Source organism: Stenotrophomonas sp. SY1, assembly GCF_021202945.1.
In the GTDB taxonomy this organism is placed as follows: domain Bacteria; phylum Pseudomonadota; class Gammaproteobacteria; order Xanthomonadales; family Xanthomonadaceae; genus Stenotrophomonas.
This window is the reverse complement of the sequence record NZ_JAJOYR010000002.1, coordinates 853,496-968,838: the sequence shown is the minus strand read 5'-3', so window position 1 is coordinate 968,838 and position 115,343 is coordinate 853,496. Positions and strand designations below refer to the sequence as shown.

Sequence of the window (115,343 nt, the reverse complement as noted above, 5' to 3'; positions counted from 1 at the left end):
AACATCGCCTCAGTGCGCAACACAGCGCACTCAGTTTCCAGCCTTCTTCGCCACAATCGGCAGCCCCTTCAGCACCGACTTGTCGATCTTGGCCGAGACCCCAACGCTGCGACCGGCAAGATTGACGACGTTGTACTGCACCGCCACGCCCATCACCTGTGTCGCCTCGGACATGTCCAACCCATAGGACTGGCGCAACCACTGCAGCATTCCCGATGTTGCGATACGCAGCGCATCATCGCTGGAGCCGGCCTGGCCCAGCGTCATGATCTGTGTGCTCGATTCAACGCGCGGTGTGGCGATCGACTGCCGCTTGACCAGCTCGACCTTCAGTACGACATCCAGTGAGGTTTCCAACGCCCACTGAGTGGTTTCACCATCGCCCTCCAGGGCATGCCCATCTCCCAGGTAGAGCAGGGCACCGGGTTGTTGCACCTGCAGGTAAACGGTGTTGCCCTGGACCACGGCATTGAAATCCATGTTGCCGCCAAAGTCGCTGGCATCGCCGGTGGAGAAGGGGGGATAGCCAAAGCCCGGTGCAACGGCGAGCCCGCCCAGCATTGGCTTTACCGGTACTTCGAAGTTCTTCAAGGCGCCGCCGGCGCCCTGCGGCCGTGCAACACCGCGAACGCGATCCAGTTCCCAACGGACCGGCTTGCCCAGTGCCGAGGTTTCGGTGGCAACGCGTGGTGTCTTCAGCCTGCCCACGATGCCGTCGAGGCTGTCGGCGTAGTCGCGGTTGAGCTGGAGTGATGTGAGTGTGATCGCCAACGTGTCGCCAGGCTCGGCGCCGGCGACGAAGAACGGCCCAACCTGCGGATTGCCAAACAACGCCCGGGTGACGCCGTTCTCATCGACGCCACCGGAATCCAGGGTCTTGGTCTGCACCGAGTCGCCCGGCCATATCACCAGCACCGGGGCGCGGTCGGCGCTGAAGGTGTTGGAATAGTCGCTCGGGGTGAAGGCATGCAACTGCGGTGCATTGTCCGGCCGTTCCGGAACGCGCCAGGCGCTGAACGTGTGCGCTGCACGCGCGCTGCGGTTGTTGGTGTCGGGCTGGTCGCTGCTGCCCTGCATGCGGGTGCCATCGATGCGGCCGTCGTAGTGGTAGACCTGCCCGTCAGTTCCGGTGGCGGTGAACTTCAGCTGCGTGCCGTTCAAGCTGCCGGCGATGGGATCACCGTCCAGGGTTCCGCTGACGCGCTGGTCCTGTACGTCCAGGTTCAATGTCTGCTGGTTGGTGTTGCCCCATAGATCGGTAGCCATGATCCATTGATCGGAGGCCAGTGCAGTGAGCGGCAGTGCGGACAACAACAACGAAGACCATTTCAGGGAAGTTCGCACGTGTCGTATGTCTGGGAAGGGCCTGGCGGGCGTGTTGCCGGAGTGTACGAACGGCGCCGCCGCTGTCGCAGTGTCAAATGTAACGTGGCCTGTTGCCGGCGGGTTTGTGTGAAGCGAAAGGGCGGATGCGGCGCTGATCTGGCAACGGGGCAATCCAGGCTGATGCCGGCGCCGAGCCGCGCTCAGGGTTTGAGCGCGCGCAATGCCAGGAACATGTCCACGCAGTCGTGCATCAGCTGCTGCTGCGCGGTTTCTTCCAGCGGTGGCTGGCCCAGCGTGATCTGCGGCCAGAATGCGAATGCCTTGATCATGCCCTGCAGCTGATGGGCCGCATCGGCCGGCGCAATGTCGTTGCGCAGGCGGCCATCGGCCTGTGCTGCACGCATCCAGGTGGTCATGCCTTCCTCCTTCTCGGCGAGCTTGTCCATCATCACGCGTGCTCGCTCCGGCGCATGCACCAGTTCGGCGATGGCCACGCGCGAGAGGTCGATGAAGCTGGGGTCGCTGAGCAGGCGCAGCTTCTGCGCCAGGAAGGCGAGCAGTTGCTCACGCAGCGGCCGGTCCGGCTCATAACTCACGTTTTCCAGCGCGCGGCTGGCTTCCCAGAGCTGCCACAGGATGGCGGTGAACAGCTCGTCCTTGCTGCTGAAGTGGTTGTAGACCGTGCGCTTTGACACTTCGGCCGTGGCGGCGATGCGGTCCATGCTGGTGCCGGCGAAGCCGAACGTGCGGAACTCGGCGACCGCCGCCTTCAGGATGGCGGCGCGCTTGCGGTCGGTGAGGCGGGCAGGGCGGTTGGAGGCGGTCATGTCGCCATTTTACACCGTTAAGTTTACTTTCCGGAAAATGGAAGTAGACTCGCTAGTGTACTTTTCAGGGCAAGCCCCGATGAAGCGTCGCCTGCCACGTTTTCTCCTTCTTCTTACGGTGTTGATCGCCATGTCCATTGGCCTGCTGAACTGCGGTGCGCATCCGGCCGCCGCCTATGACCAGTCGCCGCAGTTCAGCGATGGCCGCTTCCACAACCCGGTCGCCAAGACCTCGCTGGGCTTCGTCCGCACGGTCGGGGCGCTGTGGCGGTTCCTGTTCGACAAGCCGGCAGATGCCAGTCCGCTGGCGCCGATCCCGGTGCAGTCGCTGACCCGGCAGGCGTTGCTGGACGCACCGGATGACAGCCTGTGGCGATTGGGGCATTCGACCATGCTGCTCAAACTGGACGGCCACTTCTGGCTGACCGACCCGGTGTTCTCCGAGCGCGCCTCGCCGATGTCGTTCATGGGCCCCAAGCGTTTCCATGCGCCGCCGCTGTCGATCGAGGAGCTGCCGCCGATCACCGGCGTGATCATTTCGCATGACCACTACGACCACCTCGATCATGCGGCGGTGATGGCGCTGGCGCCGAAGGTGCAGCATTTCGTGACCCCACTGGGCGTTGGTGACCGGCTGATCGGCTGGGGCGTGCCGGCCGCCAAGCTGACGCAGTTGGACTGGTGGCAGGAGACCCGGGTGCAGGGGCTGAAGATCGTCGCTACCCCGGCCCAGCATTTTTCCGGTCGCAATCTGTCCGATGGCAATCGCACGCTGTGGGCTTCGTGGGTGATCGATACAGGCGGCGCTCGCATCTTCTTCAGCGGCGACAGTGGCTACTTCGATGGCTTTGCCCGCATCGGCGAGCGCTACGGCCCGTTCGACCTGGCCATGATCGAGACCGGCGCCTACGACGCCGACTGGCCTGACGTGCACATGCAGCCAGAGCAGAGTCTGCAGGCGCATCTGGACGTGCGCGGCAAGGTGCTGATGCCGATCCACAACGGCACGTTCGATCTCGCGCTGCATCCGTGGACGGAACCTTTCGACCGGATTACCCGCCTGGCCCAGCAACAGAACGTGGCACTGACCGCGCCGCAGATGGGCGAGTGTCTGGATATCCGCGCACCGGCGCCAGCGACGCCGTGGTGGCACGATGGGCAGCCGGCGAAGGAGTGAGTGCAAGCGCGAGCTCGCCAGTGCGTCATCGGAAGACGCAGGCCGGCGGCGTGACGCCATCGCTGTGGTTGCGGCCGGGTGGATGTGGATGCAGGGATGTCATCTGCCCGGCACAACGTCCAACCGATCCGCCCGTTCCGGTGGGGAAGTCACTCCAGGCTCCCCGGCGTGGAGCTGTACCGCAGCGCGGGCTTTCGTCAATTTGATTACAGTGTCCGGCGCCGCGCGGCATCATTCGCGCCCCATTCCAGGAGCTGTTCGATGAAACCCTTGATCCTTGGCGTCCTGTGCGCCCTTGCCGTGGCCGGTTGCAGTGACCCGGAAGCCGAGCGCCAGCAACAGCAGGCCGCTGCGGCGCAGGAACGGGCCAAGCGCGAAGCCGACGCCGAGGGCATCGGCAAGCTGTACGACGCGGCGTTGAACGGCGCCGACTGGGAGAAGGCGAAGATCCATGGCGCTGCGTTGATGGATCAGTTTCCGGATTCGGAAACCGCCAAGCGCATCGAGCCGGGCTTCGCCGAAGTGAAGGAAAAGGCCGATGCCGCCCGCGAACTGCGGCGCATGCAGGCGCTATGGAACTACAACCAGGTGCCAGCCAAGGGCGGCACCCAGCGCTCGGCGGCGATCTACAGCAAGGACCGTGTCGACGTGGACGGCAGCGGCGCCAAGCCGGTGAACCTGGTGTTCCGCGATCACCCGGAATGGAAGCGACATGCCTACCTGGTGCTGCAGGTCAGCGACTTCGCCAAGGCCTGCTATCGCAACTGCCAGGTCAAGGTCAGCGTGGACGGCGCCGCGCCGCGCACGATGGCCGCGCACCGCCCGGACACCGACGAAGCCATCGCCATGTTCATCGACGACAACCGTGGACTGTGGCGCCAGGCACGCAAGGCCAAGGTGATCGAGATCGAGTTCCCGGTGAAGGCCGGCGGCAGCCGCAAGGCCGTGTTCGAAGTCGGTGGCCTGGACGGCAGCCAGATGCCGAACTGGGATTGAGCGCGATGTCAGCAGCAGCACTTCAGGCCGGGTCGTTGCTGGCGGTTGCCGACAGCCGGCATTGGGTATTCGACATGGACGGCACGCTGACGGAGCCGGTGCATGATTTCGACCTGATCCGGCGTGAACTGGATATCCCGCCCGAAGCGGACATCCTGCATCACCTGGCCGGATTGCCCGCGCAGCGTGCGGCGGAAAGCCATGCCTGGTTGATGCAGCATGAGCGCGCGCTTGCCGAGGCGTCCACGCCGGCACCCGGCGCGGTGGCGCTGGTGCGCGCGCTGCACGCGGGCGGCTGCCACCTGGGCATTCTTACCCGCAACGCGCGCGAACTGGCGCAGGTGACGCTGTCGGCGATCGGCCTGGATGACTGCTTTGCGGCCGAGGAGATCATTGGCCGCTGGGAAGTGGAGCCCAAGCCGTCGCCAGCCGGCCTGCAGTTCTTCGTGGAGCGCTGGCAGGTGACGCCGGCTGCGATGCGCATGGTCGGTGATCATTACTACGATCTGGCCACCGCCAGGGCGGCGGGCGTTCCCGGCGTTCTGATCAACCAGCACGGTGATCCGTGGCCGGATATGGCGCAATGGCGAGCGCGTGATTGCGCGCAGTTGCTGGAGTGTTGGCAGAACAAAGCGACTGTGTAGGAGCGGCTTTAGCCGCGAAGCTGATGAGGCTTCCGGCCGCCGTATGTCTGCAATTGCGCTCACTCCGATCACGGTGGTAGCAGTGGTTTCGCGGCTGAAGCCGCTCCTGCAAAAAAGAGGCACAAAAAAACGGCGCCAAGGCGCCGTTTTTCGTACTCGCCGCGCTGGGTGGGATCAGAGCGCGTAACCGAACTGCTGCTTGAACTGGTCGTTGAACTCGGCAAAGTCGAAGCGCTGGTTCTGGGTGCCCGGATGCTCGACCTTCAGTGCGCCCATCAGGTTGCCCATGCGGCCCACGGTCAGCCAGTCGTAGCCCTTCTCGATGCCGTAGATCAGGCCGGCGCGGAACGCGTCGCCGCAGCCGGTCGGGTCGACCACGCGGCGCTCATGCGCCGGCGGAATGTCGAAGGTCTTTTCCGGAGTGTGGATGATCGCGCCGCGCGGGCCCTGGGTGGTGATGTAGGCCTTGACCCGCTGCACGATGTCCTTTTCCTCCCAGCCGGTGCGCTGCTGCAGAAGGTTGGACTCGTAGTCGTTGACTACCACGTAGTCGGCCTGCTCGATGAACTGGCGCAGCTCCGGGCCGTTGAACAGCGGCATGGCCTGGCCCGGGTCGAAGATGAAGGGGATGCCGCATTCCAGGAACTCGGCCGCGTTCTGGATCATGCCTTCGCGGCCGTCCGGGCTGACGATGCCGAAGGTGACACCCGGCACGTCCTTCACGTGGTTTTCGTAGGAACGCATCATCGCGCCCGGATGGAAGGCGGTGATCTGGTTGTTGTCGTGGTCGGTGGTGATGAACGCCTGCGGGGTGAACAGCTCATCGATCACGCGGATCTGCGACATGTCGATCTGCTGTTCGGCAAAGTGCTCGCGGTACGGGCCGAAGTCCTGGCCCACGGTCGCCATCGGCACCGGCTCACCGCCCAGCAGCTTCAGGTTGTAGGCGATGTTGCCGGCGCAGCCGCCGAACTCGCGGCGCATGCGCGGTACCAGGAACGACACGTTCAGGATGTGGACTTTGTCCGGCAGGATGTGGTTCTTGAACTGGTCCGGGAACACCATGATGGTGTCGAAAGCAAGGGAACCACAGATCAAAGCGGACATCGCGTACAGGCCTATGCGGAAAAGGGGAGTCGCCGCCTTGCGGGCGCAGGCGGATCGGCGCGGTTGGCGCCAAAGCGCATAAGGTTACCGGCTGCCGCGCCGGACGGCCACAACCGAAGATGTACCAATACCGGCGTGGAGCGCCTGAAGCCCGGATTTTTCTAGGATTTTCCTTGCTCGGGCCCAAGGGGGTTGATAGGCTACCTGCCCTCAATTTCTGCCCATTTTTTCGCCAATCCGGCGTGGGCACGACACCCGTCAGGATCACTTCCCAGATGTTCAAGAAGCTGCGTGGCATGTTCTCCAATGACCTGTCCATTGACCTGGGCACGGCCAACACCCTTATCTATGTACGCGGCCAGGGCATTGTGCTGAACGAGCCGTCGGTCGTGGCGGTGCGCCAGGACCGTGCCATCGGTGGTACCCGCTCGGTGGCAGCCGTTGGCGCCGAAGCCAAGCAGATGCTCGGCCGTACCCCGGGCCACATCACCACCATCCGCCCGATGAAGGACGGCGTCATCGCCGACTTCACCTACACCGAGGCGATGCTCAAGCACTTCATCAAGAAGGTGCACAAGTCGCGCTTCCTGCGTCCGAGCCCGCGCGTGCTGGTCTGCGTGCCGGCCGGTTCGACCCAGGTCGAGCGCCGCGCCATCAAGGAATCGGCCGAGGAGGCCGGTGCGCGTGATGTGTTCCTGATCGAAGAGCCGATGGCCGCTGCGATCGGTGCCGGCATGCCGGTGACCGAGGCGCGCGGTTCGATGGTCATCGACATCGGCGGCGGCACCACCGAAGTGGCGGTGATCTCGCTCAACGGCATCGTCTATTCGGCTTCGGTACGCATCGGCGGTGACCGTTTCGACGAGTCGATCACCAACTACGTGCGCCGCAACCACGGCATGCTGATCGGTGAAGCCACCGCCGAGCGCATCAAGGTCGAGCTGGGCTGCGCCTACCCGCAGGCGGAAGTGATCGAGATGGAAATCTCCGGCCGCAACCTCGCCGAGGGCGTGCCGAAGATGATCAAGATCAGCTCCAACGAAGTGCTCGAAGCCCTGCACGAGCCGCTGTCGGGCATCGTCTCGGCGGTCAAGCTGGCGCTGGAGCAGACCCCGCCGGAACTGTGTGCCGATGTCGCCGAGCGCGGCATCGTGCTGACCGGTGGTGGCGCCTTGCTTCGCGATCTGGACCGTTTGATCTCCGAGGAAACCGGCCTGCACGTGCAGGTGGCCGATGACCCGCTGACCTGCGTGGCCCGCGGTGGCGGTCGTGCGCTGGAGCTGGTGGACATGCACGGCAACGAGTTCTTTGCACCGGAATAAGCTGTCCCGGTCGTGTATCGCGCGCATGCCCCTGCGGCGTGATGTTCCGGTCGCACGCGCCCCGGGCATCGCATCGCTGGGGCGTCGTTGCATTCCCTCCCTGAAATTTTCCAGTCGAAGCCAACCGTGCCGCCTTACGCCGGTCCTCCCGTAGCCTCCCGCCAGGGTGATGCCAGCAGCCCGCTGCGCCTGTTGGCGTATCTGGCGTTGGCCATCACCCTGATCGTGCTCGACAACCAGGGCAACTGGCTCTCGCGCCTGCGCGCGCAGGCCAGCGTGGTGATGCAGCCGGTCTGGGCGCTGGCCGGTTTGCCCGGCCGCCTGGGTGCTTCGGTCAAGGACAACGCCGCCAGCCACGGCCAGCTGGTGGCTGAAAACCGCGAGCTGCGCAATCAGCTGCTGGTCGCCAATGCCCGCCTGACCCGCTTGCAGACCGCAGTGCTGGACAACGCGCAGTTGCGCGAAATGCTCAACGTGGCCGAGCGCAGCGGGCTGGACGTGCAGCTGGCGCCGATCCTGGATATCGACCTGGACCCGGTCAAACAGCGCCTGGTGCTGGATTCGGGCAGCCGTGACGGCGTCCATATCGGCCAGGCGGTGATCGATGCCGGTGGCCTGATGGGCCAGGTGATCGCAGTGACGCCGGGGCATTCAACGGTGCTGCTGCTGACCGACCCTGACCATGCCGTGCCGGTGAACGTGGCCCGCAACGGCGTGCGGTTGATCGCCTACGGCCGTGGCGACCGCCTGGAGCTGCGCGACATTCCGCTCAGCGCCGGCGTGGAAGTGGGCGATGAGATCGTCACGTCCGGGTTGGGTGGGCGTTTCCCGGCGGGTTTTCCAGTTGGCAAGATCCTGAAGCTGCACCCCGACGACACGCATGCCTTCCTGGTCGGTGAACTGGAACCGGCGGCCAAGCTGGACCGCGGTCGCAACGTCCTGCTGTTGCGCTCGGTGCCCAGCGTGCCGCAGTTGCCGGTGACCACCGGGGTGGAGCCGCCGTTGGCCGAAGCTGCCGTGGCACCAACTGCTGTCGGCAGCACTGCCGTCGCGGTGCCCGCAGCGACGCGTCCTGCCGCGTCCGCTCCAGCCAATGGTGGCAGCGTCGGGCAGAACGCGACGACGGCACCCGCACCGGCCGCCACGGTCCCGGCGGCGACCACCGCTGCGGCTTCGTCCGCACCGGCACCGCCTCCGCCAGAGCCCGCTCCGGCACCGACCGCATCGCAGGTGCAGCCATGAGCCGTCTACGCAACAAGGGCTGGGTCCTGCCAGCCAGCCTGGTCCTGGCGCTGCTGTTCACGCTGCTGCCCTTGCCGCAGCTGCTGCAACCGCTGCGCCCGTACTGGCTGGCGCTGGTGCTGGCGTACTGGGTGATCGAAACCCCGGATCGGGTCGGGCTGGGCTTCGCTTTCTGCATCGGCCTGTTCGCTGATGTGATGTTCGGCGGCATTCTCGGCGAGCAGGCACTGCGGCTGGTGGTGCTGACCTTCATTCTGCAGCGCTTCCGTGCGCGCATCCGTTTCTTCCCGCTGTCCCAGCAGGCGCTGGCGATCGGCGGGCTGCTGTTCAATGACCGCATCATCGATGCGGCCATCCACCTGCTGGCCGGTGAGCCGATGCTGCCGTGGAGCTACTGGTGGGCGCCGCTGCTGGGCATGGCGCTGTGGCTGCCGCTGTACGTGATGCTGGATTCAGTGCGGCTGGGCAAGCGCGGTCGCTGACGATGTACAACCGCCGCCAGACCAAGAACCCGCACGCCGAGGCCGAGCAGTTCCGGCGCCGCGCGGCACTGGGCTTCCTTGGCGTGTTGCTGACGCTGGGTTTCCTGGGCGGCTGGTACTTCAAGCTGCAGGTGCTGGACCACGACATCTACGCCACCCGCTCGGAGGCCAATCGCATCAAGGCGCGGCCGGTGGTGCCGGGGCGCGGCCTGATCTACGACCGCAATGGCCGCCTGCTGGCCGAGAACGTACCGGCGTTCCGCCTGGACGTCACTCCGGACAAGGTGCAGGACATGGAGGCCACGTTGCGCGGCCTGCAGGTGCTGTTCTCGCTGAGCGAAGAGGACATCGAGCGTTTCCGGCAGTCGCGCAAGGCGCGCCGCAGCTTCATGCCGGTGACCTTGAAGCTGCGCGTCAGCGATGACGAGATGGCGCGTTTCGCGGTGGACCGCTGGCGCTATCCGGGCGTGGAGCTGGAGCCGTACCTGACCCGGCGTTACCCGTACGGCGATCTGTTCGCGCACATCATCGGTTACGTCGGCCGCGTCGATGACAAGGATCTGGAAGAGCTGGGCGAGGGCAATGCCGCGCTGACCCATATCGGCAAGTCCGGGCTGGAGCGTTTCTACGAAACGCAGCTGCGCGGCAAGATCGGCTACGAGCAGGTCGAGACCAACGTGCAGGGGCGGGCGATCCGCACCATCGGCCGGGTGCCGGCGCAATCGGGCACCGACCTGCGCCTGTCCATCGATGCCGACCTGCAACGGGCGATGGTGGCTGCTTTCGGCGAGCAGGAAGGTTCGGCGGTGGCGATCGACCCGCGCACCGGTGAAGTGCTGGCCATGGTCAGCCTGCCGTCGTACGACCCCAACCTGTTCGTAAACGGCATCTCGCATGCCGACTTCAACCGGCTCAAGGACAACCCCTCGCGTCCGCAGTTCAATCGTCTGGTGCTGGGTGGCGTGGCGCCGGGCTCGACGGTCAAGCCGTTCCTGGGCCTGGCCGGCCTGGATAGCGGCCTGCGCCGCCCGGAGGACAAGACCCTCTCGCGCGGCATGTTCTACCTGCCCGGCGTCAGCCGTGGCTGGGGCGACGCCAACCGTGGCGGCCATGGCTGGACCGATCTGCGCAAATCCATCTCGCAGTCGGTGAACACGTACTACTACCAGCTCGGCATCGACATGGGCATCGAGCGGTACGACGAATACATGGGCGGGCGCTACGGTTTTGGTGAGCCCACCGGAATCGACCTGGCCGGCGAGATCAGCGGCATCCTGCCGTCGCCGGCAGCCAAGCTCAAGGCCACCGGGGAGCGCAGGGAGCGCTGGTATCCGGGCGATACGGTCAACGCCAGCATCGGCCAGGGCCTGTGGAAAGTGACGCCGCTGCAACTGGTGCGCGGCGTGGGCGGCCTGGCCACCGGGCAGTTGCGGCGGCCGCATCTGGTCGTCGAACAGCGCGCCGGTTTCGACCACGACTGGGCTGCCACCGCGCAGCCTGCGAGCCGGCCGATCAGTCCCAATCCGGGCAATCTGCGCGCGGTGCAGGAAGGCATGATGGCCACCATGCAGCCCGGTGGCAGCGGCTGGCGGGTGGCCTCCGGCGCCCCGTATCACATGGCCGGCAAGACCGGCACCGCGCAGGTGATCAGCCGCAAGGGCACGGCAGCGGTGAACCCGAAGAGCCTGCCGATGCATCTGCGCCACCGCGCGTTGTTTGTCGGTTTCGCCCCGGCCGAAGAACCGGTCATTGCCATCGCCATCGCGGTTGAAGGCGGTGGTTACGGTGGTTCGGCGGCGGCGCCGATCGCGCGCAAGGTGTTCGACGCGTGGTTGCTGGGGGTGATGCCCGAGGGGCTGCAACCGCTGGATGCCGAGCGCGGCACCGTGGCGGTGGGCGTGACTCCGTTTGATACCGAAGACCCGACCTGGCGCGCGCGCGGTGAACAGGCCGCGTTGCTGCTGGGCGACCTGCCGGTGATGGTGGGCGCCCCGGCGACGCCAGCGCCGCAACCCGGCGCACCGCCTCCGGAAGCCGCATTGCCGGTGCAACAGCCGGCAACGCGCCCGGCGCCGCCTGCTGCCGTGGAGGCGCAACGATGAAGGATTTCCTGCGCTGGGCGCTGGAGATGGGCCAGCGCCTGACCCGCGGCCTGGACTGGCCGCTGCTGCTTGCGCTCGGCGCCTTGATGGTGATCGGCCTGGCGGTGCTGGACAGCGCCGGCGGCACCGGCCTGGTGATGGCCCAGGGCGCGCGCTTCGCAGTGGGCCTGGTGGCGATGTGGGCGATCAGTCGCGCCTCGATCCTGCGCATCCGCGCGTGGACGCCGCTGGTCTACACGATTTCGATGCTGCCGCTGCTGGCGGTGTTCGTGCTGGGCACCGGCAAGTACGGGCGGCAGTGGTTGAACCTGGGCCTGTTCTACCTGCAGCCGGCCGAACTGCTCAAGGTGAGCCTGCCGATGATGGTGGCCTGGTACCTCAACCGCATGCCGTTGCCGCCGCGCCTGCCGGTGGTGCTGGTGGCAGCACTGATCATCGGCGTGCCGACCGGGCTGGTGATGTTGCAGCCGGACTTCGGTACCGCCGTGTTGATCGCGGCCAGTGGCGCCTTCGTGCTGTTGCTGGCCGGCCTGCCGTGGTGGTGGGTGGGCGTGGGCGTTGCCGGCGTGGCCGCCGCCGCGCCGGTGGCCTGGTTCTGGTTGCTGATGCCGTACCAGAAGGACCGGATCATGATGTTCCTGGACCCGGAGAGCGATGCGCTGGGTGCGGGCTGGAACATCATCCAGTCCAAGATCGCGATCGGCTCGGGTGGGCTCACCGGCAAGGGCTGGGGCCTGGGCTCGCAGTCACACCTGAACTTCATTCCCGAACAGACCACCGACTTCGCCTTCTCCGTGCTCAGCGAGGAGTTCGGCTGGATCGGTGTGGCCGTGGTGCTGGCGTTGTACCTGTTCGTGATCGGCCGCTGCCTGTGGATCGCGGTGGAATCGCGCGACGGCTATTCGCGCCTGTTGGCCGGGGCCACCGGCCTGGCGTTCTTCGTCTACATCCTGGTCAACGGCGGCATGATTTCCGGCCTGCTGCCAGTGGTGGGCGTACCGATGCCGCTGATCAGCTACGGCGGTACGTCGGCGGTGTCGTTGCTGGCTGGCTTTGGCCTGGTGATGGCGGTGCGTGCGCATCGGCCGGTGCACGGCAGATAGCTGACGTTAAAGGTTTGATCCAGATCAAACACTAAGTTTTACAAAGTCTTCACAATTGCGCCCGTCGCTGGCCGCATTGCGCTGTGACAGCCAGATTGGCATCCGGATGGGGGCGTGCGTGGGGAAGACGCGCGCTCGGCCTGTCGCCGGTGCTCAATCCGAACGCCGGTCATCTCCGTGGGATGGGGGGATGGCCGGCGTTCCTTTTTTGTGGCGTGGGTTATGGTCGCGAATTGATGGCCTTGCGCCAGGCGCATTCATCTTTCCGGCCCTCATGCGCACAGATTTCTGCGCTTCAATCCTCTTGCGATTCATGGTCTTATTGATGGAAATTCATCTTTGACCTGCTAGTCTCAGCCGATGATTCGACGCGCTCTGATTTGCTGTCTCACCTTCGGCCTGGTCGCCTGCGCGACCCAGCCGCAAGCTCCCGCACCATCGCCTGCCAACGCAGGCACGCCGGTCAAGCCGGTTTCCGGGCCCGCCGAGGCGGCACCGGAAAGCAAGCAGGCCTTGCCTCCGGTCGACCTCACCCCGGTTCCGTTTGAAACCGCCCGCGCCAATTTCGTGCGCGATACGGCCGCCAGGTACGGCATCGATCCGGCTTACATCGAAGCCACGTTGGCACAGGCACAGATCCGCGAGCCGATCATCGCGGCGATGTCGCGCCCGGCCGAACGGGTCAAGCCGTGGAACGAATACCGGCCGATGTTCATCACCCAGGCGCGCATTGACGGCGGCAAGCAGTTCTTCGCCGAACACCGCGATGAACTGCTGCGCGTGCAGGAACGCACCGGCGTGCCGGCCGAAGTGATCGTGGCCATCATCGGCGTGGAAACCAGCTACGGCAAAAACGCCGGCAACCACCGCGTGATCGATGCGCTGTACACGCTGGCATTCAAGTACCCGCGTACGGGTGACCCGGCCAAGCTGGAGCGCGAAGTACGCCGCGAGCTGTTCTTCCGCGACGAGCTGGCCAAGCTGTTCGAGCTGGCCAAGCTGGAGCAGCTGGACATCAACACGCTCAAGGGCAGCTATGCCGGCGCGATGGGCATGGGCCAGTTCATGCCGTCCAGCTATCTGGATTTCGCCGTGGACGGCAATGGCGATGGCCGCCGTGATCTGTTCAACAGCTACGACGACGTGTTTTCGTCCATTGCCAATTACTTCGTGAAGAAGGGCGGTTGGGTGCGCGGCGGCACCGTCGCGGTGCCGGCCACACTGGCGGCCGGGCGCGAGGAATTCAACCCGACCGACTGGACCCCGAACCACTCCCTGGCCGACCTGGCCGCCCGTGGCTACCAGCCGGTGACGCCGGTGCGTGCGGTGGGGGCCACCGCCACGCCGATCACGCTGGAAGGCAGTGACGGCAAGCAGTACTGGCTGGGCTTCCAGAACTACTACGCGATCACCCGTTACAACATCTCCAAGATGTACGCGATGGCCGTGTTCCAGCTGTCCCAGGCCATCGCCGGCAAGGAGCTTCCCCCGGCATGAACATCAAGTGGCTGGTCCCTGCGTTGATCGTGCTCGGGCTGGCCGCCTGCAGCAGCGCCCCCAAGAAGAGTGGCGCCGCCGCCGGTGGCTCCACGGCCCGACCCGGTGCCGTCGTGCAGGGCCACGGCCCGGCACGCGGCGGCTGCCCGGAAGGCTCGCCCTATGCCAAGGCGCAGGAAGACCTGTCCACGCGTGGCAACTACACCGCCGGTGGCCTGTACCGGCCGGGCGTGAAGGACACCACGCCAACCTACGTGCCCAATGTGGACTGCATTCCCGAGCCGCTGGTGACCGCCGAAACCCCTTCGGCGGTCGGCAACCGTTCGCCGTATTCGGTGCTGGGCAAGCAGTACCGGGTGATGGACCGGGTCGATGGCTACGTGGAGCAGGGCACCGCGTCCTACTACGGGCAGAAGTTCCACGGCCGCCTGACCTCCAACCGCGAGGTGTACGACATGTACGCCTTCAGCGCCGCACACAAGACCATGCCGCTGCCCAGCTTCGCCCGTGTCACCAACCTGGACAACGGTGAATCGGTGATCGTGCGCGTGAACGACCGTGGCCCGTTCCACGATGGCCGGGTGATCGACCTCAGCTACGCCGCGGCCGTGCGCCTGGGCATCACCCAGCGCGGTACCGGCCGGGTGGAAGTGCGCGCGCTGACACCTGGCAGTGACGGGCAGGCCGGCGGCGAGAGCCGTCGTGCCCGGCGCGAGCGTGCTGGCGCTGCCGCAGCGGCTGCGGCTGCGGCCCCTGCTCCGGTTGCACCCAGTCGCATGGACCAGCTGATGGAGAAGTTGCCGGCCGCCCCCGTGGCAGCTGCAACGACTTCGGCGCGCGCGGCCACGACCAGCGCTGCCACCAGCAACGCCGAACCGGTGCAGGTGCAGGCATTGGCGCCGTCACCGGCCGCCGTGGTGCGCGCGCCGCAGGCGACAACCAGCATCGCACCGGCCCGCACGGTGGCTACCGCCGCACCCGCCAAATCCGATCCGGCCGCGCGCGCGCTGGGTTCGATCCTGTTGCAGGTGGCCAGTTTCTCCAGCCAGGACAACGCCGCGCGTGCCTTGGGCCAGCTGTCTTCGGCCGGCATTGTCGGGGCCACACTCAGTGACATCGTGAGCGGTGGCCGCACCCTGTGGCGGCTGCGTGTGCCAGCCAATGACCAGACATCGGCTGCGGAACTTGCCGGGCGTATTGCCGGTCTTGGCTTCGGCAGCCCACAGATCGTCCGCGACTGAACGTGGTCATGCGGCTCCCCGCCGGACCGGCGCCGGAGTCCTACAATGACTGCCCAATTTTTCCTTCCTCGTCCATCAGGAACCGCTTTCCGATGAAATTCCGTTTTGCCGCTGCCGCCATGGCCACGACGCTCGCCATTGGCCTGGCCTCCGCCCAGACACCGACTCCCACGCCGGTCCCCGCACCGGCTGCCGCAATGGCACCGGCCCAGGTGGCGACGCCGCCGGCACCAGCCCCGACCACCGCCAGCGCATGGGTGCTGATGGATTACGCCACCGGCCAGGTGCTGGCGGGCGAGAACATCCACGCACCGCTGCCGCCGGCCAGCATCACCAAGGTGATGACGTCCTACGTGCTCGCTGCCGAGATGAAGACCGGCAAGATCAAGCCGGACGACCAGGTGATGATGAGCGAGCGCGCCTGGCGTGAGGGCGGCGCAGGCACCGATGGCAGCTACAGCGGCTTCCCGGTCAACCAGACCGCGCGTCTGGTCGACATGGAAAAGGGCATGGCGATCCAGTCCGGCAACGACGCCGCGATCGCGCTGGCCGAGCATGCCGCCGGCAGCCAGGAAGCCTTTGCCGCGCTGATGAACAGCTACGCGGCCAAGATCGGGATGAAGGATTCGCACTTCGTCAACGCCCACGGCCTCAATGCCGAAGGCCACCAGTCCAGCGCCTATGACCTGGCGCTGCTGGGCCGCGCGTTCGTGCGTGATTACCCGGAAACCTACGCCTACAACAAGATCAAGGAATTCACCGTAGGCAAGATCACCCAGCCCAACCGCAACCTGCTGTTGTGGCGCGACCAGAGCGTGGACGGCATCAAGACCGGCCACACGTCGGCCGCCGGTTACTGCCTGCTGAGCTCGGCCCAGCGCGGTGACCAGCGCCTGGTGGCGGTGCTGATGGGGGGCGCCTCGGAGAAGCAGCGTGCCGACGACAGCCTGGCGCTGTTGAACTGGGGTTTCCGTTTCTTCGAAACCCACCGCCTGTACGAGCCGGGCAAGACCGTGACGGCGCAGAAGGTGTGGAAGGGCGCTGCTGACCAGGTGCAACTGGGTGTTGCCGAACCGATGCTGGTGAGCGTGCCGCGTGGCCGCTACAACGACCTCAAGCCGAGCATGGATGTGCCCAAGCAGCTGGTGGCGCCGATTGCGGCGGGCCAGGCGATTGGCACGGTCAAGGTGACGCTCGATGGCAAGGTGATTGCACAGGCACCGCTGGTTGCGGTGCAGGCCGTTGAAGAGGGTGGTTTCTTCAAGCGTCTGTGGGATGCCTTCATGATGTGGTGGAAGTCCGAGTAAGGGCTCCACAGCCCTGAGGGCCAGGCGGCGTTGCCGCGCTTCGTTGACCGCTGGTTGGGTTGATGGGGTGCGGCAACGCCGCTTTTGTTTGGGCGGGTAGGCGGTGGGAGTTGCTGTTGTTCCGGTTCCGCTTTTTGACTTTGCCCTTGGTTTTCTTTTGGCGTTGGCGCTGGAGCTGGTTTCGCTTGTTGTTGCTGTTGCACTTGTCTGTATCCCCTCTGCCGCCTGCGGGAGAGGGGTAGGGCAGCTCTTGCAGTTGCTTGGCTTTGAACTTGCGGAGTACTTCTTCGGTTCGCGCCGTTGCGCGTGTTATGCGTCGAAGCTCAAAGCCAGAGCCCCCTCACCCCAGCCCTCTCCCGCAGGCGGGAGAGGGGGCAACGTCAACGTCAACGTCAAAGGCAACGTCAAAGACAACAGCAACAGCCAGCGCCGCAGCCACCGCCACCACAATCAAAGCGTGCGGCTGACCGTGAAGCTGCCAAACACCGGCGTTTCCTTTTGTCCCTCGAATTCCCGCGTGCGGTGATAACGGGCCAGCGCGAACTTCCACTTGCCGCGCATCACCGCCACGCCGTAGCCGATGTCACCGACGAACGAGCGCTTGTCCACGCGGTGGCTGTTGCGGAAGGTGTTGCCGTCCAGGGTGATGTCGCGCACAACCCAGCGTGCATCGCTGGTGAGGAACAGGTGGCTCGACCAGCCTGTCGCGCGGCCATGGCGCGTTGGCGCGGTGTTCTCGCCGGCCGGGCGCATCGGCGAGCTGCCGAAATCGTCCGGCAGCTTCCAGCCGAAACGCACCTCGCCGCCGGCATTGGCGTAAGTGGCCAGGTTGCCGATGGCGCCACCCCAATGGCTGATCGCGTCCCAGCCCCAGCCATCGGTGTTGGCCTCGCTGGGCCAGCGCTGCATGCGCTCGTGCAGCAGCTTGAATACCGGTTCGTCATGCAACTGGTTGTCCCAGCCCATGAACTCTTCGTCGCCAAGCACGCTGTGTACGGCGTCCTGCACCTGCTTGCCCTGCGCGGATGGACCGATCATGCCCAGTGCCAGCTGGGTGGTGCGCAACTGGTTGCCGCTGCGCGCGTTGTAGCCGAAGTTGACCATCAGCACGCCGGCATACGGGCGGTCGTTTTCGATCAGGTCCGTGCGCGTGTTGTCGGTCGGGGTGTACAGCGCCTGGCCGAAGCTGAAGATCATGTTCTGCTGCTCGAACTCCCCTGGATGCAGGCGCTCCAGGTGGCGGTTCATCCAGCGCGCCAGGCGTGGCAGGCAGGGGTCGTCGGTGTAGTCCTGCAGGTTTGGCGAAACCAGGGTGAACATCGCGCCGTTGCTGTACCCCTGGTCCTGCTGGGCGCCGCCAAACAGATCGTTGTCGACACGGAAGTTGATGGCCGGTGGATGATCGCGCAGTGCGCTCTGCGTGCATTGATCCGCTGCCAGTGCCGGCACGCTCAGCACGCTGCCTGCGAGCAGCATTGCCAATGGAAACACGTTGCCGCTCTTCATCCTTCCACTCCACACCACACCCACAATTGGCAGGCAGCTTAGCGACTGCCATGGGGCAGGCGCAGCGTCACCGGACAGACACATTGTTGTGACGATGGACGGTGACAACGAGGGCGCTGGCGTGCGCGCTCTGGCGGTCGAATCAGGGGCATTCGGGGATTGGTTTGGACTCCGGGACAGTCCTTGCCGTGGGAGCGATCAATGCTCAAGGCGGTGTGCCGGATGTCATATTGACAGGGCGCTCCCAAGGGTTTTCGTACCAGCGGTAATGCATTGCCCCTATTTCGTGCGGTAGCATCCGGGCGGACCGGCCCGCGCTCGCCTGATCGGTACTACGAAGGACCAGGATCTTGCCGCAAGGTCTCTAAGCCAATGGAACGCACCTCGAAAGGTGCAGGTAATGGGGATAGCAAAGTGATGCGTAATGTATTTTCGCCGCTCGTCGCAGCGGCTTTGACTGTGGGTTTTGCTGCGGCGGTAGTCAGCCAGCCGGCTGAGGCAGCGTTCAAGAACCGTGGTACCCAGGCGCAGGAACAGCGCAAGACCGCCGCAGCACAGATCCCGACGTGCGAGCGTCCGATCGGTACGCTCTCGGTGATCGAGCCGGAAGACTCCACGCATTGGTGGACCGGCCAGCAGCTGCCGGCACCGTCGCGCCTGATCAAGGCATTCGTCAGCCGTTCGCGCTGCTTCACCCTGGTGGATCGCGGCGCCGGCATGGCGGCCGGTCAGTTCGAGCGTGAGCTGGCTGCCAGCGGCGACCTGCGTGGTCGCTCCAACGTCGGCAAGGGCCAGATCAGGGCGGCCGACTACGTGATGATTCCCGACCTGATCTCGCAGAACGCCAACGCTGGCGGCAATGCCCTGGGCGGCCTGCTGGGCGGCCTGATCGGTGGTCGTGCCGGCGCCATTGCCGGTGGCCTGAACTTCACCAGCAAGACCGCGGACGTGGTGCTGACCGTGACCGACGTGCGTTCGTCCGAGCAGGTGGCCATTTCCGAAGGCTCGGCCCGCAAGAGCGACATGAGCTTCGGTGCCGGCGGCGGCCTGTTCGGCGGCAGCGGCCTGGGTGCAGCGGGCGTTGGCGGCTATGCCAACACCGAAATCGGCCAGGTGATCACCATGGCCTATCTGCAGGCTTACACCGACATCGTTGCCCAGCTGGGCGGCATGACGGACAACGCCTCGGCTTCCAACGCGCAGCAGGCCGTCACCGTGACCCGCGCCGGCCGCCTGCTGGCCAACGCCCGCGGCACCGGCGCGCCGGTCCGCACCCTGGACCCGGGCATGATGCTGTACCCGACCGGCACCAAGGAAGGCGTGATGTGGGAAGTGGAGGATGAACTGGGCAACCGCGGCTGGGTGTCGTCCACCCTGCTGCAGCTGTCCAAGTAAGAGTTCGTTCAAGATTCGGCCGCGCCGGGGCCTGGCCCCGGACGCGGCTGGATGCGTCGAACAGGTGGCAAACGTCGGGCATCGGCCTGCTTTGGTCATCCGGGGCCGGTGAACGGTCTGAATCCTGTTTCTGCCTGACGGGCCGCGAAAGCGGCCCGTCGCGTCTGCGGGAAGGCCGCAGGCCGCCGCCAGCCTTGGGTTTGTCCGGCCGCGCCCCGATAATGGCCGGCATGGAAATCAAGTCCGACAACCCTGAACACGGCTTCCAGTTCCCCGGGACCTTCGAGTTGAGCGCCATGGGCGTGGCCAACATCGGTCTGGAGAGCGAGCTGCCGAAGCTGCTGACCAGCGCTGGCGTGGATGTGATCAGCGAGCGCATCAGCTGGAAGCATTCGTCCAATGGCAAGTACGTGTCCGTGCGCATCGCCTTCAAGGCCGAGAACCGCGAGCAGTACGACGCAGCGCATGCCGCCCTGCGCGATCACCCGGAAGTGAAGTGGACGCTGTAACCGCCTGCGCCACACCGGCTCCATCTACCGGCACGACGCGTCCAGCACTGCTGCGCGATCTGGGCCGGCAGGGATATGAGCCGGTATGGCATGCGATGCAGCGCTTCACCGACAGCCGTGACGACGCCACTGCCGATGAACTCTGGATGGTCGAGCACGATCCGGTGTTCACCCTTGGCCAGGCCGGCAAGGACGAGCACGTGCTCGCTCCCGGTGACATCCCGGTGCTGCATGTGGACCGCGGCGGCCAGGTGACCTATCACGGCCCCGGCCAGATCGTGGTCTACCCGCTGCTGGACCTGCGCCGCCTGGGCATTGGTGTGCGCGACTACGTGTGCCGCATCGAGCAGGCCATCATCGACACGCTGGACGAGTGGAACATCGGCGCCGAACGGCTCGATGGCGCGCCCGGCGTATATGTCGGTGGGGCCAAGATCGCCGCGCTCGGCATCCGCGTGCGGCGCGGTTGCAGCTTCCACGGGCTGGCCTTCAATGTCTCGCTGGACCTGGAGCCGTTCCACCGCATCAACCCCTGCGGCTACGCCGGGATGCAGGTGACCTCGGTGCTAGACTTGGGCGGTCCTTCAGGCATCGAAGCGGTCAAACCGGTGCTGCTGTCCCATCTGGCCCAGCAGTTCGGTCTGGCGTTGCAGCCGACGCCCGAACTGCCCGATCTGACTACGCGGCTCTGAGGCCGTCGATAACGCCATGACTGAATCCACCACCCGTTCCATTCCCCTGCAGATCGTGCAGGGCGACGTCCCGTCCGCGCCGTTGCAGGCCGGTGTCAAGCAGATTGGTGGCGACAAGATCGGCCGCTCGCCGGTGCAGTTCGCCGACGCGCCGGTGCTGCGCAAGCCTTCGTGGATCCGCGTGCGCATTCCTTCGGGCAATGCGGTGGCCAACCTCAAGGCCAAGCTGCGCGAGAACCGCCTGGTGACCGTGTGCGAGGAAGCCAGCTGCCCGAACATCCACGAATGCTTCGGCCATGGCACCGCCACCTTCATGATCCTGGGCGAGGTCTGCACCCGCCGCTGCTCGTTCTGCGACGTGGCCCACGGCCGGCCCAAGCCGCCCGATGCCAACGAGCCGGCCAGCCTCGGCCAGACCGTGGCCGACATGGGCCTGAAGTACGTGGTGGTGACCAGCGTGGACCGCGACGACCTGCGTGACGGCGGGGCCCAGCACTTCGTCGATTGCATCAGCGCCATCCGCGAGAAATCGCCGGGTACCCGCATCGAGGTGCTGACCCCGGACTTCCGTGGCAAGGGCCGCATGGAGCGCGCGCTGGAGATCCTGGCGCTGAACCCGCCGGATGTGTTCAACCACAACATCGAAACCGTGCCGGACCTGTACCGCAACGTGCGTCCGGGCGCGGATTACCAGTGGTCGTTGACCCTGCTCAAGAACTTCAAAGCACAGCACCCGAACGTGCCGACCAAGTCCGGCATCATGCTCGGCCTGGGCGAGACCTTCGAGCAGGTGCAGGCCACCCTGCGTGACCTGCGCGCGCATGACGTAGAGATGGTCACCATCGGCCAGTACCTGCAGCCCACCGCGCACCACCACCCGGTGCTGCGCTACTGGACGCCTGAGGAATACAAGGCGTTCGAGGACTACGGCTACGAACTGGGTTTCACCCATGTTGCGTCAGGCCCGATGGTGCGTTCGTCCTACCACGCCGACCAGCAGGCGGCCGGTGCCGGCGTCGCCGTCTGACTGATCGCCTGTCATTCATGCGCAGGAGCAGAAGCCTGCGCATGAAAACGGCTCGTCCTGCACGCTCATGCCGGGACAGTTCACATTTCGCTACAACGCAGCGACTAGTCTGCCGATGGGCAGGACGGTAACAGGATGACAAGTGCCGAAACTTTCGGCACTGTCAGGCTGTCCTACCTGTCCGCAGTCTCCCCCTCTTGTCCGGCGCCACGAGTATTTTGATGAACTACCGAGTTCCCGCCTTCCTGCTGGCATTTGCGCTGACCGTACCGGCCGCACTGCTGGCCCGTGCCGATACCGTACCGTCCACGGCCGCCGCGACGCTGGACCAGACCACGACCTCACGGCTGGTTTATGGCCTGCTCTCGGACAGCCGCTATGCCTACCGCCCGCGTCCGCTGGATGCGGCCACCTCGCAGGACGTGTTCAAGCGTTACCTGGAGTCGCTGGACGCCGGCAAGCAGTTCTTCACCAAGGCTGACGTGGACGGCTTCGCGCCGCTGGCCGCGCAGACCGGCAATGCGGTGCGTTCCGGTGAGCTTGAGCCGGCGTTCCAGGTGTTCTCGGTGTACCGCCAGCGGGTCGGTGAGCGCGTGGCCTTTGCCCGCCGCCTGCTCCGGCAGGAGCCGGATTTCACTCTCGACGAGCGCTTTGAATACGACCGCAAGGACGTGCCCTGGGCCACCAGCAGCGAGCTGGACGAACTGTGGCGCAAGTCGGTCAAGAACGACTGGTTGCGGCTGAAGCTGGCCGGCAAGTCTGCCGCCGACATCCGCAAGACCCTGGACAAGCGTTACACCACGCTGGGCAAGACCATCAGCGAGCTGAAGAACGAAGACGTGTTCTCGTTCTACATGAACGCCTACACCAGCGCGGTGGACCCGCACACGGACTACTTCACCCCGCGTACGGCCGAGAACTTCAACCAGGCCATGTCGCTGTCGCTGGAAGGCATCGGTGCGCAGCTGCAACGCCAGGACGATGTGGTGGTGATCCGCGAAGTGATTCCCGGTGGCCCGGTGGCGATGGACGGCACGCTCAACGTGGGTGACCGCATTGTCGGTGTCGGCCAGGGCCGTTCCGGCCCGGTCGAGGACGTGATCGGCTGGCGCATTGACGATGTGGTGGCCAAGATCCGTGGCGCCAAGGACACCCAGGTGCGGCTGGAGTACATCCCGGCGGCCGAAGGCGTGGACGGCAAGCACCGCATGCTCACACTCACCCGGCAGAAGATCCGCCTGTCCGAACAGGCCGCCAAGGGCGAGACGATGACCATCCCGGGCGCGACCGGTGAAGCGCAACGTCGCATCGGCATCGTCAAGCTGCCGACCTTCTACCAGGATTTCGAAGGCCGTCGCCGCAACGCCAGCGACTACGCCTCCGCTACCCGCGACGTGGCCCGGCTGCTGGCCGGTTTCAAGGCCGACAAGGTCGACGGCGTGGTGCTGGACCTGCGCAACAACGGTGGTGGCTCGCTGGACGAGGCCATCGAACTGACCGGCCTGTTCATCGAGCAGGGCCCGGTGGTGCAGGTGCGCGAATCCGGTGGCCGCGTCACCGTCAACAATGACCGCAATCCGGCCGTGGCCTGGGACGGCCCGCTGGCGGTGCTGATCAACCGTGGTTCGGCCTCGGCGTCGGAAATCTTTGCCGGTGCCATCCAGGATTACGGCCGTGGCCTGGTGATCGGTGAAACCACCTTCGGCAAGGGCACCGTGCAGAACGTGGTGCCGCTGGACCGTTGGCCGGCCAGCGAGAAGGAGCGCTTCGGCCAGGTGAAGCTGACCATCGCCCAGTTCTTCCGCGTCAGCGGCTCCAGCACCCAGCACAAGGGCGTGGTGCCGGACCTGGCCTTCCCGGCCAGCGTGGATGCCAGCGAGTTCGGCGAAAGCACCTACGACAACGCATTGCCGTGGACCCGCATCGCCGCGGTGCCGCACACCCAGTACGGCAACTTCGCGCCGATCCTGCCGCGCCTGGAAACACGCCATGCGGCCCGTATCCAGAGCGAGCGTGAGTTCCAGTGGTGGGAAGAAGACGTCAACCAGTTCCGCACCGAGGCGGCCAAGAAGTACGTTTCACTCAATGAAGCCGAGCGCCGTGCCGAGCGTGACAAGCAGGAAGCGCAGCGCAAGCAGCGCCAGGCCATCCGCAAGGAACTGGGCCTGCCGCTGGACCCGCTGGCCGAGGACAGCAGCGACGACGGCCTGACCGGCAACGAGCGTGACATCGTCAAGGATGCCGCCCGCGAGAAGGCCGCCGAGAAGCGCCCGGACCCGCTGTTGAAGGAGTCGGCCTCGATCCTGGCCGATGCCTTGAACCTGCTGGAGAAGGACCGCCCGCTGTCGGCGCAGGTGCTGCCGCAGTCCACCGGTCCGGGGCGCTGGGCCGACTGAACCGGACACGGTGAGTCCGGCCTGAACTCCGGACATGCGTGAAAGACGCCGTCAACGTCGATGTACGTTGGCGGCGTTATGCTTTGGGCCTTCGCTAACGTGGTGAGCCTATGCGCATGCGTCCATTGCATGGGGTGTTCCTTCTGCCGCTGCTGGTTGCCTGTGGTGGCAAGGCCGCCAACAGCACCTTGCTGCACGAATCCTTCAATTCCGGCGACACCTACGCACGCAATGTCGATGTCGCCCCGGCACGTGCCTGTGAAGCGGCGCGCCGCGTGCTGCTGGGGCAGGGCTATGCGATCAGCAGCGCCGATGCGGCGCAGGTGGAAGGCAGCAAGAACTTCCAGCCCAAGGACGAAGTACACGAGCAGCTGGTGCTGCGGGTGTCGTGCGCGGCACGTGGCGATGGCAACGCGCAGGTGTTCGTCAGTGCGGTGCAGGACCGCTACGCGCTGAAGAAGTCACCGACCTCGGCCAGTGTCGGTGTCGGCGCATTGGGTTCGGTATCGCTGCCGTTCGGCAGCAATGACGATTCACTGGTGCGCGTGGCCAGCAGCACCGTGCAGGACGCGTTGTTCTATCGCAATTTCTTCGAACGCCTGCAGCAGTATGTGGAGCAGATGCGCCCGGCGCCAACGGATGCGGCTCCGGTCCGGTGACCGTTCCGGTGCGCGGTGAGGGTTTGTCCACCAGCCGCGCGCTGTTGCTGGCCCTTGTCGCGACGCTGACCGCGCCGGCCGCATTGGCCGCTGAAAACTGCGGAATGACCCTGCTGCGCGAACTTGGCTGGCAGGTGACGGCAACGGACCAGCGCGAGCCGATGATCACCGCCGGTTCGCCCTGCCAACGCGCGTCGCTGGTCGATGCGCAGGCGCATCACGATCTGCGCGTGCAGCTGCCCCGGTACTACGACGTGGCGCAGCGCGAACAGCTGGCTGCGGAGCTGCTGCAGCAACCGGCCAGCCTGTGCGCCTATCTGTTCAAGCTGGGCGATGCGACGCGCGCGGCAACCGCGCGCCTGCAGGCCAACGACGGCTACCGGTTCACTGCCGTGCAGATGGGCTGGATTGGTTTCGGCATGCGTGGCGCCAACGCGCAGGGGTGGCAGCGCTTCCGCAGTTTCGGCCGCGGCTATGCGCCGAATGGAAGTAATTCGCGTGCGCTGGATGCGTTCTACTCCGGGCAGGTGCGTTCCGAATGCGGGGTGGGGCGGCAGGTTGCGCAGTTGGCCACGCAGCGCGAGTTGTACGGCGATGCGCTGTTCGACCGCGAGTTCACTGCCGGCGAGTTGTCGATCGGCACCTTCCTGACCCTGCACGACACGCAGAGCATCCTGCTGGGCAGCCGCGCAGGCGAGTTCTTTGCCGATGGCAAGGCGGTGCGGACAGCAGCGCTGGGGCGGCAGGCGTTCATGGCTGCGCCCGGCTTCATCGAGCATGTGTTCGATAAGCGGTTCCTGGATGACATCAACAACCAGGCCGAGAACTTCGTCATCACCGACATCAGCCAGGACGCGGCCGAGGCACTGGCGCGACACGGCGGCTTTGCCCATTACGACGCGTTGAACCGGCAGATATGGGAGCTTTCGCGACAGCTGCCGGATCGCGGCGGGCGTCACTTCGAACGGCTGCTGCATGAGCGTGACCGGGAGCTGCGTGTGCAACTGTCACCGCAGCAACAGGCGACGCTGGCGCAGATCGATGCGCTGCTGGCCGACCCGGTGTACCGCCAGCTGCAGATCTACGTACACGACAAAGGCGTGCGCCCGCTGGGGTACCACATCGTCCGCCTGCTCGATCGCAACCCACGCACGCCTTTCAGCATCGACCTGGCGCTGCACAACCTGCATACGACGCTGTTCCGACGCTGGCTAGATGCCCGGCTGCGTGACTGCGCCAACACTGTTACCCACACGACACACGGAGATGGAACATGGAACTTGGCATGATCGGGCTGGGCCGCATGGGCGCCAACATGGCGCAGCGCCTGCACCAGGCGGGCATCACGGTGACCGGCTTCGATCCCGGCGAAGCGGCGCGCGCGCAGGTGAGCGAAACGGGCATCGCCACCGTGGAAACATTGCAGGCACTGGTGCAGGCATTGCCGACGCCGCGCGTGCTGTGGCTGATGGTGCCCTCCAAGGTGGTGGATGCAACGCTGGAGGCGCTGCTGCCGTTGCTGGCGGCACAGGATGTGGTGATCGACGGCGGCAATTCCTGGTACCGGGATTCGCAGCGTCGGGCAGTGCTGTGCGGCACGCATCAGGTCGATTTCGTGGACTGCGGCACCAGCGGCGGCATCTGGGGCCTGCGTGAAGGCTATTGCCTGATGCTTGGCGGCGATGCCGCGCAGGTGCAGCGGCTGTCACCGTTGTTCCAGGCGCTGGCGCCGGCTGCCGACCGTGGCTGGGCGCACGTCGGTCCGGTCGGTGCGGGCCACTTCAGCAAGATGGTCCACAACGGCATCGAGTACGGAATGATGCAGGCCTATGCCGAAGGCTTTGCGCTGATGCAGAAGAAGGCCGAGTTCGATCTGGACCTGGCGCAGCTGGCCGAAGTGTGGCGGCACGGCAGCGTGGTGCGCTCCTGGCTGCTGGACCTCAGCGCCGACGTGCTGGCCCAGAACGCCAGCCTGGAGGGCATTGCGCCGTACGTGGAGGATTCTGGTGAAGGGCGCTGGACCGTAAGTGAGGCCATCGAACTGGACGTGCCGGCACCGATCATCACGCTGTCCTTGCTGGAACGGTTGCGTTCGCGTGAAACCAATTCCTTCACGGATCGCCTGCTGGCCGCCATGCGCAATGAGTTCGGGGGCCACGCCATCAAGTCCACCGGTGTCCAACCCGGCAAGTGATGCGGGGGTCGCAAAGTCGGAAGGACTGCGTTCACTGATTCCCCAATTCATGCAATCCTTGGTCGATAGGTCAGCGATATTGTCTTGAACGAGACAATAATGGCTCCCGGTTACCACCATCGATGACGTACGGGCAGGGCCGTTGCCGGTCTCTGCCAGGGCGAAGGGGAAGGGATGGCAGCGCGATTCACCGACGATGAATGGAGCCGCCGGCATCTGATCGGGCTCGGGCTGGCTGCGCTGCTGATCATCATCGTGCCCGCGCTGACCTTGCAGCGGCTGTCCCAGGAAAGCGTCAATACCGCCAACTGGCTGGCCCATGCCCAGGCGGTGGGCGCCCGCGTGTACAGCCTGCAAGCCGATATCCGTGACGCCGAAACCGCAGCGCTGACCCTGTCCAAGGGGGTGAGTTCGAACGCTCTGCGTAATCGCCTGCACCAGGCCGAGCGCATCAGCGGCAACCTGGACGAACTGGCGCGGCTGCTCAGCGACAGTCCCGAACAGCTGGTGCGCATCGGCAAGATCGACGCGATGCTCGGCCGGCGCATGGCGCTGGCCAAGGAAATCGCGAGCACCCCTGAGTCACCGCGGCAGCGTGAGCTGATCGAGGAGATGACCTTCCAGTATCCGATCCGCCAGGAAGTGGAAGCACTGCAGAGCCATGAAAACGCACTGCTGGTGGATCGCACGCTCAAGGCCCGCAGCCAGCAGAAACTGTCGGCGCTGGTGAGCTGGACGGCGCTGGTGGTGCAGCTGTTGCTGCTGTGGCTGGTGTTGTGGCTGCTCAAGCGCCAGATCGGCATCCGCGCCTATGCCGAGCAACGGCTGAGCAAGGCCAGCGCCCGCGCCAACTCGGTGCTGCAGACCGTGCGCGAGCCGATCGTGCTGCTCGATGAGCAGTTGCGCATCGTGCTGCACAACACGGCGTTTTCCGAGTTGTACGGCGCCGATTGCCAGGACATCAACCAGCGCCGGTTGCAGGACATCGGCGAGGGCGCGTGGAACGACAGCATCATCCGCCAGCGCCTTGCCGACGTGTTGCTGCGTGGCCGCGAACTGTGGGATTACGAGCACGAGCAACGCGGGGTCGATGGCATGGTTCGCACCATGCTGATCAACGCCAGGCGCATGCCGTTGCCGGACATGGACGACGAGGAAGTGGTGTTGATGACGGTCAGCGACATCACCCTGCAACGTGCCGTGCAGGTGCGGGTTGAGGAGTTGAACCGGCAGCTGGAGGGCAAGGTCGAGCAGATGGCCGATGTCAATCGCGAGCTGGAAGCCTTCAGTTATTCGGTATCGCACGACCTGCGCGCACCGCTGCGGCACGTGGCCGGCTTCTCCGAGAAACTGGGCAAGCACCTGGGCGAGGACGCCGACGAGAAGACACGGCATTACCTGCAGGTGATCAGCGATTCGGCGCGACGCATGGCCGAACTGATCGACGACCTGCTGGTGTATTCACGATTGGGCCGTGGCGCCATGCGCATGCAGCCGGTGGACATGCAGTCGCTGGCGGCCGACACCTGCTCGCTGCTGGATTCCAACCTGCGTGCCGAAGCCGACGGCAATGGCCAGGTGCGCGAGGTGGAATGGCACATCGGCGCGCTGCCGGTACTGGTGGCCGACGAGAACATGATGCGCCAGGTGTGGCTGAACCTGCTTGGCAACGCGGTCAAGTACACGGCCGGTCGCAGCAAGGCGGTGATCCAGGTCTCGGCCCGGCAACTGGCCGACGGCAGCCACCAGTTCTCGGTGACCGACAACGGTGCCGGCTTCGACATGCAGTACGCCTCCAAACTGTTTGGCGTGTTCCAGCGCCTGCACAAGAACTCCGAGTACGCCGGTACCGGCATTGGCCTTGCCAGCGTGCGCAGGGTGCTCACCCGCCACGGCGGGCGGGTATGGGCCGAAGCCCAGGTGGACAAGGGAGCCACCTTCAATTTCATCGTTCCACATGTTTCAGAAGCACATCACAAGGACGCTCTGGTATGACCCCGCTACGCACGATTCTCCTAGCTGAAGACAGCGCCGCCGACGCCGAGATGGCGATTGACGCGCTGCGTGACGCCAATCTGTCCAACCCCATCGTGCATGTCGAGGATGGTGTCGAAGCGCTTGATTTCCTGCTGCGCAAGGGCGCCTACGCCAACCGTGAAGAGGGCCATCCGGTCGTGCTGCTGCTGGATATCAAGATGCCGCGCATGGACGGGCTGGAAGTGCTGCAGCGGATCCGTGCCGAGGAGGAACTCAAGCGGCTGCCGGTGGTGATCCTGTCTTCCTCGCGCGAGGAAAGCGATCTGGCGCGCAGCTGGGACCTGGGCGTGAATGCCTACGTGGTCAAGCCGGTGAACATCGAACAGTTCTTCAAGGCCGTCAAAACCATCGGCATCTTCTGGGCCGTGATCAACCAGCCGCCGGAACAAGAGTGAGCGCCCATGCCTAACAAGGACACATCGTTGGGCGCATTGCGCATCCTGCTGGTGGAGGATTCACCGGAGGATGCAGAGCTGGTTGCCGACCAGTTGCTTGATGCCGGCCTGCAGGCCGGTTTCGAGTGCGTGGACAACGAAGCGGCGATGCGCCAGGCGCTCCAGGAATGGACGCCGGACATCGTGCTCTCGGACGTGAGCATGCCGGGGTTCTCTGGTTACCAGGCGCTGGCCATCCTGCGCGAAGTGCACCCGCAGGTTCCCTTCATCTTCGTCTCCGGCACCATGGGCGAGGAAATGGCGGTGAAGGCGCTGCAGCAGGGCGCCAACGACTACATCATCAAGCACCAGCCCGCGCGCCTGCCTTCGGCGGTGACCCGTTCCATCCGCGAGGCGCGCAGCGAGATCGAGCGCAGGCACGTGGAAGAGGAACTGATGCGCGCCCAGCGCCTGGAAAGCCTGGCGATGCTGGCTGCCGGGCTGGGCCATGACCTGCGCAACATCCTGCAGCCGCTGCTGATCGTGCCGGACCTGATCCGTGACCGCAGTGACGACCCCAAGATCACCCGTCTGGCCGACGTCATCGCCGAGTGCGGGCGGCGTGGTCACGAAATGGTGGATTCGATGCTGTCCTTCGTGCGTGGCTCGCGCCAGCCCAGCGAGCGCATCGTGCTGCAACGGCTGTTCCAGGCGGTGGGCATGCTGCTCAGGAGCAGCATGCCGCCGAACGTGGAGCTGCATCTGGAGGTGTCCGACGACCGCATGGTGATCGAGGCCAATTACACCGAACTGCAGCAGGTGCTGTTGAACCTTTCGCTCAATGGCATCCAGGCCATGCCGGAAGGCGGGCGCCTGAGCCTGGTGGCAGAGCGCAATCACGGCACCGAATCGGGGCAGGTGCGGATCCGGGTCAGCGACGACGGCGTGGGCATGGATGCGGACACCCTGCAACGCATGTTCAGCCCGTTCTTCACGACCAAGGCCGACGGCACCGGCCTGGGCCTGGTGTCATGCCGGCGCATCGTGGAGAGCATCGGTGGGCTGATCCAGGTGCGTAGCAGCCCAGGCGTAGGTACCACGTTCGACCTGCTGCTGCCGCTGCATGAGATCGGCACGGCCGAGACCGGCCAGCAGCTGCCGGCGATCCGTCCGGGTCGGGGGGAGCGCCTGCTGGTGGTGGATGACGAGGCCACGCGGCTGTCGCTGCTGGGCAACGCGCTGTCCAGCCAGGGCTACCGCATGCGCCTGGCCAGCGACGGTGCGGTGGCCATGCGGCTGATGCAGGACGCCGGGCTGCCGGACGTGGTGCTGGTGGACAGCGGCATCCCGCTGCTTTCGGCCGAGCAGCTGCTGCTGGAAATGCAGGCAATGGGCTATCGCGGCCCGGCCATCGTGCTGGAGGATGCGCAGGTGCCGGCATTCGGTGATGGTCAGGCGCCGTCGGGCATCAGCGTGCACGTGCTGCCCAAGCCGCTGGAGATGCAGCGTGTGTTCCGCGCTGTTGCCGACGCGCTGGGTACGGATTGAGGATCGTTGCAGCGGGCGTGTGCTGGCATGCGCCTGCTGCCCTATCATGTCGGCCCCACCACGCGCGGGGCGGCCTGCGCTGAAGCGGGCGCCCGCAGGCAAGCCATCTCCATGACCATTGTGCTTCTCAGCCTGGGCAGCAATCTCGACCCGCAGCAGCATCTGCGCTCTGCCGTGGAGGTGCTGCGCGAGCGCTTTGGCCACATCCACGTATCACCGGCCTACCGCACGCCAGCAGTAGGCTTCGATGGCCCGGACTTCCTCAACAACGCGGTGATGCTGGAAACCGAGCTGCCGTTGATCGCGCTGGATGAGTGGCTGCATGCGGTGGAAGACGCGCATGGTCGTGACCGATCCGGCCCGCGCTTCAGCGACCGCACCCTGGATATCGACGTGGTCTATTACGGCGACCTGGTGATGGAAGGCCCGAAGAACCTGCGTATTCCAAGGCCGGAGTTGAAGCATGCATTCGTGCTCAAGCCGCTGGCCGACATCGCCCCGGATTTCGTTGACCCGGTGCAGAAGCTGACGCTGGCACAGATGTGGCAGCAGCACCCGCAGCATGGGCAGGCGTTCGACACGGTGGCGCTGTAACGCCGAGCGATGCTCGGCAGCAGCAAGGCCGGGTAGTGCCGAGCCATGCTCGGCAAGCTTGATGCCCGGGACAAGCGGCATTCATCGATAAGGCCTCAGCGCAGCATGGCTGCGCTCCATCGCTGGGCTTGGATCAGGCGCCAATCCCGGCTCAGGTCAGGGTCCGGCCGCCGTCCAGCCGCAGCGTCTGCCCGGTGATGTAGCCGGCGTCATCCAGTAGCCAGCGCACCGTCGAGGCGATCTCGTGCGGGGTGCCGATGCGTGCCATCGGCGTGCGCTCCATCAGCTTCTGCTTGGCCTGCTCGCTCTTGCCCTGTTCCGGCCAGAGGATGGCACCGGGGGCGATGGCGTTGACCCGCACATGCGGGGCCAGTTCCAGCGCCAATGAGCGGGTGGTCATCTCCAGCGCGGCCTTGGCCGCGCAGTAGGCCGGGTGGTCGCGCAGTGGCTGGGTGGCGTGCAGGTCGGTCAGGTTGACGATCGCGCCGCGCTGCTTGATCAGGTGCTCGGCTGCCGCCTGGGCCAGGAAGAACGGCGCCCGCGCATTCACCGCGAACAGGTCATCCCACTGTTCCACCTGTACCTGCCCGAACGGGGTAGGGAAGAAGTTGGAGGCGTTGTTGACCAGCGCATCCAGCCGGCCGAAATGGCTGACCACCTGCTCGACCAGGTCCGGCAGGCTGGTCGGGTCGCGCAGGTCCGCCTCCACCGCCAGCACGCTGCCGGCGCGCTCGCTTTCCAGGTCGAAGGCCAACGATTGCAGCTCCTCGCTGGACTGGTGCGCATGCAGGGCGACGCGATAGCCGTGGGCGTGCAGGTGGCGGGCGATGGTCGCGCCGATGCGGCGCGCGCTGCCGGTGACCAGGGCCACCCGTTGGAATTCTGTCATCTGCGGTTTCCTCACTCGGCTATCCTGTGCATTGTCTCCGTAAACCGCCGTCCCATGCATTCCGACCTGCCCACGCCCGATCCCGACGCACTCGCGCACAGCGATCAGCTGGCCGCGCACCTGCGTGCCGACATCTGCGCCCAGGGCGGTGCAGTGCCATTCTCGCGCTTCATGGAGCTGGCCCTGTATGCCCCGGGTTGGGGCTATTACAGCGCCGGCGCCAGCAAGTTCGGTGCGGCCGGTGATTTCGTCACCTCGCCGGAAATGGGCCCGCTGTTCGCCGCGACCACCGCCAACGCGGTGGCGCCGGTGCTGCAGCAGCTGGGCCCGCAGGCACGCATGCTGGAGCTGGGCGGCGGCAGTGGTGCCTTCGCCGAGATCATGCTCAAGCGCCTGCTGGAGCTGGACGCGCTGCCCGAGCGCTACGCCATCCTCGAACCCAGTGCGGACCTGCGCGAGCGCCAGCGCGAGCGCCTGGAGAAAGCCCTGATCCCACCGGTGTTCGCGCTGGTGGAATGGCTGGACCGTCCGTTCGATGACGACTGGGACGGCGTGCTGTTCGCCAACGAAGTGATCGATGCGCTGCCGACGCCACGCTTCCGGATCAGCGAAGGCGAGATCTACGAGGAAACCGTCGAGCTTGATGGTGAAGGCCGTTTCGTGCGCGGTGCGCAGCCGGCCGACGCGCTGATCACCGCCTCGGTGCGGCATATCGAACGCTACCTGGAACGCCCGTTGGCACAGGACTATCGCTCCGAAGTGCTGCCGCAGTTGCCGTACTGGATCCAGGCGGTGGCCGGCGGCATGCAGCGCGGCGCGATGTTGTTTGTCGACTACGGCTATCCGCGTGCCGAGTTCTACCAGCACGACCGCACCGACGGCACGCTGCGCGCGTTCTACCGCCACCGCGTGCACAACGACGTGTTCCTGTGGCCAGGGCTGCAGGACATCACCGCATCGGTGGATTTCACCGCGCTGGCCGAGGCCGGCACCAACGCCGGCTTCGACCTGGCCGGCTACTGCAACCAGGCCAGCTTCCTGTTGGGCAATGGCATCACCGGCTTGCTGGAACAGGCCGAGGAACGCACCGACGAAGTGGGGCGCATGCGCCTGCGTGACCAGCTCAAGCGGCTGACCCTGCCGACCGAGATGGGCGAGCGCTTCCAGGTGATGGCCTTCAGCCGTGATGTGGACATGTCGGCCTCGTTCCTGATGGGCGACCTGACCTGGCGCCTGTGAGTTCAGTACTCAAGCCGCTGCGCAACCAGCGCTTCTGGTTGTTGCTGTGGTGCATGGCGGTGTTGGCGCTGGTGGTGGTGTGCCTGATCCCGCCGCCACCCTTGGGGTTGCCACCCAACAGCGACAAGGTCGAGCACTTCCTTGCCTACTTCCTGCTTTCCGCCAGCGCGGTGCAGCTGTTCGCCACGCGCCGCGCGCTGTGCGCAGTGGCGTTGGGCTTGTTGGTGCTGGGGATGGGCATTGAAGGCTTGCAGGGCGCGCTGACCGACAACCGCGTCGCCGATCCGATGGATGTGCTGGCCAACAGCATTGGCGTGCTGGCCGGCATGGCGATTGCGCTGACGCCGCTGCGCGACCTGCTGCTGCGCCTGCAACGCAGGGATTAGAGGTAGTGCCGAGCCATGCTCGGCAATGACATCACCGGTAATGCCGCAGCGGAGCATGGCTCCGCTCTACCAATCCCCAATTGCCGGCGCTTAGAGCCCCAGCTCCACCTTGTTCAGCACCCACATCTGCGGACGGGTGTCGCCGCTGAAGGTGATGCACAGGTCGCTGACCTGCTCAGGGCCGGTGCGCAGTGGTGCTTCCAGTTCGATGAAGCCATCGGCACCGGGGTTCTCCGGCAGCGGTGCAGAGGCCAGCACGCGACCGTGGCAACCGGCACGCACTTCGAACTCCCCATGTTTGGCTATCGGCTTGCGATAGCCGCGCTTGGCTTCTTCGTGGTGCAGCAGGCCGAAGTTGTACGGAATGCGCCCGGCGCGCACCTTGACCGAAGCCAGCCCCTGCAACTGCACGTCCTTCCACAGCCAGCACGGATTGAAGATGGTCACGTCGAAGGATTCGCGTGGGCCATCGAGCGGATTGTCGTCTTCCAGTCGCAGTTGCAGGCGCCCACCTTCCGGGCATTGGGCCAGGGTCTTGTCGGTACGGCTCAACTGTGAGGCTGCATCCAGGGTCCAGCTGCTGGGCGCATCGCTCAACGGCTTGCCGTTGAAGAACGCCATTGCCTTCAGTTCGGTTGGTACCGGCAGGGTCAGTGCGTCGCCGTAGCTGGGCGACTGTGCGGTGGGCGTGCTGCCGTCGGTGGTGTAACGGACATCGCGGTAGCTGAGCGGGTTGGACAGTTCCACCGTGACCTTGCCGCCGACGCGGTCGTCCTGGCGCTTCATCGCCACCGACAGGGCGGTCTGGCCATAGCCGATGCCCAGCGCCCGATAGCGCTGCAACTGCGCCGGCAGGCGGCTGAGGAAATCGTCGTAGCTCTTGCGTTCCAGCGGCGTCCACGCAATCTCGGCCAGCGCGGCCATGCGCGGGAACACGTTGTGTTGCAGTCGTGCGGTGGTGCGGGTGTGCTCGGTCCACATGTTGGCCTGGACGCCGAGGACGTGCTTGCGCTGGGCGGCGTTGAGCTGCGCCGGCACCGGGTCGAAGGCGTAGATGCGCTGCATCGAGGTGAACTTCGGGCGGCCCGGCGGCTCGCCCGGCAGGTTGGTCTGCAGGAAATCCAGGTACAGCGTGTTGCCCGGCGTCATCACCACATCATGGCCATGCTGGGCTGCTTCGATGCCGCCTTCGATGCCGCGCCAGGACATCACCGTCGCCTGCGGCGGCAGGCCGCCTTCGATGATTTCATCCCAGCCGATCAGCTTGCGGTCGTGGTCTTCCAGATACTTTTCCAGACGCTTGAGCATGTATGACTGCAGCGCTTCCTCATCCTTCAGGCCGAGCGCGCGGATGTGCGCCTGCACCTGCGGCGAGGCCTGCCACTGGTACTTCACGGCTTCGTCGCCGCCGATGTGGACGTACTGGCCGGGGAACATCTCGATGACTTCGGCCAGGATGTTTTCCAGGAACTGCAGGGTTTCCTCGCGCGGGTTGAACAGATAGGGGTTCACGCCCCAGTTCGCCGAGGGTTGGGTCGGGCCATCGACCACGCCGTGTTCCGGATAGGCCGCAACCGCCGCCTGGGCATGGCCGGGCACGTCGATTTCCGGCACCACGGTGATGTGGCGCGAGGACGCATAGGCCACCACGTCGCGGATCTGCTCCTGCGTGTAGTAGCCGCAATACAGGTTGGGCGTGCCATCGGCCTTGATGCCGGCTTCGCCCGCCGGCGCGCGGCAGCTGCCGATCTCGGTGAGCTTGGGATAGCGCTTGATCTCCATGCGCCAACCCTGGTCGTCGGTGAGATGCCAATGCAGCACGTTGAGCTTGTGCAATGCCATCGCATCGATCAGCAGCTTGATGTCGTCCACGCTCTGGAAGTGACGGGCCGAGTCGAGCATGAAGCCGCGCCAGGAAAAACGCGGGGCATCGGTGATGCTGACCGCAGGCACGGCGACATCGGCCGTGCTGGCCGGGGTGAGCATCTGCAGCAACGTCATCGCGCCATGGAACAGGCCGGCGCTGCTGCCCGCGCGCACGGTGATGCCTTTGGCGGTGACATCAAGACGATAGCTGCCTTCCACGGCATCGGCCTTGGCCGGCTCCAGAAGGAAATGAATATCGGCGACTGCCTTGGCGCTGTCGGCCACGGCGAGCTGGAGTGGGGAGGTCTTGCCCAGCAGCTGGGTGAACTGTGAGGCGACGGTACGTGCCGCGTCATCGTTGCCGCTGATGCGGCTGCGCGCGTTGACGGTGTAACCGGCGCTGCTTGCCTGCACCTGCTGCGGTGCGGGAATGACGGGAATGGCCAGCGAGGGCGGCGCATGGACGGCAGCCGAAGCGGTGAGGCTGGCGCCCAGCATCAGACAACTGGCCAACAGGCTGCGGACGGGAAGGTGCGTTTGCAGTCGGGTCATGTGTGTTCCGGGTAATGGATGGTTCGGTCAGGCGTGATGCGTTGGGTGGGGCTTTGCCTGGCTGTTCTGGGGCTGCGTTGCATTGCCCCTTTCAGGGCCGGGCGGTCTTTGCACGCGCCACTCCAGCGCGGGCGGGAACGCTCGTACTTTTCCTTTGATTCTTCCCTTTCATCGTCTGGAAGAAACAGCCGCAATCGGCCGGCTGGTATCGATTGACGTGCCGCCGTGTGGGAGTGACGACTGAAAGAGCGAACTGTTATCTCAAAAAAAAAAGCGGGCCTGGAAACCCCAGGCCCGCTGGAGGAGAAAAACAGCGGATGAAACGGTTGGTTCAGTGCTGCGCCTTAGAAGGCAAAGCGCAGCGAGGCGTTGTAGCGACGGCCGCTCAGGTAGGCACCGCGGGTGAGCTGCTCCACGCCGGAGTAGGAGTGGTACTCCTCATCGAGCAGGTTCATCGCATCCAGGCCGACGGACAGGTTTTCGGTGATCTGGTAGGCCACCGATGCATCCAGCGATGCGTAGTCCATGGTCCACAGTTCGCGGCCGGCACTGACCTGGGTGAAGTACTTGTCACGCCAGCCGTAGGTCACGCGTGCGGTCCAGTTGTCGTTCTCGAAGAACGGGCTGATGTTGAACTGGTTCTTCGAGTTGAACGGCAGCGGACGGCCGTCGGTGGCTTCACCATCGGAGTAGGTGTAGTTGGCGACGATGCCGAAGCCCAGGCCGAAGTTCTGCTGCCAGGCCAGCGAGTAGCCCTTGATCTTGGCGTCACCGGCGTTGCGCGGACGGTCGACCATGTAGGTGTCGTTCTTGTTCTGGTTCTGGTTCCAGTGCGTTTCCGGGGTGGACTCGGTGAGGATGTAGTCAGCCACGTCGCGGTAGAAGATCGAACCGGCCAGGATCGCGTTCTCGGCGAAGTACCACTCGGCCGAGAAGTCCAGGTTGGTGGACTTGTACGGCTCCAGTTCCGGGTTGCCGCCGCCGCCGGTCAGGGCGGTGTCGGACAGCCACAGGTACGAGGACACGTCGGTGTAGTTCGGACGAGCGATGGTCTTGGCGGCCGAGGCACGCAGCACCAGCTTGTCGGTGGCGTCGAATACCAGGTTCAGGTTGGGCAGCACATTGCTGTACTTGTTCTTCACCACCACCGGGTCATACGAAGCAGCCAGTCGTTCGGCCGACCAGCTGGCCTGGGTGCAGCCGGCAAGGCCGGTATTGCAGGCATAGCTGCCCGATTCCAGGTCGGTACGCACGTAGCGCACGCCGATGTTGCCGCGCAGGCGGTCGAAGCTGAAGTCGGCCTGCAGGTAGGCGGCGCCGATGTCTTCGTTGATCGACCAGTTGTTGCGGGCGAACTCCTCGGCGCTGAACGGCGACACCACCGGCATGGTCTGCCACGGTGCCAGCCAGTCGCCACTGGTGATGTAGTCGGCCAGCTTCCAGCCATCGATGGTGAAGCGCTTGCCCAGGTCGCCGTAGCCGCTGAAACCCTTCAGGTAGTTGTCGGGCAGTTCGCGCGGATCGAAGTCCGAAGCCTTGGCATCGCCATAGCCAGCCACCGATGCCAGGCCGATACCGCGCTGGATCTGGGTGGTTTCGTGCTTGCGCTGCTTGTAGCCGAAGCGCACCAGGTACACCGGCGAGTCGAGCTTGATGCCGAAGTCGACCTGACCGTAGGTTTCCTCGTCGGTGGTCGGCTTCTCAACCAGGTTGCCGCCCCAGCCGGTGTTCCAGGTCGGCAGGTCCGGGTTGGCGCCCCAGCCGCCGTCCATCTGGAACTGGTCCGGGTTCACGAATGGGTTCTTGCCGGTGAAGTTGACGCTGCCCGGCTTGCCCGGTGCATCGGCGATGGACCAGGTGTAATCGGTGCGGGCCAGGAATTCGCCGAACACCTGCTTCGGGCCACCCTCGGCCTTGGTGCGGCCGACGTGGGTGGAGGCGAACCAGCGTTCGTCATTCCATTCCAGCTTGATGTCGTAGGTTTCCGAGTCCACCTGCGCCTGGCGGTTCTGCAGGTCGAACACGACCAGGCCGTTCTTGTGGCTGGCGCTGGTGATCAGGCCATCCTTGACGGTGATACCGCTGAGCGTCTTCAGGCTGTTCCAGGTGTTGCCCTGGTGGGTGAACATCGACTGCGCCATGTGATCGAAGTTGGCATCGATCTTCAGTGCGTTCAATTCGATGTTCATCTGCTCGACCGGCTTGAACTGCAGCGCCAGCGAGTAGGTCTTGCGCTCGCGTTCCTGTTCGAAGAAGTGCGCGCTGGTGGAGTTCGGGCCGACCGCGTTCGGGTTGGCATAGACAGTCTCGGCACAGGCGCCCACGCAGGTCGGCGGCGAGGTCGGCTGCGAACCGTCCGGATTCGGTGCCACCGACCAGTCGGTCGGCAGGTTGGTGATCGAACCGTTGGCGCCGCCCACGCCGGCGATGTAATCCTTGGCGCGGACAATGCCGTACGACTCGATGCCGTCACGGCGGATGCTTTCGTTGGACGCTTGGGCGGAGATGATGACGCCGAAGTTCTCGGCTTCGTTCTTCCACGCGAATGCGGCCGACGCGCTCGGGTCGGTCTTCTCGACGCGGTCATTGCGACCGTAGCTGACACGCCCGGAAACGCTGACCTTCTCCGGCATGTCCAGCGGCTTGCGGGTGGAGACGATCACGGTGCCGCCGATCGAGCCTTCGTCGATGCGCGCTTCCGGCGACTTGAACACTTCCACCTTGCCTACCAGCTCCGGTGCCAGCAGCGAGTAGTTGAAGGTACGGGTCGGGAAGTCGGACATGTTCCAGTCGCCCGAGGCGATGGACTGGCCGTTGAGCAGGGTGCGGTTCAATGCCGGATCGGTGCCCAGGATGGACACCTTCTCGCCCTGGCCGTAGGCGCGGTCGATGGTGACGCCCGGGATCAGGGTCATCGCCTCGGCCACGTTGGTGGCCGGGAACTTGCCCACGTCTTCGGCGGTGATCACATCGACGATGGCATCGGCGTTGCGCTTGGTTTCCAGCGACTGCTGCAGGCTGGCGCGGATGCCGGTGACGACAACGCGGTCAAGGTCGGTGGCGCTCTTGTCTGCTTCCTGCGCGTGTGCGGAGAAGCTCAGACAGGTGACGATGGCGGCAGATAGTACGGACTTGCGGTACCTCATGATGTCTCTCCTCATCATTGTGGGATTCCGGCGTGCTGGCCGGCAGCGGTTTGGTTCGGGTCGGTGCATGGGCGCGGCGCGACATGCATGTGCGGTACTGCGGGTGGCGGTGCGTCAGGGAGGGAGTCCCCGCGTCCCAGATACCAACTGGCAGCGCCGATGACGCCCAGTTGCCCGTGCTCTACCAGCTTCACGGGAATGCTCTGCAGCGCCTTGCCCATCGGCCCCTTGTTGAGGAAACGCTGGACGAAGGTGCTGCTCAATAGGAATTGGCTGATCTTTGGCAGGATGCCGCCGGCCAGGTAGACGCCGCCCTGCGCGCCGTAAAGCAGGGCCATGTCGCCGATGGTCGAACCGAGGATTCCGCAGAACAGTTCCAGGGTTTCCACGGCCAACGGATCACTGCCGGCGCAGGCGGCGGCGCTGACGGCGTCGGGCGTGGTGTGGGTGGCGGCGACACCGCGTACCGCACACAGCGCGTTGTAGAGGTTGAGCAGGCCGGGACCGGACAGTGCGTGTTCGATGGAGACATGGCCGCGCTCATGCAGCATCTGCTGCAGCACGGCCACTTCCAGATCGGTGGTGGCAGCCAAGGACGCCTGGCCGGCTTCGGTGGCCAGCACGACAGGGCCATTGCGGGTGGGAATCCACACCGCCGCACCCAGGCCGGTACCGGGGCCGATGATCAGGATCGGCCCGCGCGTTGCCTCGATCGGCCCGGTCAGTTGCAGTACCTGGCTTGCGCTGATGTGCGCGGCGGCGTGGGCGACGGCTTCGAAGTCGTTGACCACGTGCACGGCGGCGTAACCCAGGTCCTGACGGATGCGCTTGGACGACAGCGGCCACGGCAGGTTGGCCGAGATGACCGTGCCGTCGGCCAGCGCGTAGCCGGCGCTGGCGATGACGCAGGTATCCAGCGTGCTGTGGTTGACCGGGAACTCGGCAAGGATCGCGCTGAGGCTGGGGTAATCGGCGCAGCGGTACTGGCGGTAGGCCAGCATCGACAGCGGCGCGTTGGCATCGGTGCCCGGCTGCACCAGGCCCACGCGCACATGCGTGCCGCCCACGTCGGCCGCCAGCAGGGCGGGCGAAGCGGTGGTGGTCAGCTTGGAAGCGGAAGTCAGCCTGGCAACCACGTATGTCCCCGGTGTTGGCGCACCTGTGGAGGTGTCGCGACAGGCGGAGTTTCAGTGCTATGTGACAACGATGTCAAGCTGCTGTGCAAAAAATTTTCAACGCCGTTGGAGGATTTTTGAATGGCCTATGTGAGTGATTTAAAGGGATATTTTTATTTCATTTGAAATCGCAAGGGCCGAATGGGGGAGCTGTCGGGCAATTGGCTGGTGTCTGTGAAATTTTTTGGCAAGGTTTGGGGCCGTCGTTGTCAGGGGTGGATCGGGCTGGACGGGGTGTCGGAATTCGGTTGCCGCAAGGGGTCTTCTGCCGTCTCGGGTCGTCATTTCCTGCTTGCGCGGCAATGGCGACAGAGGGCCAGGGAGGAGAGAAGTCCAAAAGCAGAAAGCCACCGCAAGCGGTGGCTTTCTGTGTATCTACGACACGTGTTGGTCAGTTGCCCGGTTCGAGTTTGATCCAGTCCAGCGTCCACATGTTGGGGCGGGTGTCGCCGGTGAAGCGCACGCACAGATCGCCACGTGCGGCCGGTGCGCTGATTGCTGCTTCCAGTTCCAGGAAGCCATCGGCACCGGGATTGGCCGGCAGTGGCACCGAGGCCAGCGGCTTGCCTTCGCAGTTGGCCAGGATCTCCATTTCGCCATGCTTGCTGCGCGCCGGGGCGAACTTGCGCGCCGGTTCGTCATGGGCCAGCTGGAAGTTGTACGGGATGCGGCCTGCGCGCACCTTGATCTTGGCGATGCCCGACAGATTCACGTCTTCCCACAACCAGCACGGGTTGAAGATGTTGACGTTGAACACTTCGCGCTCGCCTTCGGCCGGGCCATCGTCCTCAAGCCGCAGCAGCAGCTTGCCGTCGGTCGGGCACAGGCCCAGCTGGGTGTCCTCGCGTACCAGCAGCGAATCGGCATTGAGCGTGAAGCTGCTGGCGGCTGCCAGCGGCTTGCCGTCGAAGAATGCCGCGGTCTGCACCTGCACCGGGACCTTCAGTTGCAGTGGCTGGCGGTACTGCGGCGAGCTGCTGCTGACCGCGCTGCCATCGAGCGTGTAATGCACCGGATAACCGAGCGGATTGTTCAGTGCGACTTCGACGCTGCCGGTGGCGTGGTCGCCCTTGTCACGCAGGTCCACCTGGAACGGCGTCTGCGCATAGGCGATATCCATCGCGCGGTAGCGCTGCAGCTGGCGCGGCAGGCGCTGGGTGAAGTTGCTGAAGTTGCGCTTGTCCTGCGGGCTCCAGCCGGTTTCGGCAACCGCCGCCACGCGCGGGAACAGGTTGTGCTCCAGGTTGCGGGTGTTGCGGGTGTGCTCATTGAACATGTTGGCCTGCAGGCCAAGGATGTGCGAACGCTTGTCGGCGGCCAGTTCGGCCGGCACCGGCTCGAACTCATAGGTTTTCTGCAGGGGGATCGTTGCCGGGCGGCCCGGCGGCTCGTTCGGCGATTCGGTCTGCAGGTAGTCCATGTACATGTGGGTAACCGGCGACATTACCACGTCGTGGCCTTCGCTGGCAGCCTTCAAGCCGCCCTCGGTGCCGCGCCAGGACATCACCGTGGCTTCCGGCGGTAGGCCACCTTCGAGGATTTCATCCCAGCCGATCAGGCGCCGATCATGCTGCTCCAGGAATTTCTCCAGGCGCTTGATCATGTGGCTCTGCATTTCCATCTCGTCCTTGAGGCCGAGCTCGCGCATGTGTGCCTGCACGCGTTTGGATGCAATCCATTGGTCCTTGACTGCTTCGTCGCCGCCGACGTGCACGTACTTGGCCGGGAACATCTCGATCACTTCGAGCAGCACGTTCTCCAGGAACTGCATCGTGCTTTCTTCGGTGTTGAACAGGTTGGGGAACACGCCCCACTGGTTGTCGATGACCAGCTTCTGATCGGTGACGCCCAGCTCCGGGTAGGCGACGATGGCCGCGGTTGCATGGCCGGGAACGTCGATCTCGGGGATCACCTGGATGTGGCGCTGCGCGGCATAGGCGACGATCTCGCGGATCTGTTCCTGCGTATAGAAACCGCAGTAGGTGCGCGGCTGGCCAGTGGCTTCGTTGCGGCCGGCATCACCCAGCGGCACGCGGCAGCTGCCCACTTCGGTGAGCTTGGGGTAGCGCTTGATCTCCATGCGCCAGCCCTGGTCGTCGGTCAGGTGCCAATGGAAAGTGTTGAGCTTGTGCTGGGCCATCGCATCAAGCAGCTTCTTGATCTCGTCCAGGCTCTGGAAGTGACGCGCCGAGTCGAGCATCAGCCCGCGCCAGACGAAGCGCGGCGTGTCGTTGATGGTGGCGGCGGCCACCTGGCCGGGAGTCTGGTCGGTGAGCAGCTGCGCTGCGGTCACCGCGCCGTAGAACAGGCCCTTGTCATCCCCGGCGCTGACTTCGATACCGGTGTTGGAGACTTTCAACGCATAGCCTTCGGCGGTGTTGGTGGCCGACGGGTCCAGGCGGAAGCGGATCTGTGCCTTGCTGGCATTCTCGGCTACAGCCAGGGTCGGGCCACCGTTCTGCTTGAGCAGTTCGACGAACTGGTTGGCGACGCGGCGTGCGGCTTCATCGTTGCCGCCGACGCGGGCGGAGTCCTTCAGTACGAAGTCCTTGCCGCTTTCGGCCTGGTAGCTGGCCGGCAGCGGGATCAGCGACGGTGCGCTGCTGTCTGCGGCGTACGCCTGCAGCGAGGTGAGGCCGAGCAGCACGCAGCTGCCAAGCAGGACTGCGCGACGGCGCGAGCGGAGGGACTTCGTCATGGGGCGGAGCTCCTGTTGTAAGGCGGTAGTGCCGAGCTGCGCTCAGCAGATACCTGGCTTGCGGGGATTGCGATGCCGGGCATGGCCCGGCACTACGGGGCTGGATTGTGCTGCATATGGCGGCACAAAAAGAAACGCCGGGCCCGGAATGATCCAGGCCCGGCGCGTCATGCTATCCGGCGATGTTGCGTGCCGGGATGGATCAGAACTTGAAGCGCAGGCTGGCCATGTAGCGGCGGCCAGTGAAGTACTCCGCAGCAAGCTGCTCTTCCTGGCTCACGTACTGCTTGTACTTCTCGTTGAGCAGGTTCATCGCGTCCAGCGACAGGCTCAGGTTGTCGGTGAAGTTCCAACCGAAGCTGGCGCTCAGATCTGCATACGCTGCGGTGGTTGCAGCCGGAGCGCCGGCAACATAACCCACGCCTTCGTACTTGCTGCGCCAGTTGTAGTTGACACGGACACTGAACAGATCGTTTTCGAAGTACGGGCTGACGCTGACGGTGCTGCGCGACAGGTAAGGCATGTTGTTGCCAGCGTCGGTATCACCCGTTGCGTAGGTGTAGTTGGCGATCAGGCCAAGGCCGGTTTCAGCAAAAGCCTGCTGGTAGTTGATGTTGAAGCCGCGGACGCTGGCGCCACCGGCGTTGCGCGGACGGGTCACGCTGTAGTCGCAGAAACCATCAGCGGTACAACCATGCGAGCCGACCGTGGTTGCCCAGGTGGTGGGGTTGCTATCGCGCATGGAGTTGTAGCGGCGCTCCACGCTCGGGGTCTGCAACACGTAGTTCTGGGTCTGCTTCAGGAACACCGAGCCAGCCAGTACGGACTGCGGAGCGAAGTACCATTCGGCCGACAGGTTGAAGTTGTAGGCCTTGTACGGGTCCAGATCGGGGTTGCCGCCCGAGCCGGTCATCATCGTGTCGTTGAGGAACAAGTTGTTCGACATCAGGTTGTACGGAGCCCAGGCGATGACCTTGGCAGCGGAGGCGCGCAGGACCACATCGCCGCCGGTGTCATAGATCAGGTTGACCGAGGGCAGCATGTTGCTCTTCTTGCTCTTGCTGGTCTGCCACCAGTCAGCCGGTGCCGGCAGCACCGGCGTGTTATCGCCGTAGACGTAGGCGCTGCTGTCGGTCTTGGTCTGAACCCAACGCAGACCGACGTTTCCGCGCAGGGCGCCGCTGGAGAAGTTCAGCTGGGTGTAGGCAGCGGTGGTCTTCTGCTCCAGTTCCCAGGTGTTGTTCAGCAGGCTGGCCGCGTCGGACCTGGAGTAATTGACCGGGCTACCGTGGATCCAGTTGATCACGTTGCCCTGACCGACCTGCGGGTGGCGGCTGGTGTTGCCGAAGACGCCGCCGAGGCTGCCGAGCAGGTTGGTGTTACCAATGGTGCCTACGTCGGCCAATGTGCCGGTACGTACGCCGCCATATACACCGAGGCCATAGTTCTCGGTGTGTTCGGTGCGACGCACGCCGACCAGCAGCTGGTTGAAGATGCTGTCGAAGTTCTTGCTGAAGTCGAGCTGGGCGTAGCGATCTTCGGCTTCGGAGCTGAACACGCCATTGTTGCCGAAGATATTGCCCCAGTTGGCCGGATCGTAGTAAGCCGCCTGGTCGTCAGCTTGGAAGCCCTTGCGGTAATCCCAGGAGTAGGCGCCGCTATAGACCGGCTCCAGCAGGTACTGGCTGATGTTCGGGTTTTCGGACTTGCTGGTGCCGATCTTGCCGCCCAGCTTCCAGCCATCACCGCGATACTGCAGGTCCAGGTCAACGCCCTTGGTGGTGACTTCGGAGAAGCGAACCTGATTATCGTAGATGATGCCGGTACCGCTGCCAGGGTTGGCATTGGTATGGCCGCCAGTGACGAAACCGCCAGGTCCGGTCGGGTTGAAGTAGTCGACGGCCTGCATGGACGAGTTGTTCTGCGTCATGAAGTTGTACATCGACTGGTTGTAGCTGTCGAAGTTCTCCTTGATGTACAGGCCGCTCAGGGTGCCTTCGAACTGGTCGTTGGGCTTGAACTGCAGGTTCACCAGGGCGCTGTCTCGCTTGCGCTCCTGCTGGAAGTAAGCGACGTTGATTTCCTGGGCAACCTTGTCGGTCGGACGCAGCTCGCCTGCGGCGACCTGTGCGGCGACGTTCGGATTGACCGCTGCGAAGTCGGCAACGGTGCTGTAGCCGAAGATCTCGATACCCTGGCGGTCGACTTTCTCTTCATGACGCTGGGCAGCGACGTTGATGCCGAAGGTGGAGTCGTCATTCTTCCAGCTGTAGAGCACCGAGACGTTCGGGCTGCCTGCCTCGGCCTGGTCGTTGTAGCTGTAGCCGACCGAGCCACTGATCGAGTTGGCATCCATGTCAAGTGGCTTGCGAGACTGCATCAGCACCGTGCCGCCAAGGCTGCCTTCGGGCAGGCGGGCTTCGGAGGATTTGATGATCTCCAGGCGACCCAGGACTTCGGGGGCCAGCATGGTGTAGTCGAAACCGCGGTTCGGCGACTCGCCATACAGCCAGATGGCCTGCGCGACCGGGTGGCCGTCGATGAAGCTGAGGTTGAGGCTGGGGTCGGTGCCGTCGATGCTGACGCGCTCGCCCTGGCCGAAACGACGGTCGATGGTGACGCCCGGCATCAGCGCCATGGCTTCTGCGGCGTTGGTGTTGGGGAACTTGCCGATATCTTCAGCAGTGATCGACTCGGAAACCGTATCGTTGTTGCGCTTGGTTTCCAGCGACTTCTGCAGGCTGGCGCGGATGCCGGTGACGGTCACGGTGTCCAGATCGGTGGCGGTCTGGGCGGCTTCCTGCGCGTGGGCGCTGAAAGCAAGGCAGCTGACGATCGCTGCCGAAAGCAGGGTCTTGCGATGCATGTTGTCTCTCCTCAACATCGGGTTGAATGGCACCGGGGTGCCGCGTAACTGCGGGTAGTGCTGGTGGATCTGTTGCTTATGCTGCGAAGGCTTTTGTTGCCGACTTTTCCAGATACCAACTGGCGGCGCCGATGACGCCCAGTTGCCCGTGCTCTACCAGCTTCACGGGAATGCTTTGCAGCGCCTTGCCCATCGGCCCCTTGTTGAGGAAGCGTTGGACGAAGGTGCTGTTCAGAAGGAATTGACTGATCTTTGGCAGGATGCCGCCGGCCAGGTAGACGCCGCCCTGCACGCCGTAGAGCAGGGCCATGTCGCCGATGGTCGAACCGAGGATTCCGCAGAACAGCTCCAGGGTTTCCACGGCCAGCGGGTCACTGCCATCGCAGGCGGCGGCGCTGACCGCATCGGGCGTGGTGTGCGTGGCGGCGACACCGCGCACTGCGCACAGGGCGTTGTAGAGATTGAGCAGGCCGGGGCCGGACAGTGCCTGTTCGATGGACACGTGCGAGCGCTCGCGCAGCATCTGCTGCAGCACGGCAATTTCCAGATCGGTGCTGGCCGCCAGCGATGCCTGGCCAGCCTCGGTGGCCAGTACCACCGACTGGTTGCCGACCGGGATCCAGACCGCGGCGCCCAGGCCGGTGCCGGGGCCGATGACCAGGGTCGGGCCGCGCGGCGCTTCGGCCGGGCCGGTCAGCTGCAGCACCTGGCTTGCGCTGATGTGCGCGGCGGCGTGGGCGACGGCTTCGAAATCGTTGACCAGGTGCACCGCCTCGAAGCCGAGATCCTGACGGATGCGGTTGGACGACAGCGGCCACGGCAGGTTGGCCGAGATGACGGTGCCGTCGGCCAGCGCATAGCCGGCGGTGGCGATGACGCAGTCAGCGACCTGTCCGTTGTGGCTGGCGAAGTCGGCCAGGATGGCTTCCAGGCCCGGATATTCGGCGTTGCGGTACTTGCGGTAGGCCAGCACATCGATGCCCGAACCTTCCCCGGCGCCGGCCTGGATCAGGCCAACGCGGACATGGGTGCCGCCCACGTCCGCCGCGAAGAAGGGCCGGGAAGCGGAATCGTGACGGACGCTCTGTAGCGGGGGGACGACAGCAGTCACTCGGTTTCCCTATGGCATGGGGAGCGCCCGAAAGGGGCACCATTCGGGGGCCGAGTCTGTAATCGATCTGACAACGATGTCAACGAATAGTTACAACTTTCGATGCTGCGTTGCAGCGTGTCTGCGCAAACCCGCCATTCACCGCGTTTGTTGCATCAGATAACGTCTATTACGCAAATACAGGGGCTTTCCCGCAGAAAGCCTGATCCCTGTGGGCTTGCCAGCCGATGCAAGCGTTTGGTCACATCTGGATGGCGAACACGCCTTGTTGACAAACCTGTCAGCCGCAAACCATAAATGTGACAACGTTGTTCCCACGTAATCGCGGACGGCCAGGGCCGTTTCCCGCATCCGCAGGAGCCTTGCCCATGTCCGCTGTTTCCGCTTCTCCGCCACGCACCAGCACGGCCTCGTCGATCGCCATCGTCGGCGTGCTGTTCTTCATCATTGGTTTCTGTACCTGGATCAACGGCCCGCTGATCACCTTCGTGCGGCTGGCCTTCGACGTGAGCGAGGTTTCCGCCTTCCTCGTGTTGATGGTGTTTTATCTGTCCTACTTCTTCCTGGCACTGCCGGCGTCGTTCATCCTCAACCGCACCGGCATGAAGAAAGGCCTGGCCTTGAGCCTGGCGGTGATGGCGGTCGGCGCAATGGCCTTCGGCGAGTTCGCGACCCGCCGCTGGTTCGGTGGTGCGCTGGGTGGCCTGTTCGTCATCGGCGGCGGCATGGCGCTGCTGCAGACCGCGGTGAATCCCTACATCAGCATCCTTGGGCCGATTGAAGGCGCAGCGCAGCGCATCGCGCTGATGGGCATCTGCAACAAGGTGGCCGGCATCCTGGCGCCGGTGGTGATCGGCTCGCTGGTGCTGCATGGCATCGGCGACCTTGAAACCCAGGTGCAGGCCGCCGATGCGGCAACCAAGACCGAACTGCTCAATACCTTCGCGGCCAAGATCCACACGCCGTACATGGTCATTGCCGGCGTGCTGCTGCTGGTGGCGGTGGGTGTGCTGTTCTCGCCGTTGCCGGAGGTCCGCCCGGACCAGGCCAATGCCGTGGCCAACGACGGCAAGGCCGAGAAGCACAGCATCTTCCAGTTCCCCCACCTGTGGCTGGGTGTGTTCTGCCTGTTCGTCTATGTGGGCGTGGAAGTGATGGCCGGCGACGCCATCGGCACCTACGGCAATGCCTTCGGCCTGCCGTTGGACCAGACCAAGCTGTTCACCTCCTACACGCTGTTTGCGATGTTGGTCGGTTACGTGGCCGGCCTGCTGCTGATTCCGCGCTTCATCTCGCAGGAAAAGTACCTGGCGGTGTCGGCGGTACTGGGCGTGGTCTTCACCCTGGGGGCGTTCTTCACCCACGGCTACGTCTCGGTGGGCTTCGTGGCCGCGCTGGGCTTTGCCAACGCAATGATGTGGCCGGCGATCTTCCCGCTGGCGATCCGCGGCCTGGGCCGCTTCACCCAGACCGGTTCGGCGCTGCTGGTGATGGGCATCGCCGGCGGCGCGATCATCCCGCAGGCCTTTGCCCTGCTCAAGCATGCGTACCCCGAACACTTCCAGCTGGTGTTCGCCGCGCTGATGATTCCCTGCTACCTGTACATCCTGTACTTCGGCACGGTGGGTCACAACGCGGGCAGGGCACGTGGCGCCTGAATCAAGCATCATGGCGACCATCGAGCCAACGCGGGAACCGGTAATGCGCAGACCCACCATCAAGGACGTCGCCGAGCGGGCGAAAGTCTCCCTGAAGACCGTGTCGCGGGTGATCAACAACGAGCCTTCGGTGATGCAGGCCACCCGCGCGCGCGTGCTGCGGGCGGTGGCTGAGCTGGACTACGAACCGGACCCCGCCGCGCGCAACCTGCGCAGCAACACCACGTTCGTGATCGGGCTGGTGTACGACAACCCCAATCCGTACCACATCATCGGCGTGCAGAACGGCGTGCTGTCGGCCTGCCGCGAAACCGGCTTCGGCCTGCAGATCCATCCCTGTGACTCGACCTCGCCGATGCTGGCCGAGGAACTGGCCGACTGGGTACAGCGCTCGCGTCTGGCGGGGCTGGTGCTGACCGCACCGATGTCCGAACGCCCGGAACTGGTGTCCGCGCTCAATGCGCGCGGCATCAAGACGGTGCGCATCATCGCCGCCACCGAGGACCCGGGCGATGGCCCGTGCGTGTTCGTGGACGACCGCGATGCCGCCTACGAAATCACCGAACACCTGATCCAGCTTGGCCATCAGCGCATCGGCTTCCTGTGGGGCGGTACGTCGCACCATTCCAGCGGCGAGCGCTACGCAGGCTACGAGGCCGCGTTGAAGGACTACGGCATCCCGCTGGACAAGCACCTGGTGATTCCGGGCGATTACACCTTCGACGATGGTTTCCGTGGTGCACGTCGCTTGCTGGCATTGCGTGAGCCGCCCACCGCCATCTTCGGTTCCAACGACGAAATCGCCGCCGGTGTGTTGGCCGCAGCAAACTCGGCCGGCTTGAACGTGCCGTATGACCTGTCCATTGCCGGCTTCGAGGACAGCCCGTTCTCGCGCCAGTCGTGGCCGGCACTGACCACCGCCAAGCAGGCGACCGGCGACATCGCCCGGCACGCGGCGCGGCTGCTGATCAGCCAGCTGCGCAGCGACGCCTACGACGACACGCCGCTGCAACTGCAGAACCAGGGCTTCGTACCGCAGCTGGTGGTGCGTGGCTCCACCGCGCCGCTGCGCCAGCAGCCCGCGCGCCCTCCTTCATCTCCCCCCGACCTTTCCGAGTAACGATCCATGGCACTGCCGAGTGAGACCGAAACCCTGATGTTCCGTGAGGCCGCCGAAAGCGCCTCGGTCATCGCCGCCCAGTTCGCCCGCAACCACGATGTGGTGCAGGCCCTGGCCGCCGACCTGCGACAGAACCCGCCACCGTTCGTGGTGACCTGCGCACGGGGCAGTTCCGATCACGCGGCAACCTACGGCAAATACCTGTTCGAGACGCAGCTGGGCCTGGTGACGGCCTCGGCATCGCCGTCGGTGGGTTCGGTCTACGAAGCGCCGTTGCAGGTGCGCGGCGCGCTGTACATCGTGATCTCGCAGTCTGGCAAAAGCCCGGACCTGCTGCGCAATGCCGAAGCGGCCAAGGCCGGCGGCGCGCGCGTGGTGGCACTGGTCAACGTCGAGGATTCACCGCTGGCGCAGCTGGCCGATACGGTGATTCCGCTGGGTGCCGGCGCCGAGCGCAGCGTTGCGGCTACCAAGAGCTACCTGGCCTCGCTGGCGGCGATCCTGCAGCTGGGCGCCTACTGGAAGAACGACCCGCAGCTGATTGCCGCGCTCGATGCGCTGCCGGCGGCAATGTCCAAGGCCTGGGAATGCGACTGGACGTCGTTGACCGATGGTCTGGTCGATGCGCACAACCTGTTCGTGCTCGGCCGTGGCCCGGGCCTGGCCGCCGCGCAGGAAGCCGCGCTCAAGTTCAAGGAGACCTGCGGCCTGCATGCCGAAGGCTACAGCTCGGCCGAAGTGAAGCACGGCCCGATGGCGCTGGTGGGCAAGGACTTCCCGGTGCTGGCTTTCGCCCAGCCCGATGAAACCGGCACCGGCACCAAGGCCGTGGCAGACGAGTTCGCCGCGCGTGGCGCGCAGGTATGGCTGGCCGGTGAAGGCGGCAGCCTGCCGACTGTCGCCGCGCCGCATGCGTTGTGCGCGCCGCTGCTGACCATCCAGAGCTTCTACCGCGCGATCAACGCACTGGCATTGCGTCGTGGCCACAACCCGGACCTGCCGCCGCATCTGAACAAGGTCACGGAAACGGTCTGATGAAAACGGTACTGCGCAACGGTCGGATTCTTGCCGGCGATGACTTCCGTGACGACGTCGCGGTGCTGGTCGAAGACGGCCGCATCGTTGCGGTGCTCGCCGCCGATGACGCTGCTGTCAGTGCGGCCGACGCACAGGTGGACCTGGACGGCGGCTGGCTGATGCCAGGCTTCATCGATGCGCAGGTCAACGGCGGCGGCGGTGCGCTGTTCAACAACCAGACCGACGTGGATGCGCTGCGCACCATCATGGCGGGGCATCGCCGCTTCGGCACCACCGGCATGTTGCCGACGCTGATCAGCGACGATGCCGAGGTGATGGCGCGTGCGGTGCAGGCCACGCGTGAGGCCATCGATGCGGGCGTGCCTGGTGTACTGGGCATCCATCTGGAAGGCCCGTACATCGCACCCGCGCGCAAGGGTACGCACGATGCCGGGAAGTTCCGCGTACCCGATGCCGACGAAGTCCGCATGGCCACCGCGCTGGACAACGGCGTCACCCTGATCACGCTTGCACCCGAACGCGTGCCGGTGGAAACCATCCGGCAGATGGTGGCCAATGGCGCCATCGTCGCCGCCGGCCATACCGCAGGCACGTATCAGCAGATCCGCGAAGGTCTCGATGCCGGCGTCACCGGTTTCACCCACCTGTACAACGCGATGTCACCGCTGCTGGGCCGTGAGCCGGGCGCGGTGGGTGCCGCGCTGGAAGATGCCGGCAGCTGGTGCGGCGTCATCGTTGATGGCGTGCACGTGCATCCGTCCAGCCTGCGTGTCGCGCTGGCGGCCAAGCCGCGCGGCAAGGTGTTCCTGGTCACCGATGCGATGCCGATGGTGGGCTCCGACAATCCGGCGTTCGAGTTGTATGGCGAAGTGATCACCGCCGTGGACGGCGTGGTACGCAACGCGGCCGGTTCGTTGGCCGGTTCGGCATTGGACATGGCCACCGCCGTGCGCAATACGGTGGACTTGCTCGGCCTGCCGCTGGCAGAGGCTTCGCGCATGGCATCGACGTATCCGGCGCAGTTCCTGCGTCTGGATGACCGTTACGGGCATATCGCGCCGGGCTATCAGGCCGACTTCGTGCTGCTGGACCAGGACCTGCAGGTGCAGGCGACCTGGATCGCAGGCGAGCGCGACTGATCGCAGCAGCTTCCGGCATGAACAAGCCCCTTCGGTTTGCATCGGTGGATGCCCTGCGTGGCATCACTGTCGCGGCGATGCTGCTGGTCAACAACCCCGGCAGCTGGAGCCACGTTTACGCACCGCTGCTGCATGCCGAGTGGCATGGCTGCACGCCGACCGACCTGGTGTTTCCGTTCTTCCTGGTGATCGTCGGCGTTTCCATCGCACTGGGTGTGGTGCCGCGCGTGGAGCAGGGCGCGGATCGTGGCGCGCTGACGCGCACGGTGCTTATGCGCGCGTTGCGCATTCTTGGCCTTGGCCTGTTGCTGCACTTTCTTGCGTGGTGGTGGCTGGAGCTGGCGCACTATCGGCCGTGGGGCGTCTTGCAGCGTATCGGCATCTGCTTTGCCTTTGTCGGCGTAGTGGCCATCTGGCTGCGTCCGCGCCTGCAATGGGCGTTGTTGCTGGCACTTTTGATCGGCTATGCAGCGCTGCTGTCAGCTGGTTCGACGTTGGCACCGTGGCTCAATCTGGCGAGCCGGGTGGATACTGCGTTGTTTGGATCGCTGTTGTACCAGTACGACGCAGCCACTGGCCACGGCCATGATCCGGAAGGTTTGGTATCTACGCTGGGGGCATTGGCTTCGACCCTGATCGGTCTGCATGCCGGTGCCTTGCTGCGCAGCGGGCAAACCAAGCGATTGCCGGTTGCTGGCGTTACGTTGCTTGGCCTGGGCGTGTTGTGGGCGCAGTGGCTGCCGTTCAACAAGAACCTGTGGACGCCGTCCTACGTGCTGTGGACCGCAGGCTGGGCATTGCTCGCGTTGTGGCTGGCGCATGCGTTGATCGACCAGCGCCAGTGGCCCGCATTGGGCCGTCGCTTCGGTGTCAACGCCATCACCGCATATGCCGGTTCTTCAGCAATGGTGTTGGCGATGATGGCCGGCGGCAGCTGGGGCTGGCTGTACACGCACGTGTTCGACCGCTGGATCACACCGCTGGCCGGCGCGCAGGGTGCGTCGTTGGCGATGGCCTTGGCGTTCGTCGCGCTGTGGTGGCTGCCGATGGCATGGATGGACCGGCGCAGGATTTATTTGAAGGTCTGAAAGCCCATGCACTGCGCATCGGGGTAGTGCCGAGCCATGCTCGGCAGGGGCGTTGACGACACTGTCTGCGCGCCCATGGAAAAGCAGTCTCAGGCGCGACGCAGTCTGTGCACCGGCCCAGGCATGGTCGCAGTTGCAATGGCAGAGACCGGTATCTCGTCGCCTGCTTGTTTGCCGGAGACACGCTTGCCGACGGCAATGGCCACGCAGCCGTTCCAGCAGTGATTGGCAAGGGAATCTGGCCAACACGCTAAAGGGTGCTCCCGAGCCTTGCTCCTGCGCTTCAGAGCGGCTATCAAAGCCACGCTTGAGGCCAATGTGCCGAATGCACTCCAGTTTCTGAGCCTGTGGCCGATTGATTCATCGGCCCCTGGACTGGGGAGAGGAACGCAATGTCAATAAAGGGAATTTCATGATCAAGGTTTCGACGAAGGCAGCGTTGCTGGCTGCCACATTGTTCGCCTGCAACGCGCAGGCTGAAGATTCGACCACTGAACCGGCCTTCACCTATGAATTCGGTGTACTCAATGCCGGTGACGGCGGCCGCAACAACGGTGACGAGGTACTGCGCGTGGTGCGCCGTGAGCACACTGGAAAGGCCATCGGTCTGCAGGTGCTGACCGGTGTGCTGGCAGGTGGTATCGGCGGAGTAGGTTTCAAGAAGTCGCAGTTGCATGGCGAGAAGGTCAGGGACATCCCCAATCCAGGCCGGGATCTGTTGCTGGCCGAAGTGCGTCGCCGGATCGAACAATGGCAGGCCTCCCATCCGGAACAGGCGCCGCAGGAGCCGGTGACGGTCAGCCTGATCGGTGGCGATTGGGTGCTGCTTTACCAGGAGCTGGACGAAGAAAAGACGCCATACGAACTGCGCTATCGCACCAGCCTGACGCTCAAGGGGCCGTCGCGCGGCTTCTTCAAGGCAAGCAAGACGTATGGCAGCGTCGAATGTGCGCCGGAGCCGGTAGTACAGGGCTACGAGGCATGGGCCGATGCCGAATTCGCCGGCGTAAAATCCGCGCGGCTCGCTTATGTCGAACAGTGCGCGGCCCAGTTTGCCGAGTTGATCCCCACTTGGCTGGCCGTAGTTCCAATGCGCGAAGTGCCGGTTACGGCTACGGCTACGGCTACGGCCATGGCCATGGCTACAGCTACAGCTGCAGATGCGGCGGAGCCGGGTGCCGAATCCCCTAGCGCCGCTGTGGAGGCTCCGGGCGATGATGCGCAGGCACCGATACAAGATTCCTTGCCGGCAGCACCGGCGTCTGGCGAAGGGTGAGTTGAGGCAAGGGGCCGCATCATCGTAGAGCCGAGCCAAGCTCGGCAGGCACTTGCATGACTCCTAGTAGGAGCGGCGTAAGCCGCGAGGCTTGCAGTGCTGCGCTTCGCACAAGATCGCGCATTGGCAATCAGCGGTGCTTGTACGGTATTGCCAGTGTCGCGACTTACGTCGCTCCTACAAGACGCAGGTGTATGCCGCGATCAAGAGCCATGAGCCGGGATCACATCCCGGCCCGTGGGTCTGGTTGATTGGATGGCGGCGTGTGTGTACCGAGATCGTGCTTCGCGTCTTCTCTGCCTGCATGGAAGGGTGCTCATCGCGCCCTGTGGATCGCATCGATCCGCGCCTTCTTCAACGCTTCACCGATGGCCGGGCCGTGTAGGCCTTCGGTGGCGATATCGCGGGCGTTGATCGCCAAGGCGGCGGCGTGCAGGCGTTGCAGGGTGGCGCGCTGCGGGTAGTCGCTGTCCTCGAAACCGGTGCGGCCACGCTTGTCGCATTCGCACACCAGCGCCATCTGTGCGATGCGCTCTGGCCGGCGGAAGCCGTCGCAGCGCTGGATCAGCTCCAGCACGGTGGCATCGCGCAGCTCATCGATGCGGTGCACGTTGAGATGTTCGCGGCATACGGCTTCGGCCAGCAGGCGGTGATCGGTGGGAATCTTCAGGCGTTCGCACAATGCGGCCAGCGGCTTCAGGCCGCGCTGCTCATGCATGATGTGGCGCGGCAGTTCGTCCTTGGGCGTGCGTGCCTTGCCCAGGTCGTGGGTGAGCGCGGCGAAGGCAATCAGGTCATCGCCTGGTGCAAGCTTGGCGGCCATGTCGCTGACCATTTCCTGATGGATGCCGGTATCCACTTCCGGATGGAATTCGGCGCGTTGCGGGACCCCGTACAACGCGTCCACCTCCGGCAGGATGATGGCCAGCGCGCCGGTGTCATGCAGGCTGCGCAGGAACGCCGACGGCTGCTTCATGGTCAGGGCGCGACGCAGTTCCTGCCAGATGCGCTCGGGCACCAGTGCATCCAGCTCGCCGCTGTCGGCCATCTGCCGCATCAATGCGGCGGTTTCCGGTGCCAGCGTGAAGCCCAGTGGTGCGAAGCGGGCCAGGAAGCGGGCCGCGCGCAACACGCGCAGCGGGTCTTCGATGAAGGCCGGGCCGACATGACGCAATACGCGCTGCTCGATATCGCGCACGCCGCCCCACGGGTCGACCAGCTCACCGGTTTCCTCATCGCGGGCGATGGCGTTGATGGTGAAGTCGCGGCGTTGCAGGTCTTCTTCCAGCGTGACCGAGGGATCGGCATCGACCACGAAGCCGCGATAGCCGCGACCGGATTTGCGTTCGGTGCGCGCCAGTGCGTACTCCTCGCCGGTGTCCGGGTGCAGGAATACCGGGAAGTCCTTGCCGACGGCCTTGAAGCCGCGTGCTTCCATTTCCGCCTGCGAGGAGCCGACCACCACCCAGTCACGGTCACCGGGCTGCTGGCCGAGCAGTGCATCGCGGACCGCGCCGCCTACGAGATAGATCTTCATGTCGGCATTAGAACAGGAGTGCGTGAATGGAGTGCCGGGCGATGCTCGGCACTTGAGGTGGCGCCCGGCCACGCTTGTGGCAGGGGCATTACCAGTGAAGCCTCAGCGGGGCATGGCTCCGCTCTACTGCGGGCAGACGAAGTTCTTCCGTGCGCCATCGATCCGGCCGACCATGCGGTCACTCAAGGTCAGGGCGTTGCCATTGAGGCGCCAGTCGTAGATCACGCTGAAGGCCAGCACGCGGGCGACGTACTCGCGCGTTTCCTTGTAGCTGATCGTCTCGATCCAGAAATCCGGGTCGAAGTTCGGCCGCTGCGATTGCCAGCGCGCAGTCGGCGTCGGGCCGGCGTTGTAGGCGGCGATGGTGACGTAGGGCTGGCCGTTGTACTTGTCCATCAGCTGGCGCAGATAAGCAGTGCCGATGGCGATGTTGGTGTCCGAGTCATACAGACTGGCCGCGCCGCCATAGCCGCTCAGGCCGATGCTCTTGGCCACGCTGGCGCCGGTCGCAGGCAGTACCTGCATCAGTCCCATCGCGTTGGCCGGCGAGCGCGCCTTCGGGTTGAAGATGCTCTCGGCGCGAATCTCGGCGGCCACCCAGGCCGGGTCCAGGGCATTGCGCGCCGCTTCGCGGCGGATGGTCTCGTCGTGATGCAGCGGGAAACGCAGCGTGTACAGGCGCTGTTCCTGCGGCCCCTTGAGCGCGAACACGGCACGGTCGAACCAGCCGTCCTTGCTGGCCACTTCCACCGCCAGGCGGCGCTGGGTGTCATCGAAACGGGTCAGCGCATCGGCCCATTCGCGCGCGGCCCAGCTGGGGCGCTCGATCCTGTTCAACTCCAGCGCACGTACCAGGGCCGGGTCGCGGGCGACGGCGGCCTTGGCCTGCGCGCTGTCATTCGGATTCCACGGGCACAACGCGTAGGGCTGCTTGAGTTTGTCGGCGGCAAGGAAGCCATGGAAGGTCGGCTCGCTGGCAGCGGCGCGGTACAGCGCGGTTGCCTCGGCAGACTTGCCGGTCTTCTCCAGCAGGCGGCCTTCGAACCAGCGCCAGCGCGAGTCGTTGCGCTGGCTGGCCGGCATCTTGCGGATCGCCGCCAATGCCGCAGGCCAGTCACCGCGTGACATGGCTTCGCGGGTACGCCATTCGTGCAGGCGCTCGTCATAGGCCGATTCGGGAACCGCAGCCAACCGGCGCGCCGAATCGGGCAGATAGGAGGCGACGGTCCACAGCGCGATCTCGTAGCGCACCTTGCCTTGTTGGTCGGCACTCAGGCCCAGCGCCTGCGCGTACTGCGGCAGTTGCTGTTCGGCGGCGCCTGGATCGGCCTTGGCCAGCTTTTCCAGGCCGTCGGTGGCGATGCGTCGGCTGCGCTCGTTCTTCGGCCAGTTCAAGGCGCGCGCATCGGGCTTGTCGACGAAGGCGGCGTAATCATTGGCCTGCGTCAGTTCGGCAGCGGGCAGGCCGCGTGCGGCGGCGCGCATCACCGCCGGTTGCTGGGCGTCGGCGGCGGCATCGATGCGCTCCCAGCGCAGCGACGGTGACAGTTCGCCACGGCTGGCCAGCACAGCGAACACCGGATCGCAGGCATCGGGCAGCGACTTGCCGCTGCTGCGCCACAGCGCCTGTGCATCGCTGGTCCATTGCGCATCGATCCTGCCGGTGGCCTGGCGGGCATTGAGCTCGGCGCAGCGCATGCCGGCATCGTTGCTGGGCTTCCAGTTGGCCAGCAACGTCGGCCAATCCTGGCGCCGCGCGAGTGCGGGTAGCCACGCGGAGCGGAACGTCTCGGCTACCGCCTGGCCCTGGTAGCGCTTGAGGAAGTCCTGCGCCTGGGTGTTGCTCAGCGTGTCGATGTTGCGACGCAGGGCGCTGTATTCCAGCCAGCCGTAGAGCGGGTGGTTGCGCAGTGCGCCGACGGCGTTGGCATCGAACTGGCCGCGCTCGGCATTGTCGATGGCCGCGCGCATGGCGGCGCGCTGCGCGTCCAGGTTCTGGGCGTCGGCGGAAGTGCACGCCAACAACGTCATGGCGGCCAATGGCATCAGGGAAAGTAGCTTCATGGCCGAAGGATAACGGGCAGGGCGTCAACGGCAGAGCGACACGCCGACTGCCACATGAACAGGCCGGCGTGCATTGCGAGCGATCGGCACGAACGCAAGCTGAACGGAACACTCCAACGTGCGGCATGAACACGCGGCAGGAGTAGCGTTGGCCACGAGGCAACCGGCCTCGCCCTGGGGGAACTGGACATGGCATTCAGTGCAGCAGGCAATTCCGGACGTCCGTTGGCCGACATCAATGTCACACCGCTGGTGGACGTGATGCTGGTGTTGTTGATCATCTTCATCGTCACCGCGCCGATGGTGGCCATCCCCATTCCGGTGGACCTGCCGCAACGCAGCGAGCGGGTGCTTCCGCGTCCCGATCCGCCACCGCCGATCGAACTGCGCGTGGATGCAGACAACCAGCTGTACTGGAATGGCCAGGTGCTGTCGCGGCAGGCGATGCAGGAGCAATTGCTGGAACAGGCGCAGATGCACGCCGGCAACCTGCCCGAACTGCGCATCGATGCCTCGCCGGACGCGCAGTACGAAGTCATGGCGCAGGTGCTGGCAGCGGCCAACAACGCGCACATGGAGCGCATCAGCTTCGTGCGTTGAGGGCGCGGCGGCAGCTGGCGTGAGTTGCGGCTGCTGCATTGATGGTGGCGGCGGAAATGACGAAGGCCGGCAATGCCGGCCTTCGTCATGATCGGGTTTGCGTTGTGCGCGGTGGACTCAACGCAGGCTGTTGGACGGCACCTGCACTTCCATTTCCACCGCCAGGTGATCCGAATGCGCCGCAGGTACGGCGCGCGCATCCATGGTCTTGAGGTTGTCGGTGATCAGGATGTGGTCGATGGCCCGGTCCGGCCCCCAACTGGGGAAGGTCAGCACGTTGCAGCTCGGCGGTTGCAGCCGGGTCTTGTGGTACAGCACGCGCATTTCCGGGCGGTCGGCCATGCAGTTGAAGTCGCCCATCAGCACCGCGTTGGGCTTGTCCACCAGCAGGTCGGAAATGAAATCCAGCTGCGACAGCCGCGAGCTCATGCCCAGTGACAGATGCGCCACGGCCACGGTCAGGCCTTCATCGCCATCGCCAAAACGGGCCAGCAACACGCCGCGGCCACCGAGGCGGCCGGGCAGGGCATGGTCCTGTACTTCCACCGGCTCCAGCCGGCTGAGCAGGCCATTGGCGCTGGAGGCAACTCCGCCCATGCGCCGGTTGGGCTGGTGGCTCCAGTAATTGAAGCCGGCCCGTTGCGCCAGGTAGTGGGTCTGGTTGGTGAAGCCCGAGCGCAGGCTGCCGGGGTCGGCTTCCTGCAGGCCCACGATGTCACGGCCGCTCGCCAGCTTGGCGATGGCGTCAAGGCTGGAGCGCTTCTGGCCCGCAGGCAGCGCGTGTGACCAGCTGCGGGTCACATAGTCGCTGTAGCGGCGGGTGCTGGAGCCGGCCTGGATGTTGGCCGTCAGCAGCCGCAGGGTTTGTGTGGGGTTCTTCACGACATTGAAACCGAAGGGCCTCGTGTCCGAGGCCCTTGATACCTTACTTGGCGTTGGCGGCGCGTTCGCGCGCGATCAGGTGGTCGGCGATGCGGAGCATGTCCTCAAAGCCCTTGCCCTTGACCAGGTACTTGCCGTTGACGATCACCGAAGGGGTGCCGCCAATCTTGCTGCGCTGGGCGAACTGCTTGGCGCGGTTGACCTTGGCGGCCACCGAGAAGCTGCCCATGGTGTCGGTAAAGGTCTTCGGGTCAACGCCGTACTTGCCGTAGAAGTTGGCGATGTCTTCCACCGAGTCGGTGCCGCGCTCGCCCTTCAGGGTCTGATCGATGTGGATGGCGGCGTACAGCGCATCGTGGGTCTTCTCCTGCACGCCCAGGGTTTCGGCGGCGTAGTAGGCACGTGCGTAGTTGTCCCAGATGCCGCCGAAGCCGGCCGGCACATAGACGAAGTTCACGTCAGCCGGCAGGCCGGCCTTCCACGAGCCGACCAGCGGCTGGAAGCGGGCACAGGCCGGGCAGACATAGCCGAAGATCTCGGCCACTTCGATCTTGCCGGTGGCCGGCTGGAACGGCTGGCCGCCTTCGATGACCACGTAGTCGGTGCCGGCGACCGGCTCCGGGCCCACCGGACGTGCCGGGGCAGGCACCGGGGTGTTGGCAGCGGCGTCGGTGCTGGCGGCGTCGGCCGCTGCGGCCGGGGTGGCGCCTTCGGCGGCAGCAGCTTCCGGAGCCGGGGTCGCAGCCGGTGCGGCTTCGGCGGCGGCCGGCGTGGTGGCGGCCGGGGCGGTGGTTTCGGCGGTGCCGTCCTGGGCCTTGCAGGCAACCATCAGCGGAATCAGGGCCGTCAGGGCCAGGGCGAAGCGGATCTTCATCGGGTGGGATCTCCAGCGTGGATTCGTTGGTGCATCAGGCCGCAGCAGCACGACCGCGGGCGCGCATGATGCCATTATGGGTTGCAAAGGCTGAACCGGCAGCGCGTGGTCCAGCCCGGGTTGGGCAGGGCTCAGCGGCCCTTGCCAGCGGCCCGCTCGCGGGCGATCAGGGCGTCGGCCACGCGCAGGGTGTCTTCAAAACTGCGTGCGGTGATCAGGTACTTGCCGTTGACGATCATCGCTGGCGTGCCAGGTATCTGGACGCGCATGGCGAAAGCGCGGGCGTTCTTGATCTTCTCGTCGACCTGCGGGCTGCGCAGCGCGTCGATGTAGCGCTGCGGCTCCACGCCGTAGTTGGCGTAGAAGGTGGCCAGCTCCTGCGGCGAAACGCTCTGCATCGGCAGGCTGCGGTCCTGGTGCAGGGCCTTGAACACGTCGCCATGGCTGCGGCCGAGCACGCCGACCTGTTCGGCGGCATAGAAGGCGCGGGCGTAGGCATCCCAGTAGCCACCAAAGGCGGCCGGCACCGGGGTGAAGCGCACGTCAGCCGGCAACTTGGCCTTCCAGGCTTCCACCTGCGGCTCGAAGTTGGCGCAGTGCGGGCAGGTGTAACCGAACACTTCCACCACTTCGATCTTGCCGGCCAGCGGCGCGAACGGTCCCGGCTGGGCGATCAGTTCGTAGTCCTGGCCCTGTACGGGGGCGGCGTTGGGGGCCGAGCAGGCGGTCAACGGGATCAGCGCCAGCAGCAGGGGCAGGATTCGGGAAAACAGCTTCATCGTGGGGAATCTCCGGGGAAAAAAGACGCCGACCTCGCGGTCGGCGTGTCTGCGACAGCGGTTGCACCGGCCGCCGGGGCGACCGGCGCGGGTCAGGGTTGTGCGGCTGCGGCCATCAGCTTGGCATCATCAGTACGATCATGCAGGCCCTGCATGTAGCTGGCCAGTGCCTGGATTTCCTGCCCGGTCAACGCGTGGGTGACCTCGGCCATGATCTTGAACTGGGCGGCATCGGTCTCCTGGGTCTGCCCGGACTGGTAGCGCTCCAGGCGCTGGACCAGGTAGCCCGAGTACTGGCCGCCGACATGCGGATAGGCCGGGCCGGGATTGCCGGCACCGGTGGGCCCGTGGCAGGCCATGCAGGCCGGAATGTTGCGGCTGGCATCGCCGCCGCGATAGAGCTTCTGGCCGATTTCGTAGAACTTCATGCCTGCGTAGGGGCCATCGGCCACCACCGCATCGTCGGCTACGCCGGCGCCGCTCTTCTGGGTGGCGAAGAAGGCGCCGAGGTCGCGCATGTCCTGGGGAGTCAGTGTCTGCACGAAGGGCACCATCGCCGCCACCGCGCCTTCATTGCGCTGGCCGTTGGCGATCAGGGCGATTTCCTTGGCGATATAGCGTTCGCTCTGGCCGGCGATGCGCGGGTAGATGTCCACCGGCGAATTGCCATCGGCACCATGACAGGCGGTGCAGGTGGCCGACAGGGCTTCACCGGCTTTGGCATCGCCGGGCTTGGTCTTGCTGAAATCCACGTCCAGCGAAGCGGTCTGCACAGGTGCGTTGTCCGGCACCGGGATGACAGAACTCTGGGCAAAGGCAACGGCGGCAATAACAGGAACGACTAACGCGGTAACGGCAAGAACACGAGCATGGCGCATGCTGAAGCTCCGTGTGGACCGGGCCGGGCGTCGCGCCGGCATCGCCCGGATTATCAACGGCGTTTCAAGGCAGGGTCAACGCAGCAGTGCAGCATTTGGACAGGCCGCACGGGCCGGGCGATGGCTTGGGCCGCAGCTGGCAGGCCCGGCGGGCAGCGGCCCTGAGCAGGCCTGAAAGCAACGCGCGGCGCCGCAACATGCGATCCTATGCGGTATGTCACTGCTCATCGAACGCGCCCGTTACCTGCTTTCCGCCCACAACGCCCGGCAATTGCCGGCCGATGAAGGGGCCGAAGTGGCATTTGCCGGCCGCTCCAATGCGGGTAAATCCAGCGCGCTCAACGCGCTGACCCGCCAGAACGCGCTGGCCCGTGTCTCCAAGACGCCGGGCCGTACCCAACAGCTGGTGTTCTTCCAGGTCACGCCCGAGGCGAGCCTGGTCGACCTGCCCGGTTACGGCTACGCCAAAGTGCCGCTGGAACTGCAGGCGCACTGGCAGGCCTTCATCGACCAGTATTTCCGTACCCGCCAGGCGCTCAAAGGCCTGGTGGTGGTGATGGATATCCGTCATCCGCTCAAGGACTACGACCGGCAGATGCTCGGTTATGCGGTGCAGCGCGGCCTGCCGGCGCATGCCCTGCTGACCAAGGCCGACAAGCTTGGCCGTGGCCAGCAGATGCAGGCCCTGCAGAAGGTGCGCAAGGAATTGCAGTCGGCCTTCGGCGATACGGTCAGCGTGCAGGTCTTCTCCGGCGAATCGCGCCTTGGCGTGGACGAAGCCCGCGGAATCATCGGTGGCTGGCTGGGCTTGAACCCGCCGGCAGAGGAAGAAGCAGCCCCGCAGGGCTGAGTTGGTGCTTCATTGGCCGGGACGACGCCAAGTGCGCTCCCGGTCTTTTGAGGCTCCCGTCTGGAGCCCCCCCTTCCCAGTCCTCCCTTCTGCCGCGCAGAAGGGAGGTTTCGGTTGTGCGTGGGCGGGCAGAACAGCGTTTCAAGGCGTGAGCGGCATGAATTCGGCCGGCACCCAGGCAAACGCGCCATCCTGACGACGGACATGGCCCAGCCCCGGGAAGGGCAGGTGCGCGCCGGCAACCCACCAGCCGTTGTCGGCCGCTTCGGCCATCATCCGGCGGCGGCTGGCGATGGCGGCATTGCGATCACTGTCGGCCTCGTAGGCGGCATCGGGTTGTGCGAACTGCACCGCGTGGAAATGCACGACGTCGCCCCACACCAGCAACGGTTGTCCGGCACCGCTGTCGATCCGGTACGACACGTGGCCCGGCGTGTGGCCGTGGCTGTCCAATGCGCGGATGCCAGTTGGGAGTGGGTCCTGCGTGCCAAAGCGCCGCAACGTGCCGGCCGCTTCATACGGTGCGACCGCGTCGCGGGCCAGCTTGAAGGCGAAGCGCAGCCCCTGCGGTGCGCTGGCTTCGCTGGCAGGGTCCAGCCAATAGGCCGCGTCGGCGTGCGACAGCCACACCGTGGCGTTCGGGAACGCCGCCTTGCCCTGCGCATCGAGCAGGCCGCACAGGTGGTCGGGATGGGCGTGGGTGAGCAGGACGTCATCGACATCGCTAGGCGCATAGCCGGCCGCACGCAGGTTGCCGAGCACCTGGCCCAGGCCAGGGCCGAAGCACTTGGCGGTGCCGGTATCGACCAGGGTCAGGCGGTTGCCGCGTTGGACCAGATAGGCGTTGACCGCGGTTTGCAGGCCCTTGCTGTCCTCGGGCACGTAGCGGTGGTCGAGCAGGCGGGTGACGGCGCCCGCGTCGATGCCGACCAGTTCCTGCCGGCCCAGTGCGACCGTGCCGTCGAACAACGCGGTGACCTGCAATTCACCTATCTGCTGGTGATAGACACCGGGCACCTGCTGCTGTGGCACGTGCGTGGTGGTGGCGAAGGCGGTGTGGCTGCAGACGGCCAGCAGCAGGGCGGCGGCAAGGTGACGGCGGGGAGGCAAACGCATGGCAGGTTCCGGGGAGGGCGGTATCGCCGCAGGGCCTTCATCGTGCCCGGCGTGCGGCGCGCGTTCCGCTCAGAATGTTGCGTGCGCCGCTCGCGTCTGGCTCAGCTGTTGCCGATCGCCGCCGGCTCCAGCCCGTAGCGGGATGCGAAGCGCTTGTTGAAGCTGCCCAACGAGCGGTAGCCCACGCGCGCTGCCACCGTCTTCAACGGCAGCTGCGTGGTGTAGAGCAACTGCATGGCATGCGCCAACCGTGCATCGACGATCAATTCACGCAGGCTCAGCTGTTCACTGGCCAACCGCCGGCGCAAGGTGGCGCCGCTGATGCCCAGTTGATCCTCGAAATCGCGCGATTGCCAATCACGCTCCGGCTGCGCGGCAACCAGGTCGCGGATGCGTTCGCCAAGGCCCGGTTCGGGCGCGGCCAGCAGGCTGCCGTGGCCGCGCCGGCAGAACGCCACCACCAGCGCCGCCAGTGCCAATCGCGCTTCGGTGTAATGGCCTTGTTCCAGCGCCTGCCGCCATTGCAGCAGGGTTGCGCCGTGATCGGCCAGTGGCAGCCGTGCCAGCGCGAGCCCGGCGTCGGGCAGTGGCTCGTTCCACAACGTGCGTGCGGCAGCCAGTGCTTCATCGCACAGCGGCACGATGGCGCTGAGATAGATGCCGCTATGCGGGTCGGGAATGTTGACCACATCGAAACGGCAGCGACGCGTGACCAGGAACAGGTCACCCGGCGCCAACTCCAGTGTCTGCTGCGCGGTGCGGACCTGTTTGCGCCCCTGCAACAGGATCGCGAACTGCGGCCGCGGTACTTCCACCGACGAGGCACCATGTTCGCGCCGCGCGGTGATGCAGGCATAGCCTTCTGCGCGCTGGCAGCTGGCGAGCGTGGCCAGTTGTGCCAGCAGCGTGGTGGTGGAAGTGGCGGCATCCATCGTCGGCTACAACGCGGCGTCGAACAGGTTGCCGATGGCGGCGGCTGCGGCCATCGCCAGTGCGCCCCAGAACATCACCCGCAGCGCGCCGCGCAACGGCGCCGCGCCGCCGGCACGGGCCGCCAATGCACCGGTGATGCTCAAGCCGACCAGCGTGGCGGCGGTGGTGATCTGAGCGACGTAGGCGTGCGGGGCCAGCAACGCGGTCAACACCGGCAGGGCGGCGCCGGCCGTGAATGCACCGGCCGATGCCATTGCGGCCTGTAGCGGACGCGCGCGCATTTCCTCGGTGATGCCCAGTTCGTCGCGCGCATGCGCGGCAAGTGCATCGTGTTCGGTGAGCTGCACGGCCACCTCGCGGGCCAGTTCGGGCGAGAGTCCGCGCTGCCGGTAGATGGCGGTCAGCTCTTCCAGTTCGCTGCGCGGGTCTTCGTGCAGTTCGCGACGCTCGGCAGCCAGGTCGGCGTGTTCGGTATCGGCCTGTGACTGCACCGACACATACTCGCCAGCGGCCATCGACATGGCACCGGCGACCGTGCCGGCCACGCCGGTGGCCAGCACTGTGGCTGCGGGGGCGCCACTGGCGGCGATGCCGACGACCAGCCCGGCGACCGAGACAATGCCGTCATTGGCCCCCAGCACGGCCGCGCGCAGCCAGCCAACGCGGTCGGAACGATGGACTTCCGGGTTTCTGGATCGACTCATGTGCGCAGTTTAGGACGGAGTGAGCGGTGCCGGCGGAATGACTCGCAAGCGCAGTGGCAGGCTTGATGTTCGTCAAGACTGCGTCGATGGGATGCTGAAAACCGCCACGATGACAGGATGGCAATGGGGGCCGCGATATAGTGCGCCCTTGCGATGCCGGGGGCCGGCCCCCACCTTCCCGCCCAGAACACAATCCTGCGAGCCAGCCCTTGTCGAGCCCCAGCCACGTCGCCGATACCCCCATCACCGATCGGGACCAACTGGTCCAGAACATCGCCTCGGGCGAAAAGCCCAAGGCGCAGTGGCGCATCGGCACTGAACACGAGAAGTTCGGGTTCCGCCTGGATGACCTGCGTCCGCCGACCTTTGACGGCGAGCGCGGCATTGAAGCGCTGCTCACCGGGCTGACCCGCTTCGGCTGGGAACCGGTGCAGGAGAACGGCCGCACCATCGCGCTGCTGCGTGACAACGCTTCGGTATCGCTGGAGCCGGCCGGGCAGCTGGAGTTGTCCGGCGCGGCGCTGGAATCCATCCACCAGACCTGCGAAGAAACCGGCACCCACCTCAACGAGGTGGCGCAGGTGGCCGGCGAGTTGCAGCTGGGCTTCCTGGGCATGGGCTTCCAGCCCAAATGGCGCCGCGATGAAATGCCGTGGATGCCCAAGGGCCGCTACCAGATCATGAAGAGCTACATGCCCAAGGTCGGTTCGCTCGGCCTGGACATGATGACCCGCACCTGCACGGTGCAGGTCAACCTGGACTACGCCAGCGAAGCGGACATGGTGAAGAAATTCCGCGTGTCGCTGGCCCTGCAGCCGATCGCCACCGCGCTGTTCGCCGACTCGCCGTTCACCGAAGGCAAGCCCAACGGCTTCCTGAGCTACCGCTCGCACATCTGGACCGATACCGACGCCGACCGCACCGGCATGCTCGACTTCGTGTTCGAGGATGGCTTCGGCTACGAGCGTTACGTGGACTACCTGCTCGACGTGCCGATGTACTTCTCCTACCGCGACGGCATCTACCACGACGCCAGCGGCCAGAGCTTCCGCGACTTCATGCAGGGCAAGCTGCCGGTACTGCCGGGTGCGATGCCGACCCTGCGCGACTGGTCGGACCACATGACCACCGCGTTCCCGGAAGTGCGCTTGAAGAAGTACCTGGAAATGCGCGGTGCCGACAGCGGCCCGTGGAGCCGCATCTGTGCGCTGCCGGCGTTCTGGGTGGGTCTGCTGTATGACCAGACCGCGCTGGATGCGGCCTGGGACCTGGTCAAGGATTTCAGCCTGGTCGAACGCAACGTGTTGCGCGACGGCGTGCCGAAGCATGCGATGAACTTGCCGTTCCGCAATGGCACCGTGCGTGACCTTGCTGCACGCGCGCTGGAGATTTCGCGTGACGGCCTGCGTCGTCGTGCCGCGCTCAACAGCGATGGTCAGGATGAAACGCGCTTCCTCGATGTATTGCAGGAAATCGTGGATTCCGGCAAGACTGCCGCCGAGCGCAAGCTGGAGCTGTTCCATGGGGAATGGAATGGCGATATCGATCGTGTGTTCAAGGCGTTTGCGTACTGAGGCTTCTGCTTCTTCCTGTTCCGCCTTGAGTCCGTCATTTCCGCGCAGGCGGGAATGACGGCACAGCAACCACCGGCAAGGGCAGTGTCCCAGGTGCAGGGCAAGGCCGGGTTCCCTGGCCCTGAGGTCCCAGTCCCGTCCGAAGTTGAAGCCCATCAAAAGCCCGTGCTAGCGTCGGCGTCCATCGGGGGCCGTGCAGGGATGCGCTATGAATCGGACGTTGGTGTTGTTGGTGGTGCTGGGTGTGGCCGGTGGCGTGTGGCATTTCCACAAGCAGTCGAAGGCTGTGGATCAGTCCGCTGATGCCGCCGCCATGTCCCCCGTGTCCGCGCCACTTGCGCCTGCGATGGATGCGCCCGCATCGTCTGCAACGCGCGGGGTGGCCGGTGGCAATCCGGTGGACGTCTACGGCCGCACCGGCTGCGGCTACACCCGGAAGATGATTGCCGAACTCGAACGTGCCGGCATACCGATGCGCTTCCATGACATCGACTACCCGCAGACTCGAGCGGCGTTCCAGGAGCGCTTTGCCGACAGTGGTTTGGCGACCTCGCGCGGCTATGCCTTGCCGGTCATCGCCGTGGCCGGGCAGGAGCTGGCGCGCCCACAGCCGTCCAGCGTGATCTACGCCTACCGGCACCGCTGACGGCAGCCACGACAGGTGATTAGACTGCGCACTCATCCAGCGGAGCAACAGGCATGAGCAGCGTGTCGGAAGAGATCGTTTTCTACACCAACCCGCAGTCGCGCGGCCGCATCGTGCGCTGGATGCTGGAAGAAACCGGACAGCCGTACCGCACCGAGGTGCTGGGCTACGGCGAAGGCATGAAGTCACCGGAGTACCTGGCCATCAACCCGATGGGCAAGGTGCCGGCCATCGTCCATCGCGGCACGGTGGTGACCGAAGGTGCAGCGATCTGCAGCTATCTGGCCGATGCTTTCCCCGACGCCGGGCTGGCGCCGGCGTTCAATGACCCGCGTCGTGGTGACTATTTCCGTTGGCTGTTCTTTGCTGCGGGCCCGGTAGAGGCCGCAGTCAGTGCCAAGGCGTTGGGCCTGCTGGCACCGCCGGAGAAGGCGGGCACGGTGGGTTACGGCAGCTTCGAGCAGACGGTGGATACGTTGGAGCGCGCGGTTGCCGGCGCTTCGCCATGGCTGCTCGGTGAGCAGTTCACTGCCGCCGATGTGTACGTGGGCAGCCAGGTGCTGTGGGGCACGATGTTCAAGACCTTGCCCGCGCGCGATGCCTTCAGCGCTTATGGCCAGCGGCTGCAGACCCGCGAAGCGTGGCAGCGTGCAACGGCGCTGGATGACGCATTGATTCAACCACGCGGCTGAGCGCAGGCGGTAGGTTCAGATGCCCGGTGGCAACTGTGCACCGGGTGCGGTACTGCGCGGTTATTGCGGTGTTGCCTTCATCCGCGCTTGGGCGCGTGCACGGATATCCGCGTCCGCATCATTGGTGAGCAGGGCGACGGCCTCGCTCGGTACGTGCGGATGTTGCAGCAGCAACGAGCGCACTGACGCTTGGGGGTGTCTGGCCAGCGCCAGCAGTACATCGGAAGGTGTGTCGGGGTTCTGTGCGAGGAACAGCGGCACGCTGAAGGCATCGGCCTGGCCGCGTTGTGATGCGGCGTACAGATCGCGCAGGGTTTCCGGATCGGAAGCATGTTCGGCCACGGTGATGTCGTAGCTGTCATGGGCGAGTTTCACCATCCCCACCAGCAGCACCGCCAACAGACAGGCCGGGGCCAGCCAGGCCATGCGCGAGATACCTGGGACCGGTGCGCTTGCCGCGACCCGGCGGCAAGCAAGCAGTGCGATCAGGTAGGTGGCGACATAGGCGAGCAGCGTGTAGGCCGGTGCGACGACGAAGATCAGTGCCGACGTGGATGAGCGTGCGAGCCCATTGGCGAACAGGTATTCCCACAACAGCAACAGCGCAGCGATGCCGGCAACGGTGCCTGCCGCCACCTGGCGCAGGTAGGCGCGCGGTTGTTGGCGGTGCAGGTGCCATGCAGCCATCAGCAGCGCGAAGACCAGCGGCAGCGCGGACAGCGCACTCAGCAGGAAGCGTGGAAGGATGGCCAGGAATGCGTCCATGGGGGCTCCCGTGATGGCGTGGCGGTTGCCGAGTATTGTCGATACGGCGCATGCCGACTCTGGGCATGACCGTCTCCGGTCAAGCGCTCAGCCGTCCAGCGCATAGGGATAGCACGCTGCCAGGCCAGCGGAGATGGTTTCCAGCAACGCCTGGATGTGGGCGGGCGCTGGCGGGGGTTCGCATTGCTCCCATTGGTCGAGCAGGTCGGCAAGCTGCAGCCATTGCGCGAAGTCCAGCTGCATCGGTTGTGGGACGGCATCCGGGCCGGCGTCATGGTCGAGGAAGGCGATGCTTCTTCCGTCGACCGGCGACATCAGCCAGGCATCGCCGGTGCCGGATGTGGCGAACACCCACCAGTGCGTGCCGAGCCCGACCAGGGGTGCGTCGCGGCTGCGTGTTTCGGCAGCGGCACCGCGTGAATCAAGCAGGATGAAGTCGCCGGCAAGCGTGGCTTCCGGCAGGGCGTGGTTACGTTCAAGCACGCGCGGTAGCTCTACACCGAGCCGCTGCCGGGCGACCTGCTCCGGTGCGCGGAGCTGCAACGCCTTGGCTGGATCGTTGTGCCTGCTCATTCGGCCAGCAGGTCCTCGGGCTCGGCTTCGATCTGGGCCAGCGATTCGACGAGCAGGGTCGCGAAATCGCTGCACACGTAGTCCATCGCATCCGGGTCATGCGTGAAAGCGATGACCTGGCCGGGCGTGCCGTGTGTGGATGGCGTATGGTCGAGCAGCAGCATCATCGTCGGTGCGGCGAACCCGGCAAACGGCAGCCAGCCGGGCTGAAACCAGCCTTCGCGCAGGCGCCGGTCGCGTGGATGGGGTTGCTCGTAATCGGCATAACGCGGCGCACGTTCGCGCATTCCCCGCCATTGTTTCATCGCCGCCTGCAGCGACAGGAATTCATAACCGGTGAGGTAGCCGGTGCGCGCGAACACGGTCTGCCAGGCAGTGCCGCCATTGGCGGCCAGCCACGCGGCCTTGAGCGCCGGGCAGATTGCGAAGCCCAGTTCGGCCTCGGCCTCGGCGATTTCCTCCGGGCTGGCGCCAGCTTTGAGCTGGAGCGGTTCCCCGTTGGCGTCATGCAACGCTTTGAGGGCGGAAACGAAGGTGGGGAACTGCATCTGATTCTCCTGTGCAGCAGCTGCTGCCGGTGGGACGGGCACGCCGTTCAGCCTGCGTCGGATTTGAGTCGGCTGAAATCGCGCGCGGCCAGGCGCTGTTTCTCGATGAACACCATCAGCTTGTCGCCATCGTGCCAGCACCAGTCGAATGCTTCATGCGGATGCGATGCGCGTCAGACGGGCGAGGGAGAGTCGCGGTCCAGTGCATCATTCACGCGTTGCAGCAGCTCGGCCGGTGTCATGAACGATGCCAGCCACTCCTGCAGGGTGCCGCAGCGGCTGATGTCCGACAGGTACTGCTCGTGGTCGGTGCTGTAGACCGGTGGATTGAGTTGGTCGGCATCGGCCACGCACATGAAGTGATGGTTCGGGTAGCCCTCGGAGAAGCCGATGAACAGGAGCTCCGGCGTGGCATGCCCGGTGATTTCCTCCAGGTAGACAGTGTCGAGATCATCGCCGCCCGCCCATTCGACGTAGTCGTCGCTACCCTCGACGAACGGCGTGAAGCGTTGCAGGCGGAAATCGACCTGGCCGCGCAGCTCCTCGGTGGCTGCGTAGTAGTGCGCCTGGACATCGCGCAGCAGCGCGGCACGGTCGTTCGCTGCATTGGCCGGTTGGGCGGCGATGAACTCGCTGATGCCGAAAATGGGCTCCTGCTCGTCCGCGCTGGCCCAGGGGGTATTCCGTGGTGCGGGGTAAAGCGGCAGCGGCAGCCGCGTCGCCTGCAACAGCTCCAGCGCATCGCGCGGATTGGCCACGGCAACGTCACCGCCCAGTGCGTTGATTCTCTCCAGCAACCTGTCCTGTATCGACATCTCTTGTTTCTTCCTTGTATCGGGCGCGAACAACCATTCATCCACACATGGTCGAACCGGGTTGATCATCCCATGCGGGCATTGTCCGGGGAATGAAACCGGGTTCATGCGCCGTCATCGGCAAAGGTGCCCGCACGCCGGAACGGCCACGCATGGCCTTGATGCCGCCACGTTAGAATTGCCGGTCATCGCCCATGGGACGCGGATGTGTCGCCCTTCAATCTTTTCCAGCGCTTGTCACAGGCACCGACCAATCCCAGGGCCGAGGCGCCCACGCGTGGCTTCGACGTGGCCGAGCTGTACGAAGGACCGGTGCAGCTGCATGACGACGCAAACGCTGCGCCGATGCGGTTGGACGAGAAGCTGCGGCAGGCATATTTCTGGATCGTCAACAACGCGATCATCAGCCCGCACTACGACATCGAGTATCACGATGGGCCATCGGCAAGCTTCAGCGTCGGTGACACACGGCGCACCCTGACGCTGCCATCGGCACAGAGCTACTCCAGCTATGTGCTGCTGCCGCTGTTGACCCTGGCCACGCGCCGCAAGTGCCTGTTCGTGGGCGGGCCTGGCCGTGGCAAGACCGCCAGTGCGATCCTGATGGGCGTGCTGGCCGGCTATCCGGTGCGCGAAGTGCGCCGCGCCATGCAGCACGGGCATCCGCAGATGACCATTGCCGACCTGCTCGGCAATCCGCTGCCGGCCGATCTGGTGGCAGCGCAGGATATGGGGCAGATCCGTATCGCCTGGCGCAACTGGCTGGGCATGCGGGTCAAGATCATCGACGAATACAACCGTATTCCGACGCGCACGCAGAGCGCGCTGTTGACGGTGATGGGTGACAACTACGCCGAGGTGCTCAACCAGGTCTACGAATGCCCGGAATCGGCGTGGTACCTGACCGCCAATGACGACCGTGGTGGCGGTACCTACCAGGTGATCGAGGCGCTGCGCGACCGCATCGACGTGGTGGTGCAGGCACTGGCGTTCAATCCGCGCTTCCTGGAGGAGATGCTGCTGCGGATCGAGCAGGACATCCGCCCGGAGGAGGTGGTGCCGCGCGAGATCATCTTCAGCGAGGCCGAGGCAGATCAGATGGTGCAGCAGATTCGCGCCGTGGACGTGCCCAAGGACGTGCGCCGGCGCATCGAGTTCTTCTGTAGTCAGTTCGAGCTGATGGAAACGGCTGGCGCCCAGTTCGAGTACCTGAGCAAGGACACCGTGCGTCTGGCCGGTGCCGACTGGGCCCAGGCCACGGCGGCCGATTCCGGCCGTGACCGCATGAAGGATTTGGGTTGCCAGACCCGCAACGGCCTGTCGGTGCGCAACCTGATGACCCTGCTGGTCTATGCCAAGGCATTGGCCTGGTTCCGTGGCAACAGCGCGGTGGAGCTGGACGACGTGCGCCAGGTGCTGCCGTTCGTGCTCAACGACAAGCTGCAGCCGGACCTGGATGCGCCGTTCTTTGCATTGCCGGAGAACGCAGCGTACCGCACCGATCGGCTGAGCTGGCTGCGCTGGCTGCTGGATGCCTCCAACGGCGAATACGACCGCCTGGACCTGGATCGCGATGATCCGGTGGGCGCGTTGTCCGAGCAGTTCGCGCGAGGGCTGGACGGGGTGTCCGAGCGTGAGACGCGCGCGCGGCTGGTGCGCATCGAGCGCTTGATCGAGGAACGGGTAAAGGGGCGCAAGCTGTACGGCCATCTCTACGACGACCTGCTCAAGCTCAAGTACCTGCACCAGCGCTATACCAACTATCTGCATTGGCTGCGGGCGCGCTGAGATGGTGTCGTCCACGCTTGCGACGCTGCTGGCGTCGCGCCGTAGCCTGTTCAACCGGGAGGTGGCTGAAGCACGGCATCGATGGCCGGGCTTTGACACGGCGGCGTTCAATGGCTTCATCACGCAGACACTGGATCCGGTGTGTGTGGCGGTGGCGGCGATAGATGGGAGCGCGACGCCGCTGGTGGCGGAGACCGGCTTTTCCATCGGCCTGGAGCTGGTGGCACAGGGATTGGCGGGGCCCGGTGCGCGCATGCCGTGGGTGGATGCAGCATGGCAGCAGCTCGCGGTTCCTGCAGCGGCGCTGGTCGCGCAGGCACCACTGGAAACATTGGGTGCGTTGAGCAACGCCGTGGTGCGCCTGGATGGCGTGGCCGGCACGCGAGTGCCCGAATGGATCGCGATGATGCAGCCGTTGGTTGCGTGCTGCGATACACCGGAAGCCTTGCGCACGGTAGGCGCACTGTGCGCATGGCAGGCCGGGATGGCGCCGCTTCGCCAGGCCGCATTGCTGCAGGCCGCCGGCTTGCCCAAAGCACTGTTGGCTGCGGCGCTGGGGGTGGATGAAGCGCAAGGCGCTGCCGCCCATGAGCGGGCGCTTGGCGAGCGCTGGTGGAATCCGCGAGCAGGGGGCATCGACCCGCAGGGCTGGACATTGGGTGGCTTCACCGGCCTGGGCGGGCCATTCCCGACGCCGCCGGAGGTGCGCGCCAGCGACACGGGTTTCATCGTTCGCAGCGGCGAACGCCATTTCCTGCTGATGGCCGACGGATGCGGCGGCGTGGTGCTGCCCGCCAGCGCGACGGAGTTCCAGGTGGCGCATGCAGCGGTGGCCGAGCAGGTGTCGTTCGATGCACAGGGTGCACGCATCGCCGGCAAGCACATCCACTTCGACACGCCAACAGAAGGGCTGACGGCGATTGCGGGGCCGGCTGGCGTGGCCATCAGTTCACCGTGGTCGCACCACGTGCGCGTTGTGCCGGGGGCTGCGTGAGCGGGACCACGCCCGGTGACATGCTGGAAGCCTGGCGTGCGGCCTGGCCACAGGCACTGGCCGACTGGAGCCGGTTCACGCGGCTGCAGGATCCCCGCCTGTGCGGTTCCAGTGTCGAGGCAGCGGCGGAAGGGCTGACCGGCAGTTTCGCGATGATCCGCCTGGCCGACCAGCGGGTGGTGATCGACCTGCCGCAGGTGCATCGACTGGGACTGCAGGATCATGCGCGCGAGATCCTCGCCCACGAAATCGGCCACCATGTGCTGGCACCGGCCACCGCCAGCGACCACGCGCGGCTGCTGGCACGCATCCGGCGTGCGCTGCCCACGCTGGAAGTGCATGCGCCGATGGTGGCCAACCTCTACACCGACCTGTTGATCAATGACCGCCTGCAACGGCAGTGTGGGTTGCGCATGGCCGACATCTACCGGCGCCTGGCTGAGGGCACGCAGGGCAGCACTTCGCTGTGGATGCTTTACATGGGCATCTATGAACAGCTCTGGCAGCAGCCCGCCGGCCTGCTGGGCGGTCCGGTCGACGATGCATCGCTGCGCGGCGATGCGTGGCTGGGGGCAAGGCTGGTCCGTGCGTATGCCGGGGAATGGATGCTCGGGGCCAGCCGTTTCGCAGCACTGCTGCTGCCCTATCTGCTGCAGACGGTCAGTGATGCCCGCGTGGACGCACTGATGGATACCCGCCACGCCGGCCGTGGCACCCGTCCGGCCGGGCTGGACCGGCTGGAGGACGACGAACTGGAGCCGGTGCTTCATCCGGCACTGGACCCGCGCATCACCGGCGATGACGGCCACGCGGCCGATGCGCCGCTGGTAGACGCGGGCGATGAGATCGCCAGGGCGGCCGGCCAGGCACGCGAGCCGTTCGAGTACGGCGAGATCCTCGCGGCGGCTGGTCTCGATCTGGATCCCCGGCAGTTCGCCGTCCGTTACTACCGCGAGCGCGCGCTGCCGCACCTGATCCGCTTTCCGGTCAGCGCGCAGCCGCAGGCGTTGGAGCCGGAAATGGAAGGGCTGCAGCCATGGGAGGCGGGCGACCCGCTGGACGCGGTGGACTGGCTGCAGACGCTGATGCAGTCGCCGACGGTTATCCCCGGTGTCACCACGGTGCAGCGCGTCTATGGGCTGTCGCCGGGCTGCGAACCGGCGGCCGAACCAATCGACCTGGACCTCTACGTGGACAGCTCCGGCTCCATGCCCGACCCGCAACGCGTTACCTCGTGGCTGACACTCGCAGGCGCGGTCATCGCCCTGTCGGCGCTGCGTGCCGGCGCGCGCGTGCAGGCCACACTGTGGAGCGGCAAGCGCCAGTACCTGCATACCGACGGCTTCGTGCGCTCGGAGGATGCGATCCTGGAAGTGCTGGTGGGTTACTTCGGCGGTGCCACCGCGTTCCCGATCCATCGCCTGCGCGAAACCTATGCGCAGCGCGGCCGGTCCGAACGCGCCGTGCATATCCTGCATATCTCCGACGACGGCATCACCACGATGTTCGAGGACGACGAGCGCGGCAACAGCGGCTGGGACGTGGCGGCGCATGCCCTGCGCACCGCACGTGCCGGTGGAACCATGGCCTTGAACCTGTTCAGCCCGTTGCCGGAAGGAATCGCCGACGCATCGGCCAGCGGTTGGACCGCCGACCTGCTGCGCGCTCGTGATGCCGGCTGGAACATCCACGTCGTGCGCGACATGACCGACCTGCTCGCATTCGCACGTGACTTCAGCCAGCGTCATTACGCGCAAGCGCCCCGATGATGAGGACATGAGCGACATGCCGGCGGTTTCTTCCTGCATCTGCGCCTGCCATCCAGCGGCCGGCGCGCCCCTTCCTTGCCTGGTGTTTCCATGAACCAAGGTCCTTCGCTCGAAGTGCTGCTGCGGCGGCTGCTGGACACGCCCCCGGATTTCCTTGACCCGCCACGGCAGGGCAAGACGGGGCAGGTACATGTCGCTGCGGTGGTCAATGATGTGCTGGCCATGCAGGGTGTAGCGCTGCCGGCAGCCTTGCGCTCAACGCTTTCCGGCGGGCTGAAGGGCGTCAGCGCCAACCAGCTCACGCTGTCGGCGGTGGTGGCTTGGCTGCTGGCCGATGCGTCGTGGCCGCACACAGCGAAAGTAGGCGCATCAATACCCGCGATGTTCGCGGAGGCAGTGCCGGCGCTTGCTGCCGAAGCGGTGGCCTTGCGCTACGTGCTGGAGCCGGAGCGCCGTGAGGAGCTGGTGCGAACCACGATCGCGTGCCTGGGCCTGTTGCCGGACGGGGAAACCGCCGCCCAGGCTGCTGACCGCCTGGCCAGCGTCAGTGGTGTCGAGCGGCGGCGCCTGCTGGAGGCCAGTCGCGCGGCAGAGGCGCGCGCCCGTGCCATCCGCGAAGCGCTGGCGCGCAAGGCCGCCGAGGAATCGGCGGACAAGTGGACACGCGAGTGAATGCCAGCCCCACCGATGCCGAGCGTTATCCCACGCTGACCGATGCCGGTCGCGCGATGCTGCGGCACATGCGCGAGCATCCGGCTGCGCCGCTGTTCCGCAACGAAAGCGGCAACCGTTTGTTGGCGACGGAAGTGGATGAACTGCGCGGTTACGAGGATGAGGTCGCCCGCGCATCATTCGACTGGTCGCCGGGCGAGCCGCCCGCGTGGATGATGGATTACGTTGCGCGGGTGCATGCGGAGGTGCCGTTCTTCCGTGCACGTGGAATGCCGGCGCGATTCGAAGATATCGTGCCGACGCACCGGGGCGACCTGTCGTCGGATATCTCCCGCTTCGTGCCGGACCCGGTGCCGTTGGAACGGATGATGAACTTCCGCACCACCGGCACGACGGGTCACCCCTTGGTGTTGCCGTCTCACCCCCGGGTGGCGGCCCGTTATCTGGCGTACCACAAGCGGGCGCTGGCGCGCTGGGGGGTGACGCTATGCCACGGCCGCGGGCAGATGGGGGTGATGCTGCTTGGCATGCAGCAGCGCTGCTTCACCTACGTGTCGGTGACGCCGACGATGGACGAGTCGGGGCTGGCCAAGATCAACCTGCATCCCAATGACTGGCGTGATGCCGGGCACCGCGCGCGCTACATCGACCAGATGCAGCCGGAGGTCATCGCCGGCGATCCGATATCGTTCGCCACCTTGCTGGAGCTGCCGGTCACGCATCGCCCCCGCGCTCTGCTGTCGGTGTCGATGGCCTTGTCGGCGGGCCTGCGCGACGCGCTGGCCGAACGCTTTGATTGCCCGGTGCTGGACATCTATTCGATGAACGAGGCCGGGCCATTGGCTGTGCACGACGCAGTCAGCGGCGGACACGTACTGCTGCAACCGGGCATGTACGTGGAAGTGCTGGACGCCGCCGGGCGCGCGTTGCCGCCGGGTGAAGTGGGTGAGATCACGCTGACCGGTGGTTTCAACTTCTGTCTGCCGCTGCTGCGCTACCGCACCGGCGACAGCGGTGCGCTGGGCATGTGCGCGGACGGGCCGATGATCATCGGGCTGCAGGGCCGCAGGCCGGTGCGCTATCTCACTGCACGCGGGCGCTGGATCAACAACATCGACCTGACCCACGCGCTTGCGTCGCTGCCGCTGTCACGCTTCTGCGTACACCAGGCTGGTGATGCGAGCGTACTGCTGCGACTGCCGGCCGCCGAGGCCATGCATGCGGCTGCTGCAACCGCCCGTCTGCAGGCAATTCTGGAGGGACGCCCGGTGCGGACGGACCTGATCACATCGGAGGATAAAGTGCTGCAATACACCACGGACCTGCCTGAAGGGCTTGCCGCGTGAGCGGCTTGGAAATCGCCGCCAACGTGATGGCGTGCCTGTCGATCCTGCTGGCGGCGCGCAACAGCGTGCATACGTGGTGGGCCGGCATCATCGGCTGCTCGCTGTTCGGCCTGCTGTTCTGGGAGACCCAGCTCTACGCCGACGTGCTGCTGCAGGTGTTCTTCGTCGTCGCCAGCATCATCGGCTGGTGGAACTGGCACGCAAGTGCAGACCATGCCGCCTTGCCGATCAGCCGCACGCCGGTACGCAGCTTCGTGCTGATGTCGGTGGCCGCGGTGCTGGCCGGTGCAGCCTACGGCGCGCTGCTGCATCGCTTCACCGATGCGTATGCGCCCTTCGCAGACTCGGCCGTGCTGTGCCTGTCGGTGCTGGCGCAGTTGCTGCTGATGCGCAGGCGCATCGAGACCTGGCCGGTGTGGGTGCTGGTCAACACCATCGCGGTGCCGTTGTACGCCTCGCGCGGGCTGACCCTGACCTCGGTGCTGTACGCGTTCTACTGGTTCAACGCCTGGCTGGCGTGGCGTCATTGGCACCGCCTGTGGCGAGCGCAGGAACAGCCTGCGTGAGTGAATGGCGTAGCGGGCTGGTGGTGGGCAAGTTCTGCCCGCTGCATCGCGGCCACCAGTTGCTGCTGGATCAAGCGCAGGCCGCCTGCGATGAGCTGGTTGTCATCAGCTACACCAAGCCGGAGTTCGACGGCATGGCGCCGGCGCGGCGCGAGCGTTGGTTGACGGCGCTATATCCACAGGCCCGGCACTGGGTGCTGGACGATGCGCGGTTGGCCGCGCATTGCCGGCGTCTCGGTATTCCGGTGCGCATGCTGCCGCACAACGACGAGGACGATGACACGCATCGGCGCTTCGTGGCCTGGCTGCTGCGCGAGGTGATCCGGGCATCAGTGGACGTGGTGTTCACCAGTGAGGCATACGGCCCCGGTTTTGCTGCGGTGCTTGGCGAAGAGCAACAGCGGCACGGCCGCAATGCCGTGACACATGTCGCGGTGGATCCATCGCGACGGCAGGTGCCGGTCTCCGGCAGCACGGTGCGCGTCGATCCGCATGCGATGCGCGACCAGCTGGCGCCGCAGGTATACCGGGACTTCGTGCGTCGCGTGGTGGTGATCGGCGGGGAATCCACCGGCAAGTCCACGCTGGCAGAGAAACTGGCTTTGCGCCGAGGTAGCGTGCATGCCGCCGAGTATGGACGTGAGCTGTGGGAGGCGCAGGATGGACAGTTGCAGGAGGCGGATCTGCTGCAGATCGCCCGCACCCAGGTGGAGCGCGAAGAGCGGCTGCTTGAGCAGGCCAATGGCTGGCTGGTCTGCGATACCTCGCCACTGACCACGCTGTTGTATGCGCAGGCCATGTTCGGCCGCGCCGACCCGCAGCTGCAGGTGCTGGCCGCACGTGGCTACGACCTGGTGCTGCTGTGCGAGCCGGATGTGCCGTTCGTGCAGGATGGCACGCGTCGTGATGATGCGTTCCGTCGCTGGCAGCACGCGTGGTACCTGGACGAGTTGGAAAAGCGGGCGGTTCCGTATCACCGCCTGCACGGTGACTGGGACGCGCGTGAGCGTGCCGCGCTTGCGGCGATGGAGCAGGTGGAACGCGGCGGCTGAGCGCTGGCCGCCTGCTTGCCTGCCGCAGATCCCGGCGGGTGACGCTGCGCACGCCACCTGCCGGAGCCGTTACGCAGCCGCCAGCGCCTCCAGATGTTGCGCGAAGCCGCCGCTGCCGCTGGCGGCATTGATGTGGTCGAAGTAGTCGTACCAGCCACTGGCGCGGATGCCGGCCAGCAGGGCGTCACGCAGCGACGGATCCGGAAAGCGCCAGATGCCGAGATAGCGATGCGTGCTTGCCGCGTCTATGCCGGCCAGCGTCTCGGCCAGCGCCAGCACTTCCACGCCCATGCTGGACAGCGGGCCCATCGCGGCGCCGATGCCTTCCAGGAACTGCGAGCGCTGTGCAGCAGGCAGGGCCAGCCAGTTGGCATTGGGTGAGTAGAGTTCCACCAGATAGTGCGACACGTGTTGCTCCTTGGATTGCAGAATGCGCGAAGCGCGGTTGCTTGAGTTGCGTTGTCTGCGTGGTCTCAGCGCGGAAGATTGCCGGCGACCTTGTCGAGCAGGGCGGTGAGCTGGCGGCGCTCGTTGCTGTCCAGGTTGCCGAACAGGCCGGCGATCCAACGGCCGTGCTGGTCGAACACCTTCTTCGCCGTCTGCCGGCCCTTGCGGGTGAGGTGGATGCGCAGGGCGCGGCGATCGTTGTCATCGGCGACGCGTTCGATCAGCGCTTCGCGCTCCAGTCCATCGAGCAGACCGGTGACCGTGGCGCGGCTGACGCCTGCGCGCTCGGCCAGCACATTCGGCGCCAGTCCATCGGTGGTGGCGTCGAGCAGGAACAGCAACACGAAGCGACCTTCGGACAAACCATGCGGGGCGAGCAGGCGTGCGCAATCGCGGTCGATGGCCGCTGCCAGCGACAGCGTCTGGAAACACAGGCCAATGCCATCCACGTCGGGCAGCTGCCGGCGTTGGGCTTCCTGGATCAGGGCGTTGTACTTCTGTTCGAGTTCCATCGCAGTGGTGGTATGTAGTTAGGTGGCTAACTATATCTGCATCCTGCGTTTCTGCAAAGCCAAACTGCCGGTGCTTCCAGATGCCGGAACGCGCGCACCTGCGCGATCTCCAAAGAAAATGGCGGACCACTTGCGTGATCCGCCATCGCGGGATCCGGCGAGGAAGCGTGCCGCTTTACTGGGTCGCGGCTTCCTGGTTCCAGGCCGCGACCTTGGCCTTTGCGGTGTCGAGCATCGCGTCGAGCGCGGCACGGTCATGCACCTGGCCGCGCAGGATCACGGTGTTGATCGAACGGGTGGCTTCGATGTCCTCCAGCGGGTTGCGCTCCAGCAGCACCAGGTCGGCGGTCTTGCCGGTTTCCACCGCACCGTAACGGTCCAGCTTGCCGAACCATGCCGGGCCGGCGCGGGTGGCTGCGGTCAGCGCCTGCGGCGGGGTGAGGCCTTCACGCACGTACAGGCTCAACTCGTTGTGCAGGCCGATGCCGGGATAGTTGTACGAGTTGAGGAAGCCCGCATCGGTGCCGGCCATGATGCGCACGCCGGCTTCCTGCAGCATCGGCAGTACGGCCGCGACCTGCGCGTAACGCGCATGGCGGGCCTGGATCTGCTCCGGCGTGGCCTTGGCCGCGCGCTCCACGCGCCAGGCGTAGGTCTTGCGCAGGCCGGGGCCGATGTAGGCCAGGTAGGCATCGTTGTCGTGCGGCTCGACGTCGAGGAAGTCGATGATGCGGCCGCCATCCAGCGTCGGTGTCACCGCCACGCCGAGTTCGGCGAAGCGGCGGTAGGCGGTCATCGCGGTGTCGCGGTCAAAACCGGCATGCAGGCGACGGTTGGCCTCGGCGCGGTCGATGCGGCCTGCGGCGAAGTCGGCGGCAATCGCGGCTTCGTCCTTCACGCCGGCCTTGTAGGCGTAGTCCAGGTGCTCGATGGAGCTGATACCGGCATCCACCGCCTGGCCCACGGTGAGTGCCATCGGGATATGCCCGGAGGTGCGCAGGCCGCGCTGCTTGGCCTGGCTCAGTGCGTACAGGAACAATTCGGGCGTGAGCGTGCTGTCTGTGATCTTGACGAAGTCCACCTGGTCACGCTGCTCGCGGTCCAGCGCGGCGTCCACGCCGGCCTTGTCACCGGCTTCGATGGTGCCTTTCCACACCGGTGCGATGCCTTCGATCTTGGCGCCGGAGGTGAAAAGCTGCGGCCCGAACAGCTGGCCGCTGGCGATCTGCCCGCGCCACGACAACACCTGTTCGGCCAGATCACCGGAGGCGTCGCGCACCGTGGTGATGCCATGAGCCACGTACAGCGGCAACAGCGCCTTGTTTTCTTCGATCAGTTCCGGGCCGCCGCCGAAATGCACGTGCATATCCCACAGGCCGGGGATCAGATAGAGGTTCTTCGCGTCGATGGTCCTGGCCGCGCGCCACTGGCGGGCCAGGGCCTGGTCGTCGCCGACGGCGACGATGTCATCGCCACGAATGACCACGGTCTGGCTGGCGCGGGTGGTGCCGTGTTCGACATCGACAACGGTGGCGTGGCGGATCAGCACATCGGCGCTGGATTCGGCGGCAATGGCGGGTGCAGCAGCGGCGAGCAGCACCGACAGGGCGAGGGACAGCGGGGTTTTCATGCAAGTGTTACCTGTGATGTGCGGCGGGTACGGTGGGGATGCTGCGCTCAGCGTGCGTTGGCAGCGAGCAGCAGGCGGATGTTTTCGTTCTGCCGGCGTTGGCGTGCGTGCTGCAGGGGCGTGACGCCGTCGCCATCGGCGAGATTCACGTCGGCGCCTGCGTCGATCAGCAACTTCACGATGGCCACGTGCGCCGGGCCACCGTCGCCGAGGATGATGGCTTCCAGCAGCGCGGTCCAGCCGAGGTTGTTGACATGGTCCACCGCGACGCCGGCATCGATCAGCGTGCGCACCACTTCGACATGGCCGCGCTCGGCGGCGGGAATAAGCGCAGTCCCGCCGTAGCGATTGGTGCTGCGCAGGTCAGCGCCGTGCTGAAGCGTGCCGCGCAGGATCTCCAGCTGGCCGCTGGCGCCGGCCAGCAGGTAGGCGCTGTCGTTGATGGCGTCCTTGGCGTTGACGTCGGCTCCGGCGTCGATCAGCGCCAGTGCGGTGGCTGTCTGCCCTTCACGCACGGCGGCAAGCAGCGGCGTCCTGCCATCGGCATCACGTGCTTCAAGCTCGGCACCGGTTCCGAGCAGACGGCGGACGTCGTCCACGTCGCCTGTGCTGGCGGCGTGATGCAGCTGCCGGTTCCGTGGGTCGGCGTCGGCGCCTGCCGCGCAGGACGCGAGCATCGCTGCCGCCAGGGCATGTGTGGTGATCCAGTGGCGGGCTGCCATGGCTCGTCTCCTGATGCGTGGCGGCCTGCAAGGGCGCGCCGGATGCTTGCCGGGCAAGCGTTTGCGCCGGGTATGCGCTGATGCTACAAGTCGCCCATTCCATCCAGAAATTAAATATGTCGATGGGCGACATTCGTAAATCAAATAGGCCGGCATTCGATCTGGACCTGCTGCGGGCGCTGGTGACGGTGGCCGACTGCGGCAGTTTCACGGTGGCCGCCACGCGCCTGCATTCGACCCAGTCCACCATCAGCCAGAAGCTGCGGCGGCTGGAGGACCTGGCCGGGCATCGTCTGCTGGATCGTGGCGTGCGTGACGTCCGCCCGACCGACATCGGCGAAACCGTGCTCGGTTACGCGCGGCGGATGCTGGCCTTGAACGAGGAGCTTGCCGAGGCGCTGTCCAGTGGCGGTGCGCCGATCACCATCCGCCTCGGTGTGCCCGAGGACTTCGCTGCCGGCCGCACCACGCGGCTGCTGGCCGAGTTCAGCCGCGATCATCCGCGGGTGAAGCTGGAAGTGAGCAGCGGGCTGAGCCGCGCGTTGGGCGAAGGCTATGACCGCGGTGAGCTGGATCTGGTGCTGGTCAAGCAACGTCGTGGCAGCCGCGAGGGCGTGGCCTGTTGGCCTGAACCGATGTGCTGGATCGACGGTGCGGCCAGCCCGGCCTTTGACGCCGACCCTGTGCCGCTGGTCGCGTTCCCGCCGCGCGGGCTGTATCGCGAGGACATGATCGATGCCATCGAAGCATTGGGACGGAAATGGCGCATCAGTTTCACCAGCTCCAGCCTGGGAGGTATCCAGGCAGCGGTAGGCGATGGCCTGGGCATCAGCCTGCTACCGGCCCGTGCGGTGACGGCGGCGCATGTGCTGCTTGGGCCTGACAGCGGCTTGCCGGTGATCGACAGCATCGAGCTGGTGTTGCTGCATCGTCCATCCGCCGATCCGGAGGTCAAGGCCTTGGCGACGATGCTGATGCGGATGCTGGGAGAGGCGAACGCGTAAGAGCGAGGCGCTGTCCGGCGCCGCTGGCCGGCGCGATGCGGGCAGTGGGTAGCAACAATTCAAACCCGGCTTTGGCCGTATGGATGGCGCGGGTTACCCTCGGCGGTTCCTGATTGCGTCAACGGTGCTGACATGCGGTGTTTCCTGCTACTGACCTTGCTCACCGTGGCGGCCGCTGGCGCACGCGCTGCCGACGCGCCACGTCCTTTCACCCGCGCCGACGCAACTGCTGCCATCGCCGACATGCGCAAGGTGGTGGTGCCTGGTGGCATCGAGCGGTTGGAGAAGGTGCGCATTGGCGGCATCGACCAATGGGTCAGCATCCGTGGCAACGATCCGCGCAACCCGGTGCTGTTGATGCTGCATGGCGGCCCGGGTTGGGTGGCGATGCCGACCAGCTGGTACTTCCAGCGTGGCTGGGAGGAGTACTTCACCGTGGTGCAATGGGACCAGCGCGGTGCTGGCAAAACGTACGCGGCCAATGATCCGGCCACCGTCGTGCCGACCATGACGATCGAGCGGATGAACGCCGATACCGAAGAAATGGTTGCCTGGGTGCGCCGCGAACTGGGCAAGGAGAAGATTTTCGTGCTCGGCCATTCCTGGGGCAGCTATCTGGGCCTGGAGCTGGCGCGTAAGAAGCCGGAGTGGCTGCACGCGTACATCGGCATGGGCCAGCTGGCCAATGGGCCGGAAAGCGAGCGTCGGGGTTGGGCGTGGACGTTGCAGCAGGCGCAGCAGGACGGCAATGCCGAGGCCGTCGCCGATCTGCAATCGGTTGCACCTTACGCGCAGGGCAGCACGCCGGTTCCGGTGGCGGACGTGATGAAGCAGCGCAAGTGGCTCAACCACTACGGCGGCATGGTGTACGGGCGCAACGGTGGCGGCGCGGAAGCGGCGGCGATCAAGCTGGCGCCCGAGTACACCGACGCCGATCTGGCCAAGGTGTGGCAGGGCAACGAGGCCTCGGAGAATGCATTGCTGTCGGATGTGCTGAACACCGATTTCAGCAGCGTCCGCTCGATCGAGTGCCCGGTGATCCTGTTTCTCGGGCGACACGATGTGAACGTGTCTTCGACGGTGGCTGCTGAATGGTTCGAGCAGTTGCAGGCCCCTTCCAAGCGCATGGTCTGGTTCGAGAATTCCGCCCACGAGGTGATGAACGAAGAACCAGGCAAGACGTTGTTGTCGTTGGTGCAGTTGGTGCGACCGTTGGCCGAAGACGACATACCTGCTACGGCGCGTTGACTACGGGGTAGATCGGCGGTCGCGCCGTGCGCGGCGCATCGCCACATTTGTACTATGCGCCGCACAGGAGTTGAGGCTGATTCCTTACTTGGCCACACGCCGCAGTCAGCGCTCAAACAACGCGGACTGCCAGACGGCCCCCGGCAATGGCATGACAGCCGCAGGCGAGCTTGTGGCCTTCAAGCACCACCGGCTTTCCTTGCATTTTTCGCGTTGGGTGGCCTTCAACGAATTGGAAAGTTCCACCGTGTAGCGGGCATGAAGCGCTATCACCGAGTATCGCGATGGCCTTGCCGCTTACTGCATGGCTGGAGGCAAGTTGGCAGTCAGTCACCTTGCCACCGCTGCTGGTGGCATCCCCCAGACAAATCGGCGCGTTCATCCGCCGCGTACCCGGCGCATGAAGGGATCGAGTTGGGTGCCCATGGGGTTGTTGAGGGCTTTCTCCTCATCGTTGGGTGGGCGCACCATCTGGATGCTGACACTACCGTCGTCACCGGCGTAGACCACGGCGCTGGCCCCGCCTTCGTGGTAACTGGCCACTGCGCCCAGTCCGATCTGCACCAGCGGGCTGGTCAGGCCGATGTTGGCGATGCGCCGGCCGATGTCATAGCCCTCATCGACATTGCCCAGATCAAGCCCATGACCATCGTTGTTCAGTGCATGCAGGGCGTTGTTCAGGGCAACGGTCAATTCTGTGCCGTCATGGCTGTCGTAGAACACGCGGGCCGGCGCGTGGCCTTCGGGCAAGGTGGCCAGCGCCTGCTTCCAGCCTTCGATCATGGCCTGGGTCTGCAAGGCGGGTTTCAACGGTTTGCTGTCGGCGTCGCGCAGGCTCACCTTGATGGGGCGATGCAGGTGGCCCAGATGCGGGGCGTCGTCGAACTCTTTCACCTGGTGTTTGGCCCAGCGGACCGGCAGCCATGGGGTGGGTTTGAAGACGCCGGGGCCTTTGTTGTCGGTTTGTTTCCACAGCTCGGGCAGGGCGGCATGCCAGTAGTGGGTGGGCATGACGTTGGGCGGGCGGGCAGTGTCAGAACCGGTCTTACGTGCTTCCTCCGTGTAGTGCTCGTATGCCTGCGTCTTCTTATCGAAGAAGAACTTCCAGAGCTTGCCCAGATCGGTACGGGTGTCCTGGTTGTCTTCGTCATAGTCAGGCGCGAATGGACGCAGGTAGCGATCCACCCTGTCGGTGCGTGCAACCAGCAGCGTTGCGGTGGTGTCCTCTATTTGAGGAACGTAGTTGCCGTCGGCCATTCGAGGTGTTCCCAGGGGGCTATAGCGGTTGCGCATCACATCGCCGTCACGCGTGGCGATCACTGCCATCGGGACTTCCGCGTTGGTATCGAACAGCCCGAACAGCGCATCGATCATCTTCTGGGCGTGGGAGGTGTTGGAGTCCTCCTGCCAAAGAAACAAGGTCACCCCGAGTGAGCCCTTGTTTCGTCCCTCGCCGACTAGGCCAGCGGCGCGGATGAAGTCCCGCTCGCCGATGTTGGGCGGTTCCACCGCGAAGGTCGGAATGGGCCAATAGGCTACCGAGTCGGTGGCGGCATATCGGAAAGCAGCACCGGTATTGATGCCTGCATACACCTGCCGTGATTCGGTATTATCCGGATAGTCCTTGGGGTCCTGCGAGTAGATCGACACGAAGTTGTCGCGCTTGCGCTGAATCATTTTCCAGACCGGGGTCTGGTGGTTGCCGCCGGGAGCAAACCCAACACCGCGCAGCTCCAATGACCAGGTGCGTGCATCGTCTTGCTCGTGGACCGAGGTGCGGATGGTGGCTGCATTGGGCGCTGCATCTTCCGAATAGGCGAGTGCTTTGAATCCCCAATGCCCGCCGTAGGCCACTGCCGCCAGCGCGACGATGCCAACAAGACCCCAGCCAATTGTGCTGCGCATATAGCCCATCTCCATGTCGTTCATCGTGCTGGTGCTGCCGGATGTGCCCATGACCACTATCCACACGGTCCATAGCAGGCTCAGGATTGCAGCCGTCCAGCCGTAAGGTGCCAAACGCGGCCGTAGAGAATGAAGGGTCCTCACAGGCTGCCACCGTAGAGAATGATGCCGGTCACCAGAGAGGGCATCCTGTCGAGATTGACGAGTGAAGCGGGCGGGAATACACCCGCGTCGTAGTAGTTGCTGGAGGCGGTAATGAGCCTCTTGGCGTGCTCACTCAGGACTTTCCATTTCTTGTTGTCCTGCATCAGTTCAAGCCGCTCCGGCGTCATCCGCCAGTCCGCCATCCAGACCAGCAGCTGCCGCCAATCCGGATCATCCAGACTGAAGCCCTGGCCAATCGCCACATCCATCGCGGTGACCCAGCGGTGGTTCTCCGGATCGCGCAGAATGGCGGAGTGATAGCTGTTGTTCTCCAATTGGCTCTTTGCTTCTCCCATCCATTCTCGCGCCTCTTCGGGCGTCATTTCCCGTTCCAGATGTCTGCTGTACATGCCAACGCCGCGTACGGTGCGCACGGCGCGGGTTTGCTTGTTCTCATCTTCCGATTCGCTGTTGAACTTCGCGCGGGCCGCTTCCTCGCTCATGCCGTTGTAGCTTTCCGGCAATGGCTTCCAGGGAAAGTCCGCACCGTCCTTGCCCAGCGCGATGTTGCGCGTGACGTCGTCATGCCGATCCTGCCCGAGGGTGGTGGGACTGCCTTTGACCGCTTCGCCACCGAACATCTGCGGGGCATGCATGGGGACAAGTGCTTCGCCATTGGTCCACAGAAGTTCATCTGTGCTCATTGCAACCGAGACGGCGCTTTTTGTGGACCACCCAGCTGCATGGCGAGGCTCGCCCTTGGCGCGTAGCTGCTGCCGGCCGGGCTCCGCACCCACCATCACCGGCTTGCCGTCACGGTGTCGTTTGGTCCACAGCCGCTGGTGGAAGCGCAGCGTGCGCAGCTTGTCCATTGCAGGGGAGCCATTGGCCAGGTCCGGCACACCCAGCGTGCCGATTCCGGATACGTCATCCAGCCCCACCGTGGCATCGTCAGGGCTGAAGTACAGGTAGACCTTGCCGCGGTTGTCACGCTCGGGAAAAACCACGGTGCCTGCACCTTTTCCAATACGTTGTCCCTGGCGGGCGTTCCAGCACGAGCCCGCGCGGCCGCGTGCATCAATGTGCCCCTGAACGAGGCTGTCCAGCGTTGGCAGTGCGTAAGGGCTCTTGGTGACCTGTTCGACGATACGTACCAGTGTGTCGAGCGTGCTGTGCCCGCCAGGCGTGGGGCCGGTCAGAATCGAGTAGGGGCTGGCCACCATGATCACGCAGTCGGCGCAGCGCTTCTGCCGATCCACCAGCAGTGCCTGCGCCAACAAGGTGATCAGGGTGCCTTGGCTGTGCCCCATGATGGTGATGGTCTCGGACGGGAACAGATCGCGGATGGTGCTGACCAGGGTGGCCAGGCGTTCGGCGGCCAGCACGAAGTAGCGGCGGTGTGGGCCCTTGCCCATGTACTGGCTGTTGGGCAGGGTTGCGTTGGCTACGTGGCGAACTGCGCTGTCGAAGCCTGGGCCGTACATATCCGGAAGATTGTTGGTGGCATTGGCGAAGACCCCACCGGCTTTGCCGAAGTGGCGGTCCAGACGATTGCCATGCTTGTCCTGATACTGGGTGCGGACCTTGGTGGGATCGCCGCTCCTGTCGCGCCGTATTTCGCTCTCGGCCGCGCGGTAGCCCCAATAGAAGGGAATCATCACGCTCTTGGCATGCTGGTCCTTGCGCAGGTAGAGATGGGTGTCGGGATCGTCGATCATGTCGCGGGTTCGTTGGTCCCGCGATGCTTCCGGCATTCTCTTCGCCGCCCTGTAATCCACGCCATAACGCCCCGGCCGCATATCGTTCCGGTCCAGGCGTTCGTTGAGGCCCCGGCAAAGCCCTTCTTCGACGGAGGCATAGCTGGCGCCGGGATCGTTGACCCCGTGCAGAAAGATCACCACACCTGGGCGTGAGCGCGATACGGGCGTGTTGCTCGGCACCGTCGCATTGGGAACAAGCCGGCTTTGGCTCACGGTCTCGTAGTTGCTCACTTGAACACTCCTGTTCTCACTGTGGCGTCCATGTCATCAATCCAGCGGAGTCGCCTCGATACGATCTTCGTATCGGGACAGAAGCTGCAAGATTTCGGTATTGGCCTTGTAGCGACTTTTCAGGTCTTTCAGCAGCGCATCGGTACCGACGCATGCCTTATTTGCCTCATCGATGACACGATCGAGCACCTGCGGACTCTCCGGATCAGGGGCGGGAATCTCGCCTCGCAGGTGATGGCAGAGGTTCCTGGATCTAACAAAATCCCGAAGAACAGTTCCTTCAGGTTCATGGGCGCATGCCACCATAAGACAGCCAGCTAGTGCGAAGGGAGAATGACGTTGGACATTCCACATGACGCGACACCAATCACAACTTGTCGCCAAGACGGGGATACGGCATCAGCATGAGTGCGTCACATGCGTCCGCCATGCATGCGAAATATCGATGCTCATCGCCACGCGACCAGATGACGCCGGAACCGGCGTTGATCGTGAATCTCCATAGGTTGCCATCTGACAGAAGTTCGCCGGTGACCTTGCATGGCGCCGTATTGAGTTCTCGAAAATAGGCCTGCGGATCGATCGGCTGACTCTCAGAAAGAACAAAGAAAGCACTTTCTTTTGTCATCTTCCACTGTGGACAAACCTGGGTCGCCTCCTGCACTTGCGACGAAGTTTCATCGCGCTGTACTTCGTAAACTGATATCAGACTGATCGAATACTGGCGATAATTCTCAGATGATGGGTTCTGGGAGCGTGACTGGCAGGCTGTCAATGCCGCCATACAAGCCAGCACCTTCACCAAGTGTCTTGTACGAAATCTTGTCATGCTCGTAGGTATCCGAACTCGTTATGTTGAACTCTTTGAAGAGAACTGCGATCAGTCGAGATACTGATTCTTGTTGATGGCCGGTAGCGGGATCCCAGCGTGCTTCTTGAGGGATATGTCGAGCGACAACCTCTATTCCGATGCTGTCTTCATTTATTGGATACCGCGCGGGATAGGTCTTCCTTATCTCGTGATCGTGTTTTCCCTTATACGAAAGCAAGTTCAACTTTCGCTCCTCGTCGCCAACGCATGTGCCTTCGCGAATACACCGCGGCGCAATGGTTCCTACATGACGGGTAAATTGCTTCAAGCTGGCCGTCTGGTAGATCGCACCATCTTTGTCAATGGTGAAGTGCGTTCCGTACCCGCTGGACCTGTAGGCAGCCAAGGCACTTTCTACCGTCGAGCCAGCCGTGCGATGCATCACGATAGCGATTGGTCCTCGCAACGGACCGCCCTCAAGTTTTTCTATCGGTTTGAACATGAATCCCGCGTTCTGCACATAGCCAGAGTCATCAATGTAGACCGGTACCCGTAATCGCACTGGCTGCCGTTCGGCCGCAGGGCTGGAATATCCACGACCAACATGGAAGGACTTATGCATGTGGTATCTCCTCATCCAGCTCCACTTGGAGTAGTTCCACTGCAGTGGCCTTCACAACATGAGTCATACCGTCCGTGTCTGTGATTCCGTGCTCTGTGTCGCCGCTTTGCCGAAGGATCTTGTAGCTGCGGCGCGCTAGGGGAAGGCCGGTGAGATCGGAGAACAACTGAAACTGCTGGATATAGGGACTGTCATGCGGAGAATCCGACATATGGGAGATGGCACGCTGTGTCAGGCCTGCGTCCTCGGTCTGTCTGAAGGCTTCGACGGTAACCTTCTGCATGGTCCCGCGCTCTACACGCACACTCTGACCATCAGCCCCCGCAGTACCTTCCACCTTCTGCCCATCCTCCAGCACGAGGCGATAATCCAGGCTGGGGACCGCAGCATCACTGTCGCCCTCGTAGTGAAAACGGTACTGCCGCGCCGCCGGGTCATGCCCGAAAGCGGGAATGGTGACACCGTCTGTCTTCGGCCCCAGCCAATCGTGTTTGGTGCCATGCACCTTCACATCTCCTTGCGTGCCGATCTCTATGCCGTTGCCAATGCGGATGTAGCTGCCGTCATCGGCCACCAGGCGGATGGTGGGGGCGGTAACCAGTACTTCGCCCTCGTTTGCCGATGCATGCAGCGACTTCTGCGCATTGAGCGCGATGTCGGCATCTTGCGTCTGAACCAGTACCTGGCCACGGTTGGCTATGGCCTGGATACCGCCATCCTGCGCATAGATGGAAACGCCAGCACCTGCCTGCAGAAGCGTGACGCCACCACTGACGGACTGCACGTTGTCGGTGGCAACAATGTCGTGATTGGCGCCGGCATAGTGCAGCTGCGACTGCGGTGTGGTGCTGAGGATTCCCGAATGACCAGCAATGGCCACAACCGGCGCGCCGGTCTCACTGCTGGATTCGGACCAGGCCGTGATGGCGTTCTGCAGGCGATCCATGCCGTCGTTGTCGCTTTGTTGGGCGCCGCGCTGGCTGGCGGTCTGGCCTAGGCCGCGAAACAGGTCGATGCAATCGTCCAGTAAGGCCAGCAGTTCCTGCCGGTCCAGCTGCCCACCTCCGGCCAACTCGCGAGCGTAGCTGGTGATCAGGACACCATGCGCAGCGCGTAGCGCCAATGCGGCGTCCGTGCGCAGCTCAGCGCCTTCTCCGCGTGGCTGTGCCTGGCCATCCGCGCGTGACGTACTCAGCTTGCCCAGATTCAACTCGCTGGCAAATGATGTGGTTGCCAAGCGCGTGCGAACCTGGCCGGGCGTGTCATCCATCAGCAACTCGCTGTAGCCTTGCCCGCGATGCTCGCGTGATTGGATGCCGGAGAGTGCTCGGTTGCCAGGAAGCCCACTGCGTCCGCTGAAAGACGGGGGCGCATGCTGGCCGTTGTACAACGTGCCTACTACTACGGGCCGGTCAATGTCGTTATGCAGGAAGGCAACCAGCACTTCCTGGCCAACCCGCGGCACGAACTGATGGCCGAAGCCGGTGCCGCTGCTGGGCATGGCCACGCGCACCCAGGTCGAAGCGCGCTCATTGCTAGCGGCCGTGCCATTGGGGTGTTCGTCAGGGCGTTGCCAGTGGAACTGAATGCGTATGCGGCCCAATGCGTCGGTGAACACTTCTTCACCCGAAGGACCGACGACGGTGGCGGTCTGTGGCCCATTTGCGGTCGGACGGTCCAGGGTGCCGGCGTAGCGGGGCACCAGGGTGACGTCTCTGTGTACGGCAGTGAAATCCACCTTGACGTTCTCATGCAGAGACGCTGGATTCGTGTCCATCCCATCATTGCTGAGAAGGCCTGCTTGCTCCAGTAGTGATGGAGGTAGCTGCCAAGCTTCCGGTGCGTTGTTGCACAGCCACAGCGTGGTGCTGGTAACGACGAAGGTGCGTTGCTGTGTGCTTTCACCGGCATGCGCAGGGTGGTCTTCGAGGAGAATGCTCTCGCCGAGGCGCAGGCCGACGAGGGGCCCTTGGCCGCAGAACGTGCTGGCCTGCAGTTCTTCAGCCTGCATCCGCAATCGTGCGTAAGCGCCCAGCTCACGTCCGTGGTCCGCATAGTAGGGCGCCTCCGCCTGATAGCTGGTCAGGGTGGAGGTTGCCTGCCGCCCGCTTTCACTTTGCTCGAACGCGCTTTCATCCTCGCCTTGCAGGCGCGCGGCCACCAGGTAGTCATGGCTGGTCAGGCTGACGCGGCTTTGTGCCAGATGTCGCTGCGTTGTCCATCCGGTCAGTCGCTGTTCCGGCTGGCCAACTGCATCGGCTTGCGCCCGGTAGTGCAGTGTGAGCGGGACCTGATCCCGGTATGGCGCTGTGTCGGTGAGGACTAGTTGATGCCCATTGATGCTGTTATGGCGATCGAAGGTGAAATAGTAAGTAATGCGTTCTTCGGCTAGTAGGCGATCGATGAAGGCCAGGTCACTTTCGTTGAACTGCACGCAGTATGAGCGCACTGGATGGGAGCGCTGCAGTTCCCTGGTGTGCGTGAACGCCGCCGCTATCGCAGGGTTGCGTTGGCGGTGCTCATCCAGAATGGTCGTAACGATCTGCGGCACGCTTTGGTCCTGGAAAACGCGGCAGGTGCGCCTGCGATCCAGTAGTGACAGCGCTGATTCCACCTGCAATTCAACGGTGGCGAAGCTTCCAGTACCCTCACGTTTCCCGGCAACGGTGACGATCCCGGCCAACCAGCGGTGTTGGCCGGGGCCGATGTCCACAGCGAATGCCACGGGCTTACCCAGTACCTGCTTCAGATCGACGCCTTCAGCGCCGCAGAAGCAGGTGGCGTTGAGCAGAAACGGGCGATTGAGTTCGTCGCGGTAGCGGATGCAGTACGGCCACAGTGGCGGGTGAACGCCCGGCCCGGTCCACTCGATATCGATCAGTCGTTGGCTGGAATCCATTCCAGTCCACGCGGCTTGAGTTAAGCGCTGCATGAGTTCATTCCGTTGGGCCTACCTTGAGGAAGGCATAGGGATGCTCAGCGATCACGCCTGCCGGAGGCTATAGGAAAAGCCTCAAAAACTAGACATCCGTACGGTCGTTATCTGATTCATGCTTTGATGAGCCGATGTTTGAAGGTATTCAGATACTGGCTCAAAGCGAGGATGTAGATCCCGCCCTTGGCGGGGACGCTGTTCTAATAGCTTGGGTCCAGGGGCTCCACACCTGCATGCGAGGGGCAGTCGGACGCGATTTTTAGTACCTCGCCGCAGTCAACGGTGCATCCGCCCATTGCCAGGCCTTCGCTTGCTGGCGTGATGTCTCGCTGGCGGCATCGGTCTGGCCCAGCGCCTGTTGCGCCTGCGCCAGGCCGAAAAGCGACCAGCCGTTGACCGGGTAGGTTTTCAGATCCTGGGTGAAGGCATCTGCGGCGCCCTTGGCATCGCCGGCTTCCAGCAGCGCGGCGCCCAGGTAGGGGCGAACGGGCAGCGGCCAGTCGGCCGGCTCGTTGTAGGCCAGGGCATCCTCGGCGGCGGCGGCTTGGCGCAATGCGGCGATGGCTTCTGCCTGCTTGCCCTGTGCTTGCAACAACTCGCCGTGCAGCAGCGCGTCGGCCACTTTCAGTACGCCGTCGGCGTGGTTGATGTCGAAGAAGCTGACCTGCGCCATTGCAGGGTTCACCGCGATGGCATGCAAGGCATCGGCTTCGCGTGCGGCATCGGCCAATGCGCCCTTGCGCACGTGGGCCATGCCGCGTGCGAAATGACCGATCGCGGTCGGGTAGGGCAGGGCCGGCGGTGGGGTTGTGTCGGACAGGATCGCGTCCCAGTCGCCGAAGCGGACCTGGGTAAGCAATGGCGTCACCACGAACTGCTGCATGAACTGCATCGGCGCTTCGCCCATCGCGGCATGATCGGCGCGCTCGGCGGTCTGCTTGGCCGCCTGCAATGCCAGCGTGCGCGAGCCGGTCAGGCCGGTGGTCATGGCGGCGAAGTGCCAGTTGTGTGGCACGTAACCCAGCGGGTAGACGCCGTTGCTGCCACGGCACACCGCAAGGAAATCCTTGTCGGCGGTGGTGGCGGCAAGATTGGTCAGGGTGGCGTCGTGGTAGCGGCCAACGCGGATGTAGATGTGCGCCGGCATGTGCACCAGATGCCCGGAACCGGGCGCAAGCGCGGCCAGCGCATCTGCATGCGGCTCACCACGCTGCGGTTCAGGCGAGGCCTCGATGGCGTGGATGAAGTAATGCATCGCACCGATATGGCGCGGATTGCGCGCCAGCACGCGTTCCAGTTCACCGACCAGGGTTGGCGTGAACGGCGCCGGCGAGCCGTCCGCATTCCAGTACGCCCATGGCGAGAGGTCCATCAGCGCTTCGGCGTACAACGTGGCGGCATCGTCATCGTCGGGGAACTCGGCGACCACGCGCGCCATCGCATCGGCATAGCGGCGATCCAGTGGCTTGCGATCCTCCGGTGCGGGATCGGCGTAGCGCGTCTGCAACGCCTGGATCAAAGCACGATCCACTGGACGGGCATTGCCGGCCAGTGACGCCGCGCGTGCGGCAAGCGTGGTGGCCTGGCTGGCCGCGGCCGGGTCCATCGGCAGGTTGATGTTCGGCCCCAGTACCAGCGCCTGGCCCCACACGCACATTGCACATTGCGGGTCCAGCCGTGCCGCTTCGGCGAAGGCGCGGCCGGCGGCTTCGTGATTGAAGCCGTAGGCCAGCCGCAGGCCCTGGTCGAAGTAGCGCTGCGCTGCTGGCACGCGTGTGGCAACGTCGCGATGCAGATCGCCGAAGGTCTCAAACAGCGGCAGCTCGGCTGCGCCGACGTCGGCCGGAGCATCGGCGGTTTTCTGCTTGCCTGAATCACAACCCGCAAGCAGGGCCACGGCCAGCGCCGAGGGCAGCAGCAGGAGCAGGGGGCGGCGGATCATCATGGCCTCTCCGTGACGGACAGGCGCGACGATAGCGCTGGAAAAGCCGGCCGTTGATACGGCGGCGTGAAAGTCGCTGCAGGGGCGGCGGCAGAGTGTTTCAAGCATGTAACAGTGCGCTGCTGCCCCGGTGCGAAGACGCGGCGGAAGTGCATCGACTGGCACGATTCATGCCGGAACGCCGCCGCTTGATCGGGGCAGCGTGTCGATGCGTGCTCAGGTCATCGGTTGAGCACGCATCCGCTCGACTCAGCCCGACGCCGTTACCCTGCAGCCCGGTGATCGCTGCTGGCCAACAGGCAGTTTCGGTTCCAGCGTCAGCCGCTGGACGTCGGAGAACAGCTGTTCCACAGGCATTCCGAACGGTGCAAACAAACGCAGCTGGCCCTGGCGGTCGAACACGTAGCCACCCGAGGTGTGGGTCATGGTGTAGGTGCCCGGCAAACTGCCGTCCTCGCGTTCGTAGAACGCCTTGAACGATGACGCCATTGCTGCCAGCTGTGCATCGTTACCGATCAGTGCGGTTGCGGTGGGGTCGAAGGCTTTCACATACGTCTCGGCGACGGCCGGGGTGTCGCGTGCCGGGTCGACGGTGACGAATACCACCTGCAGGTTGTCCGCATCCGAGCCCATCAGATGCTTCACACGATTGAGCTCGACCATCGTGGTCGGACACACGTCCGGGCAACTGGTGAAGCCGAAGAACAGATAGGTGACCTTGCCGTGGAAGTCGGTGGGCGAGCGGGTGACGCCGCTGCTGTCGGGCAGCGTCCAGTGCTGGCCCAGTTCTTCGCAGGCGATGTCCTTGCCGTAGAAATCCACCTTGGGTTTGGCCGCGCAGGCAACCAACAGCACGCTGGCGGCGGCGACGAGGACAGTGGAGAGACGAAGCTTGCGTGCCAGGGCGGCAAGACGAATGGCGGGGGAGCGATAACGGGACATGGCTCTATCGATGCAGGGATGGCCTGCCAACGCACGCGACACGGGCCGGCAGTTGCCTGCCAGCCCGTGCGTGTGCATCAGTTGACCATCATGTGGAAGTGCATGCTCCAGATGATCCAGATGGAGAGCGCGACCACGATGAAAAGAATGACCAGGGTGAAAACAAAACTGGCCAGGTTCCAACCGCCCTCCGAGGAGCGGTTCATGTGCAGGAAGTACACCAGCTGCACGATGATCTGCACGACGGCAAAGCCGACCAGCAGGAACAGCGTCAGCGGCCGCGACAACACCGGGTTCATCACCAGCATGAAGGGGATGACGGTGAGCACCGCGCAGATCACGAAGCCGATCAGGTAGGAGCGGGTCGAGCCATGTCCACCACCGGCGCGGGACGTATCGATATCGGACATGGTCAGAACACTCCAATCAGATAGACAAAGGTGAAGACGCAGATCCAGACCAGGTCCAGGAAGTGCCAGAACAGGCTCAGGCAGGAAATGCGGGTGACATTGGTCGGGGTGAGGCCGCGGCGATGCACCTGGTGCATCACCACCGCCATCCAGATCAGGCCGCTGGCCACGTGCAGGCCGTGCGTGCCCACCAGCGCGAAGAACGCCGACAGGTACGCGCTGGTGGTCGGGCCGGCGCCGATGTGGATCAGGTGGTTGAACTCATATAGCTCCATGCCGATGAAGCCGGCGCCGAGCGCGAAGGTGACGCCCAGCCATGCCAGCACCGCCTGCTTGTTCTGCCGGTGCATCGCCAGCACGGCCTGGCCGTAGGTGATGCTGGAGAACAACAGCAGGAACGTCTCGACCATCACGAACGGCAGCGAGAACAGCTGCGCGCCGGTCGGGCCGCCGGCGTATGCGTTGCTGAGCACTGCATACGAGGCGAACAGCGAGCCGAACAGCACCAGGTCGGACATGAGGTACACCCACATGCCGAAGACCTTCATGCCGCCCTGTTCGTGCCCATGGTCGTCATGGGCGTGGTCGCTCACCTGCTCGGTGGTGACCACGGTGTTGGACATCAGGTTCATGCAATCACCCCGTGCTGCTTGAGCTTGCTTTGGTGTTGTTTCTCGATCTTGGCCACTTCATCGGCGCTGACGTAGTAGTCCACGTCCTCGTCGTAGGAGCGCACGATCAAGGTGACGATCATCGCCACGAAGCTCGCGCCGGCCAGCCACCAGATGTGCCAGATCAACGCGAAGCACAGCACCAGGATCCAGATGTTGAGGATCAGCGGCACGCCGGTGTTGCGTGGCATGTGGATCGGCGCGTACGTCTTAGGTGGCGGTGGCAGGCCTTCCTTCTTGGCTTCGTGGAAGGCATCCAGCTGGTCGGCCTTGGGCACCACGGCGAAGTTGTAGAACGGCGGCGGCGAGGGCGTTGCCCATTCCAGCGTGCGCGCATTCCACGGGTCGCCGGTGACGTCCTGGTTCTTCTTGCGATCGCGAACGCTGACGTAGATCTGCACCAGCATCAGGATGATGCCCGCGAACACGAACAGAGCACCGATGAAGGCGGCGATCAGGTATGGCGTCCACGCCGGGTTGTCGTATTGGTTCATGCGCCGGGTCATGCCCATGAAGCCGAGCATGTACAGCGGCATGAAGGCCAGATAGAAGCCGATCACCCAGCAGGCGAACGACCACTTGCCCAGACGCTCGTTGAGGGTGAAGCCGAACACCTTCGGGAACCAGTAGACGAAGCCGGCCAGGTAGCCGAACAGCGCGCCACCGATGATGGTGTTGTGGAAGTGGGCAACCAGGAACAGGCTGTTGTGCAGCAGGAAGTCCGCACCCGGAATGGCCAGCAGCACGCCCGTCATGCCGCCGATGGTGAAGGTCACCAGGAAGGCAATGGTCCACAGCATCGGCACGCTGAACTCCACGCGGCCGCCGTACATGGTGAACAGCCAGGTGAAGATTTTCACGCCAGTCGGAATCGCGATGATCATCGTCATGATGCCGAAGAAGGCATTGACGCTCGCGCCGGAACCCATGGTGAAGAAGTGGTGCAGCCACACCACGAACGACAGGATGCCGATGGCCAGTGTCGCACCCACCATCGACTTGTAGCCGAACAACTTCTTGCGGGAGAACGTCGCGGTGACTTCCGAGAAAATGCCGAACGCCGGCAGTACCAGGATGTACACCTCCGGGTGGCCCCAGGCCCACACCAGGTTGACGTACATCATCGGGTTGCCACCCAGGTCATTGGTGTAGAAGTTGAAGTCCAGGTAGCGGTCAAGCGTCAGCGCGCCGAGTGCGACGGTCAGGATCGGGAAGGCTGCGATGATGATCACGCTGGTGACCAGCACGGTCCAGGTGAACACCGGCATCTTCATCAGCGTCATGCCCGGCGCACGCATGCGAAGGATGGTGATGAACAGGTTGACGCCGGTCAGCAGGGTGCCGACACCGGAGGCCTGTAGCGCCCAGATGTAGTAGTCAACGCCAACGCCTGGACTGAACTCGATGCCCGACAGCGGCGGATATGCCACCCAACCGGTCATCGCGAATTCGCCAACGCCCAGCGAGATCATCATCAGCGCAGCGCCGACCACGAAGATCCAGAAGCTGAAGGCATTGAGGAACGGGAATGCCATGTCGCGCGCGCCGATCTGCAGCGGCACGATGATGTTCATCAGGCCCACCACGAAAGGGGTGGCCACGAAGAAGATCATGATCACGCCATGCGCGGTGAAGATCTGGTCGTAGTGCTCGGGTGGCAGGAAGCCATCACTGCCGGGTCCGGCGGCGGCCAGCTGCGCGCGCATCATCAGTGCGTCGGCAAAGCCGCGCACCAGCATCACCAGCGCGACGACGACATACATGATGCCGATCTTCTTGTGGTCCACCGTGGTGAACCAGTCGCGCCAGAGCACGCCCCACAGTTTGAAATAGGTGACCGCAGCGAGCAGTGCGATGCCGCCGAGCACCATGCCCGCCAATGTCACCACGACGATCGGGTCGTGCAATGGCACGGCATCCCACGTCAACTTACCGAACATGTTCATTACTCCTGGGAGGCCTTGGTTTCTGCGTGATGGCCCGATGTGGCCGCGGTGTTCTCACCCACGCCGATGAACTGGTCGATGACCTTCTTGAACAGCAGCGGTTCGACCGTGGCGAAGTGGCGCACCGGTTCCTTGCGGGTGGGCGCGGCCAGTCGCTTGAATTCGTCGAAGCTCAGCTGGTCGGGCGAGGTGCGTACTTCGGCGACCCATGCGTCGAACTGTTCATTGGTCATCGCGGTGGCGATGAACTTCATGTTGGAGAAGCCGTGGCCGCTGTAGTTGCCCGACATGCCGTCGAACTTGCCCGGCTCGTTGGCGACCAGGTGCAGCTGCGTGCGCATGCCGGCCATCGCGTAGATCTGCCCACCCAGCTGCGGGATGAAGAAGGTATTCATCGTCGAGTTGGAGGTGATGTCGAACGCCAGCTGTTGCCCGGCCGGGAAGTTGAGCTGGTTGACCGTGGCAATGCCCAGGTCGGGGTAGACGAACACCCACTTCCAGTCGGTGGCGATGACTTCCACATGCAGCGGCTCGCCGGGGATATCCAGCGGCTTGTACGGGTCAAGCTCGTGCGTGGATTTCCACACGATCACCGCCAGGATGGCGACGATGATCAACGGCACGCCCCAGACCACGATCTCCACCTTGGTCGAATGCGCCCACTCGGGGATGTACTTGGCCTTGGTGTTGCCCGCGCGGTACTTCCACGCGAACACGAAGGTCAGCACGATGGCCGGTATTACCACGATCATCATCAGCGCGACGCAGATGATGATCAGGTCGCGCTGGGCAATGCCCACGTCGCCCTTGGAGTCCAGCAGTACCCAGTTGCAGCCAGCCAATCCCACGCATGCCAAAGCGGCCAGCGCTGGGCGGATGCGTTTCCAGCAGATATTCATTGAAGGTCGACCCTGTTGAAGGAGCTGCTGACCGGGGACTGCCAGCGCCCGATACACGGGCGGGGAGCGGCTACACTGTCCGTACGGCGGCGCCTACAAAAGGATTGCCGATCCAGTCAAGCCCATACAAGATACAGCATTGTATGGGTTGATGCACGTACAACGCATGGAAGGATTTCCCTGATGCAGCAACCTGCCGCTGGCCGACGCCTGAAAAAGCCCAACCGGACCTGGGTCCGTCCCTTCACCGAGGGCACTGGCCCGCTGTACCTGCAGATTGCCCAGCAGGTGCGCGAGGCCGTGGACGATGGCGTGCTTCAGCCCGGCGACCGGCTGCCGCCGCAGCGTGACCTGGCCCAGCTGATGGGCGTGGACCTGACCACCGTCACCCGTGCCTATGCCGAGCTGCGCCAGTCCGACCTGCTCGACGCACAGGGCGCGGGCGGCACCTTCATTGCCATGTCGGCCGGCAACAGCGCCACTTCGGTGGACCTGAGCATGAACATCCCGCCGCTGCTGGGCAGCAGCCCGTTCGCGCAGAGCATGGAGCGGGGCTTCCAGCAGCTCAGCCAGCAGCTGGGGCAGGGCGAATTGATGAGTTATCACGTCGGCGCCGGTTCCCGTGACGACCGGGCCGCCGCCGTGCAGTGGCTGGCGCCGATCCTGGGCGCGGTGTCGGCCGAGCGGGTGGTGATCTGCCCCGGCGCGCAGGCCGCGCTATGCGCCCTCCTGCTGGCCAAGACCCAGCCGGGCGACGTGATCGCCGCCGAGCAGCTCACCTATCCGGGCCTGCTGGCCGCCGCGCGCGTGCTGCAGCGGGGCATCGCGCCCATCGCCATGGACCATGAGGGCATGCTGCCGGAGGCGCTGGAAGAAGCCTGCCAGCTGCGCAAGCTCAGCCTGATCTACCTGATACCGACCATCCAGAACCCGACCACGGCAACCATGTCGCAGGCCCGTCGGGCGGCCATCCTGGCCATTGCCCGGCGCCACGGCGTGGCGGTGGTCGAGGACGACCCGTACTGGCTGTTGGCCGCCGATGCCGCGCCGCCGCTGGCCGTGGAGTCGCGCCCGGAAGCGCCCGTCTACTACGTCTCCACCCTGTCCAAGTGCCTGGCCCCGGGCCTGCGCACCGCCTACCTGGTGATCCCGCCGGGCGAGCCGATGGAGCCGCTGCTCGATGCGCTGCGCTCGATCGCGCTGATGCCGACCCAGTCGATGGTGGCGGTGGCCTCGCATTGGATCCGCAGCGGCCAGGCCGACGAGATGGTGCGCCGCTTCCAGCAGGAGTTGCGCCAGCGCCAGCAGATCGCCGCCCGCATCCTGCCGGCGCCGTACCAGGCGCACCCGACCGGCCTGCACGTGTGGCTGCCGCTGCCGCCGCGGCTGGATCAATACCGGCTGATCCAGTCGGCGCAGGCGCAGGGGCTGGGCATCGCCAGCTCCGAGGCCTTCAGCATCGAGGAGCAGGCCGGCAACGCCATCCGCCTGTCGCTGGGCGGGGCGGTGGACCAGCACAGCCTGGCGTCCGCACTGACCAAGCTCACCGAAGTTATCTCCGCTGCGCCTGAGACGCGGACCAACGTCATCGTCTAACCGCGTCCGGAGCTTCCCGACGAAATCCATACAAAAATGATACATTGCAAATCTTGTATGGATTTGTGGGTGTCGGTGTGCGTCGGGAAAAGCTGAGGTTTCATCTGGTCATGCTGGGCTGCGGGGGCTTCATCGTCCTGGCGCTGGGCTCGCTGGTGTATGTCTGCTCCCGGCCACAGACGGCCAGCGTGCAGGCCAGCGAGCAGGCGGCCATCGCGCAGTGCTGGCAACGCAGCCGTGACCCGGAGCGCACCGAAATCTACCGCCGTGCCCAGGCCGATTCGTGCCGTGAGATGCACGAGCAGTACGTGCACAAGTTCGGCCCGGATGCCGCCACGTGAGCACGCACGGCGGCGCGCCGTCGCGGCGGCGCTGGATGCGGCTGTGGATCGCGGCAGGCTGCGTGGTCATGGCTGTCGTTGCGGTGGCGATATGGCAGTACTTCGGTTTCAGCGAGCAGGCCAGTTTTGCCGAGCAGGCCATCGTGTTCGACGACACCCAGCTCAAGCTGCCGGCCGAACTGGCCGGTGCAACGGGACGCATCCGCGTGGTGCATTTCTGGGACCCGGCCTGCACGGTCTGCAACCGCGAAACCGGCGCGCACCTGAGTTACCTGACCACGATGTATCGCCGTGCCGGCATCGACTTCTATGCGGTGCGCCGGCCTGGTACGGAAGGCGAGCTGCCGGATTACCTGCAAGGCCGCTTGAAAGAGCTGCCGACAATCCAGGGCGTCGAGCAGATACCCGCCAGTCCTGCGGTCGCCATCTGGGACCGCGATGGTCATCTGGCCTACGCCGGCCCGTACAGCATCGGCATGGTGTGCAACTCGGCCAACAGTTTCGTTGAGCCCATTCTCGACAAGCTTGTCGATGGGCAGACCGTGCGTCCGCGTGGCCTGCTTGCCGTTGGCTGCTACTGCCGCTGGCAGAAGGGCGGTTGATCTCCACGTCATGAACCTGCAAGCATCCGATCATGCGTGGACTTTTTGTCCGCGCCAAAAGAACAGCGGGCACCCACTCCAACCGACCGATGGTTGTGAGCAGGCACCCGCCGCTGATGCAAACGATAGCGCCCGACATCTTCCCTACATGGCGCGACAGTTTGTCGCAGCCCTGCACAACCCATGCGAAGGTGCGTGGTGAGCTGGATAGACAGCGCGCTGGCCAGCAGCGGCCCGATCTATCTGCGCATCGTCAGCAGCATCGAGCGCACCATGAACATGGGCGAGTTGGTGCCGGGCCATCGTCTGCCATCGCAGCGTGCATTGGCAAAGCAGCTGGGCATCGATCTGACCACGGTGACGCGTGCCTTCGATGAAGCGCGCAGGCGTGGGTTGATCGAAGCACGCGGACCGCAGGGCAGTTTCATCGCGCCGCCCAAGGCCGCGTTCGGGCAACCGGTGGACCTGAGCATGAACGTGCCGCCGGTGCCCGATGCCACCGCGTTGAACGATGTGCTGCGACGTGCTGCTGCTGCGGTGCTCGCACGCAGCAATGCGCCCAATCTGATGACCTACCATCTCACCGGCGGCAGTCCCACCGATCGACACGCGGCCACGAGTTGGTTGCAGCCGATGCTGGGCAATGTTGTCGAAGCAAGGCTGGTGGTCGCCGAGGGCGCGCAGTTCGCGCTGGCTTCCATCCTCATCAGCCAGACCCATGAAGGCGATGCGATCCTTTGCGATCACCTCGTGTATCCGGGCCTGCTGCAGGTGGCAAAGTCGTTGGGCCGGCGTCTGCTGCCGGTGAGTGGCGACGAACACGGCATGTGCCCGGACGCGCTTGAACGCCTTTCAAGCGAAACTGGCGCACGTGTGGTCTACCTCAATCCCACCTGCAACAACCCGACCGCGCTGACGGTTCCAGCGCAACGCCGGGCCGATCTCGCGCGCGTGCTGCAACGCCGGGACATCCTGGCCATCGAGGACGACCCTTACTGGCACCACGACGCCGGCAAGCCCGTGCCCATCGCTGCGTTGGCACCGGACCACGTCTACTACGTGTCCACGCTGTCCAAGGCGATCAGTCCCGGCCTGCGCACGGCCTTCGTGCAATGCCCTTCGGCGCGCCATGCCGAAGCACTCGCTTCCGCCCTGCGTTCCATCTGCCTGATGGGTCACCCGCTGGTGATGGCCATGGTCAGTCAGCTGCTGCTGGACGGTTCGGCGCATGCACTGCTCAAACAGGTGCTGGCCGAGGCCAGTGAACGCACCGCGTTGGCCGGGCATCTGCTGGCTCCGTCATTGAAGGCACAGGCGACAGGCCTGCACGCGTGGTGCACGGTGCCCGAGCCATGGACGGACGCTACTTTCGTGCGCGCGGCGCAGTTGCAGGGCCTGGCGATATCGCCTTCATCGGCGTTCCGCCCCGACCGCTCGGAACACGGGCGTGGCTTCCGCCTGTCACTGGGCCAGGCGAGCAACCGGCGACAGCTGGAGAGCGCCCTGCGTCGCATCAACCAGTTGATCATCTCGCCCGAGGTGCCGGCGGTGCAGCGCTGAGTGATGCACGTGACAGATTTCCTGCCGATGGTCGCCGCGCGTCGTGAAGCTGGTGTTCCTAACGTTGCAACAGCAAGCGGTCATCCCGTTCCAAGAAGCACGCGGCGTTGCTCATGCAAGGAGACGTCCGGGAACGAGAGCAGAAGCGTATCCCCAATGGTTGCCGATGCCGGCATGTCCGGGCCGGTAATGCGCTCTGCATTGCCGGAATGGCTCGGAAGTTGCTGTTCCTGGACGGGGGGCACAACCATCGCCATTGAACGCGCCGGGCATGAAGGGCACGGATGGTTGGCTGGGCCGGAGGAAATGCGGGTTCAGCAGCGCTGGTACGAATGCCAACGTCCACTGAGCCAGGAAAACCCGCAGCCGGCCGGCAGAGGAAGCACTGCATGTGATGCGACAAGCAGCCGTGCAGCTGACGCTGGGCCGGAGAACAGCTCGGGGCCGAGTGGCCAACCTCTGGCCGCGAGCCGTCCAGCAGGAAGCGCTGAGGCCGTCGTGCCTGCAAGCCCCAGGACACGGTCGGCGTCTGGTATCCGATGAAAACCCTGCAACGCCGATGGCGGATGGCATTGGCGTGATGAAGGCCGGTACTGACCTGGGCGCGCGTCTACCGGCGGCCATATGTAGAACTCGGCCACGGGGTCGACATCATCCCTGGCGTTTGTGTGATCTGCCCTTGTCAGCCTGGCTTCCGCTGGCGTTGGACGTCTTGTCACTGGCAGCAGCGGGCTTTTCGGGGCTTGGTTTGGTGCGGAACGGCGTGTTGCCAAGCACCTCGATCTTTCCACCGGCGCTGCTGAAAGCCGCCATGTCTTCGGCCATGCGCTCACGGCTCAGATTGCGTTGCTGGAGGTGAGAGCCGGAGATGGAGCTGGAGCTGGTCTTTCCCGCAGGCATCGAGCCGGTCTTGCGCGGTGGTGTGGCCATGGTCATGTCCTCAGGTAAGTTGCAACGCGATGGTGCGATCTTTCTGCCGTGCATGCTCGTCGCGCTCGGCCCTGCAGTAGGGGCCGCCCATGACAAATGATCTGCACACGATTGGCCTGCTGGCGTAGATGCGACATCTCATCTGCTGTCCGTCCAGGGCCACGCACCAGCCGTCCTCATCCTTGGCCATGACGTGAAGGCCACTGGGCAAACGGGTGGTCAGGTGCGCCGGTATGGTGTCCCTTTCTTCCAGCACCACGGTCAGTTGGCAGCAAAGGGAGTCGCATGCAGCGCAGGTGATCCTGGCTTTCTTCTCGCGCTCTACGCGGTTCATCTGGCCACCGCTTCCACGTCACGTGAGTAGTGCAGCAGCTGGCCGCGAAAAGGCTCCACATCCGCATCATTCAGCCGGCAGCGGGTCGATTTGAGATCGAAACCCTGCAATCCCAGCGCTCGGCTGAAGCGTGCGCTGTTGCCGCGGCCGGGGTCGGTGATGACAACCTCCGTTCTGGGCTTGGCATGGCGCCGTATGACTTCGGCCATCAGTGCGGCATGGCCTTGCTCGTAGAGAACGTCGCTGGCAATGATCAGATCGAACGTGCCCAGCGATGGCAGCTCCCGATCCCAGCGCAGCTGACGATAGTGCACGGCCGGCAAAGCATTCAGGGCGGCGTTGTAGGCAAGGAATGGTTCGGCCAGTGGATGTATGTCGGAAGCGACCACGTTGCCGCCTCGCTGCATCAGCACCAGGCTGGCCAACCCGATGCCGCAACCCAGCTCGAGGATCCGCTTGTCTTCGATATCAAAGCGGGACATGGCCTGGGCGAGTAGACGACCGGATGGCCACAGCTGGCCGAACAGGCTCCATTGTGCCGAGGAGATACCAAGGCGTGCTCCATGACCATCGGGATCACTGAATTGCTGTTTGTCGCTGAGGACGCGCAGCAGGTACATCTGGCCACCAATGGTGACCTTCTCATTGCGTGTCGAATAACCGGGCATAGCGCACTCCCGCCGAGCGACCGCCCCGGTATCGGGACGGTTGACGCATGAAAGGGAGCGGAGTGGGCAACCATCAAGGCAGCTGCACAGGGCGCGCGAGACAGACGGTGTCTGTGCTGTGCATCCTAACACTGTGTACCCGCAGACCTTCACATTCCGCCCGGCGTCGACCCTGCCGCCTTCTGTCCGGATGTGCTGCCGAACCTGGCAGCCATCCTCTCCGCAGCCGGCGTGGCTGGTTTGCAGGTGAGTGTCAGGTCATGTGTGGGAGGCGAACGTCGGCGTCGGGAAAGGCGCAGGAAGAGGGCGGCTGATCCGGTGAAATCCAGTGTTGTTTCACCATGATGGAAGCGTTCTCATGCGGACGATCCAGTCGGTCTGATCGGCATGCCGGTGCCGGCGCGTCAATCTGTTCTGGTGTGCGACCCCACGCAGGAAAATCATGCACATCGAGGAGCAGACGTGGACGCGTGTGGTCTCATCACCATTGCTGAGTCATCGAACGCTCATGTGCTTTGTGTCTTCATCGGCTTCTGATCAATTCCGGACATGAGTGCAGCATTGGAAGTGTTGGCTCCTGGCAGGATTCCGTTGCTTCTGGCGGATGCCTGTTACCCGCAGTGGACATTGCGCGCACAGCGTTGGAGTGATGTTGGATGGATCAGGGCGAACGTTCAGACACAGAGGAGGAATCTAAACAGCTGTTTCGCGCATAAATTGAGGCGTTGCGGCGCGGCGGAGGATCAGTCGGTGAAACAGCGACTCGCTTATCAATGTCGACTTCACCAGGGCCGACGCGCATCGACAGCGGATAGGCTGCGCGGGTCGATCAGATCAGTTGAGTTTTGGTGAAAGTTGATGGATTCAGGTCGTCGCTATCACGAATTGCTTCATCTTCACAGTCCATCTACGCATTGCAGCGTCATCATCTCGATGGCAAAAAGTACCTCCGAGATCCCATACGAAGGAGCATTGGAATGATTCTGTCCAAACAAAACATGGTGCGTACGCTCGGCGTGGCCCTCGTTGCCACCTTGGGCCTTGGTGGCTGCGCCACCTATAAAGAAGAGTTTGCAACGATCAACTCACGCCTGGATCAGCTCGATACGAAGGTGCAGGGCGCAGCCCAGAGTGCCGAATCGGCCAACCAGTCCGCACAGCAGGCCAACCAGCGGCTGGATCAGATCGAAAGCCGCGTCCAGAGTCTTGAAGCGTCACCACGTCGCGTACCGCGCGGTTAAGTGCTCTTGCACAAAATGGTTTGAACTCCAGACCCGGTGGCCTTTGCTGGTCACCGGCGTCTTTGCTTTACCCAGTCTTCGTTGCTAGGAACTGTTCTTATCAATACGCGCATACACCCTGCGATCCTTGTCGCTAATGGCGCACTCTTGTTGGCGCTGGCGTTCTGGAACTCCGACGTGGCCAACGCCCAGGAGGCTATCGCGCAACCGGTGGCCGAGGTTGACCAGCTTCCGCAAGGCCAGGAAGTGTCCGACACGGTGATCGAGCTCGCGGGCTGGGTGGTCGCAAGCGGGGACAGCCAGGGCTATCCGTTCGCGGTCATCGACAAGGCCGCTGCACAGATACTTGTGTTCGGCGGGGATGGCCGGCTTCGCGGCGCGGTGCCTGGGCTCTTTGGCTCGGCGGTCGGCGATCACACGGCGCCTGGCATCGCTGGCCTCGCGCTTCGCGAAATTCCGGGCCGGGATCGCACGACGCCTGCCGGTCGTTTTGTGGGCGGCTTCGGCCCATCAATCGATGCAGGGCGCGTGCTGTGGGTGGACTACGATTCCGCGGTCTCCATTCACCCGACGGCCACTGGTGTCCCGGCCGAGCGGCGCGTCGAACGCCTTGCATCGCCTGCACCGGACGACAACCGCATCACTCACGGCTGCATCAACGTCCCGCCCGACTTCTACGAGCAGATCATCGCTCCGACCTTCGAGCGGGGTGGGGTGTTCTACATCCTGCCGGACAAGAAGCCGCTGGCGGAGACCTTCCCGGAGTTCGTGCAAAGTCGCACGACGGCGCAGGGCAACGACGAGCCCGTCCCTGAGTGATGGGTCCGTGGGCGTGTTGCGTGGGTGCTGAGGCGGCGTAGTCGCTGAAGTAGCTCGCGGCGCACGGGACGCGTTCGCTGGTGTGCAGCGCACCGTCGTGCCTCCCATGCCGTGGGGGTCGGGTCAGGCGTTGCGCCTGGGCCTGGCAGTTTGTCGAGCCACGAAAGTCCACAGGCATGCGTCCTTGACTCAGGCACCCGCCTGTCCGGCATTGTTCCGTCGAGCTTGTCGGGTTAACAGGTCTGACAATTGATTCATGCCGAAGCGGCTTCACGGCACAGCCTGATTCCGGCCTGGCTCATGAACGCTTGTGACCAGGGCACCGAGCGGCCTGAAGCAGGTATCTGCGCAGGATGGCCTGGCTTGATGATTTCAATACCTGCCCAGCGGGCCGGCTCCAGTAGTTTTGCTGACGACACCACTTCCCACGTTTGAGACGCTACCCGCTTCCATCCTGGAGGACTGCGGCAATGTCTTCGAACAAGAAGCCGAACATTCTGGTGATCTGGGGCGACGATGTTGGCTGGATGAATCCCAGCTGCTACCACCGCGGCATGATGGGGTACTGGACCCCTAACATCGATCGCATTGCCAACGAGGGTGCGCTGTTCACCGACTGGTATGGGCAGCAGAGCTGCACCGCAGGTCGCGCTGCCTTCATCACCGGGCAGTGCCCGATTCGCACGGGCCTGACCAAGGTCGGTCTTCCGGGCGCGGATATCGGCATTGCTGCTGAAGATCCGACCATCGCCGAGATTCTGCAGCCGCTGGGCTACGTGTCCGGGCAGTTCGGAAAGAACCACCTCGGCGACAAGAACAAGTTCCTGCCGACGGTGCATGGGTTCTCGGAGTTCTACGGAAATCTCTATCACCTGAATGCGGAAGAGGAGCCTGAGGATCCGCAGTACCCGAAAGACCCCCGGTTCAAGGCTGCCTTCGGTCCTCGTGGTGTGCTCAAGGCATGGGCCACCGACAAGGATGACAAGAACGATGAGCCGCGCTGGGGCGTGGTTGGCAAGCAGAAGATCGAAGACACCGGGCCGTTGACGAAGAAGCGCATGGAGACGGTGGACGAGGAGTTCACTGCTGCCGCATTGGATTTCATCGAACGCCAGGCCAAAGCCGACCAGCCGTTCTTCTGCTGGATGAACACCACGCGGATGCACGTGTGGACCCATCTGAAAGAGGCATCGGCGGGCGTCACGGGCCTGGGCCTGTATCCGGATGGCATGGTCGAGCTGGACGGTTTCGTCGGCCAGTTTCTCGACAAGCTTGATGAGCTCGGCATCGCTGACAACACCATCGTGATGTTCTCCACCGACAATGGCGCCGAGGTCATGAGCTACCCGGATGGTGGTCAGACGCCATTTCGCGGCGAGAAGGCGACCAACTGGGAGGGCGGCTATCGCGTGCCGGCCGTCATCCGCTGGCCGGGCGTCATCGCGCCGGGTTCGGTGATCAACGATGTCTGCGCGCATGAGGACCTGATGGTCACCTTTGCTGCCGCGGCAGGCGACCCGGACGTCAAGGAGAAATGCCTCAAGGGCAGCTACAAGGCCAACGGCAAGACCTTCAAGGTGCATCTGGATGGGTACAACCTGATCGATGCATTCAAGGGGCACAAGAACGGCCCGCGTCCGCCGGAGGGAATGGTCGAGCCGGGCAAGCGCGAAGCAGACCAATGGCCGCGACAGGAGTTCGTCTACTGGGGTGACGATGGCGACCTGTTCGGCATTCGCGTGAGGCATATCAAGCTGAACTTCGTGGTGCAGAACCACACCGGAATCGATATCTGGCGGCGTGGCTTCGAAAGCATGCGCATACCGTTGACGTTCAATCTGCGCGCGGACCCCTTCGAGGCGAGCGATCAGGCGGGCAACCAGTTTGCGACCGCCAACCAGTTGTTCTTCATCGCGCCGGGACAGGCAATCGTGGCCAAGTGGCTGGGGTCGTTCAAGGAGTTCCCGCCACGACAGAAGCCGGCCAGCTTCAACGTGGACGCCGTCATGCAGAAGATCAACGACGCCGCATCCGTCGGCCCGGGAAGATAGTCCCGTTCGAGGAGAGGAGGTGCCGTCCAATCCGGCACCTTCTGCGAGCATCAACGCACGCGAAAACCGCGCGGGAAAAGGCAGGTGCGAGAGCCTTGTGTCTATTGCGTCCTGGTCACCGCCGGCGGGCTCCAGGTCCGCTCGATGATCGCCGCATCCGGCCAGTACGCCCTTATGTAGAGCGAGAACTCGTCGGCCGGTGCCGGCAGCCAGTTGCTTGCCCTGTCTGGCCCTGGCGAAGCGTGCTGGATGTAGAGCGTGAGTGAGCCGTCATCGTTCGGCTTGAGGTCCTTGTTCTTGGTGCCAACGCCAAAGCGGTTGATCGGGTTGGGCTCGAACAGGTGGTGCTTGTTGTACAGGGTCAATGACCAGAAGCCCTTGACCGGGGGCGTCTGTCCTTTCGGAAAGGTCACCGTGTACATGGCGTTTGCTGCGCCGCTCAGGCGCACACCGTTCTGGTCGACATCGGTGTAGATGTAGCGTGTTTCATTGGCGGCGTTGTCGTAGATGTTGGACTTTGCCGAGGCCGTGCGTGAGAGATAGTCGAAGCCCCACTGCGCGCCATTGGACGGCGATGTCCAGCCGTTTCCGACCGGGCTTCCGTTGTTGCGGAAGTCAAACAGCGGCGAGATGACTTCGTTCTCAGCTGCGACTGCCGCCTTTACCAGTCCTTCCTTTACCTTGGGGTCGCTTGCAGCGGCCTGCAGCACCGAATTGATGGTCGAGTACAGCGCCTCCTCGCCAGGCAGGGGTGGAACGCCCTTGATGATGGTGGGCAACTCATCGAAGAACTTCTCCGGCGATACGAACTTCATCTCCCCCGAGCCGCTCACGCTCGGTGCCGGGAAACTGGGTGTGCTCGCCCAATCCTTGGTCTTCATCTTCCCGTCGAACTGGTTGAGCGGATACAGGACGACCTGATTGACCAGTGATTTGACCGCGGCGCGGTCTTCAGCCGTATCGTCCATGAAGATGCGCGGCAGCACGGCAACCAGGTCGGTCGAGGACCGGCATACGCCCGTGATGCCCTTTGGCACCTCACCCTTCCAGTTGGGGCCGGCCAGCAGATAGAAGCCCGGTTTGCTGTCGTATTGCTTGCCGATGGAGCAGAACGACTCGGTACGTGCATCGGCCATCTGATAGACAAAGAACCGATCGCCGAAGTCCGGTACCTGGATGACCACGGGCAATGTGTCCAGGTGCTGGTAGCCGGCGCCGTACACGGTGTCCTGGTTCGGGCAGGCGACGAAGTTCTGATCGGCTTTGATGTAGTCGGTCAGCATGCTGATCGACCCAGGTGGCGCCACCGGCAGGATGCCGCCGTTACGCCCGGGCTCGGGCACGTCGACCATCGCCAGCGAACGGTTGTAGTGGTTCATCAGCGGCCAGCCCCACACATAGATCATGCGGCCGACCGTATCGATGTAGCCGGGTGTCATCACCGTGCCGGGCGGTGTGCCGCCGATGTCAGCCGCAGACGTGGGCGGCGCGACCTGGATCGTGGAGATCGCCTCGGTCTTCACACTCGTCGTATCTGCTGCGCCTGGCTGCGGTGGGCTCTTGCTGCGCTCGCAACCGCCGATAAGCATCGTACCTGAGAGCAGTACCAGAATTCCGCGGAAAGTGGTCATGGTGTCTGCCTCGACGGCGATGTTGTCTGCCGATCATGAAGTCGTGATGCTTGCCTTCGCAAGGAGATATGACGTGGTTGGATTCAGTTAATCTACTTAGTGTTCTCCCGCACTTTTCACCTGCGGAGCGTCGGGCTGGAGCGAGAGATCGGAATGTGGCGTCGCGCCTGGAATTGGCCGCTGCCAGGCCAGGACGGCTTCGCGCCTGGCATCATGCGTGTCACATGCATGCGCTCATTCCAGATGCCGGCTCCTCCAGATCGTGAGCCTGCCGGATGCTATCGGAGGGTCTGCGCAACGTGCTCAGGGTGCGCGTGACGTTGAACCTTGGTGGGAGTCTGCCGCGCACGACGCCGAAGGCAGTCGGTGAATGAGTGCGATGACAGCGACATCGATGCAGCGCTGCCTTATGAAGCGCGCACGTCCAGCCCGAGAGCCTGGGCGATGACCACTGTTTGATCGACGGTGATGATCGCGTTCTTGAGCTTGACGTTTTCCGGCTCGATGGCGCTCAGATCACTTCCACGAAGATCGGCGCCGGAGAAGTCGGCGCTGTGGAGCCAAGCGCCGGACAAGTCCACATCACGCAGCGAGCTTCCCTGGCACCTTGCACCTGTCAGGTCGGCTTCCCTCAGGCGCGTCCGCAGAAAATTCGCCCTGCGCAGGTCAGCACCCGGCAGGCCCGCAAAGGCCCAGTCGCCATCGATGACCTGGATATGGTCGAACTGGCAACCATCGAACATGCTCCCCATGACCTTGCATTCGGTGAAGCGGCTGTCGAAGAAGTTGCATGAAACAAACGTGCAGTTCACGAACGCGGCACTGTGATGAATGGAGGCGTTGAAGCGTGCCCGCCGAAAGGTGCATTCGTTGAAGATCGTGCCGATGTTGTTGCCTTCGGTGAAATCCAGGTCCAGAAACAGCGTGCTTTGATGCTGCTCGCGATGGAGCTCGCGGCCGTACCAATCCGCGCCGGTGACGGTGCTGGTGGTTGCCGGCGCGGGTTCTCCGTACTTTCGATCTGCCACAAGCCGCGCCTTATGCTCAAGAAGGCGGACATTCTATGTCCGTGCTCCACTTCCTGCTCGGCGGGGCGGCCCGCAGCTTTTGCGGCAAGCATGTGGCCCGCATCGGGCTCTGTGTCGAAGGATCTGGAGCGGTATCGCCGGGCCTGCGGGCCCCCGTTCCGCGGTTTGGGGTGGCTGTGTTCGCAAGTGATGAACAGGTCGTGTCCGTCCGTACAGATTGTGGCGGCGATGGCAATCCGATGGTCGGCAAAATATACTATCCCCCAGTACAGGATATGGGTCGCGCGATGCCGCACTCACCAGAAGAGAAGAAGAAGGTTCTGGCCCGGGTCAAGCGCATCCGGGGGCAGTGCGATGCACTGGAGCGTGCACTGGAGGCCGGCGCCGACTGCAATCCGGTGTTGCAGCAGATTGCCGCGATCCGTGGCGCCGTCAACGGGCTGATGTCCGAGGTGATGGAAGCCCACCTGCGCGAGGAGTTCGGCCAGCCCGCCCGCTCGGAAGCACAACGCGCCGCGCGCGTGACCGAGATGTCCAGCCTTATCCGTTCCTATCTCAAGTAATCACGTGGCGCGCAGCGCCGCGTTCCACCATTCCGCAGGAGAAAGCCATGAAATCACGTGCCGCCGTTGCCTTTGGCCCGGGCCAGCCGTTACAGATCGTCGAGATCGACGTCGCCCCGCCGAAGGCAGGCGAAGTGCTGGTTAAGATCACCCATACCGGTGTCTGCCACACCGATGCCTTCACCCTGTCCGGTGACGACCCGGAGGGCCTGTTTCCGTGCGTGCTCGGCCATGAAGGCGCCGGCATCGTGGTGGAAGTGGGGGAGGGCGTGACCTCGGTGAAGCCGGGCGACCACGTCATCCCGCTGTACACCGCAGAGTGCGGCGAGTGCCTGTTCTGCAAGAGCGGCAAGACCAACCTGTGTACCTCGGTGCGTGCCACCCAGGGCAAGGGCGTGATGCCGGATGGCACCAGCCGCTTCTCGTACAACGGCGAGCCGATCTACCACTACATGGGCTGCTCGACCTTCTCCGAATACACCGTGGTTGCCGAGGTCTCGCTGGCCAAGGTCAACCCGGAGGCCAACCCGGAGCACGTCTGCCTGCTCGGCTGCGGCGTCACCACCGGCATCGGCGCGGTGCACAACACCGCCAAGGTGGCCGAGGGCGACAGCGTGGCCGTGTTCGGCCTGGGCGGCATCGGTCTGGCGGTGATCCAGGGCGCGCGCCAGGCCAAGGCCGGCCGCATCATCGCCATCGACACCAATCCGTCCAAGTTCGAATTGGCCAAGCAGTTCGGCGCCACCGATTGCGTCAACCCAAAGGATCACGACAAGCCGATCCAGCAGGTGGTCGTGGAGATGACCGGCTGGGGCGTGGACCACAGCTTCGAGTGCATCGGCAACACCAACGTGATGCGCGCCGCGCTGGAATGCGCGCACCGTGGCTGGGGCCAGAGCGTGATCATCGGCGTGGCCGGCGCGGGCCAGGAAATCTCCACCCGTCCGTTCCAGCTGGTCACCGGCCGCAAGTGGATGGGCACCGCGTTTGGTGGCGTGAAGGGCCGCAGCCAGCTGCCTGGGATGGTCGAAGACGCGATGAAGGGCGACATCGAGCTGGCGCCGTTTGTCACCCACACGATGGAACTGGAAAAGATCAACGAAGCCTTCGACCTGATGCACGAAGGCAAGTCGATCCGTTCGGTCATTCACTACTGAGATGAGTACGATGTTGAATAGAGAAGTATTGGCAGCAGCGCTGGCTGGCACGGGTGACGACCAGGAAGGGCGTGAGGCGATCGAGCGGCTGCAGGAGCAGGACCTGGTGAAGATCGATCAGTCGATCCTGTCGTCGTTGAGCCATGCCTGGAAGAAGGCGGGCTTCGTTACCACAGGTGTGTTGCTCGCAGCGCCTGACGAGTACGAGGACATCCCGGAGTCGTTTTATGCGTTGCGCATCGGCATCCTGGCCAACGAATCGCGCATTGAAGTGAAGGGCAGCCTGGATATGTTGAAGACCTGCGAGATCCGGCTGCCGTCGGCATCGAGAGGTGACTGAGGTGACGGCCGAACGTATTGAACACCGCGCCTGCTTCGGCGGTTGGCAGGATGTCTACCGGCACGAATCCGAAGTGCTCGGCTGCGAGATGACGGTCGGCGTGTACCTGCCGCCGCAGGCCGAGCAAGGCCCA

100 protein-coding genes and 1 pseudogene (1 of these 101 cut by a window edge) are annotated in these 115,343 nt (G+C 64.6%); 56 read left to right on the top strand and 45 right to left on the bottom strand.

The features are described 5' to 3' along the window. Nucleotides 1-30 precede the first annotated feature (30 nt). Together LR961_RS19340 and LR961_RS15850 are read right to left on the bottom strand one after the other, a co-directional pair. On the bottom strand, nt 31-1,344 hold the full coding sequence (locus LR961_RS19340) for an acetamidase/formamidase family protein (protein WP_232150904.1): 1,314 nt from the start codon (nt 1,342-1,344) through the stop codon (nt 31-33). A gap of 182 nt (nt 1,345-1,526) precedes the next feature. Then, a complete protein-coding gene (locus LR961_RS15850) occupies nt 1,527-2,153 on the bottom strand; it encodes a TetR/AcrR family transcriptional regulator (protein ID WP_269670738.1) in 627 nt (208 codons plus the stop codon). Between the two features lie 130 nt (nt 2,154-2,283). Here LR961_RS15850 and LR961_RS15845 point away from each other — a divergent pair, with 130 nt between their 5' ends. The 3 genes from LR961_RS15845 (at nt 2,284) to LR961_RS15835 (ending at nt 4,970) form a co-directional block, all read left to right on the top strand. After that, nucleotides 2,284-3,330: an MBL fold metallo-hydrolase gene (locus LR961_RS15845; RefSeq protein WP_232150903.1), complete on the top strand. Its 1,047-nt coding sequence runs from the start codon at nt 2,284-2,286 to the stop codon at nt 3,328-3,330. 261 nt (nt 3,331-3,591) lie between these two features. Then, a complete protein-coding gene (locus LR961_RS15840; protein WP_232150902.1) occupies nt 3,592-4,326 on the top strand; it encodes a hypothetical protein in 735 nt (244 codons plus the stop codon). Between the two features lie 5 nt (nt 4,327-4,331). After that, on the top strand, nt 4,332-4,970 hold the full coding sequence (locus tag LR961_RS15835) for an HAD family hydrolase (protein ID WP_232150901.1): 639 nt from the start codon (nt 4,332-4,334) through the stop codon (nt 4,968-4,970). A gap of 174 nt (nt 4,971-5,144) precedes the next feature. On the opposite strand, the gene LR961_RS15830 is transcribed toward LR961_RS15835, so the two are convergent. After that, nucleotides 5,145-6,077, bottom strand: coding sequence for a carbohydrate kinase family protein (locus tag LR961_RS15830; protein ID WP_232150900.1), 933 nt, complete (start codon nt 6,075-6,077; stop codon nt 5,145-5,147). Nucleotides 6,078-6,352: 275 nt separating this feature from the next. Here LR961_RS15830 and LR961_RS15825 point away from each other — a divergent pair, with 275 nt between their 5' ends. The 8 genes from LR961_RS15825 (at nt 6,353) to LR961_RS15790 (ending at nt 16,373) form a co-directional block, all read left to right on the top strand. Then, complete coding sequence (locus LR961_RS15825; protein WP_017355500.1) at nt 6,353-7,399, top strand: rod shape-determining protein; 1,047 nt, start codon at nt 6,353-6,355, stop codon at nt 7,397-7,399. 126 nt (nt 7,400-7,525) lie between these two features. Beyond that, nucleotides 7,526-8,641 carry a rod shape-determining protein MreC gene (gene mreC, locus LR961_RS15820; RefSeq protein ID WP_232150899.1) on the top strand — a complete coding sequence of 372 codons (1,116 nt, stop codon included), beginning with the start codon at nt 7,526-7,528 and terminating at the stop codon, nt 8,639-8,641. Further along, nucleotides 8,638-9,123 (top strand): rod shape-determining protein MreD, encoded by a 486-nt coding sequence (mreD, locus tag LR961_RS15815; protein ID WP_232150898.1) that lies wholly within the window; start codon nt 8,638-8,640, stop codon nt 9,121-9,123. The genes mreC and mreD overlap by 4 nt, the downstream gene beginning before the upstream one ends. A gap of 2 nt (nt 9,124-9,125) precedes the next feature. Further along, nucleotides 9,126-11,225, top strand: coding sequence for a penicillin-binding protein 2 (gene mrdA / locus LR961_RS15810; RefSeq protein ID WP_232150897.1), 2,100 nt, complete (start codon nt 9,126-9,128; stop codon nt 11,223-11,225). After that, nucleotides 11,222-12,328, top strand: a complete 1,107-nt coding sequence (rodA, locus tag LR961_RS15805) for a rod shape-determining protein RodA (protein ID WP_232150896.1) — start codon at nt 11,222-11,224, stop codon at nt 12,326-12,328. The genes mrdA and rodA overlap by 4 nt, the downstream gene beginning before the upstream one ends. A gap of 360 nt (nt 12,329-12,688) precedes the next feature. Further along, nucleotides 12,689-13,825: a lytic murein transglycosylase B gene (gene mltB / locus LR961_RS15800; protein ID WP_232150895.1), complete on the top strand. Its 1,137-nt coding sequence runs from the start codon at nt 12,689-12,691 to the stop codon at nt 13,823-13,825. Next, complete coding sequence (locus LR961_RS15795) at nt 13,822-15,066, top strand: septal ring lytic transglycosylase RlpA family protein (protein ID WP_232150894.1); 1,245 nt, start codon at nt 13,822-13,824, stop codon at nt 15,064-15,066. Before mltB ends, LR961_RS15795 begins: the two co-directional genes overlap by 4 nt. 92 nt (nt 15,067-15,158) lie before the next feature. Continuing rightward, complete coding sequence (locus tag LR961_RS15790; protein ID WP_232150893.1) at nt 15,159-16,373, top strand: D-alanyl-D-alanine carboxypeptidase family protein; 1,215 nt, start codon at nt 15,159-15,161, stop codon at nt 16,371-16,373. A 450-nt stretch (nt 16,374-16,823) separates the two neighbouring features. Here LR961_RS15790 and LR961_RS15785 read toward each other — a convergent pair whose 3' ends face one another. Then, on the bottom strand, nt 16,824-17,879 hold the full coding sequence (locus tag LR961_RS15785) for a lipid A deacylase LpxR family protein (RefSeq protein ID WP_232150892.1): 1,056 nt from the start codon (nt 17,877-17,879) through the stop codon (nt 16,824-16,826). 417 nt (nt 17,880-18,296) lie between these two features. On the opposite strand from LR961_RS15785, the gene LR961_RS15780 reads away from it, so the two are divergent. The 12 genes from LR961_RS15780 to folK all read left to right on the top strand — a co-directional run bounded on the left by LR961_RS15780 (nt 18,297) and on the right by folK (nt 31,304). After that, nucleotides 18,297-19,274, top strand: a complete 978-nt coding sequence (locus LR961_RS15780) for a CsgG/HfaB family protein (protein ID WP_232150891.1) — start codon at nt 18,297-18,299, stop codon at nt 19,272-19,274. A gap of 230 nt (nt 19,275-19,504) precedes the next feature. Continuing rightward, the gene (locus LR961_RS15775) at nt 19,505-19,783 is read left to right on the top strand and encodes a DUF493 family protein (RefSeq protein ID WP_232150890.1); all 279 of its coding nucleotides are present in this window, start codon (nt 19,505-19,507) and stop codon (nt 19,781-19,783) included. Next, nucleotides 19,771-20,475: a lipoyl(octanoyl) transferase LipB gene (gene lipB, locus LR961_RS15770; protein ID WP_232150889.1), complete on the top strand. Its 705-nt coding sequence runs from the start codon at nt 19,771-19,773 to the stop codon at nt 20,473-20,475. Before LR961_RS15775 ends, lipB begins: the two co-directional genes overlap by 13 nt. 16 nt (nt 20,476-20,491) lie before the next feature. Then, entirely contained in the window at nt 20,492-21,502 is a 1,011-nt protein-coding gene (gene lipA, locus LR961_RS15765; RefSeq protein WP_232150888.1) for a lipoyl synthase, read from the top strand. 221 nt (nt 21,503-21,723) lie between these two features. Then, nucleotides 21,724-23,898, top strand: a complete 2,175-nt coding sequence (locus tag LR961_RS15760) for a carboxy terminal-processing peptidase (RefSeq protein ID WP_232150887.1) — start codon at nt 21,724-21,726, stop codon at nt 23,896-23,898. A gap of 110 nt (nt 23,899-24,008) precedes the next feature. Continuing rightward, nucleotides 24,009-24,557 (top strand): DUF2242 domain-containing protein, encoded by a 549-nt coding sequence (locus LR961_RS15755; protein ID WP_232150886.1) that lies wholly within the window; start codon nt 24,009-24,011, stop codon nt 24,555-24,557. Between the two features lie 104 nt (nt 24,558-24,661). Further along, the gene (locus LR961_RS15750) at nt 24,662-25,846 is read left to right on the top strand and encodes a hypothetical protein (protein WP_232151172.1); all 1,185 of its coding nucleotides are present in this window, start codon (nt 24,662-24,664) and stop codon (nt 25,844-25,846) included. Beyond that, a complete protein-coding gene (gene gnd, locus LR961_RS15745) occupies nt 25,831-26,751 on the top strand; it encodes a phosphogluconate dehydrogenase (NAD(+)-dependent, decarboxylating) (protein ID WP_232150885.1) in 921 nt (306 codons plus the stop codon). Before LR961_RS15750 ends, gnd begins: the two co-directional genes overlap by 16 nt. A gap of 174 nt (nt 26,752-26,925) precedes the next feature. Then, nucleotides 26,926-28,746 carry an ATP-binding protein gene (locus tag LR961_RS15740; RefSeq protein ID WP_232150884.1) on the top strand — a complete coding sequence of 607 codons (1,821 nt, stop codon included), beginning with the start codon at nt 26,926-26,928 and terminating at the stop codon, nt 28,744-28,746. Then, nucleotides 28,743-29,183, top strand: a complete 441-nt coding sequence (locus LR961_RS15735; RefSeq protein WP_232150883.1) for a response regulator — start codon at nt 28,743-28,745, stop codon at nt 29,181-29,183. The genes LR961_RS15740 and LR961_RS15735 overlap by 4 nt, the downstream gene beginning before the upstream one ends. Nucleotides 29,184-29,189: 6 nt before the next feature. Further along, nucleotides 29,190-30,710, top strand: coding sequence for a response regulator (locus tag LR961_RS15730; RefSeq protein ID WP_232150882.1), 1,521 nt, complete (start codon nt 29,190-29,192; stop codon nt 30,708-30,710). A gap of 111 nt (nt 30,711-30,821) precedes the next feature. Next, a complete protein-coding gene (folK, locus tag LR961_RS15725; protein ID WP_232150881.1) occupies nt 30,822-31,304 on the top strand; it encodes a 2-amino-4-hydroxy-6-hydroxymethyldihydropteridine diphosphokinase in 483 nt (160 codons plus the stop codon). A 151-nt stretch (nt 31,305-31,455) separates the two neighbouring features. Here the strand turns inward: folK and LR961_RS15720 are convergent, their stop codons facing one another. After that, nucleotides 31,456-32,193 carry a pteridine reductase gene (locus LR961_RS15720; protein ID WP_232150880.1) on the bottom strand — a complete coding sequence of 246 codons (738 nt, stop codon included), beginning with the start codon at nt 32,191-32,193 and terminating at the stop codon, nt 31,456-31,458. Between the two features lie 54 nt (nt 32,194-32,247). On the opposite strand from LR961_RS15720, the gene LR961_RS15715 reads away from it, so the two are divergent. After that, the gene (locus LR961_RS15715) at nt 32,248-33,432 is read left to right on the top strand and encodes a class I SAM-dependent methyltransferase (RefSeq protein WP_232150879.1); all 1,185 of its coding nucleotides are present in this window, start codon (nt 32,248-32,250) and stop codon (nt 33,430-33,432) included. Beyond that, nucleotides 33,420-33,818, top strand: a complete 399-nt coding sequence (locus LR961_RS15710) for a VanZ family protein (RefSeq protein WP_232151171.1) — start codon at nt 33,420-33,422, stop codon at nt 33,816-33,818. Before LR961_RS15715 ends, LR961_RS15710 begins: the two co-directional genes overlap by 13 nt. Nucleotides 33,819-33,908: 90 nt before the next feature. Here the strand turns inward: LR961_RS15710 and LR961_RS15705 are convergent, their stop codons facing one another. From LR961_RS15705 to glk (LR961_RS15680), 6 genes are all read right to left on the bottom strand, one after another. Next, nucleotides 33,909-36,236 (bottom strand): family 20 glycosylhydrolase, encoded by a 2,328-nt coding sequence (locus tag LR961_RS15705; protein WP_232150878.1) that lies wholly within the window; start codon nt 36,234-36,236, stop codon nt 33,909-33,911. A gap of 344 nt (nt 36,237-36,580) precedes the next feature. After that, complete coding sequence (locus LR961_RS15700; RefSeq protein WP_232150877.1) at nt 36,581-39,382, bottom strand: TonB-dependent receptor; 2,802 nt, start codon at nt 39,380-39,382, stop codon at nt 36,581-36,583. A gap of 14 nt (nt 39,383-39,396) precedes the next feature. Further along, nucleotides 39,397-40,518, bottom strand: coding sequence for a glucokinase (gene glk / locus LR961_RS15695; protein WP_232150876.1), 1,122 nt, complete (start codon nt 40,516-40,518; stop codon nt 39,397-39,399). Between the two features lie 430 nt (nt 40,519-40,948). After that, entirely contained in the window at nt 40,949-43,255 is a 2,307-nt protein-coding gene (locus tag LR961_RS15690; protein ID WP_232150875.1) for a family 20 glycosylhydrolase, read from the bottom strand. A gap of 202 nt (nt 43,256-43,457) precedes the next feature. Continuing rightward, the gene (locus tag LR961_RS15685) at nt 43,458-46,121 is read right to left on the bottom strand and encodes a TonB-dependent receptor (protein ID WP_232150874.1); all 2,664 of its coding nucleotides are present in this window, start codon (nt 46,119-46,121) and stop codon (nt 43,458-43,460) included. A 76-nt stretch (nt 46,122-46,197) separates the two neighbouring features. Beyond that, nucleotides 46,198-47,232 (bottom strand): glucokinase, encoded by a 1,035-nt coding sequence (gene glk, locus LR961_RS15680; RefSeq protein WP_232150873.1) that lies wholly within the window; start codon nt 47,230-47,232, stop codon nt 46,198-46,200. A 368-nt stretch (nt 47,233-47,600) separates the two neighbouring features. Between glk (LR961_RS15680) and LR961_RS15675 the strand changes: the two genes are divergently transcribed. From LR961_RS15675 to LR961_RS15650, 6 genes are all read left to right on the top strand, one after another. After that, nucleotides 47,601-48,890: a sugar MFS transporter gene (locus tag LR961_RS15675; RefSeq protein WP_232150872.1), complete on the top strand. Its 1,290-nt coding sequence runs from the start codon at nt 47,601-47,603 to the stop codon at nt 48,888-48,890. Nucleotides 48,891-48,933: 43 nt separating this feature from the next. Continuing rightward, nucleotides 48,934-50,010, top strand: a complete 1,077-nt coding sequence (locus LR961_RS15670) for a LacI family DNA-binding transcriptional regulator (RefSeq protein ID WP_232150871.1) — start codon at nt 48,934-48,936, stop codon at nt 50,008-50,010. A 6-nt stretch (nt 50,011-50,016) separates the two neighbouring features. Then, a complete protein-coding gene (locus LR961_RS15665) occupies nt 50,017-51,045 on the top strand; it encodes an SIS domain-containing protein (protein WP_232150870.1) in 1,029 nt (342 codons plus the stop codon). Beyond that, a complete protein-coding gene (gene nagA / locus LR961_RS15660; protein WP_232150869.1) occupies nt 51,045-52,187 on the top strand; it encodes an N-acetylglucosamine-6-phosphate deacetylase in 1,143 nt (380 codons plus the stop codon). The genes LR961_RS15665 and nagA overlap by 1 nt, the downstream gene beginning before the upstream one ends. A 17-nt stretch (nt 52,188-52,204) precedes the next feature. Further along, on the top strand, nt 52,205-53,275 hold the full coding sequence (locus LR961_RS15655) for a DUF5009 domain-containing protein (protein ID WP_232150868.1): 1,071 nt from the start codon (nt 52,205-52,207) through the stop codon (nt 53,273-53,275). Nucleotides 53,276-53,687: 412 nt separating this feature from the next. Beyond that, the gene (locus tag LR961_RS15650) at nt 53,688-54,551 is read left to right on the top strand and encodes a hypothetical protein (RefSeq protein WP_232150867.1); all 864 of its coding nucleotides are present in this window, start codon (nt 53,688-53,690) and stop codon (nt 54,549-54,551) included. A gap of 316 nt (nt 54,552-54,867) precedes the next feature. Here LR961_RS15650 and LR961_RS15645 read toward each other — a convergent pair whose 3' ends face one another. Further along, nucleotides 54,868-56,088, bottom strand: a complete 1,221-nt coding sequence (locus tag LR961_RS15645) for a multifunctional CCA addition/repair protein (protein WP_232150866.1) — start codon at nt 56,086-56,088, stop codon at nt 54,868-54,870. Between the two features lie 123 nt (nt 56,089-56,211). Continuing rightward, nucleotides 56,212-58,152: a transglycosylase SLT domain-containing protein gene (locus LR961_RS15640; protein ID WP_232150865.1), complete on the bottom strand. Its 1,941-nt coding sequence runs from the start codon at nt 58,150-58,152 to the stop codon at nt 56,212-56,214. Nucleotides 58,153-58,341: 189 nt separating this feature from the next. Between LR961_RS15640 and LR961_RS15635 the strand changes: the two genes are divergently transcribed. After that, nucleotides 58,342-58,752 carry a biopolymer transporter ExbD gene (locus LR961_RS15635; protein WP_232150864.1) on the top strand — a complete coding sequence of 137 codons (411 nt, stop codon included), beginning with the start codon at nt 58,342-58,344 and terminating at the stop codon, nt 58,750-58,752. A 117-nt stretch (nt 58,753-58,869) separates the two neighbouring features. On the opposite strand, the gene LR961_RS15630 is transcribed toward LR961_RS15635, so the two are convergent. The 4 genes from LR961_RS15630 to LR961_RS15615 form a co-directional block, all read right to left on the bottom strand. After that, the gene (locus LR961_RS15630; RefSeq protein WP_232151170.1) at nt 58,870-59,607 is read right to left on the bottom strand and encodes an endonuclease/exonuclease/phosphatase family protein; all 738 of its coding nucleotides are present in this window, start codon (nt 59,605-59,607) and stop codon (nt 58,870-58,872) included. A gap of 70 nt (nt 59,608-59,677) precedes the next feature. Further along, nucleotides 59,678-60,508 carry a thiol:disulfide interchange protein DsbA/DsbL gene (locus tag LR961_RS15625; protein ID WP_232150863.1) on the bottom strand — a complete coding sequence of 277 codons (831 nt, stop codon included), beginning with the start codon at nt 60,506-60,508 and terminating at the stop codon, nt 59,678-59,680. Between the two features lie 131 nt (nt 60,509-60,639). Continuing rightward, nucleotides 60,640-61,287, bottom strand: a complete 648-nt coding sequence (locus LR961_RS15620) for a thiol:disulfide interchange protein DsbA/DsbL (RefSeq protein ID WP_232150862.1) — start codon at nt 61,285-61,287, stop codon at nt 60,640-60,642. A gap of 92 nt (nt 61,288-61,379) precedes the next feature. After that, on the bottom strand, nt 61,380-62,165 hold the full coding sequence (locus LR961_RS15615; RefSeq protein ID WP_232150861.1) for a c-type cytochrome: 786 nt from the start codon (nt 62,163-62,165) through the stop codon (nt 61,380-61,382). Between the two features lie 214 nt (nt 62,166-62,379). Here LR961_RS15615 and yihA point away from each other — a divergent pair, with 214 nt between their 5' ends. Continuing rightward, nucleotides 62,380-63,015 carry a ribosome biogenesis GTP-binding protein YihA/YsxC gene (yihA, locus tag LR961_RS15610; protein WP_232150860.1) on the top strand — a complete coding sequence of 212 codons (636 nt, stop codon included), beginning with the start codon at nt 62,380-62,382 and terminating at the stop codon, nt 63,013-63,015. A gap of 141 nt (nt 63,016-63,156) precedes the next feature. Here the strand turns inward: yihA and LR961_RS15605 are convergent, their stop codons facing one another. From LR961_RS15605 to LR961_RS15595, 3 genes are all read right to left on the bottom strand, one after another. Further along, nucleotides 63,157-64,131: an MBL fold metallo-hydrolase gene (locus LR961_RS15605; protein ID WP_232150859.1), complete on the bottom strand. Its 975-nt coding sequence runs from the start codon at nt 64,129-64,131 to the stop codon at nt 63,157-63,159. Between the two features lie 101 nt (nt 64,132-64,232). Next, nucleotides 64,233-65,063 (bottom strand): helix-turn-helix transcriptional regulator, encoded by an 831-nt coding sequence (locus LR961_RS15600; RefSeq protein WP_232150858.1) that lies wholly within the window; start codon nt 65,061-65,063, stop codon nt 64,233-64,235. Nucleotides 65,064-65,069: 6 nt separating this feature from the next. Continuing rightward, a complete protein-coding gene (locus tag LR961_RS15595; RefSeq protein ID WP_232150857.1) occupies nt 65,070-65,768 on the bottom strand; it encodes a VIT family protein in 699 nt (232 codons plus the stop codon). 209 nt (nt 65,769-65,977) lie between these two features. Here LR961_RS15595 and LR961_RS15590 point away from each other — a divergent pair, with 209 nt between their 5' ends. The 3 genes from LR961_RS15590 to LR961_RS15580 all read left to right on the top strand — a co-directional run bounded on the left by LR961_RS15590 (nt 65,978) and on the right by LR961_RS15580 (nt 68,680). Next, on the top strand, nt 65,978-67,342 hold the full coding sequence (locus LR961_RS15590) for a glutamate--cysteine ligase (RefSeq protein WP_232150856.1): 1,365 nt from the start codon (nt 65,978-65,980) through the stop codon (nt 67,340-67,342). A gap of 208 nt (nt 67,343-67,550) precedes the next feature. Beyond that, a complete protein-coding gene (locus LR961_RS15585; RefSeq protein WP_232150855.1) occupies nt 67,551-67,988 on the top strand; it encodes a hypothetical protein in 438 nt (145 codons plus the stop codon). A gap of 62 nt (nt 67,989-68,050) precedes the next feature. Then, entirely contained in the window at nt 68,051-68,680 is a 630-nt protein-coding gene (locus LR961_RS15580) for a glutathione S-transferase family protein (RefSeq protein WP_232151169.1), read from the top strand. Nucleotides 68,681-68,740: 60 nt separating this feature from the next. On the opposite strand, the gene LR961_RS15575 is transcribed toward LR961_RS15580, so the two are convergent. The 4 genes from LR961_RS15575 to LR961_RS15560 form a co-directional block, all read right to left on the bottom strand. Beyond that, a complete protein-coding gene (locus LR961_RS15575; protein ID WP_232150854.1) occupies nt 68,741-69,445 on the bottom strand; it encodes a hypothetical protein in 705 nt (234 codons plus the stop codon). Nucleotides 69,446-69,532: 87 nt separating this feature from the next. Next, entirely contained in the window at nt 69,533-70,018 is a 486-nt protein-coding gene (locus LR961_RS15570) for a hypothetical protein (RefSeq protein ID WP_232150853.1), read from the bottom strand. Then, complete coding sequence (locus LR961_RS15565; protein WP_232150852.1) at nt 70,015-70,566, bottom strand: SMI1/KNR4 family protein; 552 nt, start codon at nt 70,564-70,566, stop codon at nt 70,015-70,017. Before LR961_RS15565 ends, LR961_RS15570 begins: the two co-directional genes overlap by 4 nt. A 173-nt stretch (nt 70,567-70,739) precedes the next feature. Next, nucleotides 70,740-71,381, bottom strand: coding sequence for a hypothetical protein (locus tag LR961_RS15560; protein ID WP_232150851.1), 642 nt, complete (start codon nt 71,379-71,381; stop codon nt 70,740-70,742). Between the two features lie 207 nt (nt 71,382-71,588). Between LR961_RS15560 and LR961_RS15555 the strand changes: the two genes are divergently transcribed. The 7 genes from LR961_RS15555 to LR961_RS15525 all read left to right on the top strand — a co-directional run bounded on the left by LR961_RS15555 (nt 71,589) and on the right by LR961_RS15525 (nt 79,568). Next, nucleotides 71,589-73,169, top strand: coding sequence for a MoxR family ATPase (locus LR961_RS15555; RefSeq protein ID WP_232150850.1), 1,581 nt, complete (start codon nt 71,589-71,591; stop codon nt 73,167-73,169). A gap of 1 nt (nt 73,170) precedes the next feature. Further along, the gene (locus tag LR961_RS15550) at nt 73,171-74,163 is read left to right on the top strand and encodes a hypothetical protein (RefSeq protein WP_232150849.1); all 993 of its coding nucleotides are present in this window, start codon (nt 73,171-73,173) and stop codon (nt 74,161-74,163) included. After that, nucleotides 74,160-75,932, top strand: coding sequence for a hypothetical protein (locus tag LR961_RS15545; RefSeq protein WP_232150848.1), 1,773 nt, complete (start codon nt 74,160-74,162; stop codon nt 75,930-75,932). The genes LR961_RS15550 and LR961_RS15545 overlap by 4 nt, the downstream gene beginning before the upstream one ends. A 90-nt stretch (nt 75,933-76,022) precedes the next feature. Then, nucleotides 76,023-76,604 (top strand): hypothetical protein, encoded by a 582-nt coding sequence (locus LR961_RS15540; protein ID WP_232150847.1) that lies wholly within the window; start codon nt 76,023-76,025, stop codon nt 76,602-76,604. Beyond that, nucleotides 76,601-77,950, top strand: coding sequence for an AMP-binding protein (locus LR961_RS15535; RefSeq protein ID WP_232150846.1), 1,350 nt, complete (start codon nt 76,601-76,603; stop codon nt 77,948-77,950). Before LR961_RS15540 ends, LR961_RS15535 begins: the two co-directional genes overlap by 4 nt. Beyond that, nucleotides 77,947-78,516: a nicotinamide riboside transporter PnuC gene (gene pnuC, locus LR961_RS15530; protein ID WP_332311037.1), complete on the top strand. Its 570-nt coding sequence runs from the start codon at nt 77,947-77,949 to the stop codon at nt 78,514-78,516. Before LR961_RS15535 ends, pnuC begins: the two co-directional genes overlap by 4 nt. Then, entirely contained in the window at nt 78,513-79,568 is a 1,056-nt protein-coding gene (locus LR961_RS15525; RefSeq protein ID WP_232150845.1) for an AAA family ATPase, read from the top strand. Before pnuC ends, LR961_RS15525 begins: the two co-directional genes overlap by 4 nt. A 69-nt stretch (nt 79,569-79,637) precedes the next feature. Here the strand turns inward: LR961_RS15525 and LR961_RS15520 are convergent, their stop codons facing one another. The 4 genes from LR961_RS15520 to LR961_RS15505 form a co-directional block, all read right to left on the bottom strand. Next, complete coding sequence (locus tag LR961_RS15520; protein ID WP_232150844.1) at nt 79,638-79,976, bottom strand: DUF6616 family protein; 339 nt, start codon at nt 79,974-79,976, stop codon at nt 79,638-79,640. A 65-nt stretch (nt 79,977-80,041) separates the two neighbouring features. Next, on the bottom strand, nt 80,042-80,527 hold the full coding sequence (locus LR961_RS15515) for a MarR family transcriptional regulator (RefSeq protein WP_232150843.1): 486 nt from the start codon (nt 80,525-80,527) through the stop codon (nt 80,042-80,044). Between the two features lie 175 nt (nt 80,528-80,702). Continuing rightward, nucleotides 80,703-82,157, bottom strand: coding sequence for an amidohydrolase family protein (locus LR961_RS15510; RefSeq protein ID WP_232150842.1), 1,455 nt, complete (start codon nt 82,155-82,157; stop codon nt 80,703-80,705). A gap of 47 nt (nt 82,158-82,204) precedes the next feature. Beyond that, nucleotides 82,205-82,834 (bottom strand): ankyrin repeat domain-containing protein, encoded by a 630-nt coding sequence (locus tag LR961_RS15505; protein ID WP_332311045.1) that lies wholly within the window; start codon nt 82,832-82,834, stop codon nt 82,205-82,207. A 167-nt stretch (nt 82,835-83,001) separates the two neighbouring features. Between LR961_RS15505 and LR961_RS15500 the strand changes: the two genes are divergently transcribed. Next, the gene (locus LR961_RS15500; RefSeq protein ID WP_332311044.1) at nt 83,002-83,883 is read left to right on the top strand and encodes a LysR substrate-binding domain-containing protein; all 882 of its coding nucleotides are present in this window, start codon (nt 83,002-83,004) and stop codon (nt 83,881-83,883) included. 132 nt (nt 83,884-84,015) lie between these two features. Further along, nucleotides 84,016-85,131 (top strand): alpha/beta hydrolase, encoded by a 1,116-nt coding sequence (locus tag LR961_RS15495; RefSeq protein ID WP_232150839.1) that lies wholly within the window; start codon nt 84,016-84,018, stop codon nt 85,129-85,131. Nucleotides 85,132-85,509: 378 nt separating this feature from the next. Here LR961_RS15495 and LR961_RS15490 read toward each other — a convergent pair whose 3' ends face one another. The 12 genes from LR961_RS15490 to cyoA all read right to left on the bottom strand — a co-directional run bounded on the left by LR961_RS15490 (nt 85,510) and on the right by cyoA (nt 100,349). Next, nucleotides 85,510-87,087: a DUF2875 family protein gene (locus LR961_RS15490; protein ID WP_232150838.1), complete on the bottom strand. Its 1,578-nt coding sequence runs from the start codon at nt 87,085-87,087 to the stop codon at nt 85,510-85,512. Nucleotides 87,088-87,176: 89 nt separating this feature from the next. Further along, nucleotides 87,177-89,171, bottom strand: coding sequence for a DUF3274 domain-containing protein (locus LR961_RS19335; protein ID WP_232150837.1), 1,995 nt, complete (start codon nt 89,169-89,171; stop codon nt 87,177-87,179). Nucleotides 89,172-89,207: 36 nt separating this feature from the next. After that, on the bottom strand, nt 89,208-89,360 hold the full coding sequence (locus tag LR961_RS15480) for a hypothetical protein (RefSeq protein WP_232150836.1): 153 nt from the start codon (nt 89,358-89,360) through the stop codon (nt 89,208-89,210). A gap of 178 nt (nt 89,361-89,538) precedes the next feature. After that, nucleotides 89,539-89,955: a hypothetical protein gene (locus LR961_RS15475; RefSeq protein ID WP_232150835.1), complete on the bottom strand. Its 417-nt coding sequence runs from the start codon at nt 89,953-89,955 to the stop codon at nt 89,539-89,541. Further along, entirely contained in the window at nt 89,906-90,604 is a 699-nt protein-coding gene (locus tag LR961_RS15470) for an N-acetylmuramoyl-L-alanine amidase (RefSeq protein ID WP_232150834.1), read from the bottom strand. The genes LR961_RS15475 and LR961_RS15470 overlap by 50 nt, the downstream gene beginning before the upstream one ends. Further along, nucleotides 90,597-93,536, bottom strand: coding sequence for a type VI secretion system Vgr family protein (tssI, locus tag LR961_RS15465; RefSeq protein ID WP_232150833.1), 2,940 nt, complete (start codon nt 93,534-93,536; stop codon nt 90,597-90,599). Before tssI ends, LR961_RS15470 begins: the two co-directional genes overlap by 8 nt. A gap of 262 nt (nt 93,537-93,798) precedes the next feature. Continuing rightward, nucleotides 93,799-95,481 carry a hypothetical protein gene (locus LR961_RS15460; RefSeq protein WP_232150832.1) on the bottom strand — a complete coding sequence of 561 codons (1,683 nt, stop codon included), beginning with the start codon at nt 95,479-95,481 and terminating at the stop codon, nt 93,799-93,801. Nucleotides 95,482-95,730: 249 nt separating this feature from the next. Next, entirely contained in the window at nt 95,731-96,423 is a 693-nt protein-coding gene (locus LR961_RS15455; protein WP_232150831.1) for an SCO family protein, read from the bottom strand. Between the two features lie 77 nt (nt 96,424-96,500). Further along, nucleotides 96,501-96,833, bottom strand: coding sequence for a cytochrome o ubiquinol oxidase subunit IV (gene cyoD / locus LR961_RS15450; RefSeq protein WP_057631596.1), 333 nt, complete (start codon nt 96,831-96,833; stop codon nt 96,501-96,503). Nucleotides 96,834-96,835: 2 nt separating this feature from the next. Beyond that, the gene (gene cyoC / locus LR961_RS15445) at nt 96,836-97,456 is read right to left on the bottom strand and encodes a cytochrome o ubiquinol oxidase subunit III (protein WP_232151167.1); all 621 of its coding nucleotides are present in this window, start codon (nt 97,454-97,456) and stop codon (nt 96,836-96,838) included. Nucleotides 97,457-97,461: 5 nt separating this feature from the next. Beyond that, nucleotides 97,462-99,444: a cytochrome o ubiquinol oxidase subunit I gene (gene cyoB, locus LR961_RS15440; RefSeq protein WP_232150830.1), complete on the bottom strand. Its 1,983-nt coding sequence runs from the start codon at nt 99,442-99,444 to the stop codon at nt 97,462-97,464. A 5-nt stretch (nt 99,445-99,449) separates the two neighbouring features. Continuing rightward, nucleotides 99,450-100,349, bottom strand: coding sequence for a ubiquinol oxidase subunit II (cyoA, locus tag LR961_RS15435; RefSeq protein WP_232150829.1), 900 nt, complete (start codon nt 100,347-100,349; stop codon nt 99,450-99,452). 183 nt (nt 100,350-100,532) lie between these two features. Between cyoA and LR961_RS15430 the strand changes: the two genes are divergently transcribed. From LR961_RS15430 to LR961_RS15415, 4 genes and pseudogenes are all read left to right on the top strand, one after another. Next, nucleotides 100,533-101,945, top strand: a complete 1,413-nt coding sequence (locus LR961_RS15430; protein ID WP_232150828.1) for a PLP-dependent aminotransferase family protein — start codon at nt 100,533-100,535, stop codon at nt 101,943-101,945. A gap of 110 nt (nt 101,946-102,055) precedes the next feature. Beyond that, nucleotides 102,056-102,286, top strand: coding sequence for a hypothetical protein (locus LR961_RS15425; protein WP_232150827.1), 231 nt, complete (start codon nt 102,056-102,058; stop codon nt 102,284-102,286). After that, nucleotides 102,283-102,888 carry a DUF6436 domain-containing protein gene (locus LR961_RS15420; protein WP_232150826.1) on the top strand — a complete coding sequence of 202 codons (606 nt, stop codon included), beginning with the start codon at nt 102,283-102,285 and terminating at the stop codon, nt 102,886-102,888. The genes LR961_RS15425 and LR961_RS15420 overlap by 4 nt, the downstream gene beginning before the upstream one ends. 10 nt (nt 102,889-102,898) lie before the next feature. Further along, nucleotides 102,899-104,448 (top strand): annotated as a pseudogene (locus LR961_RS15415) (PLP-dependent aminotransferase family protein). A gap of 651 nt (nt 104,449-105,099) precedes the next feature. On the opposite strand, the gene LR961_RS15410 reads toward LR961_RS15415, so the two are convergent. From LR961_RS15410 to LR961_RS15400, 3 genes are read right to left on the bottom strand one after another with little or no spacing between them, the layout of a single operon-like run. Beyond that, a complete protein-coding gene (locus LR961_RS15410) occupies nt 105,100-105,378 on the bottom strand; it encodes a hypothetical protein (protein ID WP_232150825.1) in 279 nt (92 codons plus the stop codon). Between the two features lie 10 nt (nt 105,379-105,388). After that, nucleotides 105,389-105,712 carry a YkgJ family cysteine cluster protein gene (locus LR961_RS15405; protein WP_232150824.1) on the bottom strand — a complete coding sequence of 108 codons (324 nt, stop codon included), beginning with the start codon at nt 105,710-105,712 and terminating at the stop codon, nt 105,389-105,391. Further along, complete coding sequence (locus tag LR961_RS15400) at nt 105,709-106,380, bottom strand: protein N-lysine methyltransferase family protein (RefSeq protein WP_232150823.1); 672 nt, start codon at nt 106,378-106,380, stop codon at nt 105,709-105,711. Before LR961_RS15400 ends, LR961_RS15405 begins: the two co-directional genes overlap by 4 nt. 977 nt (nt 106,381-107,357) lie before the next feature. Between LR961_RS15400 and LR961_RS15395 the strand changes: the two genes are divergently transcribed. The 3 genes from LR961_RS15395 (at nt 107,358) to LR961_RS15385 (ending at nt 110,491) form a co-directional block, all read left to right on the top strand. Next, the gene (locus LR961_RS15395; RefSeq protein ID WP_232150822.1) at nt 107,358-107,621 is read left to right on the top strand and encodes a hypothetical protein; all 264 of its coding nucleotides are present in this window, start codon (nt 107,358-107,360) and stop codon (nt 107,619-107,621) included. A 150-nt stretch (nt 107,622-107,771) separates the two neighbouring features. Further along, complete coding sequence (locus LR961_RS15390) at nt 107,772-108,440, top strand: hypothetical protein (RefSeq protein WP_232150821.1); 669 nt, start codon at nt 107,772-107,774, stop codon at nt 108,438-108,440. Between the two features lie 470 nt (nt 108,441-108,910). Continuing rightward, nucleotides 108,911-110,491, top strand: a complete 1,581-nt coding sequence (locus LR961_RS15385) for an arylsulfatase (protein ID WP_232150820.1) — start codon at nt 108,911-108,913, stop codon at nt 110,489-110,491. 101 nt (nt 110,492-110,592) lie between these two features. On the opposite strand, the gene LR961_RS15380 is transcribed toward LR961_RS15385, so the two are convergent. Both LR961_RS15380 and LR961_RS15375 read right to left on the bottom strand, forming a co-directional pair. After that, nucleotides 110,593-112,122, bottom strand: a complete 1,530-nt coding sequence (locus LR961_RS15380; RefSeq protein ID WP_232150819.1) for a DUF1254 domain-containing protein — start codon at nt 112,120-112,122, stop codon at nt 110,593-110,595. Nucleotides 112,123-112,529: 407 nt separating this feature from the next. Beyond that, nucleotides 112,530-113,150 carry a pentapeptide repeat-containing protein gene (locus tag LR961_RS15375; protein WP_232150818.1) on the bottom strand — a complete coding sequence of 207 codons (621 nt, stop codon included), beginning with the start codon at nt 113,148-113,150 and terminating at the stop codon, nt 112,530-112,532. A gap of 287 nt (nt 113,151-113,437) precedes the next feature. On the opposite strand from LR961_RS15375, the gene LR961_RS15370 reads away from it, so the two are divergent. The 4 genes in view from LR961_RS15370 to fghA are tightly spaced (at most 47 nt apart) and all read left to right on the top strand, a layout consistent with a single transcriptional unit that may run on beyond the window. Further along, on the top strand, nt 113,438-113,713 hold the full coding sequence (locus LR961_RS15370) for a metal/formaldehyde-sensitive transcriptional repressor (protein WP_232151166.1): 276 nt from the start codon (nt 113,438-113,440) through the stop codon (nt 113,711-113,713). 47 nt (nt 113,714-113,760) lie between these two features. Then, nucleotides 113,761-114,870, top strand: coding sequence for an S-(hydroxymethyl)glutathione dehydrogenase/class III alcohol dehydrogenase (locus tag LR961_RS15365; protein ID WP_232150817.1), 1,110 nt, complete (start codon nt 113,761-113,763; stop codon nt 114,868-114,870). A 10-nt stretch (nt 114,871-114,880) separates the two neighbouring features. Continuing rightward, on the top strand, nt 114,881-115,210 hold the full coding sequence (locus LR961_RS15360; protein ID WP_232150816.1) for a hypothetical protein: 330 nt from the start codon (nt 114,881-114,883) through the stop codon (nt 115,208-115,210). 1 nt (nt 115,211) lies between these two features. Beyond that, nucleotides 115,212-115,343, top strand: partial view of an S-formylglutathione hydrolase gene (fghA, locus tag LR961_RS15355; protein WP_232150815.1) — the beginning only. The gene runs 702 nt beyond the window's last position; 132 of the gene's 834 nt are visible here — the first part of the coding sequence; it begins with the start codon at nt 115,212-115,214; the stop codon falls past the right edge of the window.

Coding starts and splice junctions, on each gene's coding strand:
- yihA (WP_232150860.1), top strand. CDS start 62,380: ATGTCACTGCTCATCGAACGCGCCCGTTACCTGCTTTCCGCCCACAAC.
- LR961_RS15430 (WP_232150828.1), top strand. CDS start 100,533: ATGCAGCAACCTGCCGCTGGCCGACGCCTGAAAAAGCCCAACCGGACC.
- LR961_RS15830 (WP_232150900.1), bottom strand. CDS start 6,077: ATGTCCGCTTTGATCTGTGGTTCCCTTGCTTTCGACACCATCATGGTG.
- LR961_RS15495 (WP_232150839.1), top strand. CDS start 84,016: ATGCGGTGTTTCCTGCTACTGACCTTGCTCACCGTGGCGGCCGCTGGC.
- LR961_RS15620 (WP_232150862.1), bottom strand. CDS start 61,287: ATGAAGCTGTTTTCCCGAATCCTGCCCCTGCTGCTGGCGCTGATCCCG.
- LR961_RS15360 (WP_232150816.1), top strand. CDS start 114,881: ATGTTGAATAGAGAAGTATTGGCAGCAGCGCTGGCTGGCACGGGTGAC.
- LR961_RS15505 (WP_332311045.1), bottom strand. CDS start 82,834: ATGCTCGCGTCCTGCGCGGCAGGCGCCGACGCCGACCCACGGAACCGG.
- LR961_RS15640 (WP_232150865.1), bottom strand. CDS start 58,152: ATGAAGCTACTTTCCCTGATGCCATTGGCCGCCATGACGTTGTTGGCG.
- LR961_RS15595 (WP_232150857.1), bottom strand. CDS start 65,768: ATGAGTCGATCCAGAAACCCGGAAGTCCATCGTTCCGACCGCGTTGGC.
- LR961_RS15850 (WP_269670738.1), bottom strand. CDS start 2,153: ATGACCGCCTCCAACCGCCCTGCCCGCCTCACCGACCGCAAGCGCGCC.
- LR961_RS15510 (WP_232150842.1), bottom strand. CDS start 82,157: ATGAAAACCCCGCTGTCCCTCGCCCTGTCGGTGCTGCTCGCCGCTGCT.
- LR961_RS15380 (WP_232150819.1), bottom strand. CDS start 112,122: ATGACCACTTTCCGCGGAATTCTGGTACTGCTCTCAGGTACGATGCTT.
- LR961_RS15550 (WP_232150849.1), top strand. CDS start 73,171: ATGGTGTCGTCCACGCTTGCGACGCTGCTGGCGTCGCGCCGTAGCCTG.
- nagA (WP_232150869.1), top strand. CDS start 51,045: ATGAAAACGGTACTGCGCAACGGTCGGATTCTTGCCGGCGATGACTTC.
- LR961_RS15650 (WP_232150867.1), top strand. CDS start 53,688: ATGATCAAGGTTTCGACGAAGGCAGCGTTGCTGGCTGCCACATTGTTC.
- LR961_RS15730 (WP_232150882.1), top strand. CDS start 29,190: ATGCCTAACAAGGACACATCGTTGGGCGCATTGCGCATCCTGCTGGTG.
- LR961_RS15735 (WP_232150883.1), top strand. CDS start 28,743: ATGACCCCGCTACGCACGATTCTCCTAGCTGAAGACAGCGCCGCCGAC.
- LR961_RS15625 (WP_232150863.1), bottom strand. CDS start 60,508: ATGAAGATCCGCTTCGCCCTGGCCCTGACGGCCCTGATTCCGCTGATG.
- LR961_RS15740 (WP_232150884.1), top strand. CDS start 26,926: ATGGCAGCGCGATTCACCGACGATGAATGGAGCCGCCGGCATCTGATC.
- LR961_RS15835 (WP_232150901.1), top strand. CDS start 4,332: ATGTCAGCAGCAGCACTTCAGGCCGGGTCGTTGCTGGCGGTTGCCGAC.
- LR961_RS15470 (WP_232150834.1), bottom strand. CDS start 90,604: ATGCATAAGTCCTTCCATGTTGGTCGTGGATATTCCAGCCCTGCGGCC.
- cyoD (WP_057631596.1), bottom strand. CDS start 96,833: ATGTCCGATATCGATACGTCCCGCGCCGGTGGTGGACATGGCTCGACC.
- LR961_RS15400 (WP_232150823.1), bottom strand. CDS start 106,380: ATGCCCGGTTATTCGACACGCAATGAGAAGGTCACCATTGGTGGCCAG.
- LR961_RS15785 (WP_232150892.1), bottom strand. CDS start 17,879: ATGAAGAGCGGCAACGTGTTTCCATTGGCAATGCTGCTCGCAGGCAGC.
- LR961_RS15605 (WP_232150859.1), bottom strand. CDS start 64,131: ATGCGTTTGCCTCCCCGCCGTCACCTTGCCGCCGCCCTGCTGCTGGCC.
- LR961_RS15665 (WP_232150870.1), top strand. CDS start 50,017: ATGGCACTGCCGAGTGAGACCGAAACCCTGATGTTCCGTGAGGCCGCC.
- tssI (WP_232150833.1), bottom strand. CDS start 93,536: ATGCAGCGCTTAACTCAAGCCGCGTGGACTGGAATGGATTCCAGCCAA.
- mreD (WP_232150898.1), top strand. CDS start 8,638: ATGAGCCGTCTACGCAACAAGGGCTGGGTCCTGCCAGCCAGCCTGGTC.
- LR961_RS15700 (WP_232150877.1), bottom strand. CDS start 39,382: ATGAGGTACCGCAAGTCCGTACTATCTGCCGCCATCGTCACCTGTCTG.
- LR961_RS15720 (WP_232150880.1), bottom strand. CDS start 32,193: ATGACAGAATTCCAACGGGTGGCCCTGGTCACCGGCAGCGCGCGCCGC.
- LR961_RS15395 (WP_232150822.1), top strand. CDS start 107,358: ATGATTCTGTCCAAACAAAACATGGTGCGTACGCTCGGCGTGGCCCTC.
- LR961_RS15575 (WP_232150854.1), bottom strand. CDS start 69,445: ATGGACGCATTCCTGGCCATCCTTCCACGCTTCCTGCTGAGTGCGCTG.
- LR961_RS15645 (WP_232150866.1), bottom strand. CDS start 56,088: ATGAAGATCTATCTCGTAGGCGGCGCGGTCCGCGATGCACTGCTCGGC.
- LR961_RS15570 (WP_232150853.1), bottom strand. CDS start 70,018: ATGAGCAGGCACAACGATCCAGCCAAGGCGTTGCAGCTCCGCGCACCG.
- mltB (WP_232150895.1), top strand. CDS start 12,689: ATGATTCGACGCGCTCTGATTTGCTGTCTCACCTTCGGCCTGGTCGCC.
- folK (WP_232150881.1), top strand. CDS start 30,822: ATGACCATTGTGCTTCTCAGCCTGGGCAGCAATCTCGACCCGCAGCAG.
- cyoC (WP_232151167.1), bottom strand. CDS start 97,456: ATGTCCAACACCGTGGTCACCACCGAGCAGGTGAGCGACCACGCCCAT.
- LR961_RS15425 (WP_232150827.1), top strand. CDS start 102,056: ATGCTGGGCTGCGGGGGCTTCATCGTCCTGGCGCTGGGCTCGCTGGTG.
- LR961_RS15775 (WP_232150890.1), top strand. CDS start 19,505: ATGGAAATCAAGTCCGACAACCCTGAACACGGCTTCCAGTTCCCCGGG.
- LR961_RS15385 (WP_232150820.1), top strand. CDS start 108,911: ATGTCTTCGAACAAGAAGCCGAACATTCTGGTGATCTGGGGCGACGAT.
- LR961_RS15780 (WP_232150891.1), top strand. CDS start 18,297: ATGCGTAATGTATTTTCGCCGCTCGTCGCAGCGGCTTTGACTGTGGGT.
- LR961_RS15500 (WP_332311044.1), top strand. CDS start 83,002: ATGGGCGACATTCGTAAATCAAATAGGCCGGCATTCGATCTGGACCTG.
- gnd (WP_232150885.1), top strand. CDS start 25,831: ATGGAACTTGGCATGATCGGGCTGGGCCGCATGGGCGCCAACATGGCG.
- LR961_RS15685 (WP_232150874.1), bottom strand. CDS start 46,121: ATGCATCGCAAGACCCTGCTTTCGGCAGCGATCGTCAGCTGCCTTGCT.
- LR961_RS15670 (WP_232150871.1), top strand. CDS start 48,934: ATGCGCAGACCCACCATCAAGGACGTCGCCGAGCGGGCGAAAGTCTCC.
- cyoB (WP_232150830.1), bottom strand. CDS start 99,444: ATGTTCGGTAAGTTGACGTGGGATGCCGTGCCATTGCACGACCCGATC.
- LR961_RS15370 (WP_232151166.1), top strand. CDS start 113,438: ATGCCGCACTCACCAGAAGAGAAGAAGAAGGTTCTGGCCCGGGTCAAG.
- LR961_RS15795 (WP_232150894.1), top strand. CDS start 13,822: ATGAACATCAAGTGGCTGGTCCCTGCGTTGATCGTGCTCGGGCTGGCC.
- LR961_RS15755 (WP_232150886.1), top strand. CDS start 24,009: ATGCGCATGCGTCCATTGCATGGGGTGTTCCTTCTGCCGCTGCTGGTT.
- LR961_RS15405 (WP_232150824.1), bottom strand. CDS start 105,712: ATGAACCGCGTAGAGCGCGAGAAGAAAGCCAGGATCACCTGCGCTGCA.
- LR961_RS15540 (WP_232150847.1), top strand. CDS start 76,023: ATGAACCAAGGTCCTTCGCTCGAAGTGCTGCTGCGGCGGCTGCTGGAC.
- LR961_RS15455 (WP_232150831.1), bottom strand. CDS start 96,423: ATGTCCCGTTATCGCTCCCCCGCCATTCGTCTTGCCGCCCTGGCACGC.
- LR961_RS15790 (WP_232150893.1), top strand. CDS start 15,159: ATGAAATTCCGTTTTGCCGCTGCCGCCATGGCCACGACGCTCGCCATT.
- LR961_RS15365 (WP_232150817.1), top strand. CDS start 113,761: ATGAAATCACGTGCCGCCGTTGCCTTTGGCCCGGGCCAGCCGTTACAG.
- LR961_RS15600 (WP_232150858.1), bottom strand. CDS start 65,063: ATGGATGCCGCCACTTCCACCACCACGCTGCTGGCACAACTGGCCACG.
- LR961_RS15635 (WP_232150864.1), top strand. CDS start 58,342: ATGGCATTCAGTGCAGCAGGCAATTCCGGACGTCCGTTGGCCGACATC.
- LR961_RS15750 (WP_232151172.1), top strand. CDS start 24,662: ATGACCCTGCTGCGCGAACTTGGCTGGCAGGTGACGGCAACGGACCAG.
- LR961_RS15840 (WP_232150902.1), top strand. CDS start 3,592: ATGAAACCCTTGATCCTTGGCGTCCTGTGCGCCCTTGCCGTGGCCGGT.
- LR961_RS15475 (WP_232150835.1), bottom strand. CDS start 89,955: ATGGCGGCATTGACAGCCTGCCAGTCACGCTCCCAGAACCCATCATCT.
- LR961_RS15760 (WP_232150887.1), top strand. CDS start 21,724: ATGAACTACCGAGTTCCCGCCTTCCTGCTGGCATTTGCGCTGACCGTA.
- LR961_RS15715 (WP_232150879.1), top strand. CDS start 32,248: ATGCATTCCGACCTGCCCACGCCCGATCCCGACGCACTCGCGCACAGC.
- rodA (WP_232150896.1), top strand. CDS start 11,222: ATGAAGGATTTCCTGCGCTGGGCGCTGGAGATGGGCCAGCGCCTGACC.
- LR961_RS15655 (WP_232150868.1), top strand. CDS start 52,205: ATGAACAAGCCCCTTCGGTTTGCATCGGTGGATGCCCTGCGTGGCATC.
- LR961_RS15585 (WP_232150855.1), top strand. CDS start 67,551: ATGAATCGGACGTTGGTGTTGTTGGTGGTGCTGGGTGTGGCCGGTGGC.
- LR961_RS15825 (WP_017355500.1), top strand. CDS start 6,353: ATGTTCAAGAAGCTGCGTGGCATGTTCTCCAATGACCTGTCCATTGAC.
- mrdA (WP_232150897.1), top strand. CDS start 9,126: ATGTACAACCGCCGCCAGACCAAGAACCCGCACGCCGAGGCCGAGCAG.
- LR961_RS15690 (WP_232150875.1), bottom strand. CDS start 43,255: ATGACGAAGTCCCTCCGCTCGCGCCGTCGCGCAGTCCTGCTTGGCAGC.
- LR961_RS15490 (WP_232150838.1), bottom strand. CDS start 87,087: ATGGGCACATCCGGCAGCACCAGCACGATGAACGACATGGAGATGGGC.
- LR961_RS15615 (WP_232150861.1), bottom strand. CDS start 62,165: ATGCGCCATGCTCGTGTTCTTGCCGTTACCGCGTTAGTCGTTCCTGTT.
- lipA (WP_232150888.1), top strand. CDS start 20,492: ATGACTGAATCCACCACCCGTTCCATTCCCCTGCAGATCGTGCAGGGC.
- cyoA (WP_232150829.1), bottom strand. CDS start 100,349: ATGAATATCTGCTGGAAACGCATCCGCCCAGCGCTGGCCGCTTTGGCA.
- LR961_RS15675 (WP_232150872.1), top strand. CDS start 47,601: ATGTCCGCTGTTTCCGCTTCTCCGCCACGCACCAGCACGGCCTCGTCG.
- LR961_RS15560 (WP_232150851.1), bottom strand. CDS start 71,381: ATGTCGATACAGGACAGGTTGCTGGAGAGAATCAACGCACTGGGCGGT.
- LR961_RS15705 (WP_232150878.1), bottom strand. CDS start 36,236: ATGACCCGACTGCAAACGCACCTTCCCGTCCGCAGCCTGTTGGCCAGT.
- LR961_RS15410 (WP_232150825.1), bottom strand. CDS start 105,378: ATGGCCACACCACCGCGCAAGACCGGCTCGATGCCTGCGGGAAAGACC.
- LR961_RS15460 (WP_232150832.1), bottom strand. CDS start 95,481: ATGATCCGCCGCCCCCTGCTCCTGCTGCTGCCCTCGGCGCTGGCCGTG.
- LR961_RS15515 (WP_232150843.1), bottom strand. CDS start 80,527: ATGGAACTCGAACAGAAGTACAACGCCCTGATCCAGGAAGCCCAACGC.
- LR961_RS15565 (WP_232150852.1), bottom strand. CDS start 70,566: ATGCAGTTCCCCACCTTCGTTTCCGCCCTCAAAGCGTTGCATGACGCC.
- LR961_RS15845 (WP_232150903.1), top strand. CDS start 2,284: ATGTCCATTGGCCTGCTGAACTGCGGTGCGCATCCGGCCGCCGCCTAT.